General features: G+C 58.4%; 96 protein-coding genes and 10 pseudogenes (2 of these 106 running past the window's edge). 53 read left to right on the top strand and 53 right to left on the bottom strand.

Features of this window, described 5'->3' with window-relative positions; genetic code table 11:
- The 15 genes from AABM54_RS13230 to AABM54_RS13160 all read left to right on the top strand — a co-directional run.
- Positions 1-321, top strand: partial view of a hypothetical protein gene (locus AABM54_RS13230; protein ID WP_347906083.1) — the 3' portion only. Its footprint begins 747 nt before the window's first position; only the last 321 of its 1,068 coding nucleotides appear in the window; its start codon lies beyond the left edge, outside the window; the stop codon is at positions 319-321.
- 32 nt (positions 322-353) lie between these two features.
- Entirely contained in the window at positions 354-2,201 is a 1,848-nt protein-coding gene (locus AABM54_RS13225) for a nickel-dependent hydrogenase large subunit (RefSeq protein ID WP_347906082.1), read from the top strand.
- The gene (locus AABM54_RS13220) at positions 2,198-2,767 is read left to right on the top strand and encodes a hypothetical protein (protein ID WP_347906081.1); all 570 of its coding nucleotides are present in this window, start codon (positions 2,198-2,200) and stop codon (positions 2,765-2,767) included. The genes AABM54_RS13225 and AABM54_RS13220 overlap by 4 nt, the downstream gene beginning before the upstream one ends.
- 61 nt (positions 2,768-2,828) lie before the next feature.
- Complete coding sequence (locus AABM54_RS13215; RefSeq protein ID WP_347906080.1) at positions 2,829-3,473, top strand: DUF5947 family protein; 645 nt, start codon at positions 2,829-2,831, stop codon at positions 3,471-3,473.
- On the top strand, positions 3,466-4,116 hold the full coding sequence (locus AABM54_RS13210; protein ID WP_347906079.1) for a DUF6084 family protein: 651 nt from the start codon (positions 3,466-3,468) through the stop codon (positions 4,114-4,116). The genes AABM54_RS13215 and AABM54_RS13210 overlap by 8 nt, the downstream gene beginning before the upstream one ends.
- The gene (locus AABM54_RS13205; RefSeq protein ID WP_347906078.1) at positions 4,113-5,486 is read left to right on the top strand and encodes a hypothetical protein; all 1,374 of its coding nucleotides are present in this window, start codon (positions 4,113-4,115) and stop codon (positions 5,484-5,486) included. The genes AABM54_RS13210 and AABM54_RS13205 overlap by 4 nt, the downstream gene beginning before the upstream one ends.
- A complete protein-coding gene (locus AABM54_RS13200; protein ID WP_347906077.1) occupies positions 5,483-5,965 on the top strand; it encodes a hydrogenase maturation protease in 483 nt (160 codons plus the stop codon). The genes AABM54_RS13205 and AABM54_RS13200 overlap by 4 nt, the downstream gene beginning before the upstream one ends.
- A 169-nt stretch (positions 5,966-6,134) precedes the next feature.
- Entirely contained in the window at positions 6,135-8,546 is a 2,412-nt protein-coding gene (gene hypF, locus AABM54_RS13195; protein WP_347906076.1) for a carbamoyltransferase HypF, read from the top strand.
- On the top strand, positions 8,537-8,812 hold the full coding sequence (locus tag AABM54_RS13190; protein WP_347906075.1) for a HypC/HybG/HupF family hydrogenase formation chaperone: 276 nt from the start codon (positions 8,537-8,539) through the stop codon (positions 8,810-8,812). Before hypF ends, AABM54_RS13190 begins: the two co-directional genes overlap by 10 nt.
- A gap of 12 nt (positions 8,813-8,824) precedes the next feature.
- Positions 8,825-9,511: an SIS domain-containing protein gene (locus AABM54_RS13185; protein WP_347906074.1), complete on the top strand. Its 687-nt coding sequence runs from the start codon at positions 8,825-8,827 to the stop codon at positions 9,509-9,511.
- Positions 9,508-10,671, top strand: a complete 1,164-nt coding sequence (gene hypD, locus AABM54_RS13180) for a hydrogenase formation protein HypD (protein WP_347906073.1) — start codon at positions 9,508-9,510, stop codon at positions 10,669-10,671. Before AABM54_RS13185 ends, hypD begins: the two co-directional genes overlap by 4 nt.
- The gene (gene hypE, locus AABM54_RS13175; RefSeq protein ID WP_347906072.1) at positions 10,668-11,765 is read left to right on the top strand and encodes a hydrogenase expression/formation protein HypE; all 1,098 of its coding nucleotides are present in this window, start codon (positions 10,668-10,670) and stop codon (positions 11,763-11,765) included. The genes hypD and hypE overlap by 4 nt, the downstream gene beginning before the upstream one ends.
- Positions 11,765-12,106, top strand: a complete 342-nt coding sequence (locus AABM54_RS13170; protein ID WP_347906071.1) for a hydrogenase maturation nickel metallochaperone HypA — start codon at positions 11,765-11,767, stop codon at positions 12,104-12,106. The genes hypE and AABM54_RS13170 overlap by 1 nt, the downstream gene beginning before the upstream one ends.
- Positions 12,106-12,936: a hydrogenase nickel incorporation protein HypB gene (hypB, locus tag AABM54_RS13165; RefSeq protein ID WP_347906070.1), complete on the top strand. Its 831-nt coding sequence runs from the start codon at positions 12,106-12,108 to the stop codon at positions 12,934-12,936. Before AABM54_RS13170 ends, hypB begins: the two co-directional genes overlap by 1 nt.
- Positions 12,937-13,015: 79 nt before the next feature.
- A complete protein-coding gene (locus tag AABM54_RS13160; protein WP_347906069.1) occupies positions 13,016-13,780 on the top strand; it encodes a DJ-1/PfpI family protein in 765 nt (254 codons plus the stop codon).
- Positions 13,781-13,782: 2 nt separating this feature from the next.
- On the opposite strand, the pseudogene AABM54_RS13155 reads toward AABM54_RS13160, so the two are convergent.
- Positions 13,783-13,899: pseudogene (locus AABM54_RS13155) on the bottom strand (helicase C-terminal domain-containing protein); the annotation flags it as partial.
- 153 nt (positions 13,900-14,052) lie between these two features.
- Here AABM54_RS13155 and AABM54_RS13150 point away from each other — a divergent pair.
- Positions 14,053-14,277 (top strand): YgdI/YgdR family lipoprotein, encoded by a 225-nt coding sequence (locus AABM54_RS13150; protein WP_347906068.1) that lies wholly within the window; start codon positions 14,053-14,055, stop codon positions 14,275-14,277.
- A gap of 10 nt (positions 14,278-14,287) precedes the next feature.
- Here the strand turns inward: AABM54_RS13150 and AABM54_RS13145 are convergent, their stop codons facing one another.
- Positions 14,288-14,683: a hypothetical protein gene (locus AABM54_RS13145; RefSeq protein ID WP_347906067.1), complete on the bottom strand. Its 396-nt coding sequence runs from the start codon at positions 14,681-14,683 to the stop codon at positions 14,288-14,290.
- A gap of 336 nt (positions 14,684-15,019) precedes the next feature.
- On the opposite strand from AABM54_RS13145, the gene AABM54_RS13140 reads away from it, so the two are divergent.
- Positions 15,020-15,412: a hypothetical protein gene (locus AABM54_RS13140; RefSeq protein WP_347906188.1), complete on the top strand. Its 393-nt coding sequence runs from the start codon at positions 15,020-15,022 to the stop codon at positions 15,410-15,412.
- Positions 15,413-15,506: 94 nt separating this feature from the next.
- Here the strand turns inward: AABM54_RS13140 and AABM54_RS13135 are convergent, their stop codons facing one another.
- From AABM54_RS13135 to AABM54_RS13090, 10 genes and pseudogenes are all read right to left on the bottom strand, one after another.
- A complete protein-coding gene (locus tag AABM54_RS13135; protein ID WP_347906066.1) occupies positions 15,507-17,360 on the bottom strand; it encodes a polyurethanase in 1,854 nt (617 codons plus the stop codon).
- Positions 17,361-17,468: 108 nt separating this feature from the next.
- Positions 17,469-19,163 (bottom strand): polyurethanase, encoded by a 1,695-nt coding sequence (locus tag AABM54_RS13130; protein WP_347906065.1) that lies wholly within the window; start codon positions 19,161-19,163, stop codon positions 17,469-17,471.
- A 57-nt stretch (positions 19,164-19,220) separates the two neighbouring features.
- On the bottom strand, positions 19,221-22,259 hold the full coding sequence (locus AABM54_RS13125) for an autotransporter domain-containing protein (RefSeq protein ID WP_347906186.1): 3,039 nt from the start codon (positions 22,257-22,259) through the stop codon (positions 19,221-19,223).
- Positions 22,260-22,469: 210 nt separating this feature from the next.
- Positions 22,470-25,451 carry an autotransporter domain-containing protein gene (locus AABM54_RS13120; protein WP_347906064.1) on the bottom strand — a complete coding sequence of 994 codons (2,982 nt, stop codon included), beginning with the start codon at positions 25,449-25,451 and terminating at the stop codon, positions 22,470-22,472.
- A 70-nt stretch (positions 25,452-25,521) separates the two neighbouring features.
- The gene (locus tag AABM54_RS13115; RefSeq protein WP_347906063.1) at positions 25,522-26,886 is read right to left on the bottom strand and encodes a TolC family outer membrane protein; all 1,365 of its coding nucleotides are present in this window, start codon (positions 26,884-26,886) and stop codon (positions 25,522-25,524) included.
- A gap of 2 nt (positions 26,887-26,888) precedes the next feature.
- Positions 26,889-28,220, bottom strand: coding sequence for an HlyD family type I secretion periplasmic adaptor subunit (locus AABM54_RS13110; RefSeq protein ID WP_347906062.1), 1,332 nt, complete (start codon positions 28,218-28,220; stop codon positions 26,889-26,891).
- Positions 28,217-29,995 (bottom strand): type I secretion system permease/ATPase, encoded by a 1,779-nt coding sequence (locus AABM54_RS13105; protein ID WP_347906061.1) that lies wholly within the window; start codon positions 29,993-29,995, stop codon positions 28,217-28,219. Before AABM54_RS13105 ends, AABM54_RS13110 begins: the two co-directional genes overlap by 4 nt.
- A gap of 216 nt (positions 29,996-30,211) precedes the next feature.
- On the bottom strand, positions 30,212-30,598 hold the full coding sequence (locus AABM54_RS13100) for an AprI/Inh family metalloprotease inhibitor (RefSeq protein ID WP_347906060.1): 387 nt from the start codon (positions 30,596-30,598) through the stop codon (positions 30,212-30,214).
- 144 nt (positions 30,599-30,742) lie between these two features.
- Positions 30,743-32,162: pseudogene (locus tag AABM54_RS13095) on the bottom strand (serralysin family metalloprotease).
- 291 nt (positions 32,163-32,453) lie between these two features.
- Complete coding sequence (locus AABM54_RS13090; protein WP_347906059.1) at positions 32,454-33,557, bottom strand: P1 family peptidase; 1,104 nt, start codon at positions 33,555-33,557, stop codon at positions 32,454-32,456.
- 303 nt (positions 33,558-33,860) lie between these two features.
- On the opposite strand from AABM54_RS13090, the gene AABM54_RS13085 reads away from it, so the two are divergent.
- The gene (locus AABM54_RS13085) at positions 33,861-34,136 is read left to right on the top strand and encodes a DUF1652 domain-containing protein (protein ID WP_347906058.1); all 276 of its coding nucleotides are present in this window, start codon (positions 33,861-33,863) and stop codon (positions 34,134-34,136) included.
- A gap of 71 nt (positions 34,137-34,207) precedes the next feature.
- Here AABM54_RS13085 and AABM54_RS13080 read toward each other — a convergent pair whose 3' ends face one another.
- Both AABM54_RS13080 and AABM54_RS13075 read right to left on the bottom strand, forming a co-directional pair.
- A complete protein-coding gene (locus AABM54_RS13080) occupies positions 34,208-36,271 on the bottom strand; it encodes a multicopper oxidase family protein (RefSeq protein ID WP_347906057.1) in 2,064 nt (687 codons plus the stop codon).
- A gap of 435 nt (positions 36,272-36,706) precedes the next feature.
- On the bottom strand, positions 36,707-39,181 hold the full coding sequence (locus AABM54_RS13075) for a UvrD-helicase domain-containing protein (RefSeq protein WP_347906056.1): 2,475 nt from the start codon (positions 39,179-39,181) through the stop codon (positions 36,707-36,709).
- A gap of 274 nt (positions 39,182-39,455) precedes the next feature.
- On the opposite strand from AABM54_RS13075, the gene AABM54_RS13070 reads away from it, so the two are divergent.
- Positions 39,456-40,151 carry a pirin family protein gene (locus tag AABM54_RS13070; protein WP_347906055.1) on the top strand — a complete coding sequence of 232 codons (696 nt, stop codon included), beginning with the start codon at positions 39,456-39,458 and terminating at the stop codon, positions 40,149-40,151.
- Positions 40,152-40,401: 250 nt separating this feature from the next.
- Here the strand turns inward: AABM54_RS13070 and pgm are convergent, their stop codons facing one another.
- The 4 genes from pgm to AABM54_RS13050 form a co-directional block, all read right to left on the bottom strand.
- Positions 40,402-42,048 carry a phosphoglucomutase (alpha-D-glucose-1,6-bisphosphate-dependent) gene (gene pgm / locus AABM54_RS13065; RefSeq protein WP_347906054.1) on the bottom strand — a complete coding sequence of 549 codons (1,647 nt, stop codon included), beginning with the start codon at positions 42,046-42,048 and terminating at the stop codon, positions 40,402-40,404.
- A gap of 106 nt (positions 42,049-42,154) precedes the next feature.
- Complete coding sequence (locus AABM54_RS13060) at positions 42,155-43,558, bottom strand: PLP-dependent aminotransferase family protein (protein ID WP_347906184.1); 1,404 nt, start codon at positions 43,556-43,558, stop codon at positions 42,155-42,157.
- A gap of 118 nt (positions 43,559-43,676) precedes the next feature.
- Positions 43,677-45,155, bottom strand: a complete 1,479-nt coding sequence (locus AABM54_RS13055; protein WP_347906053.1) for a hypothetical protein — start codon at positions 45,153-45,155, stop codon at positions 43,677-43,679.
- A 682-nt stretch (positions 45,156-45,837) separates the two neighbouring features.
- Positions 45,838-46,860: a zinc-dependent alcohol dehydrogenase family protein gene (locus AABM54_RS13050; protein WP_347906052.1), complete on the bottom strand. Its 1,023-nt coding sequence runs from the start codon at positions 46,858-46,860 to the stop codon at positions 45,838-45,840.
- A 263-nt stretch (positions 46,861-47,123) separates the two neighbouring features.
- On the opposite strand from AABM54_RS13050, the gene AABM54_RS13045 reads away from it, so the two are divergent.
- The 4 genes from AABM54_RS13045 (at position 47,124) to AABM54_RS13030 (ending at position 54,246) form a co-directional block, all read left to right on the top strand.
- A complete protein-coding gene (locus AABM54_RS13045; protein ID WP_347906051.1) occupies positions 47,124-48,041 on the top strand; it encodes a LysR family transcriptional regulator in 918 nt (305 codons plus the stop codon).
- Positions 48,042-48,379: 338 nt separating this feature from the next.
- Positions 48,380-49,633, top strand: a complete 1,254-nt coding sequence (gene mexE, locus AABM54_RS13040) for a multidrug efflux RND transporter periplasmic adaptor subunit MexE (RefSeq protein WP_347906050.1) — start codon at positions 48,380-48,382, stop codon at positions 49,631-49,633.
- 15 nt (positions 49,634-49,648) lie between these two features.
- Complete coding sequence (locus AABM54_RS13035; protein ID WP_347906049.1) at positions 49,649-52,828, top strand: efflux RND transporter permease subunit; 3,180 nt, start codon at positions 49,649-49,651, stop codon at positions 52,826-52,828.
- Positions 52,825-54,246, top strand: a complete 1,422-nt coding sequence (locus tag AABM54_RS13030) for an efflux transporter outer membrane subunit (protein WP_347906048.1) — start codon at positions 52,825-52,827, stop codon at positions 54,244-54,246. Before AABM54_RS13035 ends, AABM54_RS13030 begins: the two co-directional genes overlap by 4 nt.
- Before the next feature lie 197 nt (positions 54,247-54,443).
- Here AABM54_RS13030 and AABM54_RS13025 read toward each other — a convergent pair whose 3' ends face one another.
- From AABM54_RS13025 to AABM54_RS13000, 6 genes are all read right to left on the bottom strand, one after another.
- Positions 54,444-55,400, bottom strand: coding sequence for an HlyD family secretion protein (locus AABM54_RS13025; RefSeq protein WP_347906182.1), 957 nt, complete (start codon positions 55,398-55,400; stop codon positions 54,444-54,446).
- 2 nt (positions 55,401-55,402) lie between these two features.
- Entirely contained in the window at positions 55,403-55,606 is a 204-nt protein-coding gene (locus tag AABM54_RS13020) for a DUF1656 domain-containing protein (protein WP_347906047.1), read from the bottom strand.
- On the bottom strand, positions 55,596-57,743 hold the full coding sequence (locus tag AABM54_RS13015) for an FUSC family protein (protein ID WP_347906046.1): 2,148 nt from the start codon (positions 57,741-57,743) through the stop codon (positions 55,596-55,598). The genes AABM54_RS13020 and AABM54_RS13015 overlap by 11 nt, the downstream gene beginning before the upstream one ends.
- A 22-nt stretch (positions 57,744-57,765) precedes the next feature.
- A complete protein-coding gene (locus AABM54_RS13010; RefSeq protein ID WP_347906045.1) occupies positions 57,766-57,945 on the bottom strand; it encodes a hypothetical protein in 180 nt (59 codons plus the stop codon).
- A gap of 173 nt (positions 57,946-58,118) precedes the next feature.
- Positions 58,119-59,081, bottom strand: a complete 963-nt coding sequence (locus AABM54_RS13005; RefSeq protein ID WP_347906044.1) for a VOC family protein — start codon at positions 59,079-59,081, stop codon at positions 58,119-58,121.
- A gap of 71 nt (positions 59,082-59,152) precedes the next feature.
- Positions 59,153-60,037: a fumarylacetoacetate hydrolase family protein gene (locus tag AABM54_RS13000; protein WP_347906043.1), complete on the bottom strand. Its 885-nt coding sequence runs from the start codon at positions 60,035-60,037 to the stop codon at positions 59,153-59,155.
- A 201-nt stretch (positions 60,038-60,238) separates the two neighbouring features.
- Here AABM54_RS13000 and AABM54_RS12995 point away from each other — a divergent pair.
- From AABM54_RS12995 to AABM54_RS12980, 4 genes and pseudogenes are all read left to right on the top strand, one after another.
- Positions 60,239-60,610, top strand: a pseudogene (locus tag AABM54_RS12995) (TetR/AcrR family transcriptional regulator); the annotation flags it as partial.
- A 112-nt stretch (positions 60,611-60,722) separates the two neighbouring features.
- On the top strand, positions 60,723-60,881 hold the full coding sequence (locus tag AABM54_RS12990; RefSeq protein WP_347906181.1) for a TetR/AcrR family transcriptional regulator C-terminal domain-containing protein: 159 nt from the start codon (positions 60,723-60,725) through the stop codon (positions 60,879-60,881).
- 113 nt (positions 60,882-60,994) lie between these two features.
- A complete protein-coding gene (locus AABM54_RS12985; protein ID WP_347906042.1) occupies positions 60,995-61,894 on the top strand; it encodes a bestrophin family protein in 900 nt (299 codons plus the stop codon).
- 75 nt (positions 61,895-61,969) lie between these two features.
- Positions 61,970-63,025 (top strand): tetratricopeptide repeat protein, encoded by a 1,056-nt coding sequence (locus tag AABM54_RS12980; RefSeq protein ID WP_347906041.1) that lies wholly within the window; start codon positions 61,970-61,972, stop codon positions 63,023-63,025.
- Between the two features lie 42 nt (positions 63,026-63,067).
- On the opposite strand, the gene AABM54_RS12975 is transcribed toward AABM54_RS12980, so the two are convergent.
- The 5 genes from AABM54_RS12975 to AABM54_RS12955 all read right to left on the bottom strand — a co-directional run bounded on the left by AABM54_RS12975 (position 63,068) and on the right by AABM54_RS12955 (position 69,601).
- A complete protein-coding gene (locus AABM54_RS12975) occupies positions 63,068-63,445 on the bottom strand; it encodes a response regulator (RefSeq protein ID WP_347906040.1) in 378 nt (125 codons plus the stop codon).
- 78 nt (positions 63,446-63,523) lie between these two features.
- Positions 63,524-64,705 carry a hybrid sensor histidine kinase/response regulator gene (locus AABM54_RS12970; protein WP_347906039.1) on the bottom strand — a complete coding sequence of 394 codons (1,182 nt, stop codon included), beginning with the start codon at positions 64,703-64,705 and terminating at the stop codon, positions 63,524-63,526.
- Positions 64,699-65,304 carry a chemotaxis protein CheB gene (locus tag AABM54_RS12965; protein WP_347906038.1) on the bottom strand — a complete coding sequence of 202 codons (606 nt, stop codon included), beginning with the start codon at positions 65,302-65,304 and terminating at the stop codon, positions 64,699-64,701. The genes AABM54_RS12970 and AABM54_RS12965 overlap by 7 nt, the downstream gene beginning before the upstream one ends.
- On the bottom strand, positions 65,301-66,116 hold the full coding sequence (locus tag AABM54_RS12960; protein ID WP_347906037.1) for a protein-glutamate O-methyltransferase CheR: 816 nt from the start codon (positions 66,114-66,116) through the stop codon (positions 65,301-65,303). The genes AABM54_RS12965 and AABM54_RS12960 overlap by 4 nt, the downstream gene beginning before the upstream one ends.
- Positions 66,116-69,601 carry a response regulator gene (locus tag AABM54_RS12955; RefSeq protein ID WP_347906036.1) on the bottom strand — a complete coding sequence of 1,162 codons (3,486 nt, stop codon included), beginning with the start codon at positions 69,599-69,601 and terminating at the stop codon, positions 66,116-66,118. The genes AABM54_RS12960 and AABM54_RS12955 overlap by 1 nt, the downstream gene beginning before the upstream one ends.
- Before the next feature lie 263 nt (positions 69,602-69,864).
- On the opposite strand from AABM54_RS12955, the gene AABM54_RS12950 reads away from it, so the two are divergent.
- Positions 69,865-70,233 (top strand): response regulator, encoded by a 369-nt coding sequence (locus AABM54_RS12950; RefSeq protein ID WP_347906035.1) that lies wholly within the window; start codon positions 69,865-69,867, stop codon positions 70,231-70,233.
- A gap of 1 nt (position 70,234) precedes the next feature.
- Here AABM54_RS12950 and AABM54_RS12945 read toward each other — a convergent pair whose 3' ends face one another.
- Complete coding sequence (locus AABM54_RS12945) at positions 70,235-71,113, bottom strand: GntR family transcriptional regulator (protein WP_347906034.1); 879 nt, start codon at positions 71,111-71,113, stop codon at positions 70,235-70,237.
- Between the two features lie 154 nt (positions 71,114-71,267).
- Between AABM54_RS12945 and AABM54_RS12940 the strand changes: the two genes are divergently transcribed.
- The 5 genes and pseudogenes from AABM54_RS12940 to AABM54_RS12920 all read left to right on the top strand — a co-directional run bounded on the left by AABM54_RS12940 (position 71,268) and on the right by AABM54_RS12920 (position 75,864).
- The gene (locus AABM54_RS12940; RefSeq protein ID WP_347906033.1) at positions 71,268-72,551 is read left to right on the top strand and encodes a glycosyltransferase; all 1,284 of its coding nucleotides are present in this window, start codon (positions 71,268-71,270) and stop codon (positions 72,549-72,551) included.
- 180 nt (positions 72,552-72,731) lie between these two features.
- The gene (locus AABM54_RS12935) at positions 72,732-73,586 is read left to right on the top strand and encodes a phospholipase (RefSeq protein ID WP_347906032.1); all 855 of its coding nucleotides are present in this window, start codon (positions 72,732-72,734) and stop codon (positions 73,584-73,586) included.
- A 193-nt stretch (positions 73,587-73,779) separates the two neighbouring features.
- A complete protein-coding gene (locus tag AABM54_RS12930) occupies positions 73,780-74,646 on the top strand; it encodes a phospholipase (protein WP_347906031.1) in 867 nt (288 codons plus the stop codon).
- An 80-nt stretch (positions 74,647-74,726) separates the two neighbouring features.
- Positions 74,727-74,903: pseudogene (locus AABM54_RS12925) on the top strand (AraC family transcriptional regulator); the annotation flags it as partial.
- A gap of 16 nt (positions 74,904-74,919) precedes the next feature.
- On the top strand, positions 74,920-75,864 hold the full coding sequence (locus AABM54_RS12920; RefSeq protein ID WP_347906030.1) for a carbohydrate kinase: 945 nt from the start codon (positions 74,920-74,922) through the stop codon (positions 75,862-75,864).
- 134 nt (positions 75,865-75,998) lie between these two features.
- Here the strand turns inward: AABM54_RS12920 and AABM54_RS12915 are convergent, their stop codons facing one another.
- The gene (locus AABM54_RS12915; protein ID WP_347906029.1) at positions 75,999-77,300 is read right to left on the bottom strand and encodes an OprD family porin; all 1,302 of its coding nucleotides are present in this window, start codon (positions 77,298-77,300) and stop codon (positions 75,999-76,001) included.
- A 373-nt stretch (positions 77,301-77,673) separates the two neighbouring features.
- Here AABM54_RS12915 and AABM54_RS12910 point away from each other — a divergent pair, with 373 nt between their 5' ends.
- The 4 genes from AABM54_RS12910 to AABM54_RS12895 all read left to right on the top strand — a co-directional run bounded on the left by AABM54_RS12910 (position 77,674) and on the right by AABM54_RS12895 (position 83,617).
- Complete coding sequence (locus tag AABM54_RS12910) at positions 77,674-79,746, top strand: type VI secretion system tip protein VgrG (protein ID WP_347906028.1); 2,073 nt, start codon at positions 77,674-77,676, stop codon at positions 79,744-79,746.
- Positions 79,743-80,591 (top strand): DUF4123 domain-containing protein, encoded by an 849-nt coding sequence (locus AABM54_RS12905; protein WP_347906027.1) that lies wholly within the window; start codon positions 79,743-79,745, stop codon positions 80,589-80,591. The genes AABM54_RS12910 and AABM54_RS12905 overlap by 4 nt, the downstream gene beginning before the upstream one ends.
- A gap of 75 nt (positions 80,592-80,666) precedes the next feature.
- Entirely contained in the window at positions 80,667-81,470 is an 804-nt protein-coding gene (locus tag AABM54_RS12900) for a hypothetical protein (RefSeq protein WP_347906026.1), read from the top strand.
- Positions 81,471-81,481: 11 nt separating this feature from the next.
- Positions 81,482-83,617, top strand: coding sequence for a lipase family protein (locus AABM54_RS12895; RefSeq protein WP_347906025.1), 2,136 nt, complete (start codon positions 81,482-81,484; stop codon positions 83,615-83,617).
- 160 nt (positions 83,618-83,777) lie between these two features.
- Here AABM54_RS12895 and AABM54_RS12890 read toward each other — a convergent pair whose 3' ends face one another.
- Positions 83,778-84,047 carry a DUF1652 domain-containing protein gene (locus AABM54_RS12890; protein WP_347906024.1) on the bottom strand — a complete coding sequence of 90 codons (270 nt, stop codon included), beginning with the start codon at positions 84,045-84,047 and terminating at the stop codon, positions 83,778-83,780.
- A gap of 457 nt (positions 84,048-84,504) precedes the next feature.
- Here AABM54_RS12890 and eco point away from each other — a divergent pair, with 457 nt between their 5' ends.
- Positions 84,505-84,987 carry a serine protease inhibitor ecotin gene (eco, locus tag AABM54_RS12885; protein WP_347906023.1) on the top strand — a complete coding sequence of 161 codons (483 nt, stop codon included), beginning with the start codon at positions 84,505-84,507 and terminating at the stop codon, positions 84,985-84,987.
- A 91-nt stretch (positions 84,988-85,078) separates the two neighbouring features.
- Positions 85,079-85,411: a DUF2834 domain-containing protein gene (locus AABM54_RS12880; RefSeq protein ID WP_347906022.1), complete on the top strand. Its 333-nt coding sequence runs from the start codon at positions 85,079-85,081 to the stop codon at positions 85,409-85,411.
- 1 nt (position 85,412) lies between these two features.
- Here AABM54_RS12880 and AABM54_RS12875 read toward each other — a convergent pair whose 3' ends face one another.
- Positions 85,413-87,041: a RimK family protein gene (locus AABM54_RS12875; RefSeq protein WP_347906021.1), complete on the bottom strand. Its 1,629-nt coding sequence runs from the start codon at positions 87,039-87,041 to the stop codon at positions 85,413-85,415.
- Between the two features lie 92 nt (positions 87,042-87,133).
- Here AABM54_RS12875 and rimI point away from each other — a divergent pair, with 92 nt between their 5' ends.
- Positions 87,134-88,231: a ribosomal protein S18-alanine N-acetyltransferase gene (gene rimI, locus AABM54_RS12870; RefSeq protein ID WP_347906020.1), complete on the top strand. Its 1,098-nt coding sequence runs from the start codon at positions 87,134-87,136 to the stop codon at positions 88,229-88,231.
- Positions 88,232-88,292: 61 nt separating this feature from the next.
- On the opposite strand, the gene AABM54_RS12865 is transcribed toward rimI, so the two are convergent.
- From AABM54_RS12865 to lpxO, 3 genes are all read right to left on the bottom strand, one after another.
- Positions 88,293-89,444, bottom strand: a complete 1,152-nt coding sequence (locus AABM54_RS12865; RefSeq protein ID WP_347906019.1) for a PQQ-dependent sugar dehydrogenase — start codon at positions 89,442-89,444, stop codon at positions 88,293-88,295.
- Positions 89,445-89,496: 52 nt separating this feature from the next.
- A complete protein-coding gene (locus AABM54_RS12860) occupies positions 89,497-89,874 on the bottom strand; it encodes a hypothetical protein (protein ID WP_347906018.1) in 378 nt (125 codons plus the stop codon).
- A gap of 284 nt (positions 89,875-90,158) precedes the next feature.
- The gene (lpxO, locus tag AABM54_RS12855; RefSeq protein WP_347906017.1) at positions 90,159-91,058 is read right to left on the bottom strand and encodes a lipid A hydroxylase LpxO; all 900 of its coding nucleotides are present in this window, start codon (positions 91,056-91,058) and stop codon (positions 90,159-90,161) included.
- A 405-nt stretch (positions 91,059-91,463) separates the two neighbouring features.
- On the opposite strand from lpxO, the gene AABM54_RS12850 reads away from it, so the two are divergent.
- Positions 91,464-92,747 (top strand): serine hydrolase, encoded by a 1,284-nt coding sequence (locus tag AABM54_RS12850; RefSeq protein WP_347906180.1) that lies wholly within the window; start codon positions 91,464-91,466, stop codon positions 92,745-92,747.
- A gap of 6 nt (positions 92,748-92,753) precedes the next feature.
- On the opposite strand, the gene AABM54_RS12845 is transcribed toward AABM54_RS12850, so the two are convergent.
- The gene (locus AABM54_RS12845; protein ID WP_347906179.1) at positions 92,754-93,017 is read right to left on the bottom strand and encodes a DUF1652 domain-containing protein; all 264 of its coding nucleotides are present in this window, start codon (positions 93,015-93,017) and stop codon (positions 92,754-92,756) included.
- A gap of 274 nt (positions 93,018-93,291) precedes the next feature.
- Positions 93,292-93,525 carry a hypothetical protein gene (locus AABM54_RS12840; RefSeq protein ID WP_347906016.1) on the bottom strand — a complete coding sequence of 78 codons (234 nt, stop codon included), beginning with the start codon at positions 93,523-93,525 and terminating at the stop codon, positions 93,292-93,294.
- 727 nt (positions 93,526-94,252) lie between these two features.
- On the opposite strand from AABM54_RS12840, the gene pseH reads away from it, so the two are divergent.
- From pseH to pcp, 6 genes and pseudogenes are all read left to right on the top strand, one after another.
- On the top strand, positions 94,253-94,801 hold the full coding sequence (gene pseH, locus AABM54_RS12835; protein ID WP_347906178.1) for a UDP-4-amino-4,6-dideoxy-N-acetyl-beta-L-altrosamine N-acetyltransferase: 549 nt from the start codon (positions 94,253-94,255) through the stop codon (positions 94,799-94,801).
- 134 nt (positions 94,802-94,935) lie between these two features.
- On the top strand, positions 94,936-95,184 hold the full coding sequence (locus AABM54_RS12830; RefSeq protein WP_347906015.1) for a hypothetical protein: 249 nt from the start codon (positions 94,936-94,938) through the stop codon (positions 95,182-95,184).
- A 77-nt stretch (positions 95,185-95,261) separates the two neighbouring features.
- On the top strand, positions 95,262-95,936 hold the full coding sequence (locus AABM54_RS12825; RefSeq protein WP_347906014.1) for a hypothetical protein: 675 nt from the start codon (positions 95,262-95,264) through the stop codon (positions 95,934-95,936).
- A gap of 258 nt (positions 95,937-96,194) precedes the next feature.
- Complete coding sequence (locus AABM54_RS12820; RefSeq protein WP_347906013.1) at positions 96,195-96,920, top strand: DUF969 domain-containing protein; 726 nt, start codon at positions 96,195-96,197, stop codon at positions 96,918-96,920.
- Positions 96,917-97,868, top strand: a pseudogene (locus AABM54_RS12815) (DUF979 domain-containing protein). The gene AABM54_RS12820 and the pseudogene AABM54_RS12815 overlap by 4 nt, the downstream one beginning before the upstream one ends.
- Positions 97,869-97,875: 7 nt before the next feature.
- Complete coding sequence (gene pcp / locus AABM54_RS12810; RefSeq protein ID WP_347906177.1) at positions 97,876-98,523, top strand: pyroglutamyl-peptidase I; 648 nt, start codon at positions 97,876-97,878, stop codon at positions 98,521-98,523.
- Between the two features lie 293 nt (positions 98,524-98,816).
- On the opposite strand, the gene AABM54_RS12805 is transcribed toward pcp, so the two are convergent.
- The 3 genes from AABM54_RS12805 to AABM54_RS12795 form a co-directional block, all read right to left on the bottom strand.
- The gene (locus tag AABM54_RS12805; protein ID WP_347906012.1) at positions 98,817-99,233 is read right to left on the bottom strand and encodes a hypothetical protein; all 417 of its coding nucleotides are present in this window, start codon (positions 99,231-99,233) and stop codon (positions 98,817-98,819) included.
- A 219-nt stretch (positions 99,234-99,452) separates the two neighbouring features.
- A complete protein-coding gene (locus tag AABM54_RS12800) occupies positions 99,453-99,722 on the bottom strand; it encodes a hypothetical protein (RefSeq protein ID WP_347906011.1) in 270 nt (89 codons plus the stop codon).
- 369 nt (positions 99,723-100,091) lie between these two features.
- Positions 100,092-100,508 carry a hypothetical protein gene (locus tag AABM54_RS12795; protein ID WP_347906010.1) on the bottom strand — a complete coding sequence of 139 codons (417 nt, stop codon included), beginning with the start codon at positions 100,506-100,508 and terminating at the stop codon, positions 100,092-100,094.
- Positions 100,509-101,078: 570 nt separating this feature from the next.
- Here AABM54_RS12795 and AABM54_RS12790 point away from each other — a divergent pair.
- The 3 genes and pseudogenes from AABM54_RS12790 to AABM54_RS12780 form a co-directional block, all read left to right on the top strand.
- The gene (locus tag AABM54_RS12790; RefSeq protein ID WP_347906009.1) at positions 101,079-101,408 is read left to right on the top strand and encodes a hypothetical protein; all 330 of its coding nucleotides are present in this window, start codon (positions 101,079-101,081) and stop codon (positions 101,406-101,408) included.
- Positions 101,409-101,796: 388 nt separating this feature from the next.
- Entirely contained in the window at positions 101,797-101,958 is a 162-nt protein-coding gene (locus tag AABM54_RS12785) for a DUF2986 domain-containing protein (protein ID WP_347906008.1), read from the top strand.
- 7 nt (positions 101,959-101,965) lie between these two features.
- A pseudogene (locus AABM54_RS12780) lies at positions 101,966-102,163 on the top strand (hypothetical protein); the annotation flags it as partial.
- 245 nt (positions 102,164-102,408) lie between these two features.
- Here AABM54_RS12780 and AABM54_RS12775 read toward each other — a convergent pair.
- The 4 genes and pseudogenes from AABM54_RS12775 to AABM54_RS12760 all read right to left on the bottom strand — a co-directional run bounded on the left by AABM54_RS12775 (position 102,409) and on the right by AABM54_RS12760 (position 107,984).
- Positions 102,409-103,410, bottom strand: a complete 1,002-nt coding sequence (locus AABM54_RS12775) for an NAD(P)/FAD-dependent oxidoreductase (RefSeq protein WP_347906007.1) — start codon at positions 103,408-103,410, stop codon at positions 102,409-102,411.
- Positions 103,400-104,242: pseudogene (locus AABM54_RS12770) on the bottom strand (LodA/GoxA family CTQ-dependent oxidase); the annotation flags it as partial. The gene AABM54_RS12775 and the pseudogene AABM54_RS12770, both read right to left, overlap by 11 nt.
- Positions 104,243-104,276: 34 nt before the next feature.
- Positions 104,277-106,376: a LodA/GoxA family CTQ-dependent oxidase gene (locus AABM54_RS12765; RefSeq protein ID WP_347906006.1), complete on the bottom strand. Its 2,100-nt coding sequence runs from the start codon at positions 106,374-106,376 to the stop codon at positions 104,277-104,279.
- 762 nt (positions 106,377-107,138) lie between these two features.
- Positions 107,139-107,984: a hypothetical protein gene (locus tag AABM54_RS12760; protein WP_347906005.1), complete on the bottom strand. Its 846-nt coding sequence runs from the start codon at positions 107,982-107,984 to the stop codon at positions 107,139-107,141.
- 540 nt (positions 107,985-108,524) lie between these two features.
- Here AABM54_RS12760 and AABM54_RS12755 point away from each other — a divergent pair.
- Positions 108,525-108,782 (top strand): hypothetical protein, encoded by a 258-nt coding sequence (locus tag AABM54_RS12755; RefSeq protein WP_347906004.1) that lies wholly within the window; start codon positions 108,525-108,527, stop codon positions 108,780-108,782.
- Positions 108,783-109,008: 226 nt separating this feature from the next.
- Here the strand turns inward: AABM54_RS12755 and AABM54_RS12750 are convergent, their stop codons facing one another.
- Positions 109,009-109,416 (bottom strand): thioesterase family protein, encoded by a 408-nt coding sequence (locus AABM54_RS12750; RefSeq protein ID WP_347906003.1) that lies wholly within the window; start codon positions 109,414-109,416, stop codon positions 109,009-109,011.
- A 146-nt stretch (positions 109,417-109,562) separates the two neighbouring features.
- Here AABM54_RS12750 and AABM54_RS12745 point away from each other — a divergent pair.
- Positions 109,563-109,940: pseudogene (locus tag AABM54_RS12745) on the top strand (DDE-type integrase/transposase/recombinase); the annotation flags it as partial.
- Between the two features lie 76 nt (positions 109,941-110,016).
- On the opposite strand, the gene AABM54_RS12740 reads toward AABM54_RS12745, so the two are convergent.
- The 5 genes from AABM54_RS12740 to AABM54_RS12720 all read right to left on the bottom strand — a co-directional run bounded on the left by AABM54_RS12740 (position 110,017) and on the right by AABM54_RS12720 (position 113,724).
- Entirely contained in the window at positions 110,017-110,634 is a 618-nt protein-coding gene (locus AABM54_RS12740) for a LysE family translocator (RefSeq protein WP_347906002.1), read from the bottom strand.
- A gap of 233 nt (positions 110,635-110,867) precedes the next feature.
- The gene (locus tag AABM54_RS12735) at positions 110,868-111,371 is read right to left on the bottom strand and encodes a hypothetical protein (protein ID WP_347906001.1); all 504 of its coding nucleotides are present in this window, start codon (positions 111,369-111,371) and stop codon (positions 110,868-110,870) included.
- The gene (locus AABM54_RS12730) at positions 111,364-111,834 is read right to left on the bottom strand and encodes a GNAT family N-acetyltransferase (protein ID WP_347906000.1); all 471 of its coding nucleotides are present in this window, start codon (positions 111,832-111,834) and stop codon (positions 111,364-111,366) included. Before AABM54_RS12730 ends, AABM54_RS12735 begins: the two co-directional genes overlap by 8 nt.
- Positions 111,835-112,025: 191 nt before the next feature.
- The gene (gene umuC, locus AABM54_RS12725) at positions 112,026-113,306 is read right to left on the bottom strand and encodes a translesion error-prone DNA polymerase V subunit UmuC (protein ID WP_347905999.1); all 1,281 of its coding nucleotides are present in this window, start codon (positions 113,304-113,306) and stop codon (positions 112,026-112,028) included.
- Positions 113,299-113,724, bottom strand: coding sequence for a S24 family peptidase (locus tag AABM54_RS12720; RefSeq protein WP_347905998.1), 426 nt, complete (start codon positions 113,722-113,724; stop codon positions 113,299-113,301). The genes umuC and AABM54_RS12720 overlap by 8 nt, the downstream gene beginning before the upstream one ends.
- Before the next feature lie 98 nt (positions 113,725-113,822).
- On the opposite strand from AABM54_RS12720, the pseudogene AABM54_RS12715 reads away from it, so the two are divergent.
- Positions 113,823-113,963, top strand: a pseudogene (locus AABM54_RS12715) (DUF159 family protein); the annotation flags it as partial.
- A 55-nt stretch (positions 113,964-114,018) separates the two neighbouring features.
- Here AABM54_RS12715 and AABM54_RS12710 read toward each other — a convergent pair.
- Both AABM54_RS12710 and AABM54_RS12705 read right to left on the bottom strand, forming a co-directional pair.
- Complete coding sequence (locus AABM54_RS12710; RefSeq protein WP_347905997.1) at positions 114,019-115,236, bottom strand: hypothetical protein; 1,218 nt, start codon at positions 115,234-115,236, stop codon at positions 114,019-114,021.
- A 64-nt stretch (positions 115,237-115,300) separates the two neighbouring features.
- Positions 115,301-115,343, bottom strand: a pseudogene (locus AABM54_RS12705) (lysis protein) (its annotated part continues 197 nt past the right edge of the window); the annotation flags it as partial.

Genomic DNA, 115,343 nt, shown 5'->3' with positions numbered 1-115,343 from the left:
CAGTGCCTGGTCAAACTCGGCTGCTGGGGCCCGGTGGTGCAGTGCAACGTGCCCAAACGCGGTTGGATGGACGGCATCGGCGGTTGCCCGAATGTCGGGGGTATCTGCATCGGCTGCACCATGCCCGGCTTCCCCGACAAGTTCATGCCGTTCATGGATGAGCCACCCGGCGCGGTGTTCTCCTCCAACCTCGTCCGGCCGTACGGCAAATTGGTCAAGTGGCTGCGCGGGTTCACCAACGACACCCTGAACAAAGAACCTAAATGGCGTCATAACCGGCCGGAATTGACCACCAGTCCGCCTCCCGAAATTCGTCGCTAGAGCCACCTGAACCGAGCCAGGAGGAACATTCCATGGCGATCACCGAACACGACGCTGTCACGCAACCTGGGGACGCGACCGACAAGAAACCGGCAAAACTGGTTGCGATGAACTGGGACCCGATCACCCGGATCGTCGGCAGCTTGGGCATCTACACCAAAATCGACTTCGAAAACCGTGAAGTCGCCGAGTGCCACAGCACGTCGTCGATCTTTCGCGGGTACTCGGTGTTCATGAAAGGCAAGGACCCGCGCGACGCGCACTTCATCACCAGCCGCATTTGCGGCATCTGTGGCGATAACCACTGCGTGTGCTCGGTCTATGCGCAGAACATGGCCTATGGCATCCGCCCGCCCGCGATTGCCGAATGGATCATCAACCTGGGTGAAGCAGCCGAGTACATGTTCGACCACAACATCTTTCAGGACAACCTGTTGATGGTCGACTTCTGCGCCAAAATGGTCCAGGAGACCAACCCCGGCGTCTGGCAGCAGGCACAGCAAACCCCGGCCCCGAATGCCGACAAGCACGGCTACAAGACCATCGCCGACATCATGACCGCCCTCAACCCGTTCGAAGGCGAGTTCTACCGCGAAACCCTGATGGTCTCGCGCTACACCCGTGAAATGATCTGCCTGATGGAAGGCCGCCACGTTCACCCGTCCACGATCTACCCCGGTGGCGTCGGCACAGTGCCCACCGTTCAACTGTTCACCGACTACCTGACTCGCCTGATGAAGTACTGCGAGTTCATGAAACGCTGCCTGCCACTGCATGACGACATCTTCGACTTCTTCTACGAAGCCCTGCCCGGTTATGAGGAAGTCGGGCGGCGGCGGATCCTGCTCGGTTGCTGGGGCTCGTTCAACAACCCGGTGCATTGCGATTACCAGTACCACCACATGACGGAATGGGGCCGGGCGATGTTCGTCACCCCCGGCGTCGTCGTCGACGGCGTGCTGGTGACCACCGACCTGGTGGAAATCAACCTGCAAATGCGCATCCTCCTGGGCAGTTCCTACTACGAGAGTTGGGAAAAACGCGAAAAACTGGTGGAAAAAGACCCGTTGGGCAACGTGGTGGACATCAACCATCCCTGGAACCAGACCACCGTGCCGCGTCCACAGAAACGCGACTTCGACGACAAGTATTCCTGGGTCATGTCCCCGCGCTGGCTGGACAAACGCACCGGCGAACACCTGGCGCTGGACACCGGCGGCGGCGCGCTGGCACGGCTCTGGGCCACGGCGTTGGCCGGACTGGTCGACATCGGCTACATCAAGGCGACCGGTACGAGCGTGAAAATGTACCTGCCGCAAACCGCGCTCAAACCCGAAGTCGAGTTTGAATGGCACATACCGAAGTGGAGCAATGCCATCGAGCGCGACCGCGCCCGGACCTACTTCCAGGTCTACGCCGCGTGCTGCGCCCTGCATTTTGTCGAAAAAGCGCTGGCCGAATTGCAGGCTGGCCATACCAAGACCTGGACCGAGTTCACCGTGCCCAATGAGGCCATCGGTTGTGGTTTCCACGAAGCCGTTCGCGGGGTGTTGTCCCATCACCTGGTGATCAGGAACGGCAAGATCGCCAACTATCACCCCTACCCGCCAACGCCCTGGAACGCCAGCCCTCGCGATGTCTACGGTACGCCCGGGCCTTACGAGGACGCGGTGCAGAACACGCCGATTTTCGAAGAGAACGGCCCGGACACCTTCAAGGGCATCGACATCATGCGGGCGGTGCGCAGCTTTGACCCGTGCCTGCCGTGTGGCGTGCACATGTACCTGGGCAACGGCAAAACCCTCAAGGTGGTTCACGCCCCCAGCAACGGCGGGCTCGGCCAGCCGCTGGAAACTGACGACGAGGGTTCGACATCGTGAGCGGATCCCGCCAGCAGGAAATGGATGAGCAAGTCGCGCGCCTGCAAGAGCTGTTGGGTACGCTGGACGAACTGGCGGATGACACCGCGAAAAGCGCGGCCCAGGAACTGCTGCGGGTGGTGATCCGCCTGCACAGCCTGGGGCTCACGGACCTGCTGGAGATCATCAAGGACACCGGTTCCCAGCCCGCCGATACGTTGCTGCCACGCTTTATCGCCAACCCCAGGGTGCGTGGGTTGTTGCTGTTGCACGACCTGCATCCGGAAGACCTGGCCACCCGTGCCCGCAAAGCCGTCGAGCGCTTGCGCCCGCACCTGGGGGTTAAAAACGTGCGCGCCGATTTTGTCGCGGTCGAAAGCACGGTGGTACGCATCCGTGTCAGCGCCAGCGACCCGAATGGCGTGTTGCCGCCCCCCGAAGTGTTGCGTCGGGAAATTGAAGACGTGATGCAGGAAATGGTCCCCGATGCTGACGAGTTGCTGATCGACGGCCTGAACACCCTGACCGCGCAGGACGGTTTTGTGCCGTTGGTGTGGGTGTCCCAGCCCGTTGCGGCTGACAAGTAACAGGCTTGGGCGGGGTTGCCCGCCATCAGAGGCGTCACGAGCGCCCAGCGAGGATCAATCCATGACTGACGCCACCCTCGAACCACCGGAAGACTGGGTGGCCGCGCTCAAGGGTTTTCTGGGCATCGAGCGCAAACCGGTCGAGCATTGCGAGTTGTGCTACGCCGAAATCGGGCATGAACACGATCACCTGATCGAACCCGACACCCGCCGTTTGCTCTGCGCCTGCCAGGCCTGCGCCCTGCTGTTCGACAGCCCCGAAGCCCGTCGTTACCGGCGCGTGCCACACGGCGTGACGCGCTTGAATGGGTTCCAGCTCAGCGACGCACAATGGGACGACTTGCTGATCCCGATCAACCTGGCGTTCTTCGTTCACAGTTCGCCGCAATCGCGGGTGCTGGCCCTGTACCCCGGCCCGGCCGGCGCAACCGAGTCGAAACTGGCGCTGCAACACTGGGCTGACCTCGCGACGGCTAACCCGGTCCTCCATGAATTGCAGCCAGATGTCGAAGCACTGCTGGTGAACCGCATGGGCGACGCGCGCGAGTACTACCGCATTCCCATCGACCGTTGCTATGAGCTGGTCGGGCTGATCCGCAGCCACTGGCATGGTTTGTCCGGTGGCCAGGAGTCGCACGCCGTGCAGTCGCGCTTCTTTGAACAGCTGCGGGCCGAGACCCATGCCGGAGGCCACGTCGATGCCTGAACTGAATTTCACGGTGCTGGGCGCCGCGCCCGATGCATACACCGCCGCCCCGACCCTGAACCTGGCACTCCGCATCCACCAGCGCGGACGGCCCGTGCCGATCCAGAGCGTGGCGTTGCAGTGCCAAATCCGCATCGAAACCACCCGGCGCCATTACGCCCCTGCCGAGCAGGCACGCCTGAGCGATTTGTTCGGCGAGCCTTCACGCTGGAGCCAAACCTTGCGCAGTCTGCTCTGGACCCACGCCACCGTTGTCGTGCCGGGGTTTTCAGGGGACTGCACCGAAGTGAACCTGCCGATCCCGTGCAGCTTCGACTTCAACCTTGCCGCGACCAAGTACTTTCATGGCCTGGAGCAAGGCGTGGTGCCGCTGGTGCTGCTGTATTCCGGCAGTGTGTTCTACCGCGATGACGACGGCGCGCTGGCGATGGACCTGATCTCGTGGAGCGAAGAGGCCCGTTACGCCCTGCCCGTTCAGGTCTGGAAAGACCTGATGGACCTCTACTACCCCAACCAGAGCTGGTTGTGCGTGAACCGCCAGGTATTCGACGCGTTGTACGAGTACAAGCGTCGGCACGGCCATCCGGGGTTCGATGAAGCCTTGCTCGGTTTACTGGCCGACCTCAAGAGGGCCGCCTCATGAACATGACGCACGTGCAACCCGTGGTCGATGCCGTCCTGTACGAGGGCTACATCCTGTATCCCTACCGTTCCACCAGCGCGAAAAACCGTCAGCGCTGGACCTTCGGCGGGATTTATCCAAAGGTCTACTTCGACGCCACCGAAGGCGCCGAGCCCTGGCAGATGCAGACGCAATGCCTGATCGAAGGTGACCCCGCGACACGCCTGGAAGTGCGCGTGCGCTTCCTGCACCCGCTGGCCCGTGACGTCGGGGAGTTGAAAACACCGCTGCCGGCCTGGCCCGAAGACTTGGAAGGCCTGAGCGCCGCGCACTTTACCCCTGTGCCTTCGCTGACCCTCGGCGACCGGCAGTTTCATGGCTGGCAGGAAGCCGTCGAACGTGACGTACGGGTGGTGGACTGTCCGTTGAGTGAATTGCTGGACGGACAGCGCCAAGTGCCCTTCACCTTCGACGCGCGCCACGAACTGGAGCCGCTGAGCAATGACGGCGCGATCCGTGGCGTGCTGCTGCGCAATCAATGCGCAATTGAGGGCCGGGTCGAGCTGACGCTGGAGCCCGTGGCCGAACAGGTCTACCGACTGACCGTGCGCATCGAAAATCACACGCTCATGGACCCCTCGAGCGTGACGGACCGTGAACAGGCCAGCCTCTATTCGTTCGCGTCCACCCACACTTTGCTCGCCGTGGAACAGGGCGACTTCATCAGCCTGATGGACCCGCCCGAGTCGCTCAAGGACCTGGCCTCCCGTTGCGAGAATCTGGGCACCTACCCGGTGCTGATCGGCTCACCGGGCGCGCGCGACATCCTGCTGTCCTCGCCGATCATTCTCTACGATTACCCACACGTGGCGCCCGAAAGTGCCGGGGAATTCTTCGACTCGACGGAAATCGACGAGATCCTCAGCCTGCGGATTCTGGCCATGACCGACGGCGAAAAACGCGAAATGGCCGCCCTCGACCCACGGACTGCGGCGTTGCTGAGCCGCACCGAAGCGCTGGACGGTGACAGCTTCATGCGCCTGCACGGCGTATTGCGTGACCCGCACGATCATCTGGCGCAACACCCGCCGCTGACCAGCCCGCGCCGGGTGTATGACCACAATGGTGGAACGGCGCTGCGGGTCGGTGACCGGGTGCGCCTGCAACCCAAGGTCGGTGGCGACACCCTGGACCTGGTACTGGCCGGTAAAACCGCGGTTATCGAAGCCATCGAACGTGATTTCGAAGATCGGGTGCATGTCGCGGTGACCATCGACGACGACCCCGGCCGCGAGTGGGGCCTGCAACGGATGCCCGGGCACCGGTTTTTCTTCTCGCCCGAGGAAATTCAGTCGCTGGAATCACCCTCGACAGGAGGCACCCAGGCATGAAAATTCTGGTCGCCGGGATCGGCAATATCTTCATGGGTGATGACGGTTTTGGCTGTGAGGTCGCCCGTCAGTTGAGCCACCTGACCTTGCCGGCGGGTGTGGACGTGGTGGATTTCGGCATCCGTGGCCTGGACCTGGGCTATGCGCTGATGGATGGCTTTGACGCGGTCATCCTGGTCGACACCGTGGACCGGGGCGAAGTGCCGGGCACGGTGTATGTGATCGAGCCCGAGCTGCCGGGCCCCGGTGGTCCCGACCCGGGTGAAGCCTTGCTCTCGCCCCACGGCATGGACCCGGCCAGCGTCCTGCGGTTTATCGCGACGCTGGGGCCGCAGCGCCCGCGCGTATTGATGGTCTGCTGTCAGCCGGCGTACCTGGGCGGCGACCATGGCTACATGGGCTTGAGCGATGCGGTGACGCACGCCACCGAACAGGCCGTCGCCGAAGTACTCGGCCTGCTGAAGGAATTTCAGGTGTAAGAACGAGGAGCCTGATCGCTCCGGGAGGATCGACATGAGTGGCTGGACGATTTTTCTATTTGTGGTGCTGGCGGTGATTGGCGCGACGCTGATGGCGAATCTGCACGACATCAAGCGCTACCTGAAAATCCGCAAGATGTGACTGTCATTGCAGGGTCGGGAGGTATCAATGACCAGGACTTCAGAACAGCTTGGCCAGGTTTCGCGTAATGCACCGGGTGGTTCAGGGTCCGGTGAAACGATTCGGGTCCGTGGGCTGGTCCAGGGCGTCGGGTTCCGGCCCACCGTCTGGCGGCTGGCCCGTGATGGCGGGCTGAGCGGTGATGTTTGCAATGACGCCGAGGGCGTGCTGATCCACCTCTGGGGTGAGCCGTCGGCGCGGGAGCAGTTTGTGCAACGTCTGTACGCGCAGGCACCGCCGCTGTCGCGAATCGACGCACTGGAACGCAGCCCGCTGAGCGGTGGGCCGTCGGTCAACGATTTTCTCATCCTCAAGAGCGTCGCCGGCCAGGTGCATACCGCGATTGTCGCCGACGCCGCGACCTGCTCCGCGTGCCTGAGCGAGGTGCTTGACCCCGACAATCGCCGCTACCGCTACGCCTTTACCAACTGCACCCATTGCGGGCCGCGCATGTCGATTGTCCGCGCCATTCCCTACGATCGCGGCAACACCAGCATGGTCGCGTTCGTCCAGTGCCCGGCCTGCCTCGCCGAGTATCAGGACCCATCCGACCGGCGCTTTCACGCGCAGCCCAACGCTTGCCCGGTGTGCGGCCCACACCTGTGGCTGGAAGCCGTCGCCGGTTCGGCAGTCGATTGCAGCGGTGAGCCCCTCGAAGCGACCCGGCGCCTTATCTGCAATGGGCACATCGTCGCCATCAAAGGGATCGGCGGCATGCACCTGGCCTGCGATGCGTCCAATGCCCAGGCGCTGGCCCGGCTGCGTCAGCGCAAGCATCGCGAACACAAACCCTTTGCCCTGATGGCCCGCGATCTTCAGATGATCCGCCGCTTCTGCACGCTGAACCCGGCGCAGATCACCCTGCTGCAAAGCTCGGCCGCGCCGATTGTCCTGTTGCCTTGCGATGGGCCTGAATCGCTGCCCAACGGCGTTGCGCCGGGGCAATCTTGCTACGGCTTCATGCTGCCCTACTCGCCACTGCATCACCTGTTGATGGCCGGGTTGGAAGAGCCCATCGTGCTCACCAGCGGCAACCGCAGCGACGAGCCGCAGTGCACCGGCAACGACGAAGCACGCAAACGCCTGGGCGATATCGCCGATGCACTACTGCTGCACGACCGGGACATCGTCAACCGACTCGACGACTCGGTCGCCCGGCTGGTGGCCGACAGCCCCGCCCTCCTGCGACGTGCCCGCGGTTATGCACCGACGCCCCTTCGTCTGCCGACGGGGTTTCGTCAGGCGCCGGCGGTGTTGGCCCTGGGCGGCGAGCTGAAGAACAGCTTCTGCCTGATCAAGGATGGCCAGGCGATCCTGTCCCAGCACGTGGGCAACCTGGCCAATGCACGGGCCAACAAGGCTTACCGGCAGACGCTGGCGCTGTACCTGCAATTGTTTGAACACCGCCCCCGCGTGCTGGCGATTGATCGTCACCCCGAATACCTGTCGAGCAAACTCGGCCATGACTGGGCCGAGGCCGAAGGGTTGCAATTGGTCGAGGTTCAGCATCATCACGCGCATATCGCCGCGTGCCTGGCGGACAACAACGTCGATCTGGACACCCCGCCCGTGCTGGGCATTGCACTGGACGGCAGCGGTTACGGCGACGACGGCAGCCTGTGGGGCGGTGAGTTTTTGTTCACCGATTACCGTGGCTACCAGCGCCTCGCCAGTTTCGCGAGCGTCGCCATGCCCGGCGGTGAACTGGCGATTGAACACCCTTGGCGCATGGCCTACGCCCACCTGCGCCGCACTTCGAACTGGTCAACGCTGATGGGCGATTTCGGTGACCTGCCGTACTTGCGCACGCTCGCGGACAAACCGCTGGCGACGCTGGACGGCATGCTGGCAACGGGCTTCAACAGCCCGCCGAGCAGCTCCTGCGGGCGGCTGTTTGATGCGGTGTCTGCGGTGATTGGGCTGTGTCAAACGATCAGCTACGAAGGGCAAGCCGCTATCGAACTGGAAGCCGCCGTTGACCTGTCGGCGCTGGTCGACACCTGGGGTTACCCTTTTGCAATCGAGTCGGGCCAGGGTCTGCCACGGCTGGAACCGAGACCGATGTGGGCAGCCCTGCTGAACGACTTGCGTGCCGGGGTCTCGCCCGGCGTCATCGCTGCACGTTTCCACGTCGGCCTGGCGCAAGCGCTGGTGCGGATGGTCGAGCACCTGACTGAACAGCACGGCGATCGCTGGTCCGGGCGTATCGCCCTGTCAGGTGGCGTCTTTCAAAACGCACTGCTCAGTGGCGCACTGATCCGCAGCCTTGAGTCCCGTGGTTTCCAGGTGCTGCGCCACGGGCGAGTACCCGCCAATGACGGCGGGCTGAGCCTGGGTCAGGCAGCGGTCGCCGCCGCACAAACCCGCGCTGCACAAGAGGATCGACCGCCATGTGTGTAGGCATTCCAGGGCAAATCGTCGCCATCGTCGATGCGGCGACCGATACCGCAACGGTGGAAATCGGCGGCATCCACCGGGCAATCAATATCTCGTGCGTCGTCGGTGACGGCCGCACCCACGCCGATTGCATCGGCGACTGGGTGTTGGTGCATGTCGGCTTTGCCATGAGCCGAATCGATGAACACGAGGCCCTGAAAACCCTCGACCTGCTACAGGCGCTCGGTGAAATGGCCGAAGAAATGCGCCTGATGCAAGACTCTGGATAGGGAGGCACTGCCATGTCCCAAGGTGATAGCCCACTGCGTGGCTTGTACCCGTTTTTACACGGCGACAAACAAGAGTCCGGCGCCGTCGAGGCCGCGCTGCTGGAATCCGTGCAGCAAAAAGCGGCCCACAGCGTGGAGGTCAAACAGCGATTCTTCGCCGAGAACGCCCGGGCCATCGTGGCCACGGCCCGAGCCATTGCCCGGGTTTATCAACGCGGCGGGCGCATGCTGTCGATGGGCAACGGTGGATCGTCCTGCGATGCCGCGCATTTTGCAGTGGAATTCCTGCACCCGATCACCGCTGGCCGCCCGGCGCTGACCGCCACCAACCTGGCGGCCGACCAGGCAATGATGACGGCCGTGGGCAATGACGTCGGCTTCGAGCATATTTTCGTCCGGCAGGTGATTGCCCTCGGTCGGGCCGAAGATGGCCTGGTGGGTTTTTCCACCAGCGGCAACTCGAGCAACCTGCTCAAGGCCTATGCGAAAGCCAGGGAAATGGGCATGACCACCCTGGGCCTGGCCGGTGGCGACGGTGGCGCAATGGCCCACTCGGCTGACCTCGATCATTGCCTTGTGGTGCCCACCGACAGCATTCACCGGATTCAGGAAGTCCACGTTGCCACTTACCACATCCTCTGGGACCTGGTGCACACCTTGCTCGCCGACGAACGCGGCGGGCTGGAGCGCCAGCCATGAAGTTCGTCGACGAATTCCGCGACCCGGTCAAGGCCCGGGTACTGGTGAAAAAGATCGAAGAGCTGGTTCTGCAGATACCGGTCTGCCGCAAACGTGCGCTCCAGTTGATGGAGGTCTGCGGCGGCCACACTCACTCGATCTTCAAGTACGGCATCGAGCAGATGCTCCCCGACGCCATCGAACTGGTGCACGGGCCGGGCTGCCCGGTGTGCGTGCTGCCGATGGGCCGGGTGGATGACTGCGTGGCCCTGGCGCAACACCCCAACATCATCTTCGCCACGTTCGGCGACGCGATGCGCGTGCCCGGCTCGAAAAAAAGCCTGCTGCAAGCCAAGGCCGAAGGTGCCGATGTGCGCCTGGTCTACTCCCCCATGGATGCGCTGAAAATGGCCCGCGACAACCCGACGCGCGAGGTGGTGTTCTTTGCCCTGGGGTTTGAAACCACCATGCCGTCCACGGCCCTGACTGTCCTGCGCGCCGACGCCGAGCACCTCGAAAACTTCTCGGTGTTCTGCAACCACATCACCATCATCCCCACGATCAAGGCGATTCTCGACTCCCCGGAGCTGACGCTCGACGGCTTCCTCGGTCCGGGCCATGTGAGCATGGTGATCGGCAGCGAGCCCTATGAATTCATCGCCCGGCATTACAAAAAACCGTTGGTGATCTCCGGGTTTGAGCCGCTGGATATCCTGCAATCGTTGTGGATGGTCACCCGGCAACTGGCCGAGGGCCGGTGCGAGGTTGAAAACCAGTATCAACGCGTGGTGCCCGAGGCCGGCAATACGGCCGCACTGACGGCGGTGCAGAAAGTCTTTCAGTTGCGCGAGTTCTTCGAGTGGCGAGGCCTGGGTTCGATCGACCATTCCGGGGTCCGGTTGCGTGACGCCTATGCGCGCTTCGACGCCGAACGCAAGTACCCGGTGCCGAACCTGAAGATTGCCGACCCCAAGTCATGCCAGTGCGGCGAAGTGCTCAAGGGCGTGATCAAACCCTGGCAGTGCAAAGTCTTTGGCACGGCCTGCACACCGGAAATGCCGTTGGGTTCATTGATGGTGTCCAGCGAAGGGGCCTGCGCCGCCGTCTACAACTACGGGCGCATTGACCTGGTGGACATCCTGAAAAAACGCGAAGCCGCCGCCACGGAGCAGCACCCATGACTGTGCCCGACCCTCTGACCCTCGTGATCGACGACCCGATCCCGCGTATCCGCCAGCGCAGCGGCAAGGTGCGCGGCGAGACCATCACCCTGGCCCACGGCAGCGGTGGCAAAGCCATGCGCGACCTGGTCGATGACGTGTTTGTCGGCACGTTCAACAACCCGTTGCTGGCACCGCTGGAAGATCAGGCGCGTTTTGCCTTGAGCGACCTGGCCCGACACGGCGACCGCCTGGCGTTCACCACCGATTCGTATGTGGTCGACCCGCTGTTTTTTGCCGGGGCCAACATCGGCGACCTGGCCGTCAACGGGACGGTCAACGACCTCGCGGTTTCTGGTGCGCGGCCCCTGTACCTGTCCTGCGCGGTGATCCTTGAGGAAGGCTTTCCGCTGGCTGACTTGCGGCGCATCGTTACGTCCATGCAGCGTGCGGCCGAGGTCGCCGGGGTGCAGATTGCCACTGGCGACACCAAAGTGGTGGAGCGTGGTGCTGTCGACAAATTGTTTATCAATACCTGCGGCATCGGTGTGATTCCCCTCGGGGTCAACATCGCTGCCACCCGAGCACAGCCGGGTGACAAGGTGCTGGTCAACGGTTACGTCGGTGACCACGGCGTGGCGATTCTGGCCGCGCGCGATGACTTGGCGCTGGAGGTGCCGATCGAAAGCGATTGCCAGCCCTTGCACGGGTTGATCGCCGCGTTGCTCGACGCCTGCCCCGACGTGCATTGCCTGCGCGATGCCACGCGCGGCGGGATCGCCACGGTGTTGAACGAATTCGCCCAGGCCGCCAACGTCTGCGTCAATCTCGATGAGCCGACCATCCCGGTGCGGGAAGCGGTCAAGGGCGTATCGGAAATTCTCGGGCTCGATCCGCTGTACTTCGCCAACGAAGGCAAGTTGGTCGCCGTGGTGCCGGCCGAACATGCCGAGACGGCGCTGGCCGCGATGCGTGCGCACCCGGCGGGTATCGACGCGGCGATCATTGGCGAAATTGGTGACAGCCCGCAAGGCTGCGTGATCATGCACACCGTGTTCGGTGGCGAGCGCATCGTCGACATGCTGATCGGCGAGCAACTGCCGAGGATCTGCTGATGCACGAGCTCTCCATCACCCAAAGCATCGTCGACGCCTGCTGCGAGCGCGCGGGCGGTGCGCGGGTGCTGTGCGTCACGCTGGAAGTCGGCAATTTGTCGTGTGTCATGCCCCAGGCCCTGCGCTTTTGCTACGACGTGGTCACCGAAGGCACGCCGCTGCAAGGCTCGGTGCTGGAAATCATCCGTGTGCCCGGTCTCAGCCGTTGCCGTGAATGCGGTGCCACGGTGGCAATGGACGACATGCTTTCAACCTGCGCCTGCGGCTCGGTCAACCTGGAGCGCCCCCACGGCGGCGATCAATTGCGAATCAAATCGATGGAAATCGAGGAGGCGGCCTGATGTGTGCCACCTGTGGTTGTTCCAATAGCGCCAAGGCCAGGATCACTGACCTGTCGACCAGCAAAATGCAGCGCGTTGGCGAGGCCGATTTGCACGGTACTTACATCCGCCTGGCAGTGCCTGATGTCCATCACGCGCGCGACCTCGCCCCGACAGTCAGCCACCGGCATGTCGACCTGGAGCAGGCAGTACTGGCCAAGAACAATCAGTTGGCTGAACTGAACCGCCAGTGGCTTAACGAGCGCAACATTCTGGCCCTGAACCTGGTGAGTTCGCCCGGCGCGGGCAAAACCACGCTGCTGGAACATACCCTGCGTGACCTGGCGGGCAGCCTGCCGGTGTGCGTGGTCGAAGGCGACCAGGAAACCCTGTTCGACGCCGAGCGCATCCGGGCCACCGGGTGCAAAGCCGTGCAGATCAACACCGGCACCGGCTGTCACCTGGAAGCCGGGATGCTGGCCGACGCGCTCAGTCAACTTGAGCCGCCGCCCGACTCGCTGGTGATGGTGGAGAACGTCGGCAACCTGGTGTGCCCTGCCCTGTTCGACCTGGGTGAGCGGGCCAAAGTGGTCATCCTCTCGGTGACCGAAGGCGCCGACAAACCGCTGAAGTACCCGCACATGTTCAAGGCGTCGGGCCTGATGATCATCAGTAAAATCGACTTGCTGCCCTACGTGGACTTCGACGTGGACGCCTGCATTGCCTTCGCCCGTCGAATCAATCCCGAGATTGAAGTGATGCAACTGAGCGCCACCAGCGGTGAAGGGTTGGAGCGCTGGTACGCGTGGCTGCGCGGGCAAATTCGCGAGCCGGGCCTGACGACGCCTTAGCGCTGGCGGTGTCCTGTTGAGACCGCCTGCGGCTATTCTGCTGCCCAGCACTGTCTTACCGGCACAACGAGGTTTGCGCATGATCCTGATTCTGTTGCCCACCGCCGATTACGACCCTACCGAAAGCAGCGTTCCCTGGCAGGCCTTGCGCCAGGCCGGCATCGACCTGCGTTTTGCCACACCCGAGGGTTTACCGGCCTATGCGGATTCACGCCTGGTGAGTATCGGTTTTGGTCTCCTGAATCCTTTGCTGATGACGCGTAAGGCCGATCTTGAGCGTTATGCGGCCATGACGGAGGATCCAGCGTTCCAGGCGCCGCTGGCTTACTCCGAGGTGAACCCCGAAGAGTTCGACGGCCTGCTCATCCCCGGTGGCCACGCCAGGGGCATGCGCAGTTTGCTGGAGTCCGGGCTGGCGCAGCGGATCGCCCTGCACTGCTTCGACGCCGACAAACCGGTCGCGGCGGTGTGTCATGGCGTGTTGCTGCTGGCACGGACGTGGCAACCCGACAGCGGTTTTTCGGTGCTGCACGGACGCAAAGTCACCGCGTTGGTGGCCAATACCATGGAGCTGCCAGCCTGGCTTGTGACAGCGCCCTGGCTGGGGCGTTACTACCGAACGTACCCGCAAACGGTGCAAGCCGAAGTGACCGCAGCCCTCGCCCGGCCGACCGATTTTTTGCCCGGTCCCTTATTCCCTGTGCGTGATACGCCTGAAACCCCGCAACACGGCTTTGTGGTGCGCGATGGCAACCTGCTGACGGCTCGCTGGCCCGGTGACTGCCACCGGTTTGCCGCGCAATGGGTTGAGTTACTGAAACAACGCCCCACCCACAAAGGGTGACGGGCGACCGACCACCCGCGCGGCAACAGCTGCTGGATGTTGCTTTCGCCAAACCGGTCATCAATCAACATCACTACGCCTTGGTCTTGCTGAGTGCGGATCACTCTGCCTGCGGCCTGCCGCTGGTAAACAGAAAAGATAAGCGGACGCTTGATCGTTTTTTTCAGGGTTTCACAGAACTTTCTGCCATCGAGCTACACAAACGGCGGTTAGCGCTAGAGTAAAAGGCTTGCTTCGGTTGAGCGGCGGTGTTTTTCGAATGGGGGTTGTGCATGAACATCAGGATTCTGGGCGTATCAGTGGCCGTCATGGCGTTGCTGGCGCTGGGCGGTTGCTCCACCCGAACGGTGGTGACCCTGCAAAACGGTACGCAGTACCTGACCAAGGACATTCCGAACACCAGGACCAAGGACGGTTTCTACGAATTCGAAGACATTTCGGGGAAAAAAGTGCGGGTCAAAGCGGACGATGTGGCCACCGTCCGCAAGGAAAAATAAGCCTGTAGCGTCAACGCAACCTGGAACCATCGCCCTGCCAGGGGAAGGTGTTATCGCAGGAGATGCTGTCCCTGGAGCCGTGTTGTGTCAGTTGTTGCTTGAATTTCAGGCAGCGTTCGTAATCTTTGGCGAAAGAGTTATCGATGCTGATGTTGCCGGTCACTTCGGGCGCCTTGTTATCCCCGATGTGCACATTGGCCCAGGGCTGTTCTGGTTGAAGCTTGAACAGACTCTCCTTGGGAGGTTCTTCCTTGGGCTTGACCATGGCCACTGCGGGCAGTTGCAGTTGGTCCGGGGTCACGCCGTAGCGCGTCAAAATCGAGCTTTGAGGGAGCTCATGGGCTGCAACGGTCCCGGACATCAGGGCCAAAGCCACCATCATTGCGTTCCTCTTGCTGTTACTCACTGTGTTCTTTCTCCTTGGATTCTGCGGACCACATCAGCCTTTAAGTTTGCGCTGACGCTGTCCCTGTAACGCGTGGTGCGCTCGTTGCTTTAGTCAGGCGGCTGATAAAAAACGCCGTCGAACCTGGCTCTACGCACCGTTGTGTCTATGCTTTGCTGCACGTGTGATCACCTGCAAAAGCCTGTTCCAGAGCCTTGCGCGTGATCATGGCGCAGGTATTGGAGGCCCCCGGACGCTGGCGGGTCACCCAATTCCGGCGATTTTGATCCATCACAAGGAGTCATGACTTTGCAGCCTAATTCTTTTGTGCCGAATGACCAGGCGTGTGCGACTGCCCTGCACGGCCTCAAACTCGTGGCCATCGCCACCGCCGTATGGGCGCTCAGCGCCTGCGCCAATGTGAGTGCACGCACCACCGAATACGTCGGCGCCGTGCATGCCGCGCCGACGTCACCCGCGTCGGTGGAGGTGCTGCGCACCGAGCCGACCCGGCCACATACGCGCCTGGGTGAGGTGCTGCTGGACGCGAGTGTCGAGCCACCGCCACCGGTCAGTGAAATCGAGCAGAAACTGCGAGAGGAAGCCGCCAGGATCGGCGGTGACGCCGTGGTCGTGGTCTACGACAAGATCCTGCCGGTGTCGGCGTATGTCAGTGGTCCGCTGTGGGATCGGGACATTCAAACCGTTGAAGGACGCAAGCTCAAAGGCATCGTCATTCACTATCAATAAGGACAACGGAAGACGCGAAGCGAAATCTCGGCGTTTACCCGGTCGACAGGACAGCGCGAAACCGGGTTCGGCTTCGCGCTGTCGGCTGGCAAGGTCAGGCGATGACGACGTTGCTGCCAGACACATGGTCCAGCCCTACACCCACTAACGTCACCGAATCGCTGCCGAAGGTCAGTACCGTATCGTTGCCGACGACCTTGGCGTGATCGCGCACGTCATAACTCTGACCCACGCCCTCCACGCCCATGAACACCAGTTTGTGGTTCGCCTGAAAGCCCTCCACCCGGTCCTGCCCGAAGTGACCGGTGAACAGGAAGGTGTCGATACCGCCCCCAGACGTCATCAGGTCATTACCGCTGCCACCGACAAACACATCGTTACCCTTGCCGCCAACCAGGTGGTCGTTGCCGTCCAGGCCGAACAACCAGTCGCCGCTCGCGTTGGCCTTAAGGATATTGTTGCCGGCATTGCCCTTCACCGAAGACGCGTAGTCGGTCTGGTTGTTGCCGACCTGCAGGCCTGTCTCGGTCACACGATGGGTAACTTCGTCCTTGAACAGCCCCCAGAGGAATCCGGGTTCCTTGCTGACCAGGGTGCCAATGTCGCGGGTCATGCTGATTCCGCCGTTGGTATCGCGGATGTACAGCGTGCCCGCGCCGTCATTGGCAAAAACAAAGTTCTTCACCGATTGCTGCAAGTCCAGGGTGTTGCTGCCCGAGCCGCCCAACAGCATGTTGTAGCCACCGCTGTCCCGGAACGTGTCGTTGCCCGCGCGCCCCTCCAGGTAATCGTTGCCCGAGCCGCCCTGGATCAGGTCGTTGCCGTCGCTGCCGATGATGAAGGTGCTGCCCTTGTGGGTTTCGGCATTGCGGTTGAGGTCCTGGACCCAGGTGTTGGCGCGTGCGGGGTCCGACAGGTTGGACACGACGATGGTCGAGTCCTTGCTGGTGAGGTCGTAGAACTTCGACTCCAGCACCCGGGTCATGCCGTCACCGTAAGCGGTGGGCAAATGAGAGATCCAGGTCGCGACGTTGGCGATGGAATACGGCAGCAGGTTCCAGGCGTTCGACGCGTAGTAGTCGTTGAAATTGACGATGTTGTTGCTCGCCGAATCCTGATGGGCGTCGTGGACGCCGAGGGTCGAACCGTTGAAAGTCGAGCCGTTGAGGGCACGGAACACCGGATCGTTTTCGTAACCCAGGTTCAGCACTTTGTCGGTGCTGCTTTGGGTCGGTGACGCGTAGGCAATGTACTTGGAATCCTTGTAAAAACCGTTCCAGTGGTCGCCGCTGAGGTCCGCCAGGCTATTGACCCCCAGACCGCCAAGGCTGTGACCGCTGACCAGCACATCCTTGCCGCTCAGGCCGTTTTTGGCCGCGAAGGTCGCGAGGTCCTTGAACAGGTTGCCGTAGGCTTCACCGGCATAGTTCTTTGCATAATCCTTGGGGCCCAACGCCGCCATCAGGTCGTTGATGGCATCGCCAATGGTGTCGGAAATCATCGACTCCCGAGGGCCGCTGGTGCCGCGAAACGCCACGCCGATTTCGGTGAGGTGACCCTGCGCGTCGTACTTGCCGAGGATTTCCACCTGGGCGGTGGTGTAGCCGGCTTTTTCACCGAAGAACGTGCCCCGGGCATCGACCTTGCCGCCATAGCCCAACTGGCTGGCGCTGATCGGCGTCCATCCGGCCTTTTGCACCGCGGCCAGTGCCTCTTTTTCAGAATTGGGGTTCCAGGGAATGCCGGGGATGACCCCTTGTGCGTCGGTGCCGCCGATCAGTGCCTTGACCAGTGTGGCCGGCAGGCCGAGACCGAAACCGTTTTGCTGATAGCCGACCGCGAAGCCGTTATCGAGGTTGTGGTAGGAGTACAGCGTGATTGCCATTGCATCGGAAAACAATGCTTTGGACTCGGCTGAGTTGAGGTTTTTGTAGTCATAAACACCCATGGTATTGCCTCTCTTTTTGTTGAATTTGTCAGAGAAAGCTCACGCCGCCAGAACGCCCCGTGACGGGACGTTCCGGCGGTTTAGTGGAATGCCTTTATCGATTACGGTTTATGCAAATACGATCCCCGCGCCGGACAGACTTTCGAGGCCCACGCCCACCAAAGTCACCGAGTGGTCGCCGACCTTGAGCAGCGTGTCGTTGCCGGATTGCGAAACGTGCTGGCTATAGTCATAGCCCTCCCGCGCACCCTGGACGCCGAGGAACACCAGTTTGTCGCTGCCCTGGTAGCCCTTGATCGAGTCGAAACCGAACGCGCCGCTGAACAGGAACGTGTTGCCCCCGCCCGTGGCGAACATGGCATCGTTACCCTCGCCGCCGACAAACGTGACCTGGGCCTTGTCGCTGCGCAGTACGTCGTTGCCGCCCTGCCCGAACAACCAGTCACCCTGGGCGCTGGCCACCAGCGTGTTGCCCTGGGCGTCGCCGTTGAGGGAATGAGCGTACGGGGTCAGTTCGGTTCCGTTGAGCAGGCCCTTGGCACTGACGGTGTGGCTGACGTCCTTGCTGAACAGGCCCCAGGCTGCCCCGGACTCCTTGCTCACCAGTGCGCCGATGTCACGCGTCAGGCTGATGCCGCCGTAGCTGTCACGCACATACAACGTGCCAGCGCCGTCATTGGCAAAGGTGAAGCTTTTCAGCGGCTGTTGCAGGTCGAAAACGTTCTGCCCTTTGCCGCCGAGCAAGATGTTGTAGCCGCCCGCGTCCCGGAAGGTGTCATTGCCGTCACGGCCTTCAAGGAAGTCATTGCCTTTGCCGCCCCGCAACAGGTCGTTGCTGTCGGTGCCGATGATGAAGGTGCTGCCAACATGCGTTTCACCGCTGCGGCCCAGGTCTTCGATCCACGTGCCGGCCCGAGACGACTCCACCAGCGTCGAGACGATGATGTTCGAGTCCCGCTCGGTCAGGTCGTAGAAGCGCGAGTCGATCACCCGGTTCAAGCCGTCGGCATAGCCCAGGGAGCCGTGGGCCGCCCAGTGTTGCGGGTTGGCAATGCTGAACGGTGTCATCTGCGTGGACGCGTAGTGGTCGTTGAAGTTGACGATGTTGTCGGTGGTCGACGCCTGCGGCTTGTCGTGCTTGTACAGCGACGAACTGTTGAACGTGGTGCCGTCGAGCACACGGAACACCGGATCGTTTTCGTAGCCGATGTTTAGCACGTGCGTACCCGCCGAGCTTTGGGTCGGCGACGCGAAAGACACGTAGTTGGCGTTCTTGTAGTAGCCACCCCAGTTGTCGACGCTTAACTCCGCCACGCTGTTGACCCCCAGACCACCGAGGCTGTGGCCGCTGATCAGCACATCCTTGGCGTTCAGGCCTTTGGCACTGGCGAAGGCGGCGACGTCCTTGAGCAAGGTGTCGAACGCATTTTTCGCGTAGTTCTTCGCGTAATCCTTCGGACCGATTGCGGCCAGCAGGTTGTTCTTCATGTCGCCGTACGTGTCGTTGTAATCCAGGCCACCGGTGCCACGAAAGGCAATGCCCAGGGAGATCAGCTTGCCCGCCGCGTCGTACTTGGCCATGACCTCGGCTTCGGCACTGGTGAACCCGTCTTTCTCGCCAAAAAACGTGCCCTGGGCACCGACTTTGCCTTGATAGCCCAATTGCCCGGCCGTGACCGGCGTCCAGCCGGAGGCCATTGGCTTGCCGGTTGGCGTGTACGCGTACAGCGTCAATGCGATCGCATCGCTGTACAACGCCTTGCCGGCCTCGCTGCCGAACGTCCTGTAATCAAAAACACCCATAATCTTGCCTCTTGGTTAGTACTGCTGCGTGTTGCGGTAGTGCTGACTGGCCAGCCATCAGAACTGCCAGTCGAGGGTTAGCCCGACGCCGTGGGTCTTGTCTTTGGAGCCCAGCAGTCCGTTGTAGTCCAGGTTCAGCGTGGTATCGCGTCCCAGTGCCAGGCCTGCGCGAACGCCGACGACGGCCGCGTTACGGTCCATCGAAACGCTTTGCACGCTGAACGGCGAACCGCCGGACGCAAAGGCCAGGTTTTCCTCGGATCGGGTGTTGCTCAGGTTGTGCTGCCAGCCCAAGGTCCCGGACACGTCCAGTTGCTGTTGGCTGTTGAGCGCCAGGCGTTTGCTTGCGCGCAGGCCCAGGGTTGAAAGCACCGCATCGCGGTTGTCGTCGCCACCCTTGAGTGCCGCCGCGCCGCCCTTCTCGGTGAAGCCATCGCTGTCCAGGTGCACGTAGGCCAGGTTGGCGAACGGTTCCAGTGCCAGCGGTTGCAGGTCCAGGCGATAGGCCGCCTCGGTGAAGACCTGAGTGGTTTGCGCATCACGCTTGGATTTCTGCTTGGCACTGACATCGCCCAATTGCAGGTCACGTTTCGTATCGATGCGGTGCCAACTGTGGGAACCACCGACGCTCAGGCGCAGCGCGTCGATCTCATGCCCGGCGTACACGCCCAGGTGGTAGCTGTCGACCGAGGCCGAAGAGTGAGTGCCGCTGCCCATGTTCAACGAACTGTCGCTGTAGCCAGTGACGAAGCCCAAACGGGTATTTTCCGCAATCAAACCGTCCACCCCGGCCAACAAACCGCCGATGGAGCTGGTGTAATCGGCATTGTCGTGACCGCCGTCAGCCTTGCCCCACGCGCCCAGCGCCTTGACCCAGACATTGTTCTGCTGGCTGTCGGGCGTCGCGGCGTTGTAGAGGTTGCTATCGCGCAGGCGATCACCCACGGCATCGCGCAGGTAGCGCGAATCGTTGATCAGCAAGGTGCCGATGGCAGGATGGATTTCCCCGCTCAGTTGCTGGAACGCTTGCTGGGCCGAGGCGGCCGTTGGCGACAGCAGGACTGTTTCATACAGTGCATTGCCCGCGCCCAACCGTTCGGTGGCAGCGGCCACGGAGCGCTGATTCGGGGTTTGCCCGACGCTGGCAAACGAGTTGCCGTTACGCTCGACCGCCAATTGCACGCCGGTCGCCGTGTAGTCCAGGTTACCGCCGATGAACGCATAGCTTGGCAACACCGCGCCGAACTGGCCCTGAATGCCACCCGCAGCTTGCAGGATGTTGAACTGATGGCCGAGCAGGCTCTGGACCTGGCCGGTGGTCAGCAGCGTCGGGCTGTTTTCCAGCGACAGCGACACGGTCGCGCCCTGGATGACGGCTTTGCCGCTGGCAACGATGCTGTCACTGCTGGTGGGCGACAGTTCGACGGCGTAGGTGGAGCCTGGCTCGAAGGTCACGTCACCGGCCACGTTCAAGGTGCCGATGGAGTTACCCGGCGCCACGGTGCCGCCGCTTTTCGCGGTCAACCCCGCGATACGGCCGGAACCACCGAGTATCCCGGAATCATTGACCGTCACCGCCGATGCCAGCGAACCATTGATCGCCAAGCGACCCTGATTGACCAGCGTCGGACCTGCATAGGTATTGGCGCCGGTCATCACCAGGGTGCCGATACCTTTTTTGGTCAAGCCGCCGTGACCACTGATGTCGTTACGCCAAACGTCGAGACCGCAGCCCTGATCGTTGCACACCCGTTGCGTGGGTTTGCCGGCATCGATGATCGCGCCGATGCCCGGCAAGTCCGCGACGAACTGCCCCGAGCCATACGCACCGTTAACCCGGAACTCTTGCGGGATATCGGCATCGGCCACGAACATCGCCGGGCCGTCGATGCCCTTGCGCAGGTTGATCATGCCCCAGCCATACAGTGAGTCGATGCCCGCTGCGCCGATGTCGGTGGCGGTGGTTTTCAGCACGCTGGCGACCTGGGCGCCGGTCATGTACGGGAACCGCTCCATCAGCACGGCCGTGGCGCCCGCCACATGGGGCGCAGCCATCGAGGTGCCGTTTTTGTTGGCGTAGCCGAGCGTCATGTTTTCGAGGGTCGTGCCGTCGAGCACGGCACTGTAAATACGCGTGCCGGGGGCGGAGACACAGGAACCCGCGGTGTAGCCACAGCGTGACGAGAAAGTACTGGCGATGTAGCGCTCAGCGCTGCTGGTATCCGGGTTCTGTTGCAAGGCTGCGACGGTCAGCCAGTTCCCTGCGATGTCCGGTACGAAGTAACCGAGGCCGGCAATCGCATCCGGGTTGTTGAGGTTGTAGTCGTTGCCTGCGGCGAAGATGGTCACGACGCCACCGCGTGCCGCGTCAATGGCACCGCTGTAGGCACCGCCCTGTTTGGAGTTGAGCAGGGGCTGGATCTGGTTGAACTGCAATTGGGCGTCGTTGACAGTGAAGTGCGGGAACGCCGGGTCCTTGCCGCCCTTGTTGAAGCGGTCGGTGATACCGATGCCCCAGCTGTTGTTGATGATCCGCGCGCCGCTATTGACCAGCGAGTCCCAACCCGCCCGGTAGACCGCGCCGTCGTTGCCCAGAACAATCCCGTCTTCAGGGCCCGGGTCGCCGTTGTCGGCGCTGATGATCTGCGAGGCGTAGGCCACGCCATGCATCTCGTGGCCGTCGCGGCTGCCGGCAGCGATCCCGCCAACGTGGGTGCCGTGGTAACCCAGCCGGCCGTTGTAGCCTAACGTGGGCGTGCCGTCATACCGGAAGGCATCCCCGGCTTTGACGTGAATGTAGCCGTCGGTGTATTCACGAATGCCGCTGGTGACCAGGCTGACCACTTTGTCCTTGCCGCTGAACTCCGGGTGCTTGGCGTAGACCGGTTGGTCGAAGATCCCCAGTTTGATGCCTTTGCCCGAGTACCCGGCGGCATACGCATCCTGCGCATTGATCGCGCCCAGGCCCCAGTCGGCTTTGAATTCGGTGCTGCGCCAGCTGTCGGGATTACCGAGCGTGCCGTTTTCCACGTAAGGCGCAGCCTGAGCGACACCGATGGCCGCCAGGTACGCGATAAAGGCCCCATTCAGGGCCATGGCCTTACGGCTGATTCCAATGTGTGCAGGCGTATTATTGTTGTTGCGAGACTTGCCTTCCATCCAGCTACCTTCCTTAGTTGACGTGCTTGAATCACCGCGTGCTGACACGCACGCGTTTTGTTGTTGTGTTGCGATTCTTGCGCCTGCGCAGTTGCCCTCCCGACAACGGTTTCCCGTGTCAGCCACTGCGCAGTGGTCCTGGGTGTTTTAGAACTGCCAGTTCAGGCTCAACCCCACGCCATGGCTTTTTTCCCGGCTGGCCAATTGGCCGTTGTAGTCGAGGTTCAAGCGCACATCCTTGGCCAGCGCCACCCCCGCCCGAACGCCGACCAGCGCGGCATTGCGCACCAACGGCGCACTTTCAACCGCGAAGCCCGGACCGCCCGTTGCAAAGGCCAGGCGATCTTCCGACTGGGTCGCGCTCCAGTTGTGTTGCCAGCCCAGCGTCCCGGACAGGTCCAGTTGCTGCGCGGCGGACAGGTTGACGGTTTTCATCGCCCGCAAGCCCAAGGTACTGAGCACGGCATCGCGGTTGTCGCCGCCGTTTTTCAGGGCTGCGGCGTCCCCCTTCTCGGTAAACCCGTCGGTGTTCAGGTGCACATAGGCCAGGTTGGCGAACGGCTCCAGCGCAACGGCTGGCAGGTCCATGCGCCACGCGGCTTCGGTGAACAATTGCGCGCTCTGGGCGTCGACTTTGGCTTTCTGCTTGGCGCTGACAGCGCCGTAATGCAGGTCGCGTTTAACGTCAGCGCGGTGCCAGCTGTAGGCGCCGCCAAGGCTCAAACGCAGCGCCCCGAGTTCGCGACCGGCGTAGGCGCCCAAGTGATAGCTGTCGATTTCGGCACGTGAGTGGGTGTCGCTGCCCATGTTCAGCGAGGTGTCGCTGTAGCCCGCGACCAGCCCCAGACGGGTGTCTTCGTCGACGCTGCCATCGACCCCGGCCAGCAAGCCGCCAATCGACGTGGTGTAACCCGCCGTGTCGTGTGTTTCATCGGTCTTGCCCCAGGCCCCGAGTGCCTTGACCCAACCGTTGCCGCGAGACTCTGAGGCCGTGAACGCGTCATGCCCCAGACGCTCGCCCACGGCATCGCGCAGGTAGCGACTGTCGTTGATCAGCGCGGTCGCCAGTGCCGGGTAGACTTCCCCGGACAGTTGCTGGAAGGCCTGCTGAGCCGACGCCGCCGTTGGCGACAGCAGGACACTTTCGTAGACGGCGTTCCCCGCGCCCAATTGCTCGGCTGCCGCCGCCACGGAGCGCTGGTTCGGGGTTTGCCCGACGCTGGCAAACGAGTTGCCGTTGCGTTCGACCGCCAGTTGCACGCCGGTCGCCGAGTAGTCGAGGCTGCCGCCGATGAACAGGTAGTTGGGCAAGACTTCGCCGAACTGGCCCTGAATGCCGCCCGCCGCTTGCAGAATGTTGTACTGATGACCGAGCAGGCTCTGGACCTGACGTGTGCTCAGCAATGTTGGGCTGTTTTCCAGTGCGAGGCTGACGGTGCCGCCGAGGATCGCCTTGCCGGTGGCGACGATACGGTCGCTGCTGGTGTCGGAGAGCTCCACGGCATAGGTCGAACCCGCCGCCAGGTTCACATCGCCGTTGACCTGCAACGTGCCGATGGAATTGCCCGGCGCCACGGTGCCGCCGCTGTTGGCGGTCAGCGCCCCCACCCGCCCGGAACCCCCGAGGGTGCCGCTGGTATTGACCGTGACCGCCGACGCCACGGTGCCGTTGACCGTCAGCAGGCCGCTGTTGACCGTGGTTGCGCCGCGATAGGTGTTATCGCCCGCCAACACCAGATGCCCGGCACCGGACTTGATCAGGCTGCCTTCATACACCCGGCTCGCAGCGGCCGCATCGCGGGCCATGCCCACCGCGTAATCCGTCTTGTCCTGTTGGCTGGCACCGGCGGCGACGCCCTGCTCCCAGCCCTTGTCCTTGAGGGTTTGTTGCCAGGCGGCGCGTTCGGTGGCGTCTTCGGTCCGGCGTTGCATCAGCGCCTTGTCCGAAATTCCGTTGCTCCACACATCGCGCTGCCCCGCTGCCAGGTTGGCATCGAATGAGCCGAGCAGTTGCCCCGGCCCTTTCATCGCACGATTCAGGTCAGGAACACCCCAACCGACCCGGCTGGTCGGTGAGTCGGTGATCGAGCCGTCGAGCTGGGTGGCGGTGGTCAGCAGTACCTGCAAGGCCTGCTGATTGTTCATGTAAGGGTAACGCTCCATCACCAGCGCCAGCGCGCCGGTTGCATGGGGAGCGGCCATCGAAGTGCCGTTGTAGGTGGCGTAGCCGCCCCCCGCGATGGTGCTGGTGATTTGTGCGCCGGGCGTGCTGATGCACCAGTATTTGGCGATCCCGCACTGGTTGTATTTTTGCTGGTTGTTTTTATCCAGCCCCGACACGGCCAGCCAATGCCCTTCCAGGTCCGGTTGGAAATACGGCAGGGCCGAGCGCACGCTGGCGTTGGCATAACCGCTATTGCCGGCGCTGAACACGTTGATCACGCCCTTGCGTGAGACATCGGCCGCCGCATCGATCCAGGTGCCCTGGTTCCAGTGCTGGGCGTAGGCCGCGTGCAGTCCGCCGAGGGTCTGGTAACTGACATCCTTGGGCTGGCTGCCCCAGCTGTTGTTGATCGCCCGCACGCCCGCATCGGCCAGGGCGCCATACACCGCTTTGAGGTATCGCGGATCGGGGGTTGGACCAAACAGAAAACTGTCGTTCTGGTTGGTGTTGCCGACGTAGACCTGCGCGTTGTACGCCACGCCATGCATGCCGGTGCCGTCACGGGCCGCGCCCATGGTGCCGGTGACGTGGGTGCCGTGGTTGTCATTCCTGGCGTTGAGGTTGCCGCTGACGCTGAACGGCGTGCCATCCACGTAGCTGCCGATGGCCGTGGCCGCGTGAAAGCGGTCTTTCGAGGCTTCGGGGTGACTGGGATCAAAACCCGAATCCACCGCGCCGATCTTCACCCCTTTGCCGGTGATGCCGGCCGCATAGGCCTGGTTCGCCTGCATGCGGTCCAGGCCCCAGTCCTTCTGGTATTCGGCGGTGCGCCAACTGGCCGGGTCGCCCACTGTTCCGGGCTCAAGGTAAGCCGCATGGACGGCGGCTGGCAGTGCTGCCAGCAGCATCACCAACGAACCACTGGCCATGGGTTTGAACAAGTTACTGCTTATATCCGTGTTCATGACATCTCGCTTTTCTGGCGTTATTAGACTTGTAGTCCCCCGTCCGGGGGCGGTGCAGCGGGTGACGCAGTTATCGATTCACACTGCGCGGGCCGAAGGCTTCATCGACCTTGGCCAGGTCGTCTTCGCGCAGGGTCCCGGCGTAGTAATGCAACTTGGTCCAGGCCATCAAATAGTCGTAGCGGGCCTGGGCCAGGTCGCGGCGCGTGGTGTACAGCTGTTGCTCGGCGTTGAGCGCATCGAGGTTGACCCGCTCGCCGCCGAGGATGCTTTGCTTGGTCGACACCACCAGCGCCTCGGCCGAGGTCAGCGCTTTCTGGTAGGCCCGCAACTTGCTGACCCCCGACAGGCAGGCACTGAACTGGCGACGCAGCTCGATCAGGGTTTCACGGGTTTTGGAGTCCAGTTCATATTCGGCCTGCTCCATCGAGCGGGCAGCCTGGCGAGTCGACGCCGACACCCCGCCACCGGCATACAACGGCACACTGACTTCGATGCCGATGGTGTTGGTGTCATACCGCTGGTTGTAGGTGTTGCCGCTTTCCGATTCGTTCTGCCGCAACGTGGCGTAGGCATTGACCTTGGGCAGGTGCCCGGAACGGTTGCGCTCGACTTCGTAGCGCGCCACTTCCAATGCCTGGCGTTGCGACGCCAGGTTCGGGTTGTTGGTGAGCGCCAGCTCATGCCAGGTATCGAAGTTGGCCGGTTGCAAGGTGAACGACTGGAAGGAATCGCCCAGCGGGTCGAGGTCGGCAATGTCGATCGTCGGCACGCCAATCAGCGCGCCCAGTTCACGCAAGGAGGCGTCCTGTTCGTCGCGCGCCTCGATTTCTTCGGCGGTCGCCAGTTCGTAGCGCGATTCGGCTTCCAGAATGTCGGTACGGGTCCCCTCGCCCTGGCGGAACATGTGTTCGTTTTGCTGGAACTGCTGCTCGAAGGCTTTCTTCTTGGCCTGGGCGATGTCGATCTGATCCTGGGCGAACAACGCCTGGGTGTAATAGGTCAGCACCCGGACCAACAACTCCTGGCTTTTGCCACGAAAGTTCTCATCGGCGAACAACGCCTGCGCCACGCCCTTGCGGTACGAGGCGTAGGCCTCGTAGTCAAACAAGGGTTGTTGCAGGGTGAACGTCGAACCGTAGCTGTCGTAGTTACGGTCCTCATGACGTCTGCGGCGCTTCTCGTCCAGGTTCGTGACCTTGGAGGTGTTGTGGCCCTTGTTGTAGTTGTAACCGAGCCGTGGCAACAGCCCGGCGCGGCCGATGGCGCGGTTTTCAAGGCCCGCATCGCGCTCCTTGATGGCGCCCAGAAACACCGGGTCATTGCGCAGTGCTTGTTCGTAGACTTGAAACGGCCCCATGGCGTGAACGGTGGAACAGGCCAGTAGTGCAACAGCGGCCCCGAGAATGGAAAGCTTGCTCATACGACGGGACATCCCTATTCCTCAGTCAATGCGGAGCCTGCCCGGTCGAGCAGAGGTTTGAACAAATAGTTGAGGAGCGAACGCTCACCGGTACGCACGAACATTTCCGCCGGCATACCCGGCTTGATCACCAGCCCGTTGAGTTTCTCCATGGCCACGTCGCTGACGCTGCTGCGCAGGACGTAGTAAGGCGCACCGGTTTTTTCGTCGATCATCTGGTCGGCGGAAATCAGGCTGACTTCGCCCGGTACCCGTGGCGTCTTGCTTTGGTTGAACGCGGTGAAGAGGATGTCCACCGGCAAATGGCTGCCGACCTTGTCGACCAGGTTCACCGGCAGGTGCCCCTCGACTTCCAGGCGTGTGCCCTGAGGGACGATTTCCAGCAGGGTTTCGCCCGGACGGACCACCGCGCCCTCGGTGTGTACACCCAGATTGACGGCGATGCCGTCGGCCGGGGCAATGATCTCGCTGTGTTGCAGGTCGAAACCGGCCGAGGTCAGTTGCTGTTCCAGGGTCAGGCTTTTGAGCTGGGCGTCCGCCAATTGGCTGCGGACTTCCTTCTGGTATTCCTCGCTGTGCTGTTGCAGCTTGAGTTTCGACTCCAGGATGCCCTGCTCCACCCGACCGCTTTCCCCGGTGTTCTGCGCCAGTTGCTGTTGCACCTGCGACAGTTGACGCTGGTAGTCCATCAACCGGTTGCGCGGGATGTAGCCGTTGTCGGCCAGGGGTTGCAGGTTGGTCAGTTGCTGGCGCAGGGATTCGCCCTGGGCGGTCAGGTCGGTGCGCGCGCGGCGCATCCCGGCCAACTGGGCGCTGGAGCCTTCGATGTTGGCGCGCAAACCGGCCTGCTCGCGGGAGAACGCTTCACGCCGGCTGCTGAACAATTGCCGCTGACCTTCAAGCACCAACGCCAGACGTGGGTCCGGGTCGCGGCTCAGTTCAGCCGGAAAATTCACTTGCTTGAGGTTGTCGCGCTCGCTCTGCCAGCGTGCCAGGCTGGCCCAGGCCATGCGGTACTGGGCTTGCAGCGATTGCACGTCGGCCGAGACCTGGGTCTGGTCGAGGCGGAACAGGGGCTGACCCTGCACCACCGCTTGCCCTTCACGAACCAGAATCCGGCTGACCACACCGCCGCTCATCGATTGGACCGCTTTGCGCTTGCCTGAAACCACCACGGTGCCTTGCACCGGGATGCCCTGATCGAGGGGAGCGAGGCTCGCCCACAAGAAGAAGCTACCGGCGCCGACAATGGTCAGAATCCAGCCCAGGCGGGTGAAAAACCTTGGATCGCGCTCGGCGCGCTCCGGCGCGTAGTCGTCGAGGGTTGTCTCGCTGTTGTTGCTCATACACCAGAATTCCTTGTCGGGGCCTGATACTGACGGCTCATGCTGAGCCCGGCCGGTGCCTGTGCGGAGGCCTTTTCGCGTTGCTGTTCCTGGGCGCCAGACAGCGCCTTGAGCACTTCCTGGCTCGGGCCGAAGGCTTGCAGGCGCCCTTCGTTGAGCACCAGCAACTTGTCGGCCTGGGCCAATGCAGAAGAACGGTGAGTCACCAGAATCACGCTGGTGCCCTGGGCCTTCATCTGCACGATGGCGCTGGCCAATGCAGCCTCACCGACCGTGTCCAGGTTCGAGTTCGGTTCGTCGAGCACCACCAGGCTCGGGCCGCCATACAGCGCACGGGCCAAGGCCACGCGCTGCTTCTGACCACCGGACAACCCGCCGCCGTCCTCGCCGAGCAAGGTGTCGTAGCCATGGGGTAACCGCAGAATCATGTCGTGGACACCGGCCTGTTGAGCGGCTTCGACGACTTTCTGCGGATCGGCATCGCGAAACCGCGCAATGTTTTCCGCCACGGTGCCGCTGAACAGTTCGATGTCCTGTGGCAGGTAGCCGATGTAAGGACCGAGGTCATCGCGGTTCCAGCGATGGATGTCCGCACCGTCGAGCCGCACCGTACCGGCCAGGGTCGGCCAGACGCCTACCAGCACCCGCGCCAAGGTCGATTTACCCGAACCGGAGGCACCGAGGACGCCCAGCACTTCGCCGGCCCCGAGGTTGAAACTGACCATGTGCAAGGTTGCGCTGCGCTGACCCGGCGGGCCGGCGCTGACCGTTTCGAAACTGACCTGGCCCTTGGGCGCGGGCAGTGCCATGGCCGTGTCGCTCGGCGGAAACTCTTGCAGCAATGCGTCCAGGCGCCGATAGGCCAGTTTTGCGCCGCTCCACTGTTTCCACACCGCGATCAACTGATCGATCGGGCTCAGGACCCGGCCCATCAGAATGGACCCGGCGATCATCATCCCGGCGGTCATGTCGCCCTTGATCACCAGCAACGCACCGAGGCCCAGCACCAGAGATTGCAGGCACAGGCGCAGGGTTTTACTCAGGGAACTGATGACCGCACCGGTGTCGCTGGCCTGGTTCTGCAACCCGAGAAAACGCGAATGCACCTGGAACCAGCGTTTGCGCAACGCGCCGAGCATGCCCATCGCCTGGATGGTTTCGGCGTTGTGCAGGTGGCTGGTCGCCAATTGGGTGGACTTTTGCGAGTAGCCACCCGCTTCACCCAGCGGCTTCTTGGTCATGGCTTCGTTGAGGAACGCCAGACCGATCAACATCACCGCGCCGACGGTGGCGAACACCCCCAGCCAGACGTTGAACAGGTAGATCACGAACAGGTAGACCGGAAACCACGGCGCATCGAAGAACGCGAACAGCGCAGGCCCGGTGACGAATTGACGGATGTGCGTCAGGTCCCCCAGCGACTGCCCGGCGTTGCCCTCGCCCTTGAACAGGTTGCGTTCGAACGCGGCCTGATAGACCCGCAGGTTGAAGCGACGCTCCAACTGGCTGCCGATGCGGATCACGATGAAGCTGCGCACGATTTCCAGCAGGCCGATGAACGCGAAGAACCCGACCACCATCAGCGACAGCATCGCCAGGGTGGTTTCGTTCTGCGAAGAGAGCACGCGGTCATAAACCTGGAGCATGTAAATCGAGGGCACCAGCATCAATACGTTAATCAACGCGGTGAAACAGCCAACGCTGATCAGGATGCCTTTGTAGTCGCCCAGCGCCTTCAATAGCGGTGCAGTGGGAGTGGTCTTCGCCATTCTCATTGATCTTCCCTGAGCTGATAGCTCGCGCACGACGGCGCGACGCCAATAACCTGCCCACCCATTGAGCAGGGCATTCTTTTAAAAGTGCGACTGGCTGGCAAACGAAGAACTTTATTCCATGACGAAATAAAGTTCGGAGTCAGGGCCGGGCGGCTTAAAACAATTAACGAACCTATATAACCATTGCTGATAGCGGTTCGGTGTTGCGTGAGTTGCTTAGTGTGGCGCGCGTTGCAAAGTTATTTGCGGGTCTGCTTGGCGGGTACTTTGATAGAACCCTTCTTTTTGTCGACCCAGATGAATAATTCTTGAGCCTTCCTTATCGGTCAGGGAAATACCGTCCGGTTCCGGGTACCAGCCGATCGGTGTTTCACCCAGCCATCCGGCGAGGCAATCGAGCTGGCCGCCGAGGGTGCCGTTTTGTACGAGTTCCACCGCGCAGAGGGTGGCCGGTTCAGACACAAGGTGTGCCTGCCATTGGCCCGCCAGCTCCGATGGATCCGGTAATTTCAGGCTGCTTGCCATGGTTACATCTCCAGAAAACGTCATCAGCATGGCGAAGAACCAAGCCGGTGCCCTGTAGGTAAAGGCGTTGTGGATCATAGGTTAATTCGTTCCTGACTGTAGCCTATGCAGCGTCGCTCACGAACACGTGGCTGGCAAGGGCAAAGAGCGGCGCATGTGCGCCACTCTCCTCTTGCATTGTCCGGCGTTCCCGCGGTGTTGGCACCGCGGGAGACCTGACACTTACGCCACGATATCCGTGGTTGCTGCCTGGCCGACGGTGGTGACCAGGAAGTCAGCCACGCCATGCCCGGTGAAGTCGATAGCAAGGCTGCTGCCACCCGAGACAGTGCTCAGCACCGCGTCGCCTGCCGCACCGGTGAACGCGTTCACGAAGTGCAGGGCCTGCGCCTTTGGTGATGGCGCTCAGGTCGATTTTGTCCAGGCCACTGGTGAAGTCCAGAATCTGGTCAGCGGCACCCGGTTTGGAGTCCGAGCTTGCGGCAAACACGAAGGTGTCCGAACCCGAACCACCCCAGAGTTTGTCCGCGCCACCGGCGCCGTAGATGATGTCGTTGCCGGCACCACCCTTGAGCACGTTGGCCACACTGTTACCAATCAGCAAGTCGTTGCCCGAACCACCCGTGGCGTTCTCGATGGTCACACCCTTGGCAATGGAAACGTTGCCAATCATGCCGCCAACGTCAGAGAACGAAGCCGCGTTGAGATTGATCTTCTGGTTTTGGGTGTAGCCCGAGAAGTCCAGGGTGTCGTTGCCACCGCCGTCCCACACCGAGAACATCAGCTTGTCCGTCGAGGACGTCGCGCTGAGGAAATCACGACCAGCGTTGGAGTTGAACCCGTAGGTGGTGTCACCGGCACGGGTGCTCATGTTGGCGCCGTAGAGTTTCTGCACCGCGGCAATATCGTCCATCAGCGGACCGGAAGAATAAGCACCTTTGAAGTCAAGTTTGGTACTGCCTTCAGTCCAGTAGCTCATGATGCTGTAGCCGCGAGTGTCCTCGGCATAGACCGCGCCATTGCTATAGGTCGGGTTACCCTCGCCAGCGTTGTAATCGCCAGGGTGGCCGAGACCCAGGGTGTGGCCGATTTCGTGGGTCAGGGTCTGACGACCGTAGTTGTTCAGGCCAGGCGTCTTGTTGACGTTGTAGCCACTACCGGTCAGGTACCAGGATTGGCCATCGTAGCCAGGCTCGGTGCCTGGCAGGAAGGCAAAGGCTGCGCCACCGTTGTCACCGTTGCTGTAGTTGCCGTAGGTCATGTGACCGTCGCCGCCCCTTGCCGCCTCGGTAAAGGTGACATTGGCCACGTCCGCCCACGATTGCATGGAGAGAACCGCCTGAGCCTTTTGCAACGAGCTGAACTGGCTGAACGTACCCACGTTCAGCGCTTTGAACCCGGCATTCGCTGCGGTCAGGAAGGTATAGGTGAGCTCAATTTTGCCGCTGCCGTCGAGATCCTTCCAGGCAGCACCTTCACGCAGAATTTGCGTAGCTGCCTGATCAACGTCATAGGAGGATTTGCCATTGACCGTGAGATTGCCACCCCGATCATACTGATGGCCGAAACTATTGATTTGTGACCATGCGGAACTTGGAGCAGCGATGGCCGATTCAATAGCTTTCACTTTTACTTTCGACATAAACACACTTCCTTGTTTAGCAATGGAACAGTTTTTGTCAGATAGCGACAATCTCTGGCGAGATCGTCCTATCACTCGCCCAATGAAGGCGAAAGAAAGCTGACACAATTTGAAATCAGACGTCCACTACTTTTTTAACGATAAATTGAACTATTCCGCAAAACGACCGTAAACAATGATCCGCCAGTCAAAATTATCTTTGTAACGCAATCCTCAAAACCGGTTGTCCGACAATTCTCTATTTAAATATTAAATAACAGTACAGTTGCATTTGATTACTACGTCGCAGTTTTATATGGCTTTGCGCCAGCCTGAAACCGCGAGTGCAGAGAGCAATAATGGGGCTGTTAAAGCAGGTACTTGGCGCCCGTCCAGAGCGGTCATGTCCTCACCCGCCAATAAAGCGTTAATGATCGCTTCTTCCACTGCTTCGGCAGCGGCACTGAACAGTGGCGAGATGTGATCGTTGTTGAGCATGTGCAGCGAAGTGCTCAGGGGTAAGTCCTTGCGGCCATAATCGGCGGGCGGCAAATCCCGATTGCCGGTGGCAAATGCCAGGAAAATATCACCACTGGAATCCTCAGTGCCGCCGCCCGTACGGGCGATGCCGATAGAGGCGCGTTGAGCCAGACGCTGGCATTGATGAGGTAACAAGGGCGCATCGGTGGCCAGCACCACCACAATCGAGCCCATTCCCGGCGTGCCATGCTCTGCAAAGGGCGAGGTTGTTGCGGTGAAGTGGCGCCCTACCGGATAGCCGTCCACCCGCAGTTCGCGACGCTTGCCGTGATTGGCCTGGACCAGTGCGCCCACCGTGTAACCGCCCTGCTCGACCGGCAACCGGCGTGACGCGGTGCCGATGCCGCCCTTGAACTCATGGCAGATCATCCCGGTGCCGCCTCCAACCGCCCCTTCGGCCACCGGACCTGGCGCGGCATTGTGAATGGCCTCAAGCACCTGTTGCGGGCCGACATGCTGACCCCAGATATCGTTGAGCACCCCGTCGTAGGTCTCCATCACCACCGGCATGCACCAGTACACCGCCGGGTCGGCCAGGCTGTCGCGCTCGTGAGCCACCAAGGCATCACGGACCACCCCGACGCTGTGGGTATTGGTGATCGCCACCGGCGTGGCCAACACACCGGCTTCGCGAATCCACTCAAGGCCGGTGGCGTCGCCATTGCCATTAAGCACGTGGCAACCGGCAAAACACGGTTGCAGCCGCGCAGCGTCGGGGCGCGGTTCAATCAGGGTGACCCCGGTGCGCACAGGCTTGCCGTCAATGACGGTATTCAGCGTGCTGTGGCCGACCCGAATCCCCGGCACATCCGTAATGGCATTCAATGGCCCTGGTGTTCCCAATCCCAGGCTGATCCCCAGTTCTCGTGCGCGCATGGTGCTTCCTCTCAATGTGGCCGGGGTCGGCGTCGACCGGCGAAGGGGCGACTGTAGGCCGCGAGGCACGCACCGCCAATTCCCCTTTTGGGGTATGGATGGTTTCGCCGACTGCCAGATCACGCCGTTGGCATTACATGACTCACGTCATAAAAAACGGTCAATCGCCAAACGGCCTGAAAAAAGCCTCCAGTGGCGAGCCCGTCGATGCTACTTTTAAGGCCTCAACAGGTTGGGCCAGTGAGGGCTCTTCCCTCCTAACATGAGCTAATGGAAGCGCTCGATGAAGAAGGTGGGCAACACATGAACAGGGATTCAAACAGCAAAGTCACGTTTCCAAATGCTTGCCAGCTGATGCGCTGGCATTTTCACCCGATAGGTTTTGAAGCGAGCATGGATGCACCCGGCAGCATGATCGCCCGGTTGTTTGACCGCGCCAGTGGCGAAACGCTGATCGCCATCGCCGGCATACCGTGTGCGACCGTAATGAACGCCGCAGACGTCGAGCGAATAATCGAAGCCGTGGAAGATGAACTTGAGGCGTTTGAACCGTCGGCCACGTTGAGTCGTGTCAGCTAACGCCTCACGCCATAAAAATGCCGCTGATCCCGATCAAGGACAGCGGCTTTTTTTTGCCTGCCGTCAGGGCCTCAATGCCCCGCCGACTGGACCCCACCCTGCCCGTTGGGCATGCCGATACTGACGTTCTGCATCATGCCCTGGTCCTCGTGATCAAGGATGTGGCAGTGCAGGACGAACTCGCCAATGTACCGTTGGTAACGGGTATTGACGTAAATCGTATAAATACCCTTGTCATTGGTGAAGGGATTGACCTTGACCGGCCCTTTGACGAACAAGGTGTCTTTCCACACGCCTTTAAGACCCGCGTATTGGTTGTCGGTGGGATCGTCCGGGTCGACGGCCCCAGGCAAACTGAGGTCGGTGCCGCTGGGTCCGATGATTTTGTCGATCTGGAAAGGATTGACGTGAATGTGGAACGGATGGCTGGCATAGGCCGACTTCAGGACCCAGGTCTGTGCGTCTCCCAGTTTCAGTTGACGGTTGACCACGCCTGACTCGTAGGGCTTGGCATCCAGGGCGGTGGTACCGACCGCAAACTTCACATTACTGCTGTCCGACGTATCGATCAGGAACACCAGTTGCTGTTGTTCCTTGATCAGTTCAGAGGCGGCAATCGTTTTGTGCGCAACAAACTTCTTCAGCTGTAAACCGCTTTGAAGATCGGCAACGATCCCGCTCTTGACGTCGTCAGGCATATTTTTCTTTGCCGCCTTCACCAACTCCTTCGTCAGGTAAGTACTGATGTTGCCGACCTTGGTCCCTTCCCCGACATCAACAAACCCCAACAACTGGGTTTGACTGTCGAACTGGCTGACACCGCCCTTGGCAGTCTGTTTATTGTCGATCACGCAATAGCGGCCCGGCTCGGGAAAGACCATCAGCAGATCGTTGCGATACCCCGGCTGCAGCGTCAGTTGGGTATGGGGCTGAGCTCGGTCCATGGTCAACCCGTCGGAGGCGATCACATGGTATTGCACCGGTTCACCGGTACATTTGTCTTCGATAAAACGCTCGGCGACCGCCGTTGCGACACCCTCGCGCTTGTCGGTTCTGGCGCGGTCGTCGAGCTTGCGAAACTGCAGGTTCACGGTGTCCCGGATACCGGCATGTACCAACCGCCAGCGCTCGATCTGCCCGGCCCGTGCTGCAAATGTCGGCTGAACCAGGCCGTTGATGCTGGTGTAACGCCTGGAGTCATTCCAGCTGTTGGGCGCAAGCTGATCGAAGGACTCCACAACACCGATTTCCCCCGGCAGGCATGACCAGTCAAATACGGTCTTGCCATCCACCACCTTGCTCTTGAACTGGCCGTCGGCACCTTTGCAGGCGTAGGGAATCTGCTGCATGACCAGTAACTTCTCGGGGAATGCCTGGTCCCTGGACACTTTGAGCAACGTGTCGATATCGCCATTGGAGTTCTCTGTCGGCATGCGATCGCCGCGAATGATCAAGGCTCCCGCCATACCGCTGGCGACCTGGATTGCCGTGGAACCGTGGCGATGCGGGTGATACCAGAACGTACCGGCAGGATGATCGGCCGGAATGTTGTACTCGTACTGGAACGTCACTTTGGGATTGATCGACAGCAACACGTTGTCACTGTTACCCGAAGGGCTGACCCACAACCCGTGGGAATGCAGGTTGGTGGCATTGAAACAATGCGGTTCGTCCGAGTTCATCTGGTGCGCATCGCAGTGGCTTTCCTCCGGTAGCTCATTGGCCAGAGTGACGCGTACCGTATCGCCGGGTGTCACCTCAATGGTCGGAGCAACAAAGGGCGTGTCGGGATTGACGTCGGTGCCCCGGTAGCTGCGTAGGCTGACCGGCACCTTTTGACCAGTCCCGGGGTCGAAGATCGTACTCGCGGTGTAGTCGATATGGAGTGACAGTTGACGTTCGTGGCCTTCGTGCCCGGAAGGTTGCGGATTTTTCCGGGCTTTGATCCCAGGTTCAGCTTTCATCAGCAGGGTCGTCTGGCCGGCGGCTTGTGCCGGAGCCTGTTGTTCGAGTCCTGGAGGGTTGCTGAACAGTCGGGGCTCTTCGTCGGCCAAGGCTTGTGGGGCCTGGCACATCAGCGCCAGGCTGGCGAGTGCGAACACGCCGCCGTGGGATTTTCCTGATCCTGTTGTCATTGCGCTCTCCTTTGCGCCACGCACTCGTTGCGCGGCATAACGACCTGATCACACAGGCCATGAGGCCGGCGTGGGCATTGAGTCGCAGGAGATAAGCTTCCAAGGTATTGAGCCGCGTAACGCCAGACTCTGGCACAGTGCTATCCCTGCTTGCCTAACGCTAGTGCGTTATGCACGGTTTGCAATGCAAGCGGTGCTTTAGCGATGTGTGGTGCTCATCGCAACGGTAGGCGCCAGGCTTGCCGGCGATAGCGTCCTTAACAGTCCAATCGTCGGCAAGAGCTAGGCGCTCTCCTGACCATGATTGATACCTGTAAACCATGTCCCCGACCTCAAACGTAAAGGATGTACCCGGTCTTTACCGTGAGAGGTAGATTTCGGATCAGAACAGAGCATTCAGACATTGAGTTTTCTTAACTGACCGGCATTGGGTGCTCAAGGCTGCTTTTTTTCACCCCGTTGATCGAGGAAAAACGCCTTGTTTTGAGGGACGCGGTCTGACGCCTTTGGCATGTTGGCAGCCGATGCATCCTGGCCGTCCACATACCAGTAGCAGTGCTTCACCGCCCGGGTGATGCCGACATAAGCCAGGCGCAGGATTTCGTCTTTTTGCGCACAGTCGTATGCATCGGTTTCGCCATCCTTGCCCAGCCCGGCCATGCGGTACACCTGATTTTTGTAAGGTGAGCTGGTCAGGTGCTGACAGTCGCCCAACAGGAACACCGCGTCTGCCTGAAGCCCCTTGGCGCTGTGATAGGTCAGCTGTTTGAGCCGGCGCGCCTCGTACGGCAAGCTAGAATCCACATTAACTACAGGTGAAATATGCTGTTCTATCAATAGCTTATCGCTACTTTTTCGATACAACATCAAGATTGAATCACCCTTTCGGTAATGCTCCATCAAGCGCGCGGCCAGCCCTTCATCGTCCCGGTCATGCACATTGACCGCAAACAACTCCTTCGCATCGCCACACGCCTTGGCCTTCTTGCCGCTGATGGCTGGTGCTGCGCGAACGATGTGCTCGGCGGCATCGATGATGTGCTGATGGCTGCGGTAGTTATCGCTGAGCATCACCCGTGTGGTGGCGGGAGACGCAAATTCCTTGTTGAATTCCATGAAGTACTTCGGCGAACTGCCGCGCCAGCCATAAATCGATTGCCAGTCATCGCCAACGCACAGCAGCGAAGAACGCTGGGCCCCACGGCCGACGTGCATTGCCGGTCCACGGCTACGGATTTCCCGCAGGCTGGCGCGAATCCACGAAACGATCTGTGGCGAGACATCCTGGAACTCGTCAATCATCAAATGCGACAAGGGCCTGAGCATCCCGTCGCTGAGCAATTTGAAATTCTGCGGCGAGTGTTCGCTGAACAGCGCGAACATACGGTTGTACGTCATGATCGGCGGCGACTGATCGAGCAAGTGATCTTCCAGCGCTCGCCAGTAGCGACTCAGGGCCTCGAAGAAGAACCGGTCCGGATCGTCCTTGGCGAAACTCATCCTGCCCACCGCATCCGGAACATCCAGCCCCAGGTTCTCGATGAAACTCGCGGCCGCGACAAAACAGTCCAGCAACGGCGCCGAGCCCAGCTCTCCCTTGACCTTGTAGTCGAAGCCAGGCCCGGCACTCGCATCCCCCGCCAGCGAAGCCAGAACACGTTTTGACGACTCATAACTATCAAGCCAAATCAATGACTTACGACAGAAAGCTTGAAATAGGGTGCGCTTGACCGCCCACTCGGCGCGCACCGTCAACTTCGCGTTGGGCCGGCTGACCTGCGGGTTTTCCCGGGGGTCAAAACCAAGCACCACCCAGGCGTCCAGCGTCGGGATGTAGCCATGACAATGGAACGTCGAGCCATTGATGTCGAAGGTCTGCCGGTTCGGCTCGATCCCCTTGATCGGCCAGGCGCCCGCCCGAAACCACAGGTCCTCCACGGCATCGCAAAGTTCTTCATCACGCTTGGCCGCCAACTCGGTCACAGCCATGCGTTTTTGCACGTCCGGGTGATCACGCTCCAGCTCCTTGAGCTGCAAGGCGTGACGCGACAACGGGGTGATCAACTCACGAAAGCGTTCATCGCGTTGGTACAACCCGTGATAGCAGGCGTTGAGTTGCTGGCGCTGCACATCATTGATCCGCAGATCGAAGGGGTTGCTGTCAGCGCTGTCATCGCCCTGTTGCGGGCGCGTGCTCAGGTTTTCGAAGGCTTGCAAACGTTCGAACCCCGGCAGGCTGCGGACCATCGGTAGAATGCGCGAATGGAAGGTGCGCACCAGGTCTCGGGCGTCCTTGGCGCTGACGGTACGGCCCCAAAGCGCAAACAGCTCGATCAGCTTGTTGATGAAATCCTTGCGCGATTCACGGGTGAACGTCACCACGGTCAACGAGTCCAGCTCGAAGCCCAGGTAATGCGTCAACAATAGGATGCGCATCACCAGGGTCGTTGATTTACCGGCCCCTGCACCAGCAATCACCGAGGTCGAAGGTGTGTCGCTGAAGATCATCTTCCATTGCGCTGCACTCGGCTGGGCGTGGGCCGGTAGCAGGCGGGCGACATCGGCCTTCATGCGTTTCTTGACCTCGGCACTGAGCGGCAGGCGCCAGTCATCGAACAGCAAGTCGTCAACGCCCGGCGCTGGATGCTCGGTGCTGCGGCTGTCGCGAATCAGCAGGACCTGCCGACCCTCTTCAATGCCCTCAAGCTTGCCTTCCTTATAGCCATAATCCACCCCCGCGGTATGGCCACTGCGAAAGCCATCGGCCTGGCCGTGCAGCCAGGACGCCCGGTGTTGTGCGCGTAAACGAGTGAGGCCATGACCAAAGAAGCGAGCCGCCAGGCGTTTGAACAACGGCATTTCGGCCAAGGGAAGCAGTTCGGGAGGAAGATCGGGGGTGTGTCGCGACACGCGGACTCCAGGGTGTGAGGCTGTTGCGGGCTATGGTGTCTGCATTTGCCGATGAGTTCTAGTGAAATGCTTGCAGGTCATTGGCTTAAGCGATGAAGTGAAGGCTAAAACGTAGCTGTACGGCCCAACAAACATCGGATTTATTGATTGTACTACGGCATTTTTTACGCTTTTTATCGATATCAGGCTGATAGATGATGCTCCCCATCAACCACCGGTTATCGTTTTGCGGCCCACGCGTTCTGCCCATGACGAACCTTTTGCGGAGACGATCATGCTTGAACTCAGACCTTTCAACTCCCTGGGCGGCGCTCACCATGGCTGGCTGGATGCCCATCACCACTTTTCGTTTGCCGAATACCACGACCCAAAGCGCATGAACTGGGGCAACCTGCGGGTCTGGAACGACGACGTGATTGCCGCTGGCACCGGTTTCCCGAAGCACCCACACCGGGACATGGAAATCATCACCTACGTTCGTGAAGGTGCGATCAGCCACGAAGACAACCTGGGCAACAAGGGCCGCACCGAGGCCGGCGATGTTCAGGTGATGAGTGCCGGCACCGGGATCGCTCACAGTGAGTACAACCTGGAGGCCACGGCGACCAAGATCTTCCAGATCTGGATCATCCCCAACGAGGCCGGTTCGGCGCCGTCCTGGGGCGCGAAACCCTTTCCGAAGGGCCAGCGCGAGGGTTTTGTGACGCTGGCCAGCGGCAAGGCTGGCGATGATCAGAGCTTGCGGATTCGCGCCGATGCACGCTTGGTCGCCGCCAACCTGAAAGCCGGCGAGAGTGCCGAGTATTCGCTGGACGGCGGTCGCCGGGCGTACCTGGTTCCGGCCACAGGCGTCATTGAAGTCAATGGCTTACGCGCACAAGCTCGAGACGGTGTCGCGATTGCTGATGAGCGGTTATTGCGCGTCACGGCGATTGAGGACAGTGAAATCGTGCTGGTGGATCTGGCTTGATCGCACAGGCATAAAAAATGGCGACCGCTTGGGTTAATGCTTGTCAGTTAAGAGTTTGAGCACTGCAATCCTTGTGGGAGCGAGCTTGCTCGCGAAAGCGGCGTCACAGTCAACATTGATGTTGAATGCAATGCCCTCTTCGCGAGCAAGTCCGCTCCCACAGGTTACGTGCCTTAACTGACTGGCATTAACCGCTTGGGTCGCCATTTTTTGATCACGCCTGAAACGTCTGCCTTCAGGGGGCCTTCAATCACTCCCCGGAAATAGCGCCATCCACCAGGGTCTGAGCCTCAGCCACCAGTTGCTTGAGGTGCTCGTCACTGACAAAGCTCTCCGCGTAGATCTTGTAGATGTCTTCGGTGCCTGAAGGACGCGCCGCGAACCAGCCGTTCTCGGTCATGACCTTCAAACCGCCAATGGCCTGATCGTTGCCCGGTGCATGGCTGAGGATGCTTTGAATCGCTTCGCCTGCCAGTTGAGTCGACGTCACTTGATCCGGCGACAGCTTCCCGAGCAGGGCCTTCTGTTGCGGATTGGCCTTGGCATCGACGCGGACCGAGAACGGTTCGCCCAGTTCATCGGTCAAGGCACGATACGCCTGGCTTGGGTCACGCCCGGTACGGGCCGTCATTTCCGCCGCCAACAGCGCAGGAATCAGGCCGTCCTTGTCGGTACTCCAGACACCGCCATCCTTGCGCAGGAACGAAGCGCCGGCGCTCTCTTCGCCACCAAACCCCAACGAACCGTCGAACAGGCCATCGGCAAACCATTTGAAACCGACCGGTACTTCGTACAAGCGACGGCCCAGGCGCTTGGCCACACGGTCAATCAAGCCACTGCTGACCACGGTTTTGCCCACGGCAGCGTCCGCACGCCATTGCGGGCGGTTCTGGAACAGGTAGTCGATCGAAACCGCCAGGTAACTGTTCGGTGCCAGCAAACCACCCGATGGCGTGACAATGCCGTGGCGGTCGTGGTCCGGGTCACAGGCAAACGCGACGTCAAAACGTTCCTTGAGGCCGATCAGGCCTTGCATGGCGTGGCTGGAGGACGGGTCCATGCGGATTTGACCGTCCCAGTCGACGGACATGAAGCGGAACGTCGGGTCGACTTCGGTATTCACCACGTCCAGGTTCAAACGGTAATGGTCGGCAATCGCGGACCAGTAACGCACCCCTGCTCCGCCCAACGGATCGACACCCAGACGCAGGCTGGCACCGTGAATCGCGTCAAAGTCGATGACGTTGACCAGGTCAGCCACATAGGTGTTGAGGTAGTCGTGACGATGGGTGGTGTCGGCCTTGAGCGCTTGCTCATACGTGATGCGCTTCACACCGGCCAGGTTGTTCGCCAGCAGTTCGTTGGCCTTGGCTTCGATCCACTTGGTGATGTGGGTATCGGCCGGGCCACCGTTGGTTGGGTTGTATTTGTAGCCACCGCTTTGCGGAGGGTTGTGCGACGGCGTGATGACGATGCCGTCAGCCAGGCCCGAGGTGCGGCCACGGTTGTAGCAAAGGATTGCGTGGGAAATCGCCGGGGTCGGCGTGTACTCGTCGTTCTCGGCGATCATGACCGTCACGCCGTTGGCAGCCAGCACTTCAAGCGCACTGGCGCTCGCAGGCGTGGACAGCGCATGGGTGTCGATGCCAACAAACAGCGGGCCGGTGATGCCCTGCGCTTCGCGGTACAGGCAGATTGCCTGGCTGATGGCCAGAACGTGCCATTCGTTGAAACTCAGATCAAACGAACTGCCTCGGTGCCCTGACGTCCCGAACGCAACGCGCTGGGTAGAGATGGCGGCATCCGGTCGGCCGGTGTAATAGGCCGTCACCAGTCGCGGGATATCGACCAACAAGGCTGCTGGTGCCGGCTTGCCCGCAAAAGGACTGAGTGTCATGCAAAACCTCTGAAAAGAGTGGTTCAGGAATTGGAACGCAGTTTACTGGCAGTTGGACCGCAGTGCGACGCTATCTATCCGGTGCACTCAAGGAAGTTTTTTGTGCTCATCCATCGATCAATTCCAGCCGCAAGGCGTCAGCCAGAATTGTCAGTGCACAGTCAAGATCATGCTGGCCGCCGAAGCTGTGGCTCAAGCGCAAATGTTGTGAGTGCAGCCCCTGCAAACTGAACAATTCTCCCGGCGCAATCAGCACCTGCTGTTTGAGCAGGCGCTGAAACACCCGACGTACATCCACCTGCCGCGACGCATACGCCCAAATCGTCGCGCCCCCTTGCGGCTCCACAAACTGAAGTGATTCGCCCAACCGCGTTCGTAGCATCTGGGTCACCATCAGCATGCGTTCCTTCAGTAAACGACGCAGGGTGTGCAAGTGTTGATCCAGCCGCCCGCTGGCGTACAACCGGGCGATGGCTTTCTGACGGATCGGCGACAGCCGAAACGCGCGCAGTAAAAAATGCCGTTGCAACTCCATGCTCAACTGGCGCGACAGCAGATACCCATAGGGCGCTTCCGGGCCGATGAGCTTCTCGCAGGTTGAAAAAACGATCAGCCGGTCTGGATCGAGCAGGTCTCGAAAGCGCTCACCGTTCGACTCGAATGCCAATTCACCGTAGATATCGTTCTCCAATACCCAACAGCCGTGCTGCGCCAACAGTTTTGCCGTGCCATCTCTCTGTTGCGGGGACATTGAACGGCCTGTGGGCAGGTTGATCGCCGATGAGACCATCATCAGCCGCACCTGTTCCACCCTGAGCAAATCCGCCAGTCCCCCCAGATCGAAACCGCCATCGGATTGCAGCGGCAACTCGATTACGTGGACGCCAGCCGTTTGGAGCAGCCGCAAAATCGCCCAATCGCAGGGCGACTCCACCACCACTGTCGCCTCCTTGAGGTCGAGCACGGCGATCAGGATTTCCAGCACACCGCGCAGATCAGCGCCGATGTAAACATCGTCGGCGTGCCAGCAACGAGCCGGCGACGAGGTGTAGCGCGCCGCCAGCGCGACGCGTAATTCCAACTCGCCGCAAGGTTGTGAATGCGGTAGAGGGTGCCGTGGGTACTGGCGCAGCAGTTCGCGCTCCAACAGCAACAATGGGCTGTCCAGGGACAACAGGAGTGCCGGCTCATCGGCGCTCAGTACCAGCATGTCGGGACGCCTGGCGCTGACATACACGGTTTCCAGCAGGTCATTGCCGCTGCTGAGGGCGGCATTGAAAGCCACTGGCAGTGCGTAGTAACCCGATTTGGCGACGGAATAGACCCGGCCTTCTTTCTCCAGCAACGAATAGGCATATTGAATCGTCGAAATCGACACATTCAGGCGTTCAGCCAAGAGCCGTAGCGACGGCAGTTTGGCCTGTGTGTCGGCGTCGGCCTCGTTGATCAGATTGACCAGATAACGGTAAACAGCCTGGTAGGCAAAGTCGGTTTGTCGCGCTTCTTTCATCGCACCGTACCGATCACAGCGCACGCCACTGACACCACAGAACCCTGCCCACTCAAAGAGGATGGCGCCAGCAAGGCCCGCGTCGCGCCAGAGATGGGCTCCGTCACGCCAGGCACCGTCAACGCCTCGCGGATAAGTCGCACAGCGCGGCACGTTCGGCAGGCGAACCCGGCAGCGACTGAGGGTCGTGGGGTTCATCCGCCTGATGCTCCCCGACGTCAGGCACCGAGTGCATACCATACAAAGTGTTGACCAGGCTGACCGAGAGCCCGCTGACATCGGCAATCCATTGCATGACCTGCTCCGGGGCCGGCTTGCCCTGCAACGCCCGGTGCAACTCTGGCATCGCCACCAGCATGCCGGGATGGCAACGACGCAGGAAGGATTCCAGGCCCGCGCCAGCATCGACAAACGGTGAAAACAACAGGCACACCAGTTGCATTTCATTGACCCCCAGTGCGTTCTGGGCCTCAGTGGTCGCCGTCATGCGGAATTCGCCAATCCGCGATGCATTGCCATAGACCTCTTGAGTCTGTTCACACAGGCGCTCGGGCACATTTTTACGACGCATCATCACCAGCATTCGCTGCATGTACTCGGTAAAACCTGCTTCGTAGGCCCTGCCCTGAACGTAGCTGGCCTGCAAACCGTGCAGGTGGGCGGACAACAACACGCTGGCGTGTTCGTTTTCGTTGCAGTGGATGGCCATCTCGTCAGGCTGAAAGCCGAGGAAATCGGTGAGCAGTGGCCAGCGCTCCTCCATATTGCCCACCACCAGGTCCTGGATCCCGATGTAGGTGGTGCTACGCCTTGACACAAAACCTGCGGCCGGTTGCCAGCCCTCCTGCTCGTGTTCGGCATAGAGCCTGCGGTAGCAATCACCGCCGAACTCATCAAGCAGGGTGAACAGCCCCTCATAACCGGTCATTCCAGGCAGGATGACCGGTAAGCCGACCTTATGCGCCACGCGAGTCACACGACCAAGCACCTGCTTTTGCTGACAGGACGTGTCGCTGCTGACAAACGCATCGGCACCGCCCTCCCATCGCGCCAATTGCCCAAGGCATTCCGCCATGGCCAGCTCACAATCGTCGAACCCCTCAAGCGGCCCTTGCGCAGGACGCAAATGGCCGATCATCAGCATGTTTCGGCGGTTCTGGTCATGACCCGCAACAGACTGCGGGTGCGAATGATTGAAGGGCGTTATCTCGCGTCCGTCGACCATCAGCACGTCTACACGCGGGTCGTCGTAGACGAACAAGGCGGCATAGCTGCGATGGATGTTAGCGAGGGTGGCTGGCGTTGTGCCGTTCAGGCGCAGAGTGACGACCCTCAGTTGGAACGTCGCGGGTGCCCTGCCGGCGATACTCAACTGCGCGGCACGCAGAAAGGCCAGCGTGTAACAGCTGTCCCGGGTTCCGGAATAGGTCACCATGACTTTGAAGTCGGCAATACGCTCGATACCTCCGGCCGTCACGATCAACCGCTGAATAAGAAGTTGCAACGCCGTACGCTCGGCCCGGGAGAAAAAACTCAGCAAGCGATGCAGTACTTGCTGGTAGACATAGTTCATCGCTTGATCATGGATGGCGCTCATTATTGCTTTACCTGCGTTCATAAGTCGGTATCAAACAGGCTGCCACTTCTACCGGGCCGCCCGTGATGTTTAGGAATGAAGAGTGGAGTTACGTCCGTCCGCGTTACCAAATGCTAGCATCTAAGCTTTTGTCATTATTTGAAACACTTGCCCTACACGCATCCACTGCACACACGCCAAATCTCCAAGAGGCCCAAGATAGAGAGCCCAGACAACTAAATTGAAAATCCTAGGAATAGTCCGACACGCTCCCACGTACAGCGCCGACGAAAAACAAAGAGCCTGGAGTTATCAACCTGCCTATCAACTAATACTTCACGGCTTATTCGTACGCTTTGTCTTACAGACACCCATAACAAACATGCCTTGCAATCGTCACTAAGTCCGCTGTCAGATGAATACCAATACTCAGGCATGACTCATTCCTTGAGATGAAAGTAATCATTCAATTATCAGGGCTTGAATGTTGATTAGAAGATACAGATTCAGGGAAAAAACCAGTTCAGTTGCTGAACGAGTGAACTGGGCGCCCACTAACGCCCCCATCTTTTTCGACGGGTAGCCGAAAGCAATTCCCCGCCGACCCGGGATCAATGATCCGGGAGCGTTGGGACGTTGAAAAACGCAGGAAAGAGAGGCAAAGGCACAAGAACCCGCAAGGCGCGGGTTCCTGGTGTCACTATCAGGCTGGTTCGACTTGCAGCGCCACACGCTCGCGGCATGGGCATTCGTCCATGTAGCGATGGGCTTCGACAAACTCGGCAAACGGGAAGACCCGCGTCTTGAGTGGCAGCAGCACGCGGTCGGCGGTCAACTGGTTGATGTCGCGCAATGCGCGTTGCAGTGCGACCTGATCCTGAACGATGCCCAGCTCCGGTTTACCGGTGAAATTGCCGATGCAGTGAACGAAGAACTGGATATTCTTCTGGAACGCGGCACAGGCCGGGAATGGTGTCTGATTACCGCCCTGCAGACCGTAGAGCACCAGGCTGCCACGCGGCGCCAGTACGTCGCCCAGCAGCGACATTTGCGGACCACCCAGACCATCGAACACCACGTCGACGCCACGATTGTCCGTGAGCTTGTTGATCTGCATCAGCAGGTCCTGCTCCTCGGTGACAATCACCTTTTCGGCGCCCAGCGACAGCAGGTTTTCACGTTCTTCTGCGGTTTTGGTGGCCGCGATTACGCGCACACCCAGCGCCTTGCCCAACTGCACAAAGGACGGTCCGGCGCAGTGGCTCGCGTCGGTCACCAGCGCAAATTGTCCCGGTTTGACCCGCGCCAGATCGACGTAAGCAAAGTAGGCAATCAGCAATGGCGTGTAATGCACACTGGCTTCGATCGGGCTGAGCACATCCGGGTAACGGGTCAGAGCCGAACGCGGCAACACGATTTGCTCGCCATACACCGGGTAATCATTGGGGCTTTGTGCCGGAAAACTCGCGACCTTGTCACCGATATTCAGGTCATCGACGCCATCGCCGAGGGCGGTGACCACGCCGGCCATTTCATGGCCCAGGCCTGACGGCAAACGAGCATGGGAAGACGCCAGGTTCTGGCGCCAGAGTATGTCGTACCAACTGATGCCAATCGCGTCGACACGCACCTGCACTTCGCCCGGTGCAGGCAAAGCTGCCGCATGCTCTTCGCACTTGAGCACCTCGGCTGGACCAAACTTGTGAAAACGGATCGTGCGGGACATCGCAAACCTCGTCAAAGAAACCTCTAATGCCCTGAACTCTATCCGGGCTTTCCGGCCAAGACTATCAGTGGCTATTAATAGTCGACATGCCTGTCATTGATTCCACAGCTCCGGCAACCGCTCACAGAGGAAAACCGAACCAGCATTGTAGGAAAACTGAATTAGCCGGTGCAGAGTACCAGCCTTTCCCCGTAAGATTCATGCCGGCCATTGTTCCCATATGGCCGCTCTCGTCAAGCTTGCTGACTCTGCCAGGACTCCAGATGAATCGTAATGACCTGCGTCGTGTCGACCTGAACCTGTTGATCGTATTTGAAACATTGATGCACGAACGCAGTGTGACCCGTGCCGCCGAGAAACTGTTTCTGGGTCAGCCGGCCATCAGCGCGGCGTTGTCACGCCTGCGCGGGCTGTTCGATGATCCACTGTTTGTGCGCACCGGCCGCAGCATGGAACCTTCCGCGCGGGCCGTGGAAATCTTCGCCCTGCTCTCCCCGGCACTGGATTCGATTTCCACGGCGGTCAGCCGTGCGGCCGAGTTCGACCCGGCCACCAGCACTGCGGTTTTTCGTATCGGGCTGTCGGACGATGTGGAGTTCGCCCTGTTGCCGATGCTGCTCAAGCGTCTGCGCGCCGAATCGCCCGGCATTGTGCTGGTGATACGACGGGTCAACTACATTCTGATGCCGGGGTTGCTCGCCTCGGGCGAAATTTCCATTGGCGTCAGTTACACCACCGACCTGCCCGCCAACGCCAAGCGCAAAGTGCTGCGCCGCAGCCTGCCAAAACTGTTGCGCGCCGACACCGTGCCGGGGCCATTGAGCCTGGACGACTTCTGCGCACGCCCCCATGCACTGGTGTCGTTTGCCGGTGACTTGAGTGGGTTTATCGATGAAGAACTCGAAATGCTCGGGCGCAAACGCCATGTGGTGCTCGCGGTGCCGCAGTTCAACGGGCTGAGCACACTCATCAGCGGCACTGATATTGTCGCCACCGTGCCGGACTACACCGCCGAAGCCTTGACCGCAGCGGGCGGTGTGCGGGCGGAAGACCCGCCGTTGCCCGTGCGCAGTTTTGAACTGCACATGGCCTGGCGCGGTTCGCAGGACAATGACCCAGGCGAGCGCTGGTTGCGTTCGCGAATCCAGATGTTTTTCGGCGACCCGGACAGCCTGGCCTGATCCAGGTTTGGTATTGGGGCTGATGGCCTCTTCGCGGGCAAGCCCGCTCCCACACTTGATTTATGCCGGACACAACACTGGTGTTCACTGAAAATCTGATCTGGGAGCGAGCTTGCCCTCGAACGGAGCAACACGGTCTCAAGCCAGACCTTTGCATTCCCCGCAACACAGAATTGTCATCAACCACATTGATAGCCGCCTAACGTAAACCCCATGCTAGAGGGCTTGCCTGGCCTCTATATCATTCCGAATGATAGTTATCTTCGCTTCATTCGATTCGTGAGATGTAACCTCGCCGAGCATCATCCGCCCATCTCAATACATTGGCGGATGCATCCATGGAACATTCACTCAAACATTTGCGCTTCCCCTTGGCCGCTTTGGCCTTGCTGGTGATGAGCGCCTGCGGCAAAACCCCAGACACTGCGGCCGCCATGCCAGCGACCAAAGTCAGCGTGGCCAAGGTGTTGGAACAACCGGTCAACGAGTGGGACGAGTTCACAGGGCGTCTCGAAGCGCCGGAGACTGTCGAGATTCGCCCTCGCGTGTCGGGGCAGATCGATCAGGTCGCGTTCACCGAAGGCGCACTGATCAAGAAAGGCGACTTGCTGTTCCAGATCGACCCTCGCCCGTTCCAGGCCGAGGTCCGCCGCCTCGAAGCCCAGGTTGCCCAGGCCCGCGCCAATGCCACGCGCAGTGAAAACGAAGCCCAACGTGGTGAGCGTCTGCGCACCAGCAATGCCATTTCCGCCGAGCTCGCCGACTCGCGCACCAGCGCCGCCCAAGAGTCCCGCGCGGGCGTAGCGGCGATTCAGGCGCAACTGGACCTGGCCAAACTGAACCTGAGCTTCACCCGTGTCACATCGCCCATCAGCGGCCGTGTCAGCCGTGCGCAAATCACCGCCGGCAACCTGGTGACCGCCGACACCACGGCCCTGACCAGTGTGGTTTCTACCGACAAGGTCTACGCCTACTTCGACGCCGATGAGCGCGTGTTCCTCAAATACACCCAACTCGCCCGCCAGGGTCAGCGCGGTCAAACCACCCCGGTTTACCTGGGCCTGTCCAATGAGGACGGCAACCCGCACCTGGGTCAGATGAACTTCGTCGACAACCAGGTCAACCCGAAAACCGGCACGATCCGTGGCCGCGCCGTGTTCGACAACAGCGACGGCAACTACACCCCGGGCCTCTATGCCCGCCTGAAACTGGTGGGCAGCGGCACCTACTCCGCCGTGCTGATCAGCGACGAGGCCGTCGGCACCGACCTGGGCAAGAAGTTTGTGCTGGTGATGGACGCCGACAACAAATCGGCTTACCGCGCCGTTGAACTGGGCCCGAAAATCGAAGGCTTGCGCATCGTGCGCAGCGGCCTGAACAAGGACGACACCATCATCGTCAAGGGCTTGCAGCGGGTTCGTCCGGGTTCACCGGTCGCGCCTGAAGTGATTCCGATGGCCAGCAAGGAAACCCTTGCGGCCCTGGCACAACAACGACAAGCGCTTGAAGCCAGCAACCTGCCTCAGATCGCACCTGCCAAGGTTGCGCCGGGTACGGCTGTGAAACTCGCCGCTGCGACTCCACGCGGTTAAGGGACGACAACTCCGATGAATTTTTCCCAATTCTTCATATCACGGCCGATCTTCGCCGCAGTGCTCTCGCTGCTGATCCTGATCGCCGGCGCCATCTCGCTATTCCAGTTGCCGATCAGCGAATACCCGGAAGTGGTTCCGCCGACCGTGGTCGTGCGCGCCAACTTCCCGGGGGCCAACCCCAAAGTCATCGGTGAAACCGTGGCCGCTCCGCTGGAGCAGGCCATCACCGGCGTCGAGAACATGCTGTACATGTCCTCGCAGTCCACCGCTGACGGCAAGATCACCCTGACCATCACCTTTGCCCTGGGCACGGACCTGGACAACGCTCAGGTCCAGGTGCAGAACCGCGTGACCCGGACCCAGCCGAAGCTGCCGGAAGAAGTGACGCGTATCGGGATTACGGTCGACAAGGCCTCGCCCGACCTGACCATGGTTGTGCACTTGACCTCGCCGGACAAACGCTACGACATGCTCTACCTGTCCAACTACGCCTTGCTCAACATCAAGGATGAGTTGGCGCGGCTGGGCGGTGTCGGCGATGTGCAACTGTTCGGCATGGGCGACTACTCGCTGCGGGTCTGGCTCGATCCGAACAAAACCGCTTCGCGCAACCTGACCGCCACCGACGTGGTCAATGCCATCCGCGAACAGAACCGCCAGGTTGCCGCCGGTGCCTTGGGTGCGCCACCTGCGCCGAGTGCCACCAGCTTCCAGTTGTCGGTCAACACTCAGGGGCGCCTGGTCACTGAGGAAGAGTTCGAAAACATCATCATTCGCTCCGGCGACAACGGTGAAATCACTCGCCTCAAAGACATCGCACGGGTCGAGCTGGGTTCCAGCCAATACGCTCTGCGCTCGTTGCTGAACAACCAACCGGCCGTGGCGATCCCGATCTTCCAGCGTCCGGGCTCCAATGCCATCGAGATCTCCAACGAAGTCCGGGCGAAAATGGCCGAACTGAAGCAGAGCTTCCCCGAAGGCATGGACTTCAGCATCGTCTATGACCCGACCATCTTCGTTCGCGGCTCCATCGAAGCGGTGGTTCACACGCTGTTTGAAGCGCTGATCCTCGTGGTGCTGGTGGTGATCCTGTTCCTGCAAACCTGGCGTGCCTCGATCATTCCGTTGGTGGCGGTGCCGGTGTCGCTGATCGGTACATTCGCCGTGATGCACCTGTTCGGCTTCTCGCTCAACGCCCTGTCGCTCTTCGGATTGGTGCTGGCCATCGGGATCGTGGTCGACGATGCCATCGTGGTGGTGGAGAACGTCGAACGTAACATCGAGCTGGGCCTGAACCCGGTGGACGCAACCAAGCGTGCCATGCGTGAAGTGACCGGGCCGATCATTGCCACGGCACTGGTGCTCTGCGCCGTGTTCATCCCGGCGGCATTCATCAGCGGCTTGACCGGGCAGTTCTACAAGCAGTTCGCCCTGACCATTGCGATTTCGACGGTGATTTCGGCGTTCAACTCGCTGACCTTGTCGCCGGCCCTGGCCGCCGTGTTGCTCAAGCCTCACGATGCGCCGAAGGACCGTTTCTCGAAGGTCCTCGACACGCTGTTCGGCGGCTGGTTGTTCCGTCCATTCAACCGCTTCTTCGTCAAGGCCAGCCACGGCTACGTCGGCACCGTGAAACGCGTGATTCGCGGCAGCGGCATCGCCCTGTTCCTGTACGCCGGCCTGATGGTGCTGACTTACTTCGGCTTCGCCCACACCCCGACCGGTTTCGTACCGCCGCAGGACAAGCAGTACCTGGTGGCCTTCGCCCAGTTGCCGGATGCCGCGAGCCTGGACCGTACCGAAGACGTGATCAAGCGCATGTCCGACCTGGCCCTGAAACAACCGGGCGTGGAAAGCGCCGTGGCCTTCCCTGGCCTGTCGATCAACGGTTTCACCAACAGCCCGAACAACGGCATCGTCTTCGTGACCTTGAAACCGTTCGACGAGCGTAAAGACCCGAGCATGTCGGCCGGTGCGATTGCCGGTGCCTTGAACGGCAAATATGCCGACATCCAGGAAGCCTACATGGCGATCTTCCCACCGCCGCCGGTACAGGGCCTGGGCACGATTGGCGGCTTCCGCCTGCAAGTCGAGGACCGCAGTGGCCTGGGCTATGACGAACTGTACAAAGAAGTGCAAAACGTCATCGCCAAGAGCCGCAGCGTGCCGGAGCTGGCCGGGTTGTTCACCAGCTACCAGGTCAACGTGCCTCAAGTCGATGCAGCCATCGACCGCGAGAAAGCCAAGACCCATGGCGTGGCGATCACCGACATCTTCGACACCCTGCAAATCTACCTGGGCTCGTTGTATGCCAACGACTTCAACCGCTTCGGCCGCACCTATCAGGTCAACGTTCAGGCCGAGCAACAGTTCCGTCTGGAGCCTGAGCAGATCGGTCAGTTGAAAGTGCGCAACAACAAGGGCGAGATGATCCCGCTGGCGACCTTCATCAAGGTCAGCGACACCGCAGGCCCGGACCGCGTGATGCACTACAACGGTTTCGTGACCGCTGAAATCAACGGTGCGGCAGCCCCTGGCTACAGCTCCGGCCAGGCGGAAGCGGCCATCGAGAAACTGCTCAAGGAAGAACTGCCCAACGGCATGACCTACGAATGGACCGAGCTGACGTACCAGCAGATCCTTTCCGGCAACACCGCGCTGTTTGTGTTCCCGCTTTGCGTGCTGCTGGCGTTCCTGGTGCTGGCGGCTCAATACGAAAGCTGGAGCCTGCCACTGGCGGTGATCCTGATCGTACCGATGACCTTGCTGTCGGCCATCGTCGGGGTGATTGCCTCGGGCGGTGACAACAACATCTTCACCCAGATCGGCTTGATCGTACTGGTCGGCCTGGCGTGCAAGAACGCGATCCTGATCGTCGAGTTCGCCAAGGATAAACAGGAAGAAGGCCTGGACCCGCTCGCCGCAGTACTGGAAGCCTGCCGCCTGCGTCTGCGGCCGATCCTGATGACCTCCTTCGCCTTCATCATGGGCGTGGTGCCCCTGGTCTTCTCCAGCGGTGCCGGTGCGGAAATGCGTCATGCCATGGGTGTGGCGGTGTTCTCCGGGATGTTGGGGGTGACCTTCTTCGGCCTGTTGCTGACGCCGGTGTTCTACGTATTGATCCGCCGCTATGTGGAGCGCGGCGAAGCGCGCAAAGCGGCCAAGGCCCTGAAACTGGAGGCGCAACAATGAGTCTGAAAGCCTTCCTGCCGAGCTTGCTGGCATTGGCCCTGAGTGCCTGTGCCGTCGGCCCGGACTACCAAACCCCTCTGACTGCGGCGGCTAACATCACGGCCGCCACCGATGGCGCAAACGGTCAGAAGAACTTTGACCGTGCACGTTTCGAAGGGATCTGGTGGCAGCAATTCGAGGACCCGATCCTCAATCAGTTGGTGACCCAGTCCTTGCAAGGCAACCGCGAACTGCGCGTGGCGTTCGCCCGGCTCAAAGCCTCGCGGGCGATCCGCGACGATGCCAGCAACGACGCCATGCCGACCATCACCAGCCGCGCCAGCAGCGATTTGGCCAAGGGGCAGATTCCGGGCCAGACCACCAAACGGGTCAACAGCGAGCGTTACGACCTGGGCCTGGACATGGCCTGGGAGCTGGACTTGTTCGGACGCATCCAGCGCAACCTGGAAGCGACCGATGCCGATCAGCAGTCAGCCGAGGCCGATTTGTATCAACTGCAAGTCACGCTGATTGCCGAACTGGTGGACGCCTACGGTCAACTGCGCGGCGCGCAGCTGCGGGAAAAGATTGCCCTGGCCAACCTTGAAAACCAGCAAGAGTCGAGCAAGATCACCGTCAGCCTGCGCGATGCCGGTGTCGGCGATCAGCTCGACGTGGTGCGCGCCGATGCCCGCCTCGCCTCCGTCGAGGCCAGCGTGCCGCAGTTGCAGGCCGAGCAAAATCGTCAACGCAATCGCATCGCCACGCTGCTGGGCGAGCGCCCGGACAAACTGACCGTCGACCTGCGTCCGGCCAGCCTGCCGGCGATTGCCAAGGCGCTGCCGATTGGTGATCCGGGTGAACTGCTGCAACGCCGTCCGGACATCCTCAGTGCCGAACGCAAACTGGCCGCCGCCACGGCCCGCATCGGCGTGGCCAAGGCCGACTTGTTCCCACGGGTCAGCCTCAGCGGCTTCCTCGGCTTCACCGCCGGGCGCGGTTCGCAGATCGGCTCATCGGCCGCCAGTGCCTGGGCGCTGGGCCCAAGCATCACGTGGGCAGCCTTCGATCTGGGCAGCGTGCGGGCTCGTTTGCGCGGTGCCGATGCTAACGCCGAAGGCGCACTGGCGACCTATGAACAGCAAGTCTTGTTGGCACTGGAAGAGTCGGAAAACGCGTTCAGCGATTACGGCAAACGCCAGCAGCGGTTGATTTCATTGATCCGCCAAAGCGAGTCGAGCCGCGCTGCGGCCGACCTGGCACAAATCCGCTACCGCGAAGGCACTGTCGACTTCCTCGTGCTGCTCGACGCACAGCGTGAACGGCTGGCGGCCGAGGATTCCCAGGCACAGGCCGAAGTCGACCTGTACCGCGGCATCGTCGCCATCTACAAAGCGTTGGGTGGTGGCTGGCAACCGGAGACCGTCGCCAGCAAATAACTGTTTCAAGTGCTCCTTTGGTTGGCCGCAACCAACCAATTCTTTGCCCCGCGCCTCATTCGGTCGCGGGGCTTTTTTTGCCTGCGGTGTCCGTTTAAAAGATACCGAAGGGGTAATCCACAATGACCCGGTATTCATCGGCATTGGCGTTGCCACGGGTATTAGCCATCCCCGTCGGCACGGCGTAACGCGCGGTATCAGCGTGACTTGCTGCTTTCCAGCACGGTGACCGTGGCAGTCGTGCCCGCCCGCAGGCGACCTTTGCCCGCATAGTCAGGGTCGATCAGAATCCGCACCGGCACGCGTTGTGCCAGTTTTACCCAGGTGTAACTGGGGTTGATGTTGGCCAGCAGGCGATTGCCCGGTGAGTTTTCGCGGTCGGTAATGGCGTAGGCGATGCTCTGCACCACGCCACCGAAGGTCTCGCCACTCATCAATTGGATGCGTACCGGGCTGCCCTCAACGATTCTGGGCAGTTTGGTTTCTTCGAAATAGCCGCTGACATAAAAGGAGTCGCTGTCGACCAATGCCAACAGCGCACTGCCGGCGCTGGCGTAGTCACCCTGGCGAGTCAGCAGGTTGGTCACATAACCACTGACCGGGGCTTCGACCCGTGTGCGTTGCAGGTCCAGTTCGGCTTGGGTCAATGCGGCAATGGCCAATTGTACGTTGGCTTGAGCAAGCCCCAGGTTGGCCTGGTTCCTGAGCAGTTCTGCCTGGGCGACCGCCACATCGGTGCTGGACTTTTCCCACTCCTCGCCCGAGATCGCGAAGCCTTGCTTGAGGCTGCGCCGCCGACGCTCCTCACTCTGGCGTTGTTTGAGCAATGCCTCGCTGGCAATGATCGCGGCCTGAGACTGGCCCAGTGTAGCCCTGGCCACTTCCACCGACCGCTTGGCGTGTTCGACGGCCAGCGTGTAGCGCGCCGGGTCGATTTCCAGCAGCAAGTCGCCCTTGGCGACATGCTGGTTGTCCTGCACACGCAGGCTGACGATGCGTCCGGAGACGTCGGCAGACAACGTCACCACATCGGCGCGCACCCGTGCATCACGGGTCCAGGGCGACCGGGTGTAATGCTCCCAGGCAAACCAGCCGAGTACCAGCGCCAACATCACAACGCTCAGGGTCAGCAATTGGGCGAAGCTTTTTTTCAAGGTCATGGGGTTCCCATTACTAAAATCACGACAGCACAGACACAGGCGTAGAGCGCACCTTCGAACAAGGCTTCATGCCAGACGAACCGCAATACCCCGACCCGACGCAAGCCCCAGTCCAGCAGCAGGAAGATCGGCAAGGCCAGCAACAAGGCCTGGGCAATGGGCGGCAAGTAGACGCCACCCACCTCAAAATCAATTGGCAAGAAGCGGCACTCCCTCTTCGGTGGGTTCAAGGAACTCGCGGTATCGCTCGATGAACGAGGCCACGATCAGCAATGCGACACGGATGCGGAACACCGACCACAGGTGTTCATGTCCTGACGACAGCTCACCGGAGTGCAACTGATCCAGTTCGTCTCCCAGCTGACGCAGTTCAACCGTCAAACGGTCGAGGTCGATCCCCAGGCGGCCGGCGACGGACCTGCCGGCCTCCCGCAAAATGGACTGCAAACGGTCTTTCACTTTGTGTGTCAACAAGGCGTTTTCCTGGCCTTGTTGCTTCAATTGATTGAGCGCCACCCCCAGTGCCATGCAGGCCAGGCTGACTTCAAACAGTTCATTGGAACGCCGGTCACTGGCCGCCGGCAACAGCCCCAACATCATGGTCAGGCGATCCACCATGCGACTCTCGAATGCAAATTGCTGCTGATCGGCCGTCGAGGTTTTCAACAATGCATACACTTGCTCACGACTCTCGCGAAACAGTCGGCGAATACGTCGTACCGGATCGAACGGAAAAACCCACGAGTAGACCAGCAATGAAAGCCCACCCGCACACACATAGGCGCCCGCGAACTCGAACCATTGGATCGCCGTGTTCTGCCAGGCACCGATGTTTTGCGGACCGACCATCAGGAAGGTCGAAAGCCCTAGCCCCATGCCAATCCCGGCGGTCATCGGGCTGGCCAGTCCCACTGCGATCACGTACAGCAGCGGCGCCAGGATCAATGCCAGCATCTCGAAGTCGCCAATGGCCGGCACCAACATGAACTGGTAAACCGCCGAAACGATCAGTGCCAATCCCAAACCGCGAACGTAGTTCTGGCTGGCCACCAGCGGCCGTGGGAACGTCGCCATCAACGAACAGAGAATCCCCACCAGAATCATGCCCGCCCGTGCGCCGTCCCAGCCGGTTTCGATCCAGATCAACCCCGACACCAGTAACGCTGTAAAAGCCCGGACGGCATTCATCCCGGCCAGGCGAAAGTCCAGGTGCAGAGGGTTGCTCTGGCCCTGGCGGAAGATACAACTGGCCTCACGCCCCTCCTGGATCGCATCGCTGAGTTCGAGAATGTCCTCCAGCTGTTGCAGCAGTCGTGCCTGCTCCCACCGCAGTGCCCAAGCCAGCGAGCGCAGGGTCGCCGGCATAGTTTCGGTGAGTTCTTCGGCTTGCCGGGCCTGTTGATCAAAACGCTGCTGGAGTGCAACGAACTGATGCCGTGCCTGAGCCGACAGCGAGCGCCCCTTGACCGCCAACTCATCGAGAAAAACCAGTTCGTCTTCACGCAAGCGCTGAATGTGCTCGGGAAACGCCCCCTCCCAGCGTGCACTGATGAGTTGGCGCTGATGCCGTAACACGGTCAGTCGAGACGTCAGCAAGACCAGTTGATTGCCCAGCAACTGCACCAGGCCGTTGGCACTGCGCAGCCGTGGCGCGTCAAAGTACAAGTGCCGACGCAAGCCTTCCAGCGCACTGATCTCACCCAGCAACTGCATCTGGCGTTTGTGAAAATCGGCCTCGCTTTCCTCTGTTCGAATCACCGCCGCGGCGTGTGTGGCGATCAGTTTGAGCACCTGATCGACTTTTGCAAAATAGCCGCGGGCCACCGCTTCCGGGCGGGCCGTCAACAGGCTGACCACGCACACGCAAGCCACGGCCAGCAGCGTCTCGGTCACCCGGGTAATCGCCAGCATCAAGGTATTATCTTGTTCCGGTACGGCCAGCAACCCGACCACCACGGCCGTGAACCCGCTCAGTACAAAGGCGTGAGAGCTGGTGTAACGCAGCAAGGTGCCGCCAGCGGTGCAAAACGCCAGCCACAAGGCCAGGGTGACAATGAATGGCAACGGCGCCTGAGGGAAAATCGCCATGATCAGCACGGCCACTACAGCCCCCACCGTGGTGCCGATGATCTGGGAAAAACTGCGCTGCAAGGCCATCCCGCCCAGCGGCTGGCTGACGATGATGACGGCCATGACCGACCATTTGGGTTGGTCAAGGTCGAAGACAAACGCCAGGTAAAGCGTCAACAGACCGGCCGCGACCGTGCGCAACGCAAACAACATCACCCCGAGACCGGGGTTGAAGACGACCTTGAAATAGTGGATCAACGGCTGCATGAAAATGCCCTGGCTGGCTGCGTCACAGGTAGGCCTGTTCGTTGCTGGCAAACGTCTTCCCGTTGACGGTAAAACCACCTTCAAGCGGCAGAATGCCGTATTCAAACTGCGGGTCGAGCGCCCCGCGTGTGGAGGCCGCCCCGTGACCAATGGGGCAATCGGTGGAACTGGTGAGCTGACATTGGGGGGCCTGGTTGCTCATGGTTGCTCCTGTCAGGTCAGTTGAATGTAGAAACACCCTGTCCGGGGGCCGCAGCAGCCCCTCGAACAAGCGTAGTCGTTACTGGCATCGACAAAATGGCGTTCGATGGTTGGAGAACAGCGTCCCCAACCCTTCGATGTCGTTGCGCCGCTCGCAGAGCAATCAGCACACTCTCAGCGGTTGGGCCGTTTCAGCGTTGTCCTCCCTCCGAGGAAGTACTCCAGCGTCATCTGCGGTCCCCACTGATAGAGGCTGGAGTCGCAAGACGCCGTGTACTGGGTCGGGGTGCTCTCGTTGCACAGGTCGCCATCGGTGAAGTGTTCGATGAGGTTGCCGGACGGATCGCTCCAGTAATCGAAGATCTGGCTGCCCAACAGGTGACGGCCCACGCCCCAGAATGGTACTTGGCACCGCTCCTCCAGCCATTGATGGCCAAGGCATTGGGCGTCGAAGTCCTGCACCTCGAACGAGGCGTGATGGACTCGATCCTGTGGCGCCTGAAACAAAGCAATCGTGTGATGGTCGGTCCAGTCTGCGCCGCGATTGATGCGCAGGAACGCGGCGACCGGGTTGTCCTTGCTGCCCTCGATAATCAGGTCCGACGGCAACAGGCCCAACACCTCGGTGTACCACTTCAGCGCCTGCTTGAAGTCCGCAACACCGATGGCCACATGCCCGATGCGCAACACTTGCGCCGGCCCTTTGGCAGGACGTTGAGCCGTGCCCAGGCGGCGTTTGTCGAGCGCCGAGTTGTGCGTCAATGCCGCACGCAGTGGCAACGCCGGTAACGGCGCCAGGCCATGCACCAGGTCAATCCGGCGCCCAGCGGGGTCCGTGAGGGACACGGCTTCCCCGCCTCCGGGGCCGTTCAACCGATAGACCGCCGAAGCGCCCGCCAACTCGCTGGCACGCTCCAGGTCCTGACGTTGCTGCACCGCGAAGGCGATGGCACCGAACGCCGGCTCATCCGCCTGCTCGGCAATGTAGACATACGGTTGTGCACCGGTGCCGCGCAGGTAAATGCGCTGCTCGCAGCGCTGGGTCACCACCAGGCCGAAATCAATCAGGAAGCGTTCGATCACCTGCAAGTCAGGGTGGCGGTACATCACGTGGTGAATGTCTTTGAGCTGGATCATGGTCGTTCTCCAAGGCGCGATGGCTGGAAAAGCCTGGTCGTTAGTTGTGCGAGAGCGTCAGGCGTGTTGACTCAGTGGCGAGCAGGCAGATCAAGCGGCGACGGTTCATCGGCGATCACGTTGACCAGCGTGCCCAGGCCTTCGATCTCCACCGTGCAGACATCCCCCGGTTTCATGAACACGGGTGGACGCTTGGCCCAGCCGATCCCGGCGGGGGTTCCGCTGACAATCACATCGCCCGGCTCAAGGGTGACCGCGACACTGAGGATAGAAATCAGCTGCGCCACATTGAAAATCATGTCCGCGGTATTGCCTTGCTGAACCACCTCGTCGTTGAGCCGCGTCACCAGTTTCAACCCGGCAGCGCCCGCCGGCAGTTCATCCGCACTGACGAACATCGGGCCGAAGGCACCGGTGCCATCGAAATTCTTGCCCATGGTCCATTGCGGTGACTTGAACTGGAAATCGCGCACTGAGCCCTCGTTGAAAATCGAATAGCCGGCGACATACTCCAGCGCCTGATCTTGCGCAATATGCCGACCGCCCTTGCCGATAATCACCGCCAACTCGCCTTCGTAATCGAGCTGCTCGGAAACCCTTGGGCGAATCAGTTCGGCGGCGTGACCGATCAGGCTGGAGGCGAAACGAGGAAAGAAGGTCGGATAGGTTGGCTGCTCGTAGGGGCTTTCCTCGGTGTGTGCGGCATAGTTCAGGCCCACACAGACAATCTTCGAAGGGCGTTCGATGGGTGGGTTGAAGCGGATAGACCGAAGGTTGAGCACCGGTGCCTGGCACAACACCGCAAACCCGTCACTCAACGCCTCCGGCCCGGCCTTCAGCAGCTCATGGAGACTGCCGGGGTAGCCATTGGCACCTTCAACCAGCCCTCTCAAAAGACCTTCGTGTTCGACCGCCAGACCTCGTTGCCCGCCTTGGGCGAAATTGACAAAGCGCATAGTGCGTGACCTCGGCGTTGTTTTTATTCATGGCGTATTTATGGGTACTGATCAGTACCATTTAAAAACCTAGACCGATAAAGAGTGATTGTCAACGAATGGAAACAAGCCAGTTATTGGGCTAAGGTTGGCCTTTGCAGATCAAAGTCTGCCATCCACATAAAATCCAAGACAGTAAACCCATCAGTACCCAAAAGACTCATGACGAAGGCGCCCATGCAACGACCAAGGCAAATTGAAAAGCGCGACACGATTCTTCAAGCCGCCGCGCAGTTGTTTCTGCAAAACGGCTATTCGCGTGTCAGCGTGGATGAAGTGGTGGCCGCCATTGGCGGTTCGAAACGCACGATCTATGCGTACTTCGGTGACAAGGACGGCTTGTTCGCCTCGATCGTCGAGCAACTGTGCAATGAAATCGTCACCCCGCTGGTGGTCCTGGACATCAAGCGCCTGCCCCTGCGCGATGCACTGCAACGCATTGCCTCGACCTTCCTTGATGTGGTGCTCTCGCCCAAGGCAATTGCCTTGCACCGGCTGGTGATTGCCGAGGCAAACCGCGCCCCCGAGTCCGCCCGCATGTTCTTCGCCGCTGCACCGACCACGTCTTACCGCTGCCTGGCCGACTACTTCAACTGGGGCCGATGGCGCTGGTCTGGTCACACCCGGCGATGCCCAGGCCCGTGCGGTGATCTTTCTCGATGCCTTGACCGGCGACCTGCAACTGCGTTGCCTGCTGGGGTTGCTCAGCACTCCCTCACAAGCGGAGAAAGATCGCCTGATTACCCAGGCCATCGAAATCTTCCTCGGCGGCGTGGCCTCGGCCGAGTATTCCTCGATGAACTAAACAGCCTTCATAGACAGGCTCGATCACCCCGTCAGCCATAGCGATTGGACAGCTGACGCGGGTGCTTCTAGTCTTGATACGCCGCGAAAAGCGCCTCAGCCGTAGATCTGCCCATGATTGTCCGCCCCAAACCGAATCTGATCGGTATTCTGTTTTCCCTCAAAGGCTCGATCGCCAAACGTATTGCGTTGCGCAGTCTGTTGGTGACGTTGCTGGCGTCGGTCATCGTGCTGGTGGAAACCTTGCACCCGGCGTACTTCTCCAAGGTCAACGCCACGCCTTTCACGCTGCTGGGGTTGTCGCTGTCGATCTTCATGAGCTTTCGCAACAACGCCTGCTATGACCGGTGGTGGGAAGGTCGCAAGCAGATGGGCCAGTTGATTATCGAGGTGCGGTCGCTGATCCGTGAAACCCTGATCATCAAGGACTCAGCCGAGCGAGCGCCGCTGTTGCGTGAGCTCTGCGGTTTTGCCCATGGCCTGATCGCCCGCCTGCGGGTTGAAGACGAGGCCGCTGCGGCCCAACCCTGGGTAACCGAGGTGATTGACGAGCGCCACCCGAACATCACGGACAGCGTCTTGCAGGGCATCGGTGCGCGCTGCTCGTCACTCGCCGAAAGCGGGCGCATCAGTGAATGGCGTTACACCCAACTGGAAACCCGGCTGGTGAGCCTGAGTCAGGTCCAGGCGGCCTGCGAACGCATCAAAAGTACGCCGCTGCCCTACCCTTACACCTTGCTGCTGCACCGCACGATTTACCTGTTTTGCATCTTGCTGCCGTTTGCCATGGCCGAACCGTTGGGCTGGTTGACGCCGATCTTTACGGCCATCGTCAGCTACACGTTTTTCGGCCTCGACGAAATCGGTGACGACCTCGAAGACCCTTTCGGTTTCGATGAGAACGATTTGCCGTGCAGCGCTATCGTCCGCACCCTGGAGCGCGAAGTGCTGGCAGCGTTGGGCCAAACCGAGCTACCGCCGCCACTGGCACCGGTGGAGTACGTGCTCAGTTGAGTCAGGGTTTGACTCACGGCCCTGGCTGACCGAAGCTGACGGCTTTGCGCAACCCGTCAGCTTCCGGATTCCTGCATGTCCAAGCCCCGCCGCTACCTGCTTATCAGCCTGCTCGCCCTGTTGCTTGTGGCCATCGCCTGGTTTTTCCTGCGCAGCACCACGCCGTCGCTGCCCTCGGCCGTCCGGCACGGCTACAGCGAAGCATTGCAACAGGCGCGCAACGGTCAACCGGGCGCTGCGCGGATGCTCTATCAGCAGATGGCACGCCCGGACCTGCCAGATGCCCGCCGCATCAAGCTGCATGCCGAATTGCCGAATTACCCCAGCCCGCAAGCACTGAAACTGGCCGATGCCGACCTCAGTCACCCGTCGGTGGCCGTGCGCCAGGCCGCGATCAAAAGTGTCTCGGGGCTGGTGCCCGGCGGCCAGCGCAGCCTGCTGCTGGGACCGCTGCTGGAAGACAGCGAGCAAGCGGTACGGTTTTCCGCCGCCGATGCGTTACTGGGGCTGTCGCCCGATGATCTGGGGTTGTACTTCGGCCCTTTGCAGCAAGTCATCGACCAGTACCAGCAAGCCCTCAAGTCACAACCCGAGACGGCCGAAACCCAATACCAACTGGCACGCCTGCACTTGCATAACGCCCAGTTGAAAGAAGCCCAGCAAGCCCTGGAGCAGAGTCTGCGCCTGGACCCCGGCAACTTGCGTGCGCTGGTGATTCAGATCGAGGTGCTCGACAAGCAGGGCCAAAGCGATGCGGCCCGCCAGTTACTGGCCAAACAGCTGCAAGCGCAACCGGATTCGGCGTACCTGCAACACGCCCTGGGTTTGTGGCTGCTGCATCATGGGCAAAGCGAATATGCGCTGTTGGGACTGTCCAGGGCGGTGGAACTGGAACCGGACAACAAGGATTACCGTTACGACCTCGCCACCACCTTGCACAGCGAGCAAGAGCAGGAAGCGGCGCAAAAGCAGTTGCAGGAAATCGTGCAGCGTCACCCGGCCGACCGCAAGGCACGCGTACTGTTGATCAGCTACTGGAAAGAGTCCGGGCAGTTGCAGAATGTGCAGATTCTTCTGGCTCAACTCGAACAGATGAACCCGGATGACCCGTCGTTGCAGCAAGGCTTGTAGCCGATCACTCGCCCTCAAAGGGCAAGTGGCCGGGGTGTTCATTCAGGACAACATTTGCTGCATCAGCGCCTGCAGTTCGTCCAGGTCAAACGGCTTGGCCAGTATCGGCGCCTTGTGCGCTATCGGGCTGCCCGACTCGCGGATTTCCGCCGGGTAGCCACTGATGAAAATCACCTTCAGTTCCGGGCGCAGTTTCACCGCGGGTTCCGCGATCTGCACACCGGAGATACCACCCGGCAGGCGATAGTCGGTGATCATCATGTCCAGGTGCGGTTTGCTGGCCAGGATCTCGAACGCCTGCTCGCCGTCTTCGGCCTGCAATACGCGGTAACCCTCGCCCGACAGGTAGGCGGCCAGCACCATCAGAATCGAGGGGTCATCTTCGACGATCAATACGACGTCTTGTGCATCTTCACTCATGGGAAGCCTTTGTTCGGTCAATAGCTGCTGATACGACCCTGCGGTCACGCAGAGGTTGCGTCGATTCGGATTGTTTTCCTACAGGGGCAGGCAAACGCGAAACAGGGCCCCTTCGTTGATACGGCTTTCAACGCTGATGGAGCCGCCATGGGCGGCAACAATCTGCTCGGAGATGAACAGCCCGAGGCCCAGGCCGGCCGCCGCGGTTTTGTCCGAAACACGTTCGAACTGCTGGAAAATCCGCTTCTGATTCTCTTCACTGATGCCAATACCATGGTCACGCACCTCGACACGCGCCTCACCGTCCTGGGCATAAACCGTCACCTGAATCGGTTTTTTGCTGCCATAACGCAGGGCGTTGGTCAGCAGGTTGGACACCACTTGTTCGATCCGGAATTCATCCCAGCTACCCTCCACCGGTTGCAACGCCGTGAACGTCACCGAAGATTCGGCGGCTTCCACTTGCGGCGCGAAGTTCTGCAACAGGTTCTCCACCAGTTGCACCAGGTCGAAGCGACTGGTGCGAATCGACAACTTGCCGGTGCGGATCCGCGAGACGTCGAGCATGTCTTCGATCAGGCGGATCAGGCTCTTGATCTGTCGCTCGTCGCGGTCGACCATCGCGTGCATTTTGTCCAGCGTGAACGCCTGGGCATTGTCGCGGGCCAGGTGCATCTTGCGCAGTTGGGTTTCCAGTATCAGCCCGTTCAACGGCGTGCGCACCTCATGGGCGACGATCGACATGAAGTCGTCGCGCATGCGCACAGCCTGCTCGAGTTCATTTTGGGTAGCCTGTAACTTCTGAAGCAGGATTTCCTGCTCGCGCCGGCTCTGCTCCAGGGCTTCGACCTGAAGCTTCATGGCCTTGCTCTGGCGGTACAGGTCGACGAAGACATTGACCTTGCTTTTCACCGCGTGGATATCCAGCGGTTTGTGCAGGAAATCCACGGCACCGCTTTCGTAGCCTTTAAAGGCGTAGTTCAACTCACGCCCGGCGGCACTGACGAAGATGATGGGGATGTTCTTGGTTTTTTCGGTGCCGCGCATCAGTTCGGCCAGTTCGAAACCGTTCATGCCAGGCATCTGTACGTCGAGAATGGCCATGGCGAACTCATGCTGCAACAGCAGCGACAAGGCTTCGTCCGCCGACAACGCCTTGAAGACCATGCGGTCTTCGCGCTTGATCAACGCCTCAAGGGCCAGCAGATTCTCCGGCAGATCATCGACGATCAGCAGTTTGGCGTGGACAGTACTTAGCATGCGATTCGTTCCAGCTCGACGAGCAAGCGGCCGATGCCGCGCAAAGGGAGGATATGGTCGGGCTGATGCAAGGCCAGCGCGGCGGCCGGCATTGTCGAGACATGAGCCTGCGTCGGGTCTTGGACCACCGTCAGGCCGCCGCAACTCTTGACGTGCGCCAGGCCTCGGGCGCCATCCTGATTCGCACCGGTCAGGAGCACCGCCGCCAGGGATGGACCATAGGTATCGGCGGCAGACTCGAACAGGTAATCAATGGCCGGCCGCGAGTGATGTACCCGGTCTTCCAGACTCAACGACAGACTGCGGTCATGCTCCACCGACAAGTGATAGCCGGGCGCGGCAAAGTACAGCGTCCCAGGCGTGATCAGCGCTTTGTCATACGCCTCCATGACGGGCATCGACACGCGGCGGGCAAACACATCCGCCAAGTGGCTGCGACGTTCGTCCGGCAGGTGCAACACAACAATGATCGGCAAGCGAAACCCCTGATGCAGGCTGCTGAAAATACTCAGCAGCGCTTCGACGCCCCCGGCCGAGGCGCCGACAACAACGGCCTCGACCTTGCGCCGCGATGTTTGCCTGGAACCGCCGCTGTTCATGATTTACGGTAGATCCGTTCAGTTTTTACCAAGGGTTCGAACTGGTTGCCGTACCCGGAGAAGTCCAGGGTTTCCTTGCTGCCCAGCACCAGAAACCCTCGATGACACAACGATTCGTGAAACAGTCCAAACGCGCGATCCTGGAGTTTTTTATTGAAGTAAATCAGTACGTTACGGCATGAAATTAACTGGGTTTCAGAGAATACGCTATCCGTCGCCAGGCTGTGGTCGGCGAAGGTCACGTTCTCACACAGGGTCTTGTCGAAAATCGCATAGTCGTAAGCCGCTGTGTAGTAATCGGCAAACGAACGCTGACCACCTGCCTGCTGATAGTTGTGGGTGTAGGCGCGAATGTTCTCCAGGGAGAAAATCCCCTGCTTGGCCTTTTCCAGTGAATGCGGATTGATGTCGGTGGCGTAAATGATGGTGCGTTCCAGCAACCCTTCTTCGCGCAACAGTATCGCCATGGAGTAGACCTCTTCCCCGGTGCTGCATCCGGCAATCCAGATCTTGAGCGACGGGTAGGTCTTGAGCAGTGGCACCACCTCCTGGCGGATCGCCAAAAAATGCGACGGGTCGCGGAACATCTCGCTGACCGGAATCGTCAGCAGCTGCAACAGCTGCATGAACGCGGTCGGGTCATGCAGTACCCGTTCCTGAAGCGCGGAAATGGTCCTGCACTCGAACTGACGCAGCGCGTGATTGACCCGGCGCTTGATCGAAGCGCCGGAGTAATCACGAAAATCGTAGCTGTACTTGAGGTAGATGGCTTCGATCAACAACCGTAGTTCGATGTCCGTATTTCGCTCCACTAAATTCTTTCCATCTTCGGTAACCACACACGAATAAGCGAAAACAGCCGATCCAGGTCGATGGGCTTGGCCAGGTAGTCGTTGGAACCTGCCTGCAAGCAGCGCTCCTGATCGTCCTTCATGGCCTTGGCGGTCACGGCGATGATCGGCAGCTTGCGCCAGCGGGGGTCCTTGCGGATCTCAATGGTGGCCTCGAAACCGTCCATCTCCGGCATCATCACGTCCATCAGCACCAGGTCGATGTCCTCCACTTCATTGAGTTTCTCGATCGCTTCACGACCGTTACGACCGATCACCACCACCGCCCCCTTATGCTCCAGGGCACTGGTCAGGGCGAAGATGTTGCGTACATCGTCGTCCACCAACAGCACTTTACGTCCCTCAAAGACCTTGTCGCGACTGCGGGCGGTCTTGAGCATCTTCTGCCGTTCCTGGGACAACCGGGATTCGACCTTGTGCAGAAAAAGTGTCACTTCGTCCAATAGCCGCTCGGGCGAGCGCGCGCCCTTGATGATGATCGAGCGCGAATACTTGCGCAGGTCCGACTCTTCGTCGCGGGTCAGGTTGCGTCCGGTATAGACGATAACCGGCGGGAACGAGCAAATGTCTTCACTAGACATCCGCTTGAGCAGGTCATTGCCGAGCATGTCCGGCAGCTTCAAATCGATAATCATGCAGTCGTAAATGTTGGTGCGCAGCAGGTCCAGGGCTTCCTGGGCCAGGCCGACGGCAGTGATTTCGATGTCATCGTCACCGATCAGCCGCGCAATGCTGTCACGCTGTAAATCATCGTCTTCAACCAGCAGCACCCGCTTGACCTTCTGGGTGAGTTTGGCTTCCAGGCGAGCGAACACATCCTTGAGCTCTTCGCGAGTGGTCGGCTTGACCGCGTAACCGATGGCGCCCATGTGCATGGCGGCCTCGACACGGTCCTCGACAGAAATCACATGAACCGGGATGTGGCGCGTTTCGGCGTGCTCTTTCAGCCGCTGGAGCACCGTGAGCCCCGAGTGGTCCGGCAGGCGCATGTCCAGCAGGATCGCGTCCGGAATGAACTGCCGGGCCAGGTCGTAGCCTTCGTCGGCACCGTGAGCGACCAGGCATTGGTAGCCCAGCTCATGGGCCAGGTCGAAGAGGATGCGCGCAAAATTCTCCTCGTCTTCCACCACCAGGATGCAACGGGTGGCGAACGGCGCCTTCTCACGGTCGTCAGCAAAACGCGGGATCGCCACCTCGGCAATCACCGGGGTCGGCGCGGTGGCGGCCGGCTTGACGGTGGCCGGGGCGATTCGCAGGGGTTCTGTCGGCTCATCACCCGGCTCTACGTACTGCTGCGGCAGTACCAACGTGAAAATACTGCCCTCGCCCGTTTGACTGGCGACACTGATGGAACCGCCGAGCAGCGCCGCCAGGTCCCGCGAGATCGACAGCCCCAGCCCTGTGCCGCCATAACGTCGGTTGGTGGTGCCATCGGCCTGACGGAACGCCTCGAAAATGCTCTCCTGTTGCTCGGCTGCAATACCGATTCCGGAATCGTGTACTTCAAACGCAATGCCCTGCCCCGGCAGACGAGACACCGTCAAACTGACCGCGCCCTTCTCCGTGAACTTCACGGCATTGGACAGCAGGTTCTTCAGGACCTGCTCCAGACGCTGGCGATCAGTGAACAGCGTCAACGGAGCATCCACCTCAAGGTGTGTCGAGAACGCCAGGCGCTTGTCGGCGGCCAGTGGTTCGAACATCGTGCGCAAACCGTCAACCAGCAGTGCGACACTGGTGTTTTCCGGGCGAACTTCCAGCTTGCCGGCTTCGACCTTGGAAATATCGAGGATGTCGTTGATCAGGTTGAGCAAATCGTTACCGGCCGAATAAATCGACTCGGCGAACTGGACTTGCTCGGCACTGAGGTTGTCTTGCGGGTTTTCTGCCAAGAGCTTGGCCAGGATCAACGAACTGTTGAGTGGCGTGCGTAACTCATGGGACATGTTGGCGAGAAACTCGGACTTGTACTTGCTCGAGCGCTGTAGCTCGTCTGCCCGTTCTTCGAGCTGCACTTGCACCAGGTTCAACTCGCCATTCTTCTCATCCATGGCATCACGTTGTTCGGCCAACGCTTGCGCTTGCTCGGCCAATTGCTCGTTGGTCTGCTCAAGCTCCACTTGCTGAATTTCCAGGTGCGCCTGGGACTCCTTGAGAATCCGCGACTGCTCTTCCAGTTCCTCGTTGGCGGTTTTCAGTTCTTCCTGCTGCACTTGCAACTCTTCGTTGAGCTGCTGGGTTTCGGCCAGCACTTCCTGCAACCGCTGACGATAACGCGCCGCTTCGATGGAGGTGCCGATGTTGCCGGCAATCAGTTCGAACAATTCAATGTCACGCTCGCTCAGGGCCCGCAGAAAACCCAACTCGATGACGCCGTTGACCCGATCATCGTCGCTGGTCGGCACCACCAGCACGCTGCGCGGTACACCGTCACCCAGCCCCGAGCTGACCTTGAAGTAGTCGACCGGTACATCGTCCAAGCGGATCAGCCGATCCTGCTGGGCCGCCTGGCCAACAATACCCTCACCGCTGTAGATCGCTTGCTCCTGCACTTCCTGCTCACGAGAAAAACCGTACGAGGCAACGCGCTTAAGGCCGCCGTGTTCTTCTCGCACATACATCGCGGCGACAGCCATCCCCAGATACTGCGCGCAGAACTGCAGGATATTGCGCCCCAGCAAGTTCAACGTCAGTTGCCCCAACACCTGCTCCGCCAGTTGGGTCTGGCCATTGCGCAACCAGGCTTGCTGCTCCAGGCGCTGAGCACTCTTTTGTTGCTCCGCCAGGTTGGCGCCATAGCTTTTGGAAAGGCTGAGCAAATCGCGACGGCCCGTGTAGGCCAGTAATCCACTGATGGCAATGATGAACAAAATATACAAGGTGATGCTCAGCACTGTCGTACGACGTACTTCCTCATTGCGCGTGGTGCGCAACTGCTGCTCCATGCTGATGACATCGTCATACTGCCTGCGGATTTCGTCGGTCAGGCGTTTACCGCGTCCCGCCTTGACTGCCGCGCGGTAATCGCCGTTGTTGCGCTGTAGCTCAATCATGGTTTGCGAGTAGTTGTTCCACTCGACCTGCAACGCCTCCACACGTCGCAGGCGATCGACCTGAGGCGGGTTATCGGCGGTCAGCTCCTGCAACGTCTTGAGCGCGACGATGATTCTCGGTTTGGCCGTTATGTAGGGGTCCAGAAAATGCTCATCCCCCGACAACAGGAAACCGCGCATGCCGGTTTCCAGGTCGACACTGAGCTTCATCGCTTCATTGGCGTTATTGATCACTCGATCAGTGTGCTCGACCCGCTGGGTCACCGACAGCAGATAGGTAATCAAGGACACAAAGAACACCGCGCTGAGCACACCCACGCCCAGCGGCAGACTTATGTTGCGACTCAGTAGCTTGCGAAAACCCTGTTCATCAACCGAAGACGTAGCGGTCATTTGGTGGCCCTGGCGGACTGTTCAATTCAAAGGAGTTTGCCCCAAAAGCGCGAATGGGATCCATTTTTCTGACAAGGGCAGGAGCAAAATCCTGCATTCCTCTGCCCCAAGACAAGCAGAGCGGGTACTCTTGTCGACTTGTACAGCTATTCTTTTTTTGTACAAGCGCCGGAACTTGTCATGAGTCGCCGCTTACTCATGCAAGAGGCCGGCATTTTTGATCGACCTGCGTGTGCCACTTCTATTCTTCGAGAGACTTCACTATGCCCGTCACCGTCCCCACACTCCTTGTCGTCGAAGATGATGCCATCGTGCGTATGTTGATCGTCGACGTCCTGGAGGAACTGGCATTCAAGGTGCTGGAAGCCGACAGCGGTGAAGCGGCGCTGGTGATCATCAACAGTGAACACCCCCTTGACCTGTTGATTACCGATTACGGCCTACCTGACATGACCGGTCGGGAGCTGGCCGACCAGGCACGCCAGGTTCGCGCAAGCTTGCCGATCCTGTTTGCCAGCGGCTATGCCGAAAATATCGAGGTGCCTGAAGGGATGTCGGTGATCGGCAAGCCGTTCTCTATCGATCAACTGCGCGACAAGATTCGCGACATGCTTGGCCTGGCACAGTCCTGAATCAGCTTTTCTTGCGCACTTCATTCAGGGTGCTCGCCAGCTTCAGGTGCTGATAAAGCAAGTTCGACGCCCATTCCCGGTCGCCCTGCTCCAGCGCATCAATGATCTGCAAGTGTTCGCGACACGACGTTTTGACCCGTTCCAGGTTCGACACGGTGTGGAACTCGGTCAGGCGCCGCAGGCGGTTCTGTTGCTGCACGGTCTGCAAAATGAACGAATTGCCGGACGCCAGCGCCAGCAACTCATGAAACTCCGCATTGGCTTCGAAAAAACTCAAGCTGTCGGGAGTGCCTTCGAGTAAGGCCTGCTGTTTTTCGCGACAACGCTGCAACCGCTCTCGGGGCAGTTTGAACGTCGGTTCCAGTAACCCGGCCGGCTCCAGCAACATGCGAAAGCGGTAACTTTCGAAGCGCTTTTCGGCTGAACTCAAGGTGGGCAGGAACATCCAGCCATGCCCATGTTTGCGCTGCATCACACCTTCATCGGACAAACGTAGCAAACAGCGGCGCAGCACAGCCTTACTGGCCCCGTAACGCCGCAGCAGATCACTTTCCATGACCTGATCGGGCAAGGCCTGCGCCAAACGGTCGTCAATCAAGCGCTGATACAGTTCTTCATCCTCACCTACCGGCAGGCTGACTTTGTCCAGACCGACACTGAGCGCAGCCTCCAGCACGCAAAAGCCTTGATGGGGCAATCGACCGACCAGTTCTTTGGTCGCCAGGTAGATCAACGCGCCCCGAATCGGCGAACGGGAAACGCCAAAACGCTCGGCCAGTTCCACCTCCTTGAGGTGACTGCCGGGCGCCAGTTCGCCGGACTGGATCGCCGCAAGAATCTGCGACGCTACTTTTACCTGCAGGGTGGTGGGTTCAGTCATTCCGTTAGTCCTTGAATCAGCGCCCAGACGCTAACGCAAGACCGCGCAAACTTCCAGCCAATACGGCCTCCAGCCGGCAGGTCGCATCGTCTCTGTGGTTTAATTGCGCCCTTTTCGTGCCCCTCTTGCCCGCCCGCCTCCAAGGAATCGTTTTATGAGTCAGCCTGCAACCAAAGTCCTGGTCATTGGTTACGTCTGGCCCGAGCCGTGCTCTTCTGCTGCCAGCGGGCATGTGATGCAGATTCTCGAGACGTTTTTGCAGCAAGGTTGGGACATCACCTTCAGCAGCCCGGCCGGCATCGGCGAACACAAGGCTGACCTGGTTTCGATGGGTATTCGCGAGTGCGCCATCGAGCTCAACAACAGCAGCTTCGATGCATTCATCAGTGAGCTGGCTCCCGATATCGTGCTGTTCGATCAGTTCATGATGGAGGAACAATTCGGTTGGCGCGTCGAAAAACATTGCCCTGATGCCCTGCGGGTACTGGAAACCTCTGACCTGCAAAGCCTGCGACATGCCCGCCATCAGCGGCTCAGGGATCATTTGAAAGCCAACAATGACCCGGACGATTTCAGCGCACTCTTTGCCCCGGCATTGCGTGAAGAGTTCGAGCACATGGCCGACACCGACCTGGCCAAGCGGGAGATTGCCGCGCTGTATCGCTGCGACCTGAACCTGATGATTTCCGAAGTCGAAATAGAGTTGTTGGTTGAACAGTTCAAACTGCCACGCACCCTGCTGCACTGGTGCCCGCTGATGCTTGACGCCGTGCCAGGCAAGTTCGTGCCCTTTGAAGAGCGTGCGCACTTTCTCAGTATCGGCAACTTTCGCCATGCGCCGAACTGGGATGCCGTGCTCTGGATGAAAACCACAGTCTGGCCACTCATTCGTCAGCAGCTCCCTGCGGCGCAACTGCACATCTACGGCGCGTACACGCCGCCCAAGGCCACCGCGCTGCACAACGCGGCGCAAGGCTTTCACGTCATGAACTGGGCCGAAGACGCGCTGCAAGTGATGTCGGGCGCACGGATCTGCCTGGCGCCCTTGCGTTTTGGCGCGGGCATCAAAGGCAAACTCTTCGACGCAATGCTCTGCGGAACGCCAAACGTGACCACGCCTGTAGGTGCCGAAGGCATGCACGGCGGCCTGCCTTGGCCGGGAGCGATAGCCACGTCGGCCAGCGCCATGGCACACGCCGCTGTTGAACTTTACTCAGACAAGACCCGCTGGGAACAGGCTCAGCATGCCGGCACACACCTATTGACCAGTCATTATCAGAGAAACGTTCATGGCCCGGCACTGGTCGACCGACTCAATAGTTGCCGTTTGAACATCAAGCAACTACGTCGCGATAATTTTACGGGAAGCATGTTGCGTCACCATCATCATAAAAGCACTCAATACATGGCTCAGTGGATTGAAGCGAAAAACCGCTAACGCCGAGGCACCCTTAACAGCATAAAAACAACGCGCCAACTTCACGGCACCGAGAATAACTCTTTCTCGGTATGTCCACCCATTGCCCAGCTCACTGTTTCTTATTATAAATACCTGACACTCGCCGTACTGCAAGGCGAGTGTTTCACCCACCCATTTATAATCTGGACTTTTATAAGCATGACTAATACTAATTATCGCGCCACCCGTAACTGGATGAGTTCTTCCCCCGGCATCAACACATTGACCATCGATCAAATCATCTGGCCAGGCGCTCATAATTCAGGGATGGACTGGGGGCTTTCCCAACCTCTCTACGACTCCGTAATATCAAACTGGGTCTTGTGTCAGAATCAGGATTTCCTCTGGCAATTGAGAAACGGTGCCAGGGCTCTGGACCTCAGGTTTGTCAATACCCGATCAGGCTTCAGGACCTTCCATGGACACGTTCTGGGTCGCTCCCTGGATGAACTTGTCTCAGCGGTAAATACTTTTCTGAATGAAAACCCTGATGAATTCATTATTCTTGACCTCCACCAACTCGAAGGAACTGGAGACGTCAACTTCGACTACAAAGGTTTCAGCCAACAATTGCTATCAGGATTAGAGCCCAGGCTGATCCCTTGGAAAAACCAGCGATGGACCGTGCAACAACTGAAAGCCAACAAGCAACGCCGCGTGATCGCTGCCGCCTCTTATCACCCAGACCTTGATGAACGTTATTTCTGGGCCGGCATACGCCATGAGTGGGCAGGTCAGGCCATCGTTAATACCGCTGATATCAGCCAGCATATCGGGAATGTACTGAAGCGCCCTCCAGCCTATGGGCCGTGGTCGTTATCCGTCACGAGCTACACCGTGCTCAAAGGTCCAACCAAACTGACAAAAGAACTTAACGATTGGTTCTTTCCCGGCGGCGGACTTATTGAGTACGCGAGTATTATCAATGTCGATTTTTTTGATGAGAGCGAGATCGTGACGTACTGCGCGATAGCCACTGATCGCGTCGCCGAGCATCAAGCCCTGCGTTCATAAGCACCAAAGCCCCCGTACATATTTCCATGACGTTAAGAATATTCGATGCCATGTATTGGCCATCTATATGCAGATATTTCAATAACTTGATAATTCGAGGAATGCCAATACTCTTTCAGATACGTTAATCACGAAATTTTTCGACTGTCCCCGTCACGGATGACAAGGGGCGTTAAAAACACAGGGAGTCACCATGACGCAAACAACGACAGGACACATCAACAAACAGGGTTGGATGGGGGAAGTGCTCAATGTTGATGCCATGAAACTCACCGACATTATCTGGCCCAGCGCGCACAACTGTGGCATGGACAAGAAGGCCCCCAACTACGATGTGGCCACCGGTAACTGGACCACCTGCCAGAACGACTCTTTTTCCTGGCAGCTATCCCATGGCGCACGGGTATTTGATATTCGCCTGGGCTACAAACGCGGTTGGGACCAGGGCATTTTCTACTTCCATCACAATGGCCACGAATCTCACCGGGTACTGGAAGAACTGATCGATGCTGTGTTGAGCTTTCTCGCCCAACATTCAACCGAGTTCATCATTCTGGATTTTCACCAGTTGGGTGACGGTGACAAGCCCTTCAACTACACAGCCTTCAACGATCTTCTTGTCGGCAGGCTTGGCTCCAGAATCATTCCAACCGCCAATACCGGCAAGCCCATCGCAGAGTTGAAACGTATCAGCAGCCTGCAAAGAATAGTGTTGAGGGCTCCGGCCTTGCGCGTGCTCAACGACATTTTTTTTGGCTACACGATTCCACACAAATGGAGCGGTCAGACGTTCACCGATGCCGAAGATCTTAAAACCCACATATCCCGCACCCTGGACTCTACCCACACCACACCGGGCCTGTGGTCTTTGTCGGCGACGAGTTTTACCTTTCTGGGCGGTCCTGTTGACATAAAACACCATATCAACGACTGGTTTCACTCGTCCCGCGACTGGATTACACGGTGCAGCATCATCAACACCGACTTCATCGATGAGTCCGAGATTGTTCGGTACTGCTGGATCGGCAGCAGCATGAAAGGCGCCTACATCCGAAGCTGATGAACAGCCGCGCAAGGGCTGGTACTGCGCAACGTGAAAGAGGCATGATCAGGGCGCAATAACAATAAAAGTGCCCAGAAATGACCCGAGCGAGCAGAGTCTCCGACCCTTCCTATGAACTGATGGGCGACCATAACGGGTTGTCCATCATCTACCGTCAGCATGGCTTCCTCTGCCCGCTGGTGCGCTGGCATTTCCACAAGGAATACGAACTGCACCTGATTGTCGCCAGCTCCGGCAAGGTGTTTATCGGTGATTGAAGAGTGAATAACTATGTATCTGGTGTGTGGTGAAGCGCTGTTCGATTGCTTCAGCGAGAACGAAGTCGGCGGTCAGGCTTCAAAGGTCAATTTCAAGGCAATCGCGGGCGGTTCGCCGTTCAACGTAGCCGTCGGCTTGCGCCGATTGGGAGTGAACGCGGCGTTGTTCGCCGGGCTGTCCACGGATTATCTGGGCCGACGCTTGCAGCAGGTATTGTGCGAGGAAGGTGTGCGCACCGACTACGTGCTGGACTTCGATGCGCCGACGACGCTGGCGATGGTCGCGCTGGGCGCCAACGGTTCGCCCCACTACAGTTTCCGGGGCGAAGGCTGCGCCGACCGGCAATTGCAATTGGCACATTTACCCGAGTTGAACGACGAGGTGCGCGGTCTGCACATTGGCTCGTTTTCGCTGGTGGTGCAGCCGATTGCCGACACGTTGCTGGCCTTGGTGCGCCGGGAAAGCGGCAAACGCCTGGTCAGCCTCGACCCGAACGTACGGCTCAATCCTGAACCGAATATCGAGTTGTGGCGTTCACGCATCGCGGAACTGGTCAAACATGCGGACCTGATCAAGGTCAGCGACGAAGACTTGAGCCTGTTGTACCCCGATGGCGACCCGCACAGCGTGATCGAAGGCTGGCTGGAGCATCGCTGCCAGTTAGTGTTCCTGACCCGAGGCGGCCAAGGGGCGACGGTGTTCAGTCGTCGCCACGGCAGTTGGTCAACCCCGGCGAGCCTGACGGTGATCGCCGACACCGTCGGTGCCGGCGATACCTTCCAGGCGGCGCTGATTGCCTGGCTGACCGAGCGACAGCTGGACTCGGTCGAGGGCTTGAAGCAACTGAACCGCGAACAGATCGACGCGATGCTCAAATTCGCCATCGCCGCGGCGGCGTTGACGTGCAGCAAGACCGGGCCGGACTTGCCGTATCGGCATCAGCTGGAGATGCGCTGAGTTTCAGGGCCCCATCGTCGGATCGCCGCCCGGAGCAAGCTCCCACAGTAGAGCTTCAGTGAGCACAGATTTTGTGTTCGAGAACTCGGAGCCTGCTCGCGAAAGCGGTCTACCTCACACCGCAAACCTTCCGGTCACAACACCGAAAAGTTGTAACTCACGATCAGCCGGGTTTCATCCACGTCGCGGGCGAACTTCTCATAGTTGGTGCGATAGGTCGCGTTGCGCAGGCGCAGGCTGACGTCCTTGAAGGTGCCGCTTTGCACCACGTACTTGAGTTCGCTGTCGCGTTCCCATTCCCGGCCTTCCTGGTCGCTGCCCGGCACTTTAATGTGATCGCCGTTCACGTAACGGGTCAGGAAGCTCAGGCCGTTGAGGCCGATGGCCTTGAAGTCGTAGTCGTAACGCAGTTGCCAGGAGCGTTCCTGCGCGGCGGCGAAGTCGTTGACCTGCACGTAGTTGACCAGGTACGGATTGCTGCCATCGAGGTACGGCATCGAGTTATCGCCGGTCATGCGCTGCCAACCGGCACTGAAGGTGTGGCCGCTGATGGCGTAAGCGAGCATGCCGCTCAGCGCGCGGTTGTCGATGGAGCCTGCGCGCGCAGCGCCGCTGTCGGCACTTTTGAGCAGTCGCAGGTCAGCCTTCAACACGCCGTCACCCAACGGCTGGTTGCCCAGCAAGCCAATGAAGTGCTGACGGTAGATGTCTTCCAGTTCCGCGTAGTGATACTGCGCAGTCAGGCGCTCGTTGACCTTGTAGTCCAGGCCATACGTGTCGAAGTGATCGGCCGTGACATTGCAGGCGTAACGCTTGTTCTTGCAGTGCACGCGGATGTCCTGGGAATCGGTGGAATCCCGGGCGGTGTATTTATCCAAGCGAGCGGCTGTGAACGTCAGGTCCTTGAACTCTTTGGACGTCAGCAGTGCGCCGTTGAACATGGTCGGCAGCAAACGGCCGTCGTTGTACTTGAGCAACGGCAAGTCCGGCAGCAGCGCACCGTATTTCAGGACGCTTTGCGAAACCCGGGCCTTGGCTGTCAAGCCCAGCTTGGCGTACTGATCTTTCGACCCGCGCGGGTTCTGGCCGCTGGACGGCAACAAGCCACTGTTGCTGCTGCCAGCGCTGGAGTCGAGTTTCAGCCCGAGCATGCCCAGCGCATCAATACCAAAGCCCACGGTGCCTTCGGTGTAACCCGACTGCAGGTTGAAAATAAAACCTTGGGCCGACTCTTCACGCTTGGACGCGCCTTGATCGTTAGCGGTATGGCCGTCACGAAAGTCCCGGTTGAAGTACACCGTGCGCGATTCAATTTTGGCGGTGCTGTCTTCGATAAAACCGCTGGCCTGAACCTGGCCGGCAACGCTTGCGCACAGAACAACAGCACCGATCGCCAGGGACAGGCGCGGTGTGGAGAGGGAAAACGGGGGACGCATTAAAAAAGCTCCAACAGTGAATCTTTACCGCGGGGCAAACAGCCCACACAAAAAGCACTCATCCGACGAATACCGCTCGCCGGGATGACAGGTTCATTCAGGGGTGATCCACAATGATGGCACAAGGCTTTTATGTGCCACAGGCGACTTTAGTCTGAACATGACTGCCCATTCTCGGTATCGGCTCGCCGGGTAATCCATGAATGCAGCGCCGCGTTTGCTCCCGAGCCCGCCGTTTTGAAAGCCTCTCGTGCGTCTCTAGGGGTTTTCCCTATACCTGCCAAGGCCCGTGCATACGGCATTTGCGCCTTGAACCTGTCGGTTTAATCCTGCACCATCGGGCCCAGCTTTTTCAAAGGACGGAATTAAAGGCATGCTGGATGCTAACGCAACCCATATCACGCTCACCCTCGAAGGCGTTTCTGCGGACCTTCAGGTTCTCAGTTTCGTTGGTCGCGAAGCCCTTAATCAGCCGTTCTGCTTTGACATTGAACTGGTCAGCGCCCGCCCTGACCTGAAACTCGAAGAGTTGTTGCACAAACCGGCCTGCCTGACGTTCGGCGCGACCGGCAAAGGCGTCATCCACGGCCTGGTCTACCGCATCGCCCAAGGTGACTCGGGTAAAAGCCTGACCCGCTACAGCATCAGCCTCACGCCCCAGCTCAATTACCTGCGTCACAACCATGACCAGCAGATTTTCCAGCACCTGACCGTGCCCAAGATCATCGCCCAGGTCCTTGAGGCGCGCGGCATATTGGCCAACGCCTACAGCTTCCAGCTCGGCGCCGTTTACCCCGAACGCGTCTACTGCGTGCAATACGACGAGTCCGACCTGCATTTCATCCAGCGCCTGTGTGAAGAAGAAGGCATTCACTTCCACTTCCAGCACAGCAGCAGCGGCCACACTCTGGTGTTCGGCGACGACCAGACAGTGTTCCGCAAACTCGCGCCTGTGGCCTACCAGCAAGACTCCGGCATGGCGGCGGAAAGACCGGTTATCAAGCGCTTCAACCTGCGCCTGGAAACCCGCACCAGCCGTGTCAGCCGTCGCGATTACGATTTCGAAAAACCGCGCATCCTTCCCGAAAGTGCGGCCAAAAGCGAGTTCCTGCCAGACCTGGAAGACTACGACTACCCCGGCCGCTTCACCGACCGCGAACGCGGCAAGCAACTGGCAACCCGCGCGTTGGAACGCCATCGCAGCGACTACCAACTGGCCGAAGGAAAAAGCGACGAGCCGACCCTGGTCAGCGGCCATTTCCTGGCGTTGAACGAACACCCGCGCGCGGAATGGAACGACCTGTGGCTGCTGCTGGAAGTCATCCACGAAGGCAAGCAGCCGCAGGTACTCGGCGAACTGGTCACCAGTGACGTCACCCAGAACAAGGATGACTTTCACCAGGGCTATCGCAACCGCTTCCTTGCCACGCCGTGGGCTGCACATTTCCGCCCGGCCCTCGAACACCCGAAACCGAAGGTGCTGGGCAGCCAGACTGCTGTCGTCACCGGCCCCAAGGGCGAAGAAATCCATTGCGACCCGTACGGTCGGATCAAGGTGCAGTTTCACTGGGACCGCGACGGCCAGGCCGATGACAACACCAGTTGCTGGTTGCGTGTGGCCAGTGGTTGGGCCGGCAGTGCCTACGGCGGCATCGCCATCCCGCGCATCGGCATGGAAGTGCTCGTGACCTTCCTTGAAGGCGACCCCGACCAGCCGCTGGTGACCGGCTGCCTGTTCCACAAGGAAAACGTTGTCCCTTACGAGCTGCCGGCGAACAAGACCCGTAGCCTGTTCAAGACCCTCAGTTCACCGGGTGGCAAGGGCTACAACGAGTTCCGCATCGAAGACAAGAAAGGCGCCGAACAGATTTACCTGCACGCCCAGCGCGACTGGGATGAAAACATCGAGCACGATCAGAAAATCCGCGTCGGCAACGAGCGTCACGACACGGTCGAGAACAATGCGTTCAGCGAATTCAAGGCTGAAGAACACCGCATCACCCACGCAAACCGCATCACCGAAACCCGCGCCAATGATCACCTGACCGTCGGCGTGACCCGGCACGTGAACATCGGCACAGCGCAGTTCGTCGAAGCCGGTCAGGAAATCCACTATCACGCCGGCGAAAAAGTCGTCGTCGAAGGTGGCATGGAACTGACGGCCATGGCTGGCGGCAGTTTCGTCAAGGTCGACGCCGGTGGCGTGACCATCAGCGGCGCCACGGTCAAGGTCAACTCCGGCGGCGCGCCGGGTGCCGGCAGCGGCATTCAGATCCTCGACCCGCTGATCCCGTGGGCCGCCGCCAAGGACAAGCCCGGCGCCCTGCTCGTCCCTGCTGCCGTGCAAATGGTCCTGGCGAAGAAGGCCCGGGCGGCCGGCGACATCCGCTGCCCGATCTGCGAAGCCTGCCGTGAAGGCAAGTGCGACCTGGGGGCGACGGCATGAGTGACCTTCTCAACGACTGGTTCGACCAACAAGCGCAATTGAACCGCACCCTGGTGCTGGTACTCGACAGCCTCGCCGAGCCCAACCCGGTCACCAGCCTGTACAGCGCCGAGTTGATGCAGCGCTCGGTCCAGCTCTACCGGCGCACCGTCTATGCCGACTTTTGCGCCATCAGCCCCTGGCTGAGCGAACTGCACGACCCTGACGCCCATGCCTTCAGGGCCCTGCTCGACGATCCGCAGCGGCACTGGGGCTGGATCGCCAGCATGGACAAGGCCGATCTCGACGCCGTAACCCAGCATTGGCAAGCACGCATGGTGATCGACGAAGACGGTGACCGCTCGCTGTTCCGCTTCCAGGACAACCGCGTCATTGCCCGATGCCTGGCCAGCCTGACAGCGGCGGAAATCCCGTTGCTGCTCGGCCCCTTCAGCAGCGTGCTGTACTGGGCCGACCCGGAATGGAAAAGCACCGACAACCCTCGGCCGGGCACCTACCCCGTGGCTAATCCGGCACCCTGGTTGCGTACGCCTGAACCCGCCGAACGTTCACGCAGCATCCTGCGGGACAACCTCAAACGCTGGTTGCTGGTCTACCACCTCGAGGCGGTCACGCAGTTGAGCGATACCCGCAACGTCAGCGAGTGGCTGGAAGAGCAGATCGACCTGCTCGACGCCTGGCAATGGAACACCCCCGAACAACGGGAGTGCATGTTCCGTCTGCGGCTCGATCCCCAGTGCGCTGCCGACGTTGCATGGTCAGCGCTGCCAGGCGAAACACCGCCGCAGCATTTCGAGCGCTGCCAGCGGATGTTCGAGCCCGAATCAGACCTGCAAAACGCGTGAGAGTATCAGGCACTCCCATGCCAGATGGATGTGACCGTGCCGCCGCCCGCCACTGCACCGCATAAGGACTTCAGCATGCACATTCAACCTGTCCTCACCGGCATGGTCCGAGCCCTGGTCATCGTACTGGGCACGCTGGGCGCGACCGCCTGCTCGGTTGCCCATCCCGAAAGCTTCACGCTGATCACCGAACTCCCACCCGGTTTCAGCTTCAAGGGTGAAGCGACTTATGTGCCACGCACCGGTGAAACCTGCACCGTCCCGCCACGCGAAGGCAAACACTTCCCGGGGCTGAAATTTTTTGAGCAAGCCTTCAACAAAGACGCGCAAACCGCTTCATTCACGGTGCCGCTGACGGATGAGGCCGGGGGCTGCCCGTTGGTCCTGCGCAGTTTCGAATACAACCTGCAAGGCAGTTACGGCCCGAAGCCTGCAAACATCGGCGGCGATTACGCGAGCCTGTCTTTCCACGATCAACTGCCTGAAGGGGCGGCAGCGTTCCCTTCCACCGGAACTCAGACCCTTGAAAACCAGTGTCAATGGCTGTTCCGGACGATGGGGCCCTACCGATACATCGTGAAGATCCTCAAATGCCGGGCCGCGAGCGAGAACGGGCAAATGCTTGATGCCATGGCCGGTGGTGCACTGGCGCGGGGCGCGTTGCCTGGCAAAACCGTCAACATGGTGTTTGCGCTTTCAGACAAGGAAAAGCCCTTTTACAAAGGCTGGTGGATAGAAACACCCAAAGGCTGGAAAGCCTGCACCGGGCTGTGGGGCACCCCGAATGAAGAACTGTGCAAAGCCCCCTATCAATTCATCGAATCTTTCAAAATGCCGGATGGGCGTGACTGCTCCGTCTATCCGAACTGCACTGAATAAGGACATCGCCCATGGCACTCAAGGAATCCGAAAAGCCAATGCTGTGTGAGCAATCCACACCCTGCCCATTACGTGGCGACTGGGTCAGCTTCCAGTTGGTGGATGAACGCGGGAGTGGAAAACCTTATGCAGGCCTTCCGTATGTCCTCATCGACAGCGTCAACCAGCAACATGTCGGCGTGTTGGACGGCGACGGCTATGCAAAGGTCTATGACCACTACGAAGGACCGGTCATCCTTCAGATCAACTCGGACTACACCGGCTCGGAGCAACTGTATTCACGGCTTATCGCCCGGGAAAACTACCCGCTCCCGATCAAAGAGATCCAGGTCCGGGCCGAAAACACCCGCTTTGTTCGCAAGGACGGAACCCGCGTTGACAACAACCCGGCACAGAAAAACGCCGACCAGTTCTTCCAGGTTGAAGTCAGGAACTTCGTCGAACACGCTACGCACTTGCCCCCTCGCTCCCTCTGTAAATATCCACCGAACTACAGCTTGCTCAAAGCCATGGGGGACATCGGCTTCGACCCTGAAGCGAGCACACTCTGGGGGGTCGCGTTACAACCCAACAAACGCACGGTGATGGAGGTCCGCCCATTGCGCGCGTTCCGGCCGATGCTGTCCAAAGACAACGCTTTCAGTGCCTTGAACCTCTATCAATTGGCGCTCATGGCCACCTTCAGCTACAGCGACTTCGGCCAGCAACCCGAGAAACCGGAGGATACCGTCAGTTTCCCTCTGGACCCCAGCGTCGGCTTCATGTTCGGCAACGGGCTGGCAAGCTTCCAGGAGACCTGGAAAATCGACAAGGCTCAGACCGTCCCTTATTACCCGCTCTATGAAGATGTGCCCTACTCCAAACGCTTCGAAATTCTTCCATTCGATCCGTTGCTGTACAAACAAAACAAGATTGGGCTGGGAGAGAAACAGGATCACCCTGCCAAACTGCACTTCTTCGACGATGCGAAAGCCAAGGATGGAACCAATACCCAGGCCTTCATTACGCACCACGACGAGATCATTCTTATCTCGGTACGCGGTACGGCTGAAATTCCCGATTTCTTGCGCGATGCCGATGCAGAGCAAGTGCCCTTCGCTGAGGGTGTAGGTACCGCTCACAAAGGCTTCTACAACGCTTACAAAGCGATGAGCGCATTTGTGACGCGCTACCTCTCGCAATTCTACTCAGGGCAAAAAGTAGTGATTTGCGGACACAGCCTGGGCGGTGCAATCGCCACATTGCTGGCAGAAGCCCTGCGCCGTGATGCCACTCAGAAGTACGACATTCTTCTCTATACCTACGGCTCCCCGCGGGCCGGCGACCAGGTTTTCGTCAAGGGGGCGGCCGATCTGGTACACCACCGCATGGTCAACAACAATGATCCGATCCCGAGTCTTCCCGCACCGTGGATGAACACCCGCACCAGTGTCTGGGTGCCGGGGCTGATCTTGAGCTTCGTCACGTTGCCGTATGTCGGCATGCTGATTTTTGCGGCGGGGCTGGCCAAGTTCGGTGATGCCGATTACGAGCATCACGGCGCGCTGCAACACTTCATGCCGGTTCACTTCAAGGGAAGGGATCAGTCTGCAGTGCTCTGGAGCCCTGGCTGCGATTCGATCGAAGAAGCCGCGTGCTCCATCGCCCTGAAAAAACAGGGTGACTTGCCGGACCGGGACAATTTCATCAAGCAACTGTTCCAGTTCAGCAATCACAAGATGGTCGACTCCTACATTCCGAACGCATGGGCCACCCTGCGCCGCTGGCAACAAACCCAGGACACGGGCACCACCATTATCACCAAGACGGAATATGACCAGGTGTCTAACCAGCTCTTGGACATGCAGACACGCCTGAAGGAAAAACGCTCCGAGCTGACCTACGGTCTATCCGGCCTCGAACACCAGGATCGCCAACGGACAATCAGTGCACTGGACAGCGAGGTCAGAAAACTGGATGAGTCGCGTCAACGCCTCAATACCCTGTTCCACCGCACCCTGACCCCCATGGATGTCTATGGCTCGGCCATTCAGTCACCTGAACTCTCGTCCGGCATCGAACGCTGGTTGACGAAGAAGGAAAACAAAGTCGAGGTTCAACTGGCGATGATTCCTCAGCAAAGCGCGACTGAACTGAGAATGGCGTAAACCTGAACGCTTGCTGAACTTAACTCCCGGTTAACCCTGCAACTTTCAGAACTGAGTAGCGGCATCACGTCACATATTGAGCGGTGACCACCGACGTAGCGCTTGGCCTGGCATTCATCCAGACCAAACGCCCATCGGTCGAGTCAGCTGAAGCGACTGATTAATGGGGCTTCGAGCGTAAAACCACAGGATGGCTCGCGACATTGTGTTCAAGGTCGTGGCGTAACTCGGCAATCAGTTCGTTGATCTCGCGACAGCCATTGAGGCTGTTGGCGTTGATGCCCGTGACCAGCAAGTCCAGACGATCGGTCTCATGGTCGCCATAGACCTTCACGGTCATGGATAAATCAGGAGACAAGGTGCATTGGCAGCGCTTGGGTAAAAAACTGCTTTCAATGATACTGCGTAGTTCCAGGGCAGATAAAAACATGGCGACCCTCTCCGTTATGTGAGACTGCCAATCAATGGATGTACCGAGTCGGTCAGTGTTCGCTGGTGCGTCCCGTCGACATGCGGGGCCGTTCTGGCTCGGACCTGACTCTGTTCTTCCCCCACAAGCTGCTGACCCGCGTGCAGCGTGTGCACTGTTTTTATTGCGCAGGCCACTCACTCCTACGCCTGAAAGCAGTGCCTTACAAGCCTTTCCTGACGCGGTGCATTGCACTAGAAAACAGCATAAAACATGCCTGGAATTTCGCCCGGTCACCTGTCGCCAAATCAATGATTTAACACACTGGCGCCCTGGCAAAATGCAATAACGCCTGTGGGTTCCCCTGCAATTTGCACGCTTCACTCAACCGGTTTGCATTACGCCGCGCGGGACAGTAAAAATGTTCGGCAAGGCGAAGCCGTCATTCGCCGACCGATCATCCGAGCAAGGAGGCCTCATGCGCTCACTTCCCTTCACAACCACCATTGCGTTGTTGGCATCGGGTCTGTCGACCCTGGTTCACGCCGCAAAACTCGAAGACATTGCCCCCTATCCAAAAGCTGAAAGCGGCTTTACCCGTCAAGTCATTCACCTCCCGCAGCAGACAAGGGAGGACAACTACCAGGTCGAGATTCTCGCAGGCAAAACCCTGACCGTGGATTGCAATCGCCAACGGCTGGGGGGCGTTCTTGATGAAAAGAACCTGGAAGGCTGGGGTTACCCGTTTTACCGGCTGGAAAAAGTCATCGGCCCCATGAGCACCCTGATGGCGTGCCCGGATGGCAAGAGCAAACCGGACTTCGTACCGGTGGTCGGTGATGGTTTCATGCTGCGCTACAACAGCAAGTTACCCATCGTGGTCTACGTGCCCAAGGACGTCGAAGTCCGTTACCGGATCTGGTCAGCTTCCGACAAAATCGAAAAAGCCCGCCAGGAATAAACCGGCCTCTCAGGAGCGCCGCGCTTGATTACCTGCCATGTCAAACATCGGGTATCGTCGCCCCTCGCTCATCTGCCCAAGGAAGGAAACCATGAAGTCTGTAGCGCTCCCCTTGATCGCCCTGCTCGCCTTCACCGGCTATACCGTTTCCGTCATGTTGTCCGCCGAGCAGTCGCTGATCGACTTCGGCATCAGCCTGATGTCCCGCCCCGATACCGCCCAGGTAGTGATCGACCTTTACCTGCTCACCCTTGCTGGCGTATGGATGTACAAGGACGCTCGCAGCCGCGGCCAATCCGCGCTTTCGGTGCTGCCGTACTTGCTGATCACCGCGGTGTTTGTCTCCATTGGCCCATTGCTGTACCTGGTGGTGCGAGGTCTGCGCAGCCATGCATCCGGCGTGGTTTCCTCGCAGCAGGCTTGACTCAGAACCCCATCGGGTTCCCGGACTCAAGCAGCCCGGACCTCACCAGGGCCTGGCCGCGGCGCTTGAGTTCCAACCGGCGCACAAACTCTTCAAGCACCAGCGAATACAGGTCGTCCTGCAACCAGGCGTCCTCGATGCCGGCGTCCATGTTCGGGTTGTCGTTGACCTCGATCACCACCACCTTGTCGCCGGACTGCTTGAGGTCGACACCGTACAAGCCGTCGCCGATCAGGTTGGCGGTTTTAACGGCCAGTTCAACCACTGCCCGTGGCGCTTCATGCACCGCCAGCGTGCGGCATTCACCGTTGATGTCCTGACCTTTGGCCTTGTGGTTGTAAATCTGCCAATGGCCCTTGGACATGAAGTACTGGCAGGCAAAAATCGGTTTGCGGTTCAGCACGCCAATGCGCCAGTCGTATTCGGTGTAGAAAAACTCCTGGGCCAGCAGCAACACCGAGTGCTCGAACAGTTCAGCAGTGGCCTCCAGTAATGCTTGCTGACTTTCAACCTTGATCACGCCCCGGGAGAAACAGCCGTCGGGGATTTTCAACACCAGCGGAAAGCCCAGGCGTTCGCCGACCCGCTCAAAGTCTTCCGGTCGTTCCTTGTACAGAATTTCGGTAGCGGGCATGCCCAACTGGTGACTTTTGAGCAGGTCCGTCAGGTAGACCTTGTTGGTGCAACGCAGGATGGACGTGGGGTCGTCCATCACCACCAACCCTTCGCTTTCAGCCTTTTTCGCGAAGCGATAAGTATGGTTGTCGACGCTGGTGGTCTCGCGGATCAGCAGTCCATCGTATTCGGCGATGCGTGCGTAATCCTTGCGTTCGATCAAGTCGACATCGATGCCCAGACCTTTACCGACCCGGACAAAATTCTCCAGGGCCTTGGCGTTGGACGGTGGCAATGCTTCCAGTGGATCGTGAAGGATGGCCAAATCGTATCGGGCCAGACGGCGCGACCTGGGCATACGCCAGATCTTGCGACTGAAACTGTCGAGGGCATTGGCGAACTGATCTTCCTGATCATCGCGCAACTTATGTAACGCACCCGACTTTACGCCTTCGATATGCCAACCGTTAGTTCGACGGAAGTCCACTAGCAAGATCGGGCAAGGAAACACTTCAAACAACTGACGGGCCAGGTCCTGCAACGGCTCGATGGTGCTTTTGCCAAAATAAAGTGTCAGGGTGAAACCGTCTGTATCACTGTAGATATGATTACCCAAGGCTTTCTCAAGGGTTTTATCCAAGTCATCCAGCGCCAAGCCATACAGGGATTTGCGGGTCAGTTCGCTGATGGTCCGTACCGACGGAATTACCTTGTGCCCCCGGGCTTCGGCCAGCAGGGAGCAGTAGTAACCGTGCCCCAGGTACTTGTAGCTGCGGCACAGGTTGATGACCTGAACCCGCTTGCCCGTTGCATTTTCACGGGTTTGTTCGAGGTACTCCTGGGCGGTGACGATGTCTTCGCTGGGGAAGTACGACGCCCAGTCTTCCTTGCGCTCGACAATAATAACCAGCTGACTGGAAGTGCCCGACGATGGGGATAAATAAGTTGCTGGAGTTATTGCCGTCGGCAATCTTTGCTCGGATACTTCGCGCCAATGACCTTGTACCGCTGACATAGTGATTGATCCGTTGGAGAACAAGACCTTTCCTATTAAGCACGAACTTTTTCGAAAGTCCCGTTTCGTTACGCAACTTTTACGGCGGTCATATGAATCCTGTTTTTCGCCTTGCACAACTCGATGACGTCAAAGCGCTGCTGGCGCTGGAACAGCAATGTTTCACCACCGACCGGCTCAACAGCCGCAATTTCCAGTGGATGATCAACCGTGCCAACGGCCAACTGATCGTCGCCGAAGGCGACAGCCAGTTACTGGGTTATGCCGTGGTGCTGTTTCACCGCGGCACTTCGCTGGCGCGCCTGTACTCCATCGCCATCGCGGTGCAGGCCCGTGGCATCGGACTTGGCAAGCAACTGCTCGAGCGAATCGAGGCCAGTGCACTGGAACATGACTGCGCCTACGTGCGACTGGAGGTGCGCACCGACAACCCGGCCGCCATCGCGTTGTATGAACGACACGGCTACCGGCGTTTCGCGCTGATTCACGACTATTACCAGGACCACGCCGACGCCCTGCGCCTGGAAAAACGCATCCTCCAGCACCGCGACAGCCGCAGCATCAGCGTGCCCTATTACCGGCAAACCACCGATTTCACCTGCGGCCCTGCCTGCCTGTTGATGGCCATGGGCACGCTGCAACCTGCTCGTCCGCTGGAGCGGCGTGAAGAACTACAGCTGTGGCGCGAAGCGACGACGGTGTTCATGACGTCCGGCCATGGCGGTTGCAGCCCTCAAGGGTTGGCACTGGCGGCCTGGCGTCGGGGATTTCGGGTGCGCTTACAGGTCAGCATTGCCGGCCCGCTGTTTCTCAATGGCGTGCGCGATGCTCATAAAAAAGACGTCATGCGCCTGGTACATGAGGAGTTCAATACTCAATTGCTGCACAGCGATGTCGAACAGATTCTCGGTGGCCCACTGGACCTGCCGCGCCTGTTGAGCGACGGCGGACAGCCCCTGGTGTTGATCAGCAGCTATCGCCTGACCCGCTCCAAGGCGCCTCATTGGGTGATGGTCACTGATTGTGATGAGGATTTCGTCTACCTGCACGACCCGGATGTCGACCACAGCCAGCATCGCCAGCCCATGGACTGCCAGCATGTACCGGTCAGCCATGCAGAATTCGACAGAATGTGCCGTTTCGGGCGTGGCAAATTGAGGGCAGCGGTGGTGGTGTATGCAAAGGCCTGAGCGTTTTTTGCGGATTGCCTCGCGCCTGCAGACAGCGTGATCTGCAGGCGCGCGACGTCAGCTACTGCAGGCCGATTTTGTACAGTGCACCATCGTCCTCGTCGGTCAGCACATACAGGTAACCGTCGGGGCCTTGGCGCACGTCCCGAATCCTCGCCTTGAGCTCTCCCAGCAAACGTTCTTCATGCACCACTTTGTCACCGTCGAACTGCAAGCGGATCAATTCCTGGGAAGCCAGCGCGCCGATAAACAGATTGTGCTGCCAGGCCTTGAAGCGATCACCGTCGTAGAACGCCATGCCGCTGATGCCGGGAGACTTCTCCCAGACATGATGGGGGTCCACGGTGCCTTCGGCGCTTTTACCGGTGGCTTCCGGTATTGGCTGGCCAGAGTAGTTGATGCCGTGAGTGGCGGTCGGCCAGCCGTAGTTCTTGCCGCGTTCGATGATGTTCACCTCGTCCCCGCCCTTGGGACCGTGTTCGTTTTCCCAGAGCGTGCCACTCCAGGGATTCAACGCTGCGCCTTGGGGATTGCGATGTCCGTAGGACCAGATTTCCGGGCGTACGCCGGGCAGGCCGACAAAGGGGTTATCGTCCGGAACCTTGCCATCGGGGTAAATCCGCACGACCTTGCCTTGCAGTTTATCGAGGTCCTGGGCGGTGGCCCGGACGTTGTTCTCGCCCAAGGTGATAAACAGATAACCGTCACGGTCGAACACTAGTCGCGAGCCAAAATGGTTCCCGGTGGAGAGTTTCGGTTCCTGGCGGAAAATCACCGTGAAATCCTTGAGGGTGGTGAGGTCCTCACTCAAGCGCCCCCGCCCGACGACGGTGCCGGCCTTGTCGCCCTCGGCGCCGCCTTCGGCGTAAGACAGGTAAACCAAGCGGTCCTGCTTGAAGCCCGGGGAAAGCACCACGTCGAGCAATCCGCCCTGCCCTTTGGCCCAGACAACGGGCACACCGCTCAAGGGCGCTGAAAGTTTACCGTCCACCAAAACCCGCCGCAGCCTGCCGGGCCGCTCGGTCACCAGCATGCCTTGCTGATCGGGCAGAAACGCCAGGGCCCACGGGTGCTCCAGCCCCTTGGTGATCTGCGTGGCAACAAGTGTGCCTTGTTCACTCTGCAATTGCTGGGTAGGCGCCGACCATGCAGGCGTCACTGCGCCAAGAAGCCCGCCGGTACACAGGGTTGCCAAGAGAGTTTTACGCAACATTCACAATTCCTTCTGTCGTAGGCAGGTGTGACAAGACGAACGTCGTTGCCGTTCAACGACTGTTGCTGTCCGAATCCCGGGGAGTTGTGGTGGGCTGCCATTGAGGTTTAGCCGATCCGGGAGCCGGGCCCGTGCGTGGGTAACCGTTGCCGATGCCGCCGTTTTCCAGTGTCGGCGGACGCGGCACGGGCGCAGTACTTGGCCCACGGATGAGCGGAGCGTTGGGCTGGGTGCCTTGCATGCTGTTGGGATTAGCCCGGCGAATCGGGCTGTTATAGGGATTGTCGGTGCTACCCGGCAGGTTTTGCGCCAGGCGTGTCGGCTGCCCTGCCACCGACGCCAACATGCCGATGTCGGCGTCGGCCTGCGCCAGCGTCCCGCCCAGGCCGCTTAACGCCAGCGCCGTGAAACCGCACACGAACCTGTTCATGATGGAGCGCCTCCCGAGCCTGCCAATAAGGTCTTCGATAGCACGCTACGCCCAGGGTTCGGCTTTGTTAAGAGATTCTCTCAGACCAAGATGTAACATTCATTGACTGCGCCGCTGAACGGTCGCAAGTAGCGGCGCCAATCTCGGTGGACCGTGTCGAGAACCACCACGACTCATCGAAGGCCATCGGCACGACAAACCTACTGGAAATGGAGAAAGGAAGGGGGCGGGAGTTCGAAGCCCTGTCACCGCGCAACAGGTCGGTGTCAGGGCCTTCAGCAGGATCAGATCAGAATAAAGATCGCCAGTAGCCCGGCAAAAATCGCCCACTTCTCCAGGTAATAACGGGTGCGGTTGCGCTTCTTCAGCTCTTTACCGCGCAGACGGATCTTGTAGAGCTTGGTGAAGGCCCGGTTCAGCCCTCCAGTACGATCACAGGCATCGTTGGGTGCGCCAGCCGCTGCCATCACGGTGCGGCTGAACCAACGGTTGAATGCTGCGGCCCAACGGTACTTCATCGGTCGCTCGACGTCGCAAAACAGAATGATGCGGTTTTGCTGCGTGGTGTTTTCGGCGTAATGAATGTAAGTCTCGTCGAACATCACGGCTTCGCCATCGCGCCAATGGTAATTCTCACCGTCAACGTTGATGTAGCAGCCCGGGGCGTTGGGTGTATCCAGCCCCAGGTGATAACGGTACGAACCGGCATACGGATCACGGTGACGAACCAGTTTTGAGCCCGGTGGCAACTCGGCGAACATGGCAGCCTTGATCGAACCAATGCTTTGCACCAGTTCAGTCGTGCGCGGGCACAGTTTCATGGCCGAAGGATGGCTGTCGCCGTACCACTTCAAGTAGAAACGCTTCCAGCCACTCTTGAAAAACGAGTTGAAACCAACGTCGTCGTACTGCTCCGAACGCTTGATCTCACCGGCCTTGAGCAGGTTCTGACCTTCAGCGCGAATCTCTTCCCAATGAGCCTGCAAGGGACTCAGGTCCGGGAAGTCCGCGGGGTCCAGATAAGGTTTATTGCGAATTCGGGAAAACAGATAAAGGAAGCAATTGATCGGCGCCAGAAACGTCGAGTGGTCGCTCAACTGGCGGCCCAGTTTGTGGCGCACACGGCCGCGCAGATGCACATACGCAATAGACAAAACGTAGAGGACAGCAATAGTGAGTTTCACAGTAAATCGTCACAAGTCAGAAGAGAACACATCTGCACGCCCCGGACTTCAATAAGGGTCCAAGGGTAAAAGCGCAGCGTCTTATGTCGAACTAAAGGTCAATCGGTAACGCATCAGGTTAGAGCAAAAAACCAGCCTATGGCCATTGGCTGGTATTTTAGCCACAGTTTGTAACCAAAGGTTAACTAAGAGATGTGAAAAACTGTCGCGCAGATGCGCTAGAAGGCGGGGAAACTGCTCCTCGTTTCCACTCGACTGCCCCTCAACGCATCTACCCTTCGCAGCTTGGTTGTTACCCGCGTCCACTGTAGGCTCTGGTACAGTTTTTCCAAGGAAGACCTCACCATGACCGCCTCACTGCGCACCAGAAAACACAGGCGCATCCGCGCAATCAAACGCCTGCACATGGGGCTCGCGGCCCTGCTGATCAGTGCTTGCGCCGGTGCCAGTGACTTCCCGGATGCCGCGGCCAGCGATCCGGCGAAGCTTGGCTGGATGATCGGCTCGCCTCCCCCGGTCGACCGCATCATTCGCTTTGAGGACGGCAGCTATTTCCGGTTTCCCGCATTGCGCTGGAGCGTTTCGAACTTTCGTCAGTTGATGCCCACCGTCAATGTCTCCCGTGGGCTGGGCGCCCCCGTTGCGCTGCCGAACGCATTGCGCAGCGACATCGATGGGCTGCGTTTCATACCGCTAGGCGCAAAGGACTTCATGACCTGGGAGCAATCGCTGGCCGCGACCTACACCGACGGAATCGTGGTGATGCATCGCGGCCAGGTGGTTTATGAACGTTATTTCGGTGTACTCAAGCCAGAGGGCCAGCACGCGGCAATGTCTGTCACCAAGTCAGTGATCGGAACGCTGGGCGCTGCGCTCGTGGCTGAAGGTCGGATCGATGCCAGCCAACGAGTCTCTTTCTACGTGCCGGAACTGAGCCACTCGGCATTTGGCAATGCGACGCTGCGCCAGGTACTCGACATGACCACCGGGCTCAAGTACAGCGAGGATTATGCCGACCCGAACGCCGAAGTCTGGGCTCATGCCTCTGCCGGCAGCCCCTTGCCCAAGCCCAAGGACTATGAGGGGCCGCGCAGCTATTACGAATTTCTCCAGACCGTACAACTGCAAGGCCAACACGGCAGCGCGTTCGCCTACAAGACCATCAATACCGATGTGCTGGGCTGGGTGATTGCCAGGGTCACTGGACGCAACGTCGCACAATGGTTTTCTGAAACCCTCTGGAGTCGCCTGGGTGCCGAACAGGATGCCTACTTCACCGTTGACTCCATCGGAACGCCATTTGCCGGCGGTGGCTTGAACACGGGTCTGCGGGACCTGGCGCGCTTCGCCGAAATGATGCGCAACGAGGGTCGCTTCAATGGCCAGCAGATCCTGCCCAAAGCCGTTATCGAGGATATCCGCAAGGGCGGTGACAAAGGCGCATTCGCTAAAGCGGGTTACGGCCTGCTGCAAGGCTGGAGTTATCGCAATATGTGGTGGGTGAGCCACAATCCTGATAGCGCTTACATGGCGCGGGGCGTTCACGGCCAGAGTATCTACATCGATCCAAAGGCCGAAATGGTGATTGTGCGCTATGCCTCCCACCCCGTGGCCGCCAATGCGGCCAATGATCCAGTCACACTCGCGGCGTTCGATGCCCTGGCTCAACATCTGCTCAAGAAGCCCTGACAGCGACTACCCGGCACAATCACTGAGGCCGCCCGCGAAGGCTCTGCGTCCGGCCCTGATTTCAGTACGAAGCTCACCGATCAAATTGGCGATTGCCCGGCTGTTGGTCAGCTTCGCTGTCGAGACGCCCGTCAACAACAGATCAACGCGCCCGGTTATCGGGTCGAAAACGTTAATCATCAACAATCCGTCAGCATTCACGGTGCACGTGCAAGAAAGCGGAGCGAAGCCTGATTCAATGGTGCGACATAGCTCATGAATGGCGAACATACCCTTGATCCTCAGGGGTGTGGTTTTGCTTGCTCGTTCAGAGTAGATGACCTGATTCAGGTCCGTGACGGTCAATGACATTCAAAAGTGCCACCTGGTTCTCATTTCGCGCGGCTCGCTCTGACGTACCGGGAAAAATAATGTCTCTGTTCTCACCAGCCGTCCTCTGCCGACGTCAGGACCCGTCGCGATTTTCGACACAGCTCACGGCCTTCCCTCCCGCGATTTGGCCGTATTGCGGTAAAATCGCGCCCAATAACGAGCCCCAAGCAACCTAGGGGACCTGGCCAAAACAAACGCCCCTTGCGATATCGATTCCCCAGTCCAGGGCAGCCTCCATGTCCAACAGATGGGGCGCGGGGTCGTTGTCCTCAAGGAGGACGGTGCCGTCCGGTCGATAAGCGCCAATGAACATCTGCAGGGAGCCATCCCTCAGAATCTTGGCCCTGACCTCGATCTTGCAACCGTTCGAAAGCGTTTCCGAGTGGATCAAATGGCGCTCGGTCATCGTGGCATCCCTCTCGTGGTTGGGGCTCGCTGGCTCCCGCTCAGCTGCTGATGTGGGGAAACGGCAACGCACTTGTTCAGTCAGCTGAGACACCCTTTCTTCAATCCGGAGTGACCGATTGCCTGGAACGGCTCGACTGCCTGGCAGGCTTCTCTTCAACGTCCCGATGCAATAAAGAAACGTTGTAGTCATACGTTGATATCAACGGCACGGGCTCATCGTTGCGCGCCATCTCAAGCCAGCGCCGTGTTCGTTCGAGATGAAACAGTTCATTCTTCATCGACATTTTCGCAACTAGGTTCGCGGACACCCTGAAATGTCCACACCCGGCTGAACATATGACCTCAGACCAGTCTCCAGGTACATGAACCGTTCTGGCGGCAGCCAAACAGATTAAGCACTTCATACCCGATCTCCTTATCAATCCCCCATCAACTGTAGTCGATCCTCTGTCGAGGACCTCCCCCCGCTGCCAAAACAATCCAGCCGCGCCTGCCCTGTCACCGGCTCGCACCGCTATATCGGATTCGCGACCTGGCCTACAATGGCGATCTTTTGTCGCCAATCAGTGCCACTTTCAAAAGAACACTATTTGATTGCGCTTGAGCTGCCTGAAAGGGAAACCTCCTGGCGACGCGTTCAGAAAACGGCCAACAACGACAACCGAGGGCCTTCAACCCTCAATGGCATTGGTGGTGCTGAAGACTCACCCGACAAGGAGCAAGCGATGCATTTTCTTCCCATCCTGGAGGCTTCAGCACAGATTCAAGCGAAAGTCAGAGAGCTGCGAAACCAGGAAGGTGTGCGCCAATATATGTACACCTCACACGAGATCAGCGAGACCGAGCACGAGCACTGGCTCAGATCCCTGCACGGAAATACCAGGCAGGAAGTATTTGTGGCCATGAGCGGCAGTGAGCCCTTGGGTGTTGTTTCGCTGAACGCCATCAACGCCACTCACCATACCGCTGACTGGGCGTTTTACCTTGACGCATCACTTCAAGGTAAAGGCATTGGCAGTCGTGTTGAGTTCTGGATGCTTGATTACGCATTCGGCAATGCCGGACTTGAAAAGCTTAATTGCGAAGTGCTGGAAACAAACGCGTCGGTGATCAAAATGCACCAGAAGTTTGGGTTTTCAATAGAAGGCGTGCGTCGCCAGAACATCATCAAGGACGGTGCACGTATCGATGTGGTTCTGCTGGGAATCACAAAAGATGAGTGGGCTCTCCAGCGAAACAAGATGCTTGCCGTCATGGAAAGGTTGAATCGTTGAGCTCACAGAACTCAACTAACTCATTGCTCCCTCACGCCGCCGTCAACGCGTGACGGCACTGCCCTTCGATTATTTTTACCCCCCTAAAGCGTGATCACACACTTGGGATATCTATTTGCAATCAGGAAATCAATATGGACATTAAACGCTTTCATAGAATCAACACCCCTTACGATCAATTACCTTGGTACAGAAAGCGCTGGTTCGTCCTCATTACACTGCTGTTATTTCCCCCGGCAGCCATCACCATCGCGCTGACGGGAAAGGTCTATGCGCAAAGCGATGACAAGGTCTATGTCTTCAAGCAGAACCAGATCAATCATATTCTGGTATTTGCAACGGTGATGATCGGCCTTGGGTTGTTTCGGGTATTTAACGCGTAACACCATAAAGTGGCCGTGACGAAATGAATCATAAGTAAACTCTGAACAAGCTGGCCGCCAGTGACCTGGTCGATGCGATGGATGAGGACGTCTCCAGACTGAATCCTTGGGCAATGCTTGGCCCCAAAGGGCTTGTACCCGATCAGGCGCATATTACCTCCAGCGTGAGTTCTCAAATGCTGTTGCGCTGGAACTGCGTTCTGAAAGCGAACACGGAAGACGTCACTCTCCTCTACACACAAAAAGCAGCACTTGCACTGGCCATACTGCTGCACAAGTACGGAATACACGACGAGGCAATCACAGAAAATGCCCTCAACATGATTGATCGGCTCAACAAAAGCGTTGCACTTTCTGACGACTTTTACAGGAGTAGTGAAGCGACCAAAGCGTGTCTTGTGCAGAAACCCTCATCCTTGCAGCGTCGGCCGACGCTACCTAAAGACCTCACCTTCTGGAGAGCTGGGGACGTTGTCTCGATTCAAATCGAAGAGCGTTTTCATGCGTGCTACGTCCACGAAATTCTAAGGGCCAATTCGGTGACCTTGATTGAAATGTACGACTGGGTATCAACTGACAAGCCAACGCTTGCGGACCTGACGAAGAGCAAAGCCAAGGGAGGGATCTACAACAATAGATACCGACTCAAGGATACTGAGCCCCATAGCACCGGCGTCGCCACTTCAGTCACGCACCATCAAACAGCATCAAGGACTGACAAGCGAACGCAGGTCATTCACCTCACGCCTTGATCGCCAAGCCAATCACTGCGGCACTCCGACAATCGCCGACTCCCCATAAACTTTCTTGTTCTGCAGCAACAAGTTTATTTGTTGGACGCGTCCCCGTGTGGCAGCAAAGATGCTCGCCACTGACGCGCGACCTTCTGGGTCAATAATAAAAAATCGAGTCGGGCTGCACGCCAATCCCAAGAAGCGAACCTGACGGACCTCGTCTTTTCACCTTCAGCTTTTCTGGCGCCGCAGCACGCAGTTAAGGACCTCAACTCCATGCAAACTGTTGTGAACTTATGGCCGCTGATAGGCGTGCTCGTCATCGTGGTCGGCTTTGTGCTGCGCTTCAATCCGCTACTTGTCGTGACCGCCGCGGCTATTGCCACGGGGCTCGCTGCTAACTTTTCCCTGGAAAAGATCCTCGCCACCATGGGCGATGGCTTCATCGAAACCCGCGCCTTGCAACTGATCTTATTGTTGCCGTTAGCCGTCATCGGCTTGCTGGAGCGCCATGGCTTGCGCCTGCATGCGCAAAACTGGATCGCTCGTTTCGAACGGGCCACCGTCGGGCGCCTGCTGATCATTTACCTGTTTGTGCGTGAAAGCACCGCTGCCATGGGCCTGACAAGCCTCGGTGGCCACCCACAGATGGTTCGCCCGCTCCTGGCGCCAATGGCCGAAGGTGCCGCTGAAAAACGCTACGGAAAATTGCCGGAAGCGCTTCGCCACAAAGTTCTGGCGATGTGCGCCGCCACCGACAACGTGGGCCTGTTTTTTGGTGAGGACATCTTTGTCGCCTTCGGCGCGATTGCGCTGATGCACACCTTCCTTCTGGGGTCAGGCATTGATGTCGAACCTCTACACATCGCTTTCTGGGGTATTCCTACCGCCATCTGCGCCTTCATCATTCACGCTGTGCGCCTGCACCGGTTTGACCGAATGCTGACCCGCAAACTCTCGACCACTGACAGCCATGTCTACCCGGCGGAGACCGCGCAATGATCATCTCCATTCAATACCTGTACTGGCTGGCCGGGGTTTTGTTGCTGATCACCGCCGGCATGACCCTGGCTGACCGCAGCCATCCCAAACGCTGGTCCAGTGGCCTCTTTTGGTTGCTGTTCGCCGTGGTTTTCCTGATCGGCGATCGTCTGCCCTCGGTGGCCGTGGGCGTCGGCGTGGTGCTGATGGCGGTCATCGCCGGCCTTGGCGGCGTAGGGCCGAGGCGCTCATGCCGAGCTACATGTCAAAGCGGCCCGTGCCAGTGCAGGTCGGCTGGGTCATAAGCTGTTCATCCCGGCCTTGGCCATTCCTCTGACCACCGTGATCGGCTCGGTGCTGCTCAAACACACGGAGATTGGCGGCGTACCGCTGCTTGACCCTAAAAACACGACATTTGTTTCCCTGGGCCTGGGTTGCCTCATTGCCTTGGCGCTGGCGTGCTGGCTGACCCGCGACACTCCGTTGCAGGCCTTGCGCGAATCCCGACGCCTGACCGAAGCGCTCGGCTGGACCATGGTTCTGCCGCAAATGCTGGCGATGCTCGGGCTGCTTTTCAACGAGGCCGGCGTCGGCAGCGCCGTGGCCCACGTTGCCACCACCTACATCAACCTGGATTTCCGGCTGGTGGCGGTGATGGTCTATGTGCTGGGCATGGCGTTGTTCACCGTGATCATGGGCAATGGTTTCGCAGCCTTCCCGGTCATGACCGGCGGCATCGGCGTGCCGGTACTCGTGGGTATTTACGGCGCCAACCCGGCGGTGATGGCGGCTATCGGCATGTTTTCCGGCTACTGCGGCACGCTGATGACCCCGATGGCCGCGAACTTCAACATCGTTCCGGCCGCCCTGCTGGAACTGCCCGACAAGAACGCCGTCATCAAGGCTCAGATGCCTACCGCGTTGATGATGCTGGTGGTCAATATCGTTCTTCTTTACCTGCTGATGTGAGGCAATGATGCGTACTGTGCTGCTGACGGGTTTCGAGCCCTTCGATCAAGACACGATCAACCCCTCCTGGGAAGCGGTGCGCCTGCTCGATGGCACCCAACTGGGCGACGATGTACGGATCATCGCCCGTCAGTTGCCCTGCGCATTCGCCAACGCGGGCGCTTGCTTGAATGAACTGCTCGCCGAGCATCGTCCGCAGATGGCCATCGCCATCGGGTTGGCTCCTGGGCGCAGCGATTTGTCCATTGAACGGGTGGCGATCAACATCAACGATGCACGCATCCCGGACAACCTCGGCCACCAGCCCATAGACAGCCCCGTGGTGCCCGGCGGTCCCGCTGCGTATTTCAGCACACTGCCGATCAAGGCCATGGTCAGGGCGCTGCGTGCGGTGGGCATCCCAGCCTCGGTGTCGCAAACCGCCGGTACCTTTGTGTGCAATCAGGTGTTCTACAGCCTGCAACACGCACTCGCCGATTCGGCAGTGCGCAGCGGGTTCATCCACGTGCCCTACCTGCCCGAACAGGCCGCGCGCAGTGCACCGGGACAACCCTCGCTGGCGCTGGAGATACTGGCGGAGGGCTTGCGGATTGCCGCGCTGACGGCCTGGAATACGCAAGTGGATCTCGCGGAAACGGGAGGACAGGTCAGCTAGGGTCTGTACGAAAAGTCGCCGAGTGGCGATCAGGCAAGGCAAAAGCAGGCGAGGAAGCGGAGTTTACGGGTTGTAAATGAGCATTCCGAGCCTGTTTTTAACGCAGCATGATCGACACGCAGGCAGTTTTCGTACAGAACCTAAGGCCCCCTGGTCGGCCAAAACCATGGGTTCGTTGACCACGACGCCTAAACTGCCAATCAGGTCCGGAAACCGGCCTGGCACTGAATGCCAACATCAACTTTTTCGAGAGCGCAGTTCAGGCAGCGAGTAACCAGAGGTTTGCACGGAGGTCAGGCGTAATGATGGCCCCAGGCAATCGCTAACACAAAGGGGGAAATCAATGACAGCACCGTCAAGACCATTGCGCAAAAGAGTCTGGCCACCACAGGCACATCAGCACGTTTCGCGGCTATAGATGTCGAGCACATTCGTAATACAAACCCAAACGTCAGCCCTGCCTGTACCAAAAGATAGAGTGCAAACAACGGAAACGCCTGAAAGCGCAAATGGACAAACGACATGGAGAGCAAAAGCACGATCCCGATCAACAAGGGAAACCGGAAGCTTTGCGACACTTTTGCGACGTCAAAGTCGATACGAACAGTGGATGAAGCTCTACTAATTAACCCCCCATAAAATATCAATAGAACCATTGGCAGCAGATAGAAAAAAACGACTGCCAGCAAGAGAGCGCCAACGATAACCATGCTTCTCCCTGAGCCACTCCGCGCCACAACATAGAATGTAAATCAACGGCCTGTTAGAGGCGCCAGAGTGTACCTCAGGAACAACACAAAACCCGAAACGGTGAGGTGAGCGTCAGCCAGAATAACCAGCGGACGCTCGATGACTGAATTGATCACCCCCCCGGCGCGCCGATCAAATCAGGGCTGGCGCCAGGGTGAGTCCACCGCTCAAACAGCCCTTCATATATGCCGTGGACTCGCTACGATCAGCTCATGAATGGTTGCTTCAAGTCGATCGAGTGCGGGAACTCTTCCAGACCTGGAGTGGATCGCCAGGTACTGCTGGGTGCGCAAAATGTGAAAGCGTTGCCTCATCGCAGTCATTTCCTCAATCAGCTTGCGGTTGACGGAGTAACGGCCGCAGTGCGGGCATTTCAGATCGTCGAAGTCGCCCACCGGGCAAGCCTTTTCAGCGCTTTCACCGCAGACCGAACAGACAGTGATACTCATACCCACCTCCTTTTGGTTGATCGCTCAACTGTAGTCGATCCCGCCAGCTCCCACCTCTCCCAACCCTGGCAGCAGGAACGTCAGCCCGGCTACGCGGGAATCGTTGGGTGAGCACTTCAAGACCAGTCTTTGCAGATAGAGCGCGGCCGACGGTCGCACTTTGAGTGCGCGAAACAAGCGTTTGGCTCCGACGAAGGCAAGAACAGGGACAACCATGATGTGTCCCAGGCACCCTACTGGGACTTATCAAGGTGAGTACACGGGCTCACCGATTCGTTATGTCTATCCCAATCCCGGAAACAAGAAAGCCCAGCACTGGGCTGGGCTTTCCTTCAAGCGATCAGATGAGCTATCTGCATAGGCACACCCTTACCCCTGGCTGACGACAAGAAACTGCGAGTACCTATCAATTCTTTCCTTGGTGAGTTCAAGCCCCATCGCCCCCATACGCGACATGTATAGGCCTGTATCTCCCTGGAGCGATATCTGACCACTTGCAGGATCAATCGAATATGAGAACTGACTGTATTGATCAATGGAGTCTTTGGAGAGTTCAAGGCCTGTCGCCCCCATGCGAGACATAAATTTGCCTGTATCGCCTTGAAGCGCTAATTTCTTGACTGTACCGATCTGTATCAGTGTAACGGTGAGCCTGCAATATTGATCAGCTACTTCCTTGGAAAGCTCAAGCCCTGTCGCCCCCATACGCGACATATAGTTACCTGAATCTCCGCGAAGATAGATAACACTTCCATTATCAATGGTGCGTTGTGGAATGATGATCATGGTTGGCACTCCTGTTAGCCTCGTGATGTCCGTATAACGGGTGAGTCGTTTCCGTGTAAGCCTATGTCGACACGGTACTCCCCTTTGGTTACTTCGGTTTCTTCCGTCTACACTTCCCGGTTTCCGGCGGGAAATATCTTCTAAGAACGGAGTCTAGCCGGGCCCCTGATGCGTACAAGGCTATTCGACCAATGGCTTGCTGTAGCACCACACCGAGCGTTCTCACGTCACTGCATCTGAAGTATCGCCCCTCGTCCCTCTCATCCCGTAAACAGCCCCTTAAGAATGGCGGGAGCCGAGACGAGGAAATCTCGTTTAGAGCGCAAATCTGTCAGCGACAAGGCAAGCAGACTGACGACCACTCGTCCAAGCCCATGAGCGACTGCCCATTCCTCGTCTACACCTGTTAAACATGGATTTCTGATCAGCTCTCAGCGCACCGCAAAACTATCCGAGATGCCAGGCACCTCATGCTGTTGGGCATTACGCCTCGAATTCGATGGTCTACGAAGCGCCATTCGAAACAGCCGTACTCCACGCTTCGAGTTTCATTTCTCAAGGAGTAGAAAAATGACTACTAACTGCAAAAACTGGCATGCCTGGTTGAACGCGATGCCACCGAAGCCGGACAACCTGCATGTGGTGGGTGATGTGGAAGTTGCCAATCCAGGCATCAAGGCCTATCTGACCATGCGAGTACCGCAGGGCATTAACCCGTCAATACTCATGCTGGACCTGCATCTGTTCCAACAACCCGGCGTGTGGCCTCAAGTACTGAGCTGTATACAAGTCAAGTACGATCGGGTCATGCCTCCTAACTCCGTGCACTACTCAGCCGTTGATGTTTACCAGAATAATGAACAAATAGCGTACATCGACTACATACCGACCATTGAATGACCGCCTGAAAACGGCCATTGACGTCGTAACACTTAGCGGAGACCGGCTGGGCCATTGACCCTGTCGGCCTCCGTTAAAAGCAACGTCTCTCGCGTCACAATGGGCCGACACCACTACTCACCGATCGCTCCATCGTCGAAAGCAACAGGGCGCATCCCCCCTTTCGCTTCAACATTTCATACTGCTACGCTGCAGCCTCCGTGGAGGACTCGCGATAGCAAACTCAGACCGACCGGTTGAATCCACAGCTAGAAGCGGACACTCAATGGGGGCAAGCAGGGCGATTCACCGCTTGCTTCCAACGTTATGCGCTAAGAACGCACCACAGGGAGCGGGTCCAATATTTAAGCTGATATCATTCAAGAATTGACAGGCCGAGTAGAAAAACATGAATCGTCGTAAAAAAATACAGCAGTTACTAAAGGCTCACGCCAAAAAGGCCAGTGCCAAACTGGCACCGCCAAGCAAGTCTAAATACATTAGTAAAGCTGACCGATTGAAACTGGCTGCTGAATCCAGTCACGACTCAATCATTTCCTCCGAGAGCTGATTTATGCATCTTAAGCACCACCGGAATTCTGCTGTTCAAGCTCAACGAAAATCAGCTCGCCCTTGAGGCTGCCATCCTGGAGCTTTCAAACTGGGTGGAGCAGCGAGGATCGGCCTATGTCGCCGACAACGTACGTGGCGCCTTGGAAGCGATCGACCGAAATGAGGAGTTCATCAAGATGACGCTGGCGGTGATGATGGCACCCCGGAGTAAATCCCTGCCTGCGATCCACGGTGCTGCGGCAATCTCAAATAGCGCTAGGGTCTGTACGAAAAGTCGCCGAGTGGCGATCAGGCAAGGCAAAAACAGGCGAGGAAGCGGAGTTTACGGGTTGTAAATGAGCATTCCGAGCCTGTTTTTAACGCAGCATGATCGACTCGCAGGCAGTTTTCGTACAGAGCCTAGCACCTGGCACCCCAGAATGGTTGATCCCTCCACCGCCGCTCCGCATTATAAAAATGAGCAACCTGTTGAAGATAGGCCCTCGCGAATGGCTATCAATTGCTGCGAATATTTTGTCAGCGCCTGCTTACTGCCGGCTAGAGCCCCAATAACCGCCTGGGCTCCGCGCAAACCGGTGTAAAGAGCGTTGAAAATGCCTTGTGATGACAGCGGATCGAACGCTAACGCAGCATCCCCCACAGCAAGCCATCCCTCTCCGCTCCATAAATCTAAACAGCTTCCGCTCGCATCGGTACTGAACAACGGAGCTTGGGTAGTCGGCTCGAATTTGCTGCGGATATGTTGTGTTGCTGCCAACAGATCCGACCAGTCACTTTGATTTCGCATAAGGCGCGAAGCATCCGCGGTACCGACATGCAGTGCCACAACACGCCTCTCGTGAGGTAATGTTGCGGTGTACCACCATCCACGTGGGCTCGACTCAACCACCGTACGTGTTTCTTGATCTCGGTTCTGACACCAGGTGTAAAGTGCGACCAAATCGGAATCTTGCCGCCTCGACACACCAAGACGCCGTGCCAGTATGCTGCGCCGCCCACTGGCATCAATAATCCAGCGTGGCGATACCACACCATCATTCAACGTTGCTCGCCATCCACCTGAATATTTCTCAACTGCGTTCAGCCTGACCTTGCGCCACTCAGCACCTGCGGAAATGGCGGCGTCACGTAAACACGCATCAAATCTAGATCGATCAAGACTCCACCCCATTCCATTCGGATCACGAATGAAATCGTTCGATCGCAGAACGTCTTCCCCCCAGGCAGCAAGCGTTCCCGAGCAACTCACCGGCTCGCTAAGCTCAACCCAAGGCAACAACCCAAGATCACGGAGTAGGGGCCTCGCGGCCCCAATCAGGTTCTCTCCGATCTTTTTACTGGAGGAGTACACGTCATCGACCAGCAATACCCGATACCCCGCCAGAGCCAGAACCCGGGCTGAAACTGCTCCCGAAGGTCCGGCCCCAACGATCAAAACATCAAGGCACATCTTTTCTGCTCACGATACGTCGGAACTCCTCCAACTGCTCTTTACTTTGCCAGCCTGCCTTACGCAGCCAGTGTTCTGCCGAACCAGGAACAACCGACGCATCCAGTTCCAGTAGTGTGGGCAACTCTTTCCCGCTTTTAAGTGACTCAACGAAGATCGTAGGTGGAATGTCAGGATCATTCTGTTCGCCGGGCTTTGCCTCCACTAAGCCCATCTCACCGAACTCGCTCACCATTTGCAGCATTTGTTGTGGCCCGGAACCCGAGAATCCTCTTAGCCACGACAGGCGATTATTGAAAGCCGCGATACGTTCTTCTCGTGGCAAAGATGAGTCCATTACTGTGGCGTAGTCCGCCTCGGTAAGCACTTGATTGGGGACTCGAGCGGGCCAGAACGAAGGGATGTAAGGATCATATTCAGGGTCGTACCCGGAGCGGCAGAACACTGTATCCCCCTGCCACGGCAGAGCCATCCATCGTGACAAATCACCAGGTTGCTGGCCATACAGAGGGCCTCCAGGCTCCATAACAATTTTCTGAGTCAGCTTGCTACCGTACTCTGGTACTGGGTCATTGGCGGGTCGCTCACGGATCCGAAAAGGCGCTCGGTAGAGAGAACCGTGACGCATGGGCCAAGTCAACTCGCATCCTGGGTGGAACGCATCAGCAAGGCAAAAATGAAGTGCTGCCTGATCCAACATCGCGGGTTGTTCAGAGAGATCGACCTGACTCAGGAGTCGAGGTGGCTCATAATCGGCATTCCAGTCGTTCTCAAATTTACCTTCCACCCAGAGCTGTAAAAGTCTGGAGCGAACGTCCGACAACGCTAAATCATCCTTAGGCGAATGATCAAATGAGCCATAGGCATCACCATAAAGCCAAGGGCCAGGTCCGAGGTTCGTTTACCTGCGTGTCGGCAGGTCGAAAGGCATTGAAAACCACCCGGCGTAGCTCTTCGTAGGTGTCCGGCTCACCAGAAGACGGTCTGTGTGCAAGCTTGGCAATCAAGGTTGGATCACTAAAGTTGAACTGCCCTCCTTGCCCGAACATCGTGGCGAACCCCTTATTCACCCATTGCAAGTTATTTAGCCGGCTCAGGGCTGGCAGCACGTCACGGGTAAAAGAAGCCATTTCAGGGAAAGGCAGCCCACCGCCTTCAACATATACATCTGTTAATTGATCGTATAACGTTCGCCAGCCCACAATATCAGGTGCGAAATTAGGTGGTGCTACAACGACCCAGGCAGAGTCCACGGGAACATCTCGACCTGCAATACTAACTGTCGCAGTAACAGGCCCATCAGAGGTGTCGTCATACCAGCCATTGGCATTGTTGAAACTGCCTGGCTTCGCGGGATCATAGATTGGTTTCCCCGCAGGCGAAGCAGAAACCCCATATCCGCCCAGCACTAGAAGTCGCCCTACAGGATCAGTCCGCAACTCCCCAAGATCCACAACGGTTCCTTGGAATTCCCCTGTGTTGAACTGATACTCCACACCACTTGTTTCTTTACCCGCAATGCTGCGAGCCCCCGGATCAATGGCTAAACCACTTCGAGCCGCTCCTTTGATATCAGCATTGCGCAGTGGAAACGCGTCCTCAGCCGCTTCAGGAATATCAAGCGCATTTTGAAACTGGTACCACTGTGCCTTGCGATTCGCCAGGTGTACCTGCCAGGTGATAGTGGCCGTATCGCTGGTTAACTCACCAACGACCTCTCCAGCGGCGTTGTAACCGTAAACTCTAAAGCGGGCAGCTTGTCGCTTAAGTGCACCGTTGCTATCACGCATATCACTGGCTTTCGCAGGCATTGGCTCAATGACTTCTGGTCCGATATAAAAGCCATCCGAGGCTTTGCTATTGCCGACACGCGCAATACCAATACCTGGATGAATAGCCGCTCGAACAATTACACTGTCTTTACCCGCTGGCCACACAGTTTCAGGCCGCGGAATCTCCGGTTCTCCCCTTGGTTGACCGTTTACGTTGTGTCGTAACTCGGCAGACGCCTGATAAATAACCTTACGAGCCTCCGCGAGACTCTCAACAGGCTCATGCTCTTTGAGGGTTCGCCAAGGGTTGAACGCAAGTTCTTCGCCATAAGCGGCCTGCCCTCGCGCGGTGATATCTTGTTTTGGTAAAATCAGGGTTGCTACATGCTGAGGAGGTGAAAGCTTCTCATCCCAGCGAGCCATCGCATTATCAAGTGGCATTGACTCAGGATTTAACCGCATTTGTATTAGAAAACGATAACGGACCTCACCGCTACTTAAACGGCGTTCCATATCGGTCTTCAGATAGGTCGGATCCTCGTAATTAGGCTCAGGCCATACAGAATCCAATTCCGGTTCAATTTTATACTTACAGTACCTCCCCATACCAAAGCGAAATGGAATCACACTCCAGAAGCTTTCAGTCAACGCTGACGGTACACGCTTCTCCATTGCCTTAAGAACAATGTCAGTTTCCGGGTTTTCCTCTATCCATTTATCGTATTCCTCTTTCCCTGTCATTGACGCCTTTGTGAAACTACACATATCACGTGCATTTTTAACAAAAAAAACATCATGATTTTGAAATACAAAATCAGCCGTCGGCGCATGTTTATCAAGCGGTAGCATTTTTTCGCCAGCAACATCAAACAGCTTTACTCCAAGGCCAACCGTCGTCTTGAGATCTGGGTATCCATCTGGGATATCACTGGAAAACCGTACCCAAGCTGGGTAACTCGCAGGTCCGGAAAATATTCCAACGCGATATGCTTCAGGAAGACCAGGTACCACTTCAAGTCGCCCTGCTGCTACTCCATGTAGTCGAAGAAAAACAGGACGCTTCGCTGGGCACTGACCTTTTTCAATTCGCCCACGTTGTACAACGTCAACAAACATATGCCGCAAACATCCGATCGGATCATTATCACAGTCACAAGGGATATCTGCCAGAGTAGAGTGTTGAGTTCCTTTCATGCTATCACCTCATCAATGAGTATTTTATTAGTATCTGTCGCACAACGGGCACTAGAAAACTATTTAGCCTCATGAATATTTTTACGCAGCAAAAAATCAACACTACACACTCAAGCCGGCTAGTAATAACTATCCCTTTTTCGCCCTGCGAGAAGCCACCAGCGAACAATTACAAAAGCAATCCTGGCATCCAGCCCTGACACTTCAGCGTCGATTTGTCGCCCCGATTTACAGCGTCACCTCTTAAGCAAGCTCGAGTCTAGCCGAGCCCAAAACATCGGCCAGAAAGAAAAGGCTATATAGATTCAAACTGATATAGCGAAACTAACACTTTTCTCACCTGCCCTATAGCTGAATGACTGACAACAGAATCGGCCAGCTAAAGATACAACTTGATCAAGGTATTCCGTCGACGGGAGGACTGGTAGTGCGACGCATGCTGGCTGATGTTATGGCCGCAGGAGGTTCTGGCGATGGAGATGACCAGAGATAGGAGTGAGCTATTGTACCCAAGGAATGGGCCGAGCAAATGGCTCTACGTCAGGAGGACGTCGACCGAGCTTTTCGAGTGAATTAGAACCAGGCTCGAGGCAGACACCGTGCGAAACTGGAGAATAAAACAATGGAGCACCCCTGACTACTGCCACTCCCTATATTGATCAGCGGCGGAATCGATTAACTCGAAAGCGCCGCTGATCAACATGCAGTGCTGAGGGAATACCTCTATCAAGAGGTACAAGCCCTTAAACTACCTGTTAAGAACTAAGGAAACGGAGCATTCTCAATAGACTCTTCCAGCAAGTCCTTCAGCCTCTCATAAACAGCGTCAGAAACAAGATCCCACCCTGACTCAAAGAACCTAATCGCCAACCCCTTAACCAGCAAGTCGAACGACTCATAATGCGACTTGACAAACAGAGCCCTCCAACTGTTCTGCGTGTATGTCATATAGGTAAAGGCATAAGCCGTACTCAAGTAACCATCATCTTCACGTATCACTGGACCAATCGCCCACTGAGACGACTCTCGATGATTGAATTTATTATTCCAGAAAAACGTACCCACATTATCTACCGGCACACTGGTATCAATCGCCATTTGCTGTGCAAACAGCGCCATGGCATCACTCGCCCCTTTACCAAGAATCAAGCCAACGGCAGTTTGAACAATTTTATACAGTTCAATTTGACCACTATTATCCCTCTGGTTAACCACTTGCTGATTGTTGTAACTAATCAACGCCCACTGCGTCCATTCAACAATAGCCGTCGTGACAAATCCCCAATACTCTTTGGAGTTTCTCTTATCGATATTTGACCAATCGCTTTCACTCCAGCCATGCTGCTTTGCTATACCCAATGTCACTCGCTGAATCCAGAGCAATGTATACTCGACCATTTTTCTTTCTTTGGCGGTAACTTCAGGAAGAGAAATCAAGTTCTCATTGATCGACGAGGTACTTCTTGGGCGAATGTCTTGCGCACCCGTCCTCGCCTTCACTGTCTTGCTTTGTTCAAAGGCTACTACCTTAGCAACCTCTGACAATTTCCCCTTAAGTTCTTCGGATGGATAGATTGCTGCAGTCTGGTAAAATTTACTTGGTTCCATTAAGTGAGAGCTCCATGCTATGAATTTGCGACAATCGACATTGACAGCCGCCAACTACCAGCCAGTAATCACTGACTGCCCAACACCGCTCCTTAGTTTCGGATATGCAGGCGAGTTAGAAAGCAACAGAACACAAGATACCAACTCAAAGCACTTCCACCCCTAGGATTTAACTTGTCAAACATCAAGATACATCAGCATAGCTATTAAGCAAGCGCCCACCCAAAGACAGATACCTAGAGCTATGTGCGACTATTAATATCTTCATCGTAGGATAAACACCATTCTCTGATTTATCTGTATATTCTCTACGCACTTTCAGCCCACTCCATCTAAAGATAGAACGACCTGATTTAGAAGATCACCTAGGGTCTGTACGAAAAGTCGCCGAGTGGCGATCAGGCAAGGCAAAAACAGGCGAGGAAGCGGAGTTTACGGGTTGTAAATGAGCATTCCGAGCCTGTTTTTAACGCAGCATGATCGACACGCAGGCAGTTTTCGTACAGAGCATAATGTTTTCATGGCGAATACGGGAATGGCATGGGGCCGCGCACGGTTGCCGAGTTCGTCAGCAACTGCGATGCGCAGTACGTACTCAATTGCCTTGATCGCGGGATCAGCAGCACCCGGTTCACCGACGATACACTGGAAAACCTGGCCATCAAATGCGTACTTGAACGACGGCGCGACCGAAACTTGTCGGACCGGGAGGAAGGTCGCCTTGACACAGAAGACGCACGCCGGCTGTTCAACCGGGTCGACGACCGGCGCAACATCGAATCAACAAACGAGTGCTGACACCACAGCGAGCTAATGACCGAGCTCTTCGGCGAAGAGTGGCACTACCCGGTGCGCAGCATGCTTTCGAAGAAAGCCACGAATACACGTTTCTGCTTCGGGTCGTTGAAGCGATTCAGGAAGCGTTGCGCCAAGAATGGCAGCAGGTGGCTGCATGAAGTTTATCTCAAAGCAGCACCACTTAGTGCCCGGTGATCACGGTGTCTCGCCCGAGGAACTACAACGCTCAAGATTGGAGAAGCACCCTAAGTTGCTCAGGAACTTCAATAACTTTCCTAGTGACCGGCGAGATGCAAACGTGTGTAAGGCTAGAAGTAAATGCCATGACATCTGGCGCTACATGACCCTCGACTATAAAGGTGAACGAGTGAAGCCCAACACTGGAAACACTTACTTTCATCGAAAGCTCGTCGTCCCAAGTGACCGGATGAAGAAACTCTAGCGAGAAGGCCCTTGCTGGAGGCAGTAGATCAAAGCCTAGCAGGGTTCTTAGTCCGGGACCGGCAAGCCACACAGTAAGCGCATCATGAACAGCCTCGACAACAAAGTACGAGAACCTGGGTGTATAGACCACCCCTTCAGGATCGCAGTCACCGAACAATACCTTTCTCTTAATAATCACTGAATTCGGCACAAGATCAATCCTTAATATTGAGTGACCGCGCTCAAACGACCACGTCGCAGCTTCTATTTGTCCGGGGCGGACGATACCTCCCTCTCCGCTCCAATGTATAGCCGCTTTAGCGGTAAGGACGAAGTCGTGCCTAAAGAAATTGTTTCGATTCAACCAATACCCGTAAAGCGCTGGATATGGCTTGCGAGCAACGCGGCAAGCCTCAAGGGCTACTGTTCCACTCGGATCAGGGTTCGCAATATGGCAGCCGCCAGTTTCGCCAGCGACTCTGGCGGTACCGCATGCGCCAGAGCATGAGTCGTCGTGGAAATTGCTGGGACAACTCGCCGATGGAGCGTGTGTTTCGGAGTTTGAAAACTGAATGGATACCGACCGTGGGCTACATGACGGCTCAAGAAGCCCACCGAGACATCAGCCACTATCTGATGCATCGGTACAACTGGATTCGACCCCATCAATTCAACGCTGGGCTGGCGCCAGCTCAGGCCGAGAAAAAACTTAACGTCGTGTCCGGGGTTAGTTGACCACTACCCCCTTGCGATGAAATCCTCAGAAATCATAGCAAGGGTTTTCGGGCTGGATAGATACTCAATCGTAGACTTATTGAACCAGCTGCCGGACCCCTAGAGACAAAATCAAACCACCGCATAATCGATCAATAGCTTTTTTCCTCCTTCGATACGCTGAAGCGATCTCAGGTTGCGAAAGAGCGATTGCGACCACTCCATACCAAGTCATCGAAACCATCACTACGACTGCCAGCATCGACAAAAACGTGCTTGGTGAAACGTGGGTGGGGGCTGCCGCTGAGAAAATAGCGGCATAGAAGGCCATGGATTTAGGGTTGCCAATGTTCGTAACAACCCCCTGAATGAATGACTGCCGAAAGTTTCTGACGACCGCATTATTACAGGGGGCAAGCGCGCTCTTCCCGGCCTTGAGCAGCAGTCGGAATCCAAACCACATCAGATAGGCTGCCCCCAGAACTTTTACGATCAGCGCCGCCCAAGGGAACGCAGCAAATACAACGCCGATACCTGCAATTGCACAGGTGGCCCAGAATAAATTGACCAATACGATGCCTGCTACCAAGGCCAAAGCTTCTGACCGCGTAGCAGCTACCGCTTTGTGGACTACTGCAACGAAATTTGGCCCTGGAATAACGACACCGGCCAGGTAAACCAAAAAGACTGTCAAAACGGCGGGAGCATCGATCATGTGCATTCCTTTGCGAGTGTTGTAGCCCGGGACGGTCATCATTCAGTTCAAGGCCGCCAGCGCCTTCAACGTACAACGAAATAAAAATTCGATACAGGTTTTTTGAGCGTAGTTGTGTTTTTACACACTCTGGGACAAAAGCGGACGTTCGGCTCGGTACGCTTCGCCCCAAATCGGAAGAGCAATGATTATGGGACAGCTTGTTGCAAGAACGATTAGTTAATGGTGTTGCTCTATCCTTTGTAGTCGCAGTGAATCTGCATGCTTTCTGTTTGATTTTTATGAATTTCAAAGCCGCATTGTCTCAATGCATCCTTGACCACATGAATAACAACAAGGTGCTCCGCTGCGACTGCCTTTTGCCGAGTTAATGACGTAAATACGCCAAATGGTAGAAATCGTAATCTTTTTCCATTCAATACAATAGACACATCGACATGTGTTCCGTCTACGTCATGCCCGTTAGATCCGAATATATCGCTTACTTCATTCTTCCTTTCTGGATAAAAGGTGCAAAATACTCTGATACCTAACCATCGCGATAATATTCGAAAGAAACCAAGGTTACTGCTTTTGCTTTCATACCCTCGGACGATAAGCAAACGAATTGACGGAGGCAGCATTGACTGAGCCTCGATCATCTTAATAAAGGTGCTTTGTTCGATTAATACTTTTGATGATGGCCAGCGAGGCCTAACCCTCACACCTTGACTTTCCCCCTTTAATAACTCAAGCATTTTGTATCGTCTCTATTTTTTGTTGTGTTCTCAACGCCATATGCAATAACGGAAAAGGGTTGCCTTCGTTATCTAAAGGTGAGCGTCCGGTTTGTATAAAGCCATAATGTTCGTAGAACCCCACGCCTTGTGGGTTTTGCTCATTAACATCGACACTTAGGGTAGGGTGCCGAGCACGTGCATGATCCAGCAGTATTCGGCCAATGCCTTGGCCGCGCCTATCCGCGTCGATAAACAGCATTTCTACATTGTGGCCACTGGTGGCGATGAAGCCAGCAATTCCAATACCGTCTTCGTAAACCCATACTTCGAGTTCAGGCATAAGCAGATAACTTTCTTGGACGAGGTACCGCAAGCGCTGGATGTGATCCTCATTCAGGAAATCATGAGTGGCACGTACCGACCTCTCCCACAGTGCACCTAGAGTAGGATTATCGCACACTTCTTTTTGGCGAATATTCATGGACGTCATTCTTTAAGTGGACAGTTATCCTAATCAATCCTACTTTTACAGGAAAGCGAATATTGACTGAAAGCAGACCTTGGCTAACGTCCGCTTTGGGTCGATAACAGCCATTCAATCAATACTTTGGATTGGGGCTCAGAGCGAGCATAGGTTGCTCCTCCTCTCCCGCCCTAACACCGCCGCTCCCGTCATCTGCATGAAACCTGCCACAGCTGATCAAGCCGAGTCGTATAGCTCGGGCTCATCATTTCACGTCGCATAGCCCAATCCGGATGGCTCGGCACGCTGGCAGAGCGAAGCGTCCCCCTGCCCCAGCGGCCGTTGATCTGATCCAGTACCCCCATCAGCTTGGTCGAAGCACCCGGCTGTGACGCGGCGAACAGATCCTCGGTGAATTCGCCCGGCTGGCACAGGCTCAGCAACATTACCTCGGCCTTGCTGTAATTGAATCCCGGCCTGAAGACATGCTCGAGCGCATCGACCGCCGCCCTGGTCAGCAGCCGCACGTCGTCGGTCGGGTACGGCAGGTCGACCACCACACCGTTGGCGTACTTGGCTTCCTCCGGATTGAACATGCCGGTGCGGATGCTCACGCGGATCTTCCTGCACTGCGAGCCCTGAGCGCGGAGCTTTTCCGAGGCGCGCATCATGTAGGTGGCCACCGCCTCCTTGATGGGCGACAACTCCTTCAGGCGCTTGCCGAACATGCGGCTACAGCAGATCTCCTGCTTCGGTGGGTCGGGTTCATCCAATTCCAGGCACGGGGTGCCAGCCAGTTCCCGGGCGGTCTTCTCGATCACCACGCTGAACTTCTTGCGCAACATCCACGGATCGGCTTTGGCCAGGTCCATTGCTGTCTTGATGCCCAAGGTGTCCAGGTGCAGTTTCATCCGGCGCCCGACGCCCCAAACCTCGGCCACGTCGGTGTTGCGCAGCACCCAGTCACGCTTGGCGGCATCGCAGATGTTGACTACCCCGCCGGTTTGCACCTGCAGACGCTTCGCCGTGTGGTTGGCCAGCTTGGCCAAGGTCTTGGTGTGGGCAATACCAACACCGACCGGGATGCTGGTGCAGCGCAGCACCTGGGCGCGAATCCGCTGGCCGAACGCATCCAACTCGGTCATGCCGGTCAGATCGGCGAAGGCTTCGTCGATGCTGTACACCTCGACCGCCGGCACCATGGCTTCAATCAGGCTCATCACCCTTTCGCTCATGTCTCCGTACAGCGCGTAGTTGGACGAAAACGGGACGATGCCGTGCTGCTCGAGCTTGTGCTTGATCTGGAAGTACGGCTCGCCCATTTTGATGAACGGCTTGGCATCGTAGCTGCGCGCAATCACACAGCCGTCGTTGTTGCTCAACACCACAATTGGCACCTTGACCAGGTCCGGGCGAAACACCCGCTCACAACTGGCATAGAAGCTGTTGCAGTCGATCAGCGCGAACACCGGCTCCTGACGCTTAGACATGGCTGCGCACGGTGTTGGTGATCACGCCCCAGATCGTCAGATCGTCGCCTTCAAGGATGTAACGGGCCGGGTACTTGGGGTTTTCCGACAGTAGGATCAGCTCCGCACCACGCTTGCACAGGCGCTTGCAGACCGGGTCATTGTTCAGCAGTGCCACCACGATGTGGCCATGAGCGGGTTCAATCGAACGATCAACCACCGCCAGGTCACCCTCGAGAATGCCGGCGCCCTGCATGCTTTCGCCGGTGATGGCGACCAGGTAGACGTGCGGCGCGCGGATGTTCAAGACCTCATCCAATGAGATGTGCTGCTCGATGTGATCGGCTGCCGGCGACGGAAAACCGGCTGGCACCTGGAAAGAGCAGAAAGGCAGCTTCACGCCGCCTTCTGAAATTGGACCTAGAATTGAAAAGCTCATGACGCACCTTTTACAAAAACTGTACGAACATACAGTTAATTTGAAAGCAGGCCTGCGGTCAATTTTCTTGTGGGAGATTTCGACAGGCGGAGGCTGGTATGTGTGGTCGACTTTCCCAATACAGCGGCATTCACGACTTCGTGGCAGCGCTGAGCATGCCCAATGCCCTGGTCAACTCCGTCGGCTATCCGCCGCTCGAGCGCTACAACGCCGTGCCGTCAACTCAGCTATCCATCTTCCAACACGAGGACCGTAGATTCTGTCTCGCAACCTCCCCAAATCCAGTTTAAACATTTAGATCTCACCGCCTAACACCACATTTTCCCAGCTTACTTCCTTTGCAAATATCAAAGCCTTGATCGCATCGGCGCACAACTGCAGGCCAGCTGTAAGCCTTTCTTGCGCTCGCTTGTACTCTTTTGACTTTTTTGTCAATCTCCCAGAATGGACAGCAGTCGAGCGATAGCTGTAAAGATCACGTAGGTGGTTATGAATTTCTTTGCGACTGACAAGATCGTGACCTAAAAGCCAAGCACCTCGAAGTCGAAATTGCAATGAGAGCTGAACACTATCACCTTGATCATTTAACAACAGAGATTCTAGTGCGATACCTAGGTCGATTGCCTGATCCACCGGATTATCATGTCGGACCGCCTCATTAAGTCTATGTATCGGCACATCAAGCTTATCACGGAGCCTATCATCCAGTTCTAAGTAGGCAGATAGCACCTTTTTTAGCAATTCTAAATCTTCAATGCTTGCGTCATGACAGATGCCACTGCCAGCCTCCCGATATGACGTCATGAAGTTGCGAGGCGTAAAACCTTGTAAAAACGATCCTGCTTGCAGCTCCGAGTAGTCACGTCGATTGATGGGTATTGCAGGACAAACTATGGTAAGCAGCTCCGATATTTTTTTAAAAAAGTCAAGGTCTTTCATATCAAACTCTTGACATGCAGGGTCGTCAAATTGAAAAAATTTCGGATATACTTTCTTTAGTCGAAACAGTACAGAATCAGGCAACTTAGCTGGCGCTGTATAGTCCACCGGTGAGGTTGGAGACATAAAACTAAACGGCGTTAGCTTAAGTGGGTATTCGGCAATAAAACGCTTTAATGTTTCCGAAGGCACATCTTCTGGCTTACTGATAAACACATTCTCAAGCAATTCAACTGTGCAGGGAACCTTAATCCCGCGCAGCAAAACAATATCTATACAGGGACTGTAATCCTGACTTAAGAATTCAAACAGATCGCCAACGGATTCCTCCACACCTTTATCCAAGGCTCTCGAAATAAGAGCCTGAGCAATATTATCAATTTGCAAAGTTGACCGAGAAGCCCCTAAATTCAAGCTCCTACCAACACTTTCTTTTACTAGTTGCAATCCCGCAAGCACCGACTTTAGTGGTTCTGGCACATGTATTCGATCCCATTCCTCACCAGGAAACCTAAACCTTAGATCTTCTCGAAGTTCTGATCTCAGAACGTCCGTGACTAGTTGCTGAAGCATCCCCCCACCCTCCTTAAATTAATCAGTTCAATATAGCGGGTCAGAAACCAGTCATAGAAAATGATTATCGCGTGACTGCTCGCACGAAGGCCTGACACGCTTGCAGT

Origin of the sequence: Pseudomonas purpurea (genome assembly GCF_039908635.1) — a bacterium.
Taxonomy (GTDB): Bacteria; Pseudomonadota; Gammaproteobacteria; order Pseudomonadales; family Pseudomonadaceae; genus Aquipseudomonas; species Aquipseudomonas purpurea.
The sequence above is the reverse complement of the archived record's forward strand: the minus strand, read 5'-3'. Positions and strand labels throughout refer to the sequence as shown.

Excerpts from the sequence above, each read along its gene's own strand:
- AABM54_RS13060 (WP_347906184.1), bottom strand. The coding sequence starts at position 43,558 with ATGAAAGAAGCGCGACAAACCGACTTTGCCTACCAGGCTGTTTACCGT.
- AABM54_RS12795 (WP_347906010.1), bottom strand. The coding sequence starts at position 100,508 with ATGATCATCATTCCACAACGCACCATTGATAATGGAAGTGTTATCTAT.
- pseH (WP_347906178.1), top strand. The coding sequence starts at position 94,253 with ATGCATTTTCTTCCCATCCTGGAGGCTTCAGCACAGATTCAAGCGAAA.
- AABM54_RS12890 (WP_347906024.1), bottom strand. The coding sequence starts at position 84,047 with ATGTTTTTATCTGCCCTGGAACTACGCAGTATCATTGAAAGCAGTTTT.
- AABM54_RS13010 (WP_347906045.1), bottom strand. The coding sequence starts at position 57,945 with ATGAGCAACCAGGCCCCCCAATGTCAGCTCACCAGTTCCACCGATTGC.
- AABM54_RS12840 (WP_347906016.1), bottom strand. The coding sequence starts at position 93,525 with ATGACCGAGCGCCATTTGATCCACTCGGAAACGCTTTCGAACGGTTGC.
- AABM54_RS12740 (WP_347906002.1), bottom strand. The coding sequence starts at position 110,634 with ATGATCGATGCTCCCGCCGTTTTGACAGTCTTTTTGGTTTACCTGGCC.
- AABM54_RS13000 (WP_347906043.1), bottom strand. The coding sequence starts at position 60,037 with ATGCGCTTTGTCAATTTCGCCCAAGGCGGGCAACGAGGTCTGGCGGTC.
- AABM54_RS12895 (WP_347906025.1), top strand. The coding sequence starts at position 81,482 with ATGGCACTCAAGGAATCCGAAAAGCCAATGCTGTGTGAGCAATCCACA.
- eco (WP_347906023.1), top strand. The coding sequence starts at position 84,505 with ATGCGCTCACTTCCCTTCACAACCACCATTGCGTTGTTGGCATCGGGT.
- AABM54_RS12820 (WP_347906013.1), top strand. The coding sequence starts at position 96,195 with ATGCAAACTGTTGTGAACTTATGGCCGCTGATAGGCGTGCTCGTCATC.
- AABM54_RS13190 (WP_347906075.1), top strand. The coding sequence starts at position 8,537 with ATGTGTGTAGGCATTCCAGGGCAAATCGTCGCCATCGTCGATGCGGCG.
- AABM54_RS12865 (WP_347906019.1), bottom strand. The coding sequence starts at position 89,444 with ATGTTGCGTAAAACTCTCTTGGCAACCCTGTGTACCGGCGGGCTTCTT.
- hypB (WP_347906070.1), top strand. The coding sequence starts at position 12,106 with ATGTGTGCCACCTGTGGTTGTTCCAATAGCGCCAAGGCCAGGATCACT.
- AABM54_RS13170 (WP_347906071.1), top strand. The coding sequence starts at position 11,765 with ATGCACGAGCTCTCCATCACCCAAAGCATCGTCGACGCCTGCTGCGAG.
- pcp (WP_347906177.1), top strand. The coding sequence starts at position 97,876 with ATGCGTACTGTGCTGCTGACGGGTTTCGAGCCCTTCGATCAAGACACG.
- AABM54_RS12710 (WP_347905997.1), bottom strand. The coding sequence starts at position 115,236 with ATGCTTCAGCAACTAGTCACGGACGTTCTGAGATCAGAACTTCGAGAA.
- AABM54_RS13200 (WP_347906077.1), top strand. The coding sequence starts at position 5,483 with ATGAAAATTCTGGTCGCCGGGATCGGCAATATCTTCATGGGTGATGAC.
- AABM54_RS12830 (WP_347906015.1), top strand. The coding sequence starts at position 94,936 with ATGGACATTAAACGCTTTCATAGAATCAACACCCCTTACGATCAATTA.
- AABM54_RS13135 (WP_347906066.1), bottom strand. The coding sequence starts at position 17,360 with ATGGGTGTTTATGACTACAAAAACCTCAACTCAGCCGAGTCCAAAGCA.
- AABM54_RS12880 (WP_347906022.1), top strand. The coding sequence starts at position 85,079 with ATGAAGTCTGTAGCGCTCCCCTTGATCGCCCTGCTCGCCTTCACCGGC.
- AABM54_RS13125 (WP_347906186.1), bottom strand. The coding sequence starts at position 22,259 with ATGGCCCTGAATGGGGCCTTTATCGCGTACCTGGCGGCCATCGGTGTC.
- AABM54_RS12940 (WP_347906033.1), top strand. The coding sequence starts at position 71,268 with ATGAGTCAGCCTGCAACCAAAGTCCTGGTCATTGGTTACGTCTGGCCC.
- AABM54_RS12975 (WP_347906040.1), bottom strand. The coding sequence starts at position 63,445 with ATGAGTGAAGATGCACAAGACGTCGTATTGATCGTCGAAGATGACCCC.
- AABM54_RS13215 (WP_347906080.1), top strand. The coding sequence starts at position 2,829 with ATGACTGACGCCACCCTCGAACCACCGGAAGACTGGGTGGCCGCGCTC.
- AABM54_RS12845 (WP_347906179.1), bottom strand. The coding sequence starts at position 93,017 with ATGTTCGCCATTCATGAGCTATGTCGCACCATTGAATCAGGCTTCGCT.
- AABM54_RS12775 (WP_347906007.1), bottom strand. The coding sequence starts at position 103,410 with ATGTGCCTTGATGTTTTGATCGTTGGGGCCGGACCTTCGGGAGCAGTT.
- AABM54_RS12955 (WP_347906036.1), bottom strand. The coding sequence starts at position 69,601 with ATGACCGCTACGTCTTCGGTTGATGAACAGGGTTTTCGCAAGCTACTG.
- AABM54_RS13070 (WP_347906055.1), top strand. The coding sequence starts at position 39,456 with ATGCTTGAACTCAGACCTTTCAACTCCCTGGGCGGCGCTCACCATGGC.
- AABM54_RS12920 (WP_347906030.1), top strand. The coding sequence starts at position 74,920 with ATGTATCTGGTGTGTGGTGAAGCGCTGTTCGATTGCTTCAGCGAGAAC.
- AABM54_RS13120 (WP_347906064.1), bottom strand. The coding sequence starts at position 25,451 with ATGAACACGGATATAAGCAGTAACTTGTTCAAACCCATGGCCAGTGGT.
- AABM54_RS12945 (WP_347906034.1), bottom strand. The coding sequence starts at position 71,113 with ATGACTGAACCCACCACCCTGCAGGTAAAAGTAGCGTCGCAGATTCTT.
- AABM54_RS13105 (WP_347906061.1), bottom strand. The coding sequence starts at position 29,995 with ATGAGAATGGCGAAGACCACTCCCACTGCACCGCTATTGAAGGCGCTG.
- AABM54_RS13210 (WP_347906079.1), top strand. The coding sequence starts at position 3,466 with ATGCCTGAACTGAATTTCACGGTGCTGGGCGCCGCGCCCGATGCATAC.
- rimI (WP_347906020.1), top strand. The coding sequence starts at position 87,134 with ATGAATCCTGTTTTTCGCCTTGCACAACTCGATGACGTCAAAGCGCTG.
- AABM54_RS12755 (WP_347906004.1), top strand. The coding sequence starts at position 108,525 with ATGGGGCCGCGCACGGTTGCCGAGTTCGTCAGCAACTGCGATGCGCAG.
- AABM54_RS12905 (WP_347906027.1), top strand. The coding sequence starts at position 79,743 with ATGAGTGACCTTCTCAACGACTGGTTCGACCAACAAGCGCAATTGAAC.
- AABM54_RS13030 (WP_347906048.1), top strand. The coding sequence starts at position 52,825 with ATGAGTCTGAAAGCCTTCCTGCCGAGCTTGCTGGCATTGGCCCTGAGT.
- AABM54_RS13110 (WP_347906062.1), bottom strand. The coding sequence starts at position 28,220 with ATGAGCAACAACAGCGAGACAACCCTCGACGACTACGCGCCGGAGCGC.
- AABM54_RS12985 (WP_347906042.1), top strand. The coding sequence starts at position 60,995 with ATGATTGTCCGCCCCAAACCGAATCTGATCGGTATTCTGTTTTCCCTC.
- hypE (WP_347906072.1), top strand. The coding sequence starts at position 10,668 with ATGACTGTGCCCGACCCTCTGACCCTCGTGATCGACGACCCGATCCCG.
- AABM54_RS13050 (WP_347906052.1), bottom strand. The coding sequence starts at position 46,860 with ATGTCCCGCACGATCCGTTTTCACAAGTTTGGTCCAGCCGAGGTGCTC.
- AABM54_RS13090 (WP_347906059.1), bottom strand. The coding sequence starts at position 33,557 with ATGCGCGCACGAGAACTGGGGATCAGCCTGGGATTGGGAACACCAGGG.
- AABM54_RS12765 (WP_347906006.1), bottom strand. The coding sequence starts at position 106,376 with ATGAAAGGAACTCAACACTCTACTCTGGCAGATATCCCTTGTGACTGT.
- AABM54_RS13015 (WP_347906046.1), bottom strand. The coding sequence starts at position 57,743 with ATGCAGCCGTTGATCCACTATTTCAAGGTCGTCTTCAACCCCGGTCTC.
- AABM54_RS12760 (WP_347906005.1), bottom strand. The coding sequence starts at position 107,984 with ATGGAACCAAGTAAATTTTACCAGACTGCAGCAATCTATCCATCCGAA.
- pgm (WP_347906054.1), bottom strand. The coding sequence starts at position 42,048 with ATGACACTCAGTCCTTTTGCGGGCAAGCCGGCACCAGCAGCCTTGTTG.
- AABM54_RS12785 (WP_347906008.1), top strand. The coding sequence starts at position 101,797 with ATGAATCGTCGTAAAAAAATACAGCAGTTACTAAAGGCTCACGCCAAA.
- mexE (WP_347906050.1), top strand. The coding sequence starts at position 48,380 with ATGGAACATTCACTCAAACATTTGCGCTTCCCCTTGGCCGCTTTGGCC.
- AABM54_RS13185 (WP_347906074.1), top strand. The coding sequence starts at position 8,825 with ATGTCCCAAGGTGATAGCCCACTGCGTGGCTTGTACCCGTTTTTACAC.
- AABM54_RS12825 (WP_347906014.1), top strand. The coding sequence starts at position 95,262 with ATGGATGAGGACGTCTCCAGACTGAATCCTTGGGCAATGCTTGGCCCC.
- AABM54_RS12930 (WP_347906031.1), top strand. The coding sequence starts at position 73,780 with ATGACGCAAACAACGACAGGACACATCAACAAACAGGGTTGGATGGGG.
- AABM54_RS12970 (WP_347906039.1), bottom strand. The coding sequence starts at position 64,705 with ATGCTAAGTACTGTCCACGCCAAACTGCTGATCGTCGATGATCTGCCG.
- AABM54_RS12805 (WP_347906012.1), bottom strand. The coding sequence starts at position 99,233 with ATGGTTATCGTTGGCGCTCTCTTGCTGGCAGTCGTTTTTTTCTATCTG.
- hypF (WP_347906076.1), top strand. The coding sequence starts at position 6,135 with ATGACCAGGACTTCAGAACAGCTTGGCCAGGTTTCGCGTAATGCACCG.
- AABM54_RS12980 (WP_347906041.1), top strand. The coding sequence starts at position 61,970 with ATGTCCAAGCCCCGCCGCTACCTGCTTATCAGCCTGCTCGCCCTGTTG.
- AABM54_RS12950 (WP_347906035.1), top strand. The coding sequence starts at position 69,865 with ATGCCCGTCACCGTCCCCACACTCCTTGTCGTCGAAGATGATGCCATC.
- AABM54_RS12720 (WP_347905998.1), bottom strand. The coding sequence starts at position 113,724 with ATGAGCTTTTCAATTCTAGGTCCAATTTCAGAAGGCGGCGTGAAGCTG.
- AABM54_RS13205 (WP_347906078.1), top strand. The coding sequence starts at position 4,113 with ATGAACATGACGCACGTGCAACCCGTGGTCGATGCCGTCCTGTACGAG.
- AABM54_RS13225 (WP_347906082.1), top strand. The coding sequence starts at position 354 with ATGGCGATCACCGAACACGACGCTGTCACGCAACCTGGGGACGCGACC.
- AABM54_RS12915 (WP_347906029.1), bottom strand. The coding sequence starts at position 77,300 with ATGCGTCCCCCGTTTTCCCTCTCCACACCGCGCCTGTCCCTGGCGATC.
- AABM54_RS12935 (WP_347906032.1), top strand. The coding sequence starts at position 72,732 with ATGACTAATACTAATTATCGCGCCACCCGTAACTGGATGAGTTCTTCC.
- AABM54_RS12875 (WP_347906021.1), bottom strand. The coding sequence starts at position 87,041 with ATGTCAGCGGTACAAGGTCATTGGCGCGAAGTATCCGAGCAAAGATTG.
- AABM54_RS12910 (WP_347906028.1), top strand. The coding sequence starts at position 77,674 with ATGCTGGATGCTAACGCAACCCATATCACGCTCACCCTCGAAGGCGTT.
- AABM54_RS12900 (WP_347906026.1), top strand. The coding sequence starts at position 80,667 with ATGCACATTCAACCTGTCCTCACCGGCATGGTCCGAGCCCTGGTCATC.
- hypD (WP_347906073.1), top strand. The coding sequence starts at position 9,508 with ATGAAGTTCGTCGACGAATTCCGCGACCCGGTCAAGGCCCGGGTACTG.
- AABM54_RS13130 (WP_347906065.1), bottom strand. The coding sequence starts at position 19,163 with ATGGGTGTTTTTGATTACAGGACGTTCGGCAGCGAGGCCGGCAAGGCG.
- AABM54_RS13115 (WP_347906063.1), bottom strand. The coding sequence starts at position 26,886 with ATGTCCCGTCGTATGAGCAAGCTTTCCATTCTCGGGGCCGCTGTTGCA.
- AABM54_RS13085 (WP_347906058.1), top strand. The coding sequence starts at position 33,861 with ATGAACAGGGATTCAAACAGCAAAGTCACGTTTCCAAATGCTTGCCAG.
- AABM54_RS13160 (WP_347906069.1), top strand. The coding sequence starts at position 13,016 with ATGATCCTGATTCTGTTGCCCACCGCCGATTACGACCCTACCGAAAGC.
- umuC (WP_347905999.1), bottom strand. The coding sequence starts at position 113,306 with ATGTCTAAGCGTCAGGAGCCGGTGTTCGCGCTGATCGACTGCAACAGC.
- AABM54_RS13055 (WP_347906053.1), bottom strand. The coding sequence starts at position 45,155 with ATGAGCGCCATCCATGATCAAGCGATGAACTATGTCTACCAGCAAGTA.
- AABM54_RS12735 (WP_347906001.1), bottom strand. The coding sequence starts at position 111,371 with ATGCTTGAGTTATTAAAGGGGGAAAGTCAAGGTGTGAGGGTTAGGCCT.
- AABM54_RS12850 (WP_347906180.1), top strand. The coding sequence starts at position 91,464 with ATGGGGCTCGCGGCCCTGCTGATCAGTGCTTGCGCCGGTGCCAGTGAC.
- AABM54_RS13035 (WP_347906049.1), top strand. The coding sequence starts at position 49,649 with ATGAATTTTTCCCAATTCTTCATATCACGGCCGATCTTCGCCGCAGTG.
- AABM54_RS13045 (WP_347906051.1), top strand. The coding sequence starts at position 47,124 with ATGAATCGTAATGACCTGCGTCGTGTCGACCTGAACCTGTTGATCGTA.
- AABM54_RS13150 (WP_347906068.1), top strand. The coding sequence starts at position 14,053 with ATGAACATCAGGATTCTGGGCGTATCAGTGGCCGTCATGGCGTTGCTG.
- AABM54_RS12800 (WP_347906011.1), bottom strand. The coding sequence starts at position 99,722 with ATGAGTATCACTGTCTGTTCGGTCTGCGGTGAAAGCGCTGAAAAGGCT.
- AABM54_RS13080 (WP_347906057.1), bottom strand. The coding sequence starts at position 36,271 with ATGACAACAGGATCAGGAAAATCCCACGGCGGCGTGTTCGCACTCGCC.
- AABM54_RS12860 (WP_347906018.1), bottom strand. The coding sequence starts at position 89,874 with ATGAACAGGTTCGTGTGCGGTTTCACGGCGCTGGCGTTAAGCGGCCTG.
- AABM54_RS12790 (WP_347906009.1), top strand. The coding sequence starts at position 101,079 with ATGACTACTAACTGCAAAAACTGGCATGCCTGGTTGAACGCGATGCCA.
- AABM54_RS13100 (WP_347906060.1), bottom strand. The coding sequence starts at position 30,598 with ATGATCCACAACGCCTTTACCTACAGGGCACCGGCTTGGTTCTTCGCC.
- AABM54_RS12730 (WP_347906000.1), bottom strand. The coding sequence starts at position 111,834 with ATGAATATTCGCCAAAAAGAAGTGTGCGATAATCCTACTCTAGGTGCA.
- AABM54_RS13005 (WP_347906044.1), bottom strand. The coding sequence starts at position 59,081 with ATGATCCAGCTCAAAGACATTCACCACGTGATGTACCGCCACCCTGAC.
- AABM54_RS12965 (WP_347906038.1), bottom strand. The coding sequence starts at position 65,304 with ATGAACAGCGGCGGTTCCAGGCAAACATCGCGGCGCAAGGTCGAGGCC.